The sequence below is a fragment of the Cedecea sp. Ae19-4 genome, assembly GCF_059801165.1.
On record NZ_JBCHWG010000002.1, the window covers coordinates 967916 to 1083258 of the forward strand.

General features: G+C 54.2%; 96 protein-coding genes, 1 riboswitch and 1 other annotated feature (2 of these 98 running past the window's edge). Of the genes, 63 read left to right on the forward strand and 33 right to left on the reverse strand.

Annotation, left to right across the window (positions count from 1 at the left end):
• The 6 genes from AAIE02_RS17395 to AAIE02_RS17420 all read left to right on the forward strand — a co-directional run.
• Positions 1–568, forward strand: partial view of a tRNA/rRNA methyltransferase gene (locus AAIE02_RS17395; protein ID WP_008461665.1) — the 3' portion only. The gene continues 119 nt to the left of window position 1, outside the view; only the last 568 of its 687 coding nucleotides appear in the window; its start codon lies off the left edge, out of view; the stop codon is at positions 566–568.
• 196 nt (positions 569–764) lie between these two features.
• Positions 765–833: a thr operon leader peptide gene (gene thrL / locus AAIE02_RS17400; RefSeq protein WP_071530522.1), complete on the forward strand. Its 69-nt coding sequence runs from the start codon at positions 765–767 to the stop codon at positions 831–833.
• Positions 772–889, forward strand: a sequence feature (Thr leader region). (Overlaps the previous gene by 62 nt.)
• A gap of 25 nt (positions 890–914) precedes the next feature.
• A complete protein-coding gene (gene thrA / locus AAIE02_RS17405) occupies positions 915–3377 on the forward strand; it encodes a bifunctional aspartate kinase/homoserine dehydrogenase I (protein WP_498532947.1) in 2463 nt (820 codons plus the stop codon).
• A gap of 1 nt (position 3378) precedes the next feature.
• Positions 3379–4308 (forward strand): homoserine kinase, encoded by a 930-nt coding sequence (thrB, locus tag AAIE02_RS17410; RefSeq protein ID WP_008461668.1) that lies wholly within the window; start codon positions 3379–3381, stop codon positions 4306–4308.
• A gap of 3 nt (positions 4309–4311) precedes the next feature.
• Positions 4312–5598 (forward strand): threonine synthase, encoded by a 1287-nt coding sequence (thrC, locus tag AAIE02_RS17415; RefSeq protein ID WP_498532948.1) that lies wholly within the window; start codon positions 4312–4314, stop codon positions 5596–5598.
• A 212-nt stretch (positions 5599–5810) separates the two neighbouring features.
• Positions 5811–6071 (forward strand): DUF2502 domain-containing protein, encoded by a 261-nt coding sequence (locus tag AAIE02_RS17420; protein WP_213715098.1) that lies wholly within the window; start codon positions 5811–5813, stop codon positions 6069–6071.
• Positions 6072–6117: 46 nt separating this feature from the next.
• Here the strand turns inward: AAIE02_RS17420 and yaaA are convergent, their stop codons facing one another.
• On the reverse strand, positions 6118–6891 hold the full coding sequence (gene yaaA / locus AAIE02_RS17425) for a peroxide stress protein YaaA (RefSeq protein WP_498532949.1): 774 nt from the start codon (positions 6889–6891) through the stop codon (positions 6118–6120).
• 72 nt (positions 6892–6963) lie between these two features.
• Positions 6964–8403, reverse strand: a complete 1440-nt coding sequence (locus AAIE02_RS17430) for an alanine/glycine:cation symporter family protein (protein ID WP_498532950.1) — start codon at positions 8401–8403, stop codon at positions 6964–6966.
• A 217-nt stretch (positions 8404–8620) separates the two neighbouring features.
• On the opposite strand from AAIE02_RS17430, the gene tal reads away from it, so the two are divergent.
• The 3 genes from tal to AAIE02_RS17445 all read left to right on the forward strand — a co-directional run bounded on the left by tal (position 8621) and on the right by AAIE02_RS17445 (position 11707).
• Positions 8621–9574: a transaldolase gene (tal, locus tag AAIE02_RS17435; RefSeq protein ID WP_336982801.1), complete on the forward strand. Its 954-nt coding sequence runs from the start codon at positions 8621–8623 to the stop codon at positions 9572–9574.
• Positions 9575–9683: 109 nt separating this feature from the next.
• Positions 9684–10271 (forward strand): molybdopterin adenylyltransferase, encoded by a 588-nt coding sequence (gene mog, locus AAIE02_RS17440; RefSeq protein ID WP_008461683.1) that lies wholly within the window; start codon positions 9684–9686, stop codon positions 10269–10271.
• Positions 10272–10396: 125 nt separating this feature from the next.
• Entirely contained in the window at positions 10397–11707 is a 1311-nt protein-coding gene (locus tag AAIE02_RS17445; RefSeq protein ID WP_166993493.1) for an MFS transporter, read from the forward strand.
• 51 nt (positions 11708–11758) lie between these two features.
• Here AAIE02_RS17445 and satP read toward each other — a convergent pair whose 3' ends face one another.
• Positions 11759–12325 carry an acetate uptake transporter gene (gene satP / locus AAIE02_RS17450; protein ID WP_498532951.1) on the reverse strand — a complete coding sequence of 189 codons (567 nt, stop codon included), beginning with the start codon at positions 12323–12325 and terminating at the stop codon, positions 11759–11761.
• A gap of 297 nt (positions 12326–12622) precedes the next feature.
• Here satP and dnaK point away from each other — a divergent pair, with 297 nt between their 5' ends.
• The 4 genes from dnaK to nhaR all read left to right on the forward strand — a co-directional run bounded on the left by dnaK (position 12623) and on the right by nhaR (position 18093).
• On the forward strand, positions 12623–14545 hold the full coding sequence (dnaK, locus tag AAIE02_RS17455) for a molecular chaperone DnaK (protein WP_008461689.1): 1923 nt from the start codon (positions 12623–12625) through the stop codon (positions 14543–14545).
• An 84-nt stretch (positions 14546–14629) separates the two neighbouring features.
• On the forward strand, positions 14630–15763 hold the full coding sequence (gene dnaJ, locus AAIE02_RS17460; RefSeq protein WP_008461691.1) for a molecular chaperone DnaJ: 1134 nt from the start codon (positions 14630–14632) through the stop codon (positions 15761–15763).
• Positions 15764–15960: 197 nt separating this feature from the next.
• Positions 15961–17133, forward strand: a complete 1173-nt coding sequence (gene nhaA, locus AAIE02_RS17465; RefSeq protein WP_008461692.1) for a Na+/H+ antiporter NhaA — start codon at positions 15961–15963, stop codon at positions 17131–17133.
• A 66-nt stretch (positions 17134–17199) separates the two neighbouring features.
• On the forward strand, positions 17200–18093 hold the full coding sequence (gene nhaR, locus AAIE02_RS17470; protein WP_008461693.1) for a transcriptional activator NhaR: 894 nt from the start codon (positions 17200–17202) through the stop codon (positions 18091–18093).
• A gap of 64 nt (positions 18094–18157) precedes the next feature.
• Here the strand turns inward: nhaR and rpsT are convergent, their stop codons facing one another.
• On the reverse strand, positions 18158–18421 hold the full coding sequence (gene rpsT / locus AAIE02_RS17475; protein WP_008461694.1) for a 30S ribosomal protein S20: 264 nt from the start codon (positions 18419–18421) through the stop codon (positions 18158–18160).
• 326 nt (positions 18422–18747) lie between these two features.
• Here rpsT and ribF point away from each other — a divergent pair, with 326 nt between their 5' ends.
• From ribF to folA, 13 genes are all read left to right on the forward strand, one after another.
• A complete protein-coding gene (gene ribF, locus AAIE02_RS17480; protein ID WP_008461695.1) occupies positions 18748–19680 on the forward strand; it encodes a bifunctional riboflavin kinase/FAD synthetase in 933 nt (310 codons plus the stop codon).
• Between the two features lie 32 nt (positions 19681–19712).
• Positions 19713–22529 (forward strand): isoleucine--tRNA ligase, encoded by a 2817-nt coding sequence (gene ileS, locus AAIE02_RS17485; protein WP_336982809.1) that lies wholly within the window; start codon positions 19713–19715, stop codon positions 22527–22529.
• On the forward strand, positions 22526–23032 hold the full coding sequence (gene lspA, locus AAIE02_RS17490) for a signal peptidase II (RefSeq protein ID WP_039290186.1): 507 nt from the start codon (positions 22526–22528) through the stop codon (positions 23030–23032). The genes ileS and lspA overlap by 4 nt, the downstream gene beginning before the upstream one ends.
• A 3-nt stretch (positions 23033–23035) precedes the next feature.
• Complete coding sequence (gene fkpB / locus AAIE02_RS17495) at positions 23036–23506, forward strand: FKBP-type peptidyl-prolyl cis-trans isomerase (protein ID WP_039300323.1); 471 nt, start codon at positions 23036–23038, stop codon at positions 23504–23506.
• On the forward strand, positions 23487–24437 hold the full coding sequence (gene ispH / locus AAIE02_RS17500; RefSeq protein WP_008461701.1) for a 4-hydroxy-3-methylbut-2-enyl diphosphate reductase: 951 nt from the start codon (positions 23487–23489) through the stop codon (positions 24435–24437). Before fkpB ends, ispH begins: the two co-directional genes overlap by 20 nt.
• 71 nt (positions 24438–24508) lie before the next feature.
• Positions 24509–25426: a ribonucleoside hydrolase RihC gene (gene rihC / locus AAIE02_RS17505; RefSeq protein WP_336818401.1), complete on the forward strand. Its 918-nt coding sequence runs from the start codon at positions 24509–24511 to the stop codon at positions 25424–25426.
• Positions 25427–25585: 159 nt separating this feature from the next.
• Positions 25586–26407, forward strand: coding sequence for a 4-hydroxy-tetrahydrodipicolinate reductase (gene dapB, locus AAIE02_RS17510; protein ID WP_166993501.1), 822 nt, complete (start codon positions 25586–25588; stop codon positions 26405–26407).
• Positions 26408–26865: 458 nt separating this feature from the next.
• Positions 26866–28014: a glutamine-hydrolyzing carbamoyl-phosphate synthase small subunit gene (gene carA / locus AAIE02_RS17515; RefSeq protein WP_498532952.1), complete on the forward strand. Its 1149-nt coding sequence runs from the start codon at positions 26866–26868 to the stop codon at positions 28012–28014.
• A gap of 18 nt (positions 28015–28032) precedes the next feature.
• Entirely contained in the window at positions 28033–31257 is a 3225-nt protein-coding gene (carB, locus tag AAIE02_RS17520) for a carbamoyl-phosphate synthase large subunit (protein ID WP_008461705.1), read from the forward strand.
• A gap of 139 nt (positions 31258–31396) precedes the next feature.
• Positions 31397–31630 carry a YgdI/YgdR family lipoprotein gene (locus AAIE02_RS17525; protein ID WP_498532953.1) on the forward strand — a complete coding sequence of 78 codons (234 nt, stop codon included), beginning with the start codon at positions 31397–31399 and terminating at the stop codon, positions 31628–31630.
• Between the two features lie 104 nt (positions 31631–31734).
• Positions 31735–32265 carry a glutathione-regulated potassium-efflux system oxidoreductase KefF gene (gene kefF, locus AAIE02_RS17530; protein WP_166993507.1) on the forward strand — a complete coding sequence of 177 codons (531 nt, stop codon included), beginning with the start codon at positions 31735–31737 and terminating at the stop codon, positions 32263–32265.
• Positions 32258–34120, forward strand: coding sequence for a glutathione-regulated potassium-efflux system protein KefC (gene kefC / locus AAIE02_RS17535; RefSeq protein ID WP_008461711.1), 1863 nt, complete (start codon positions 32258–32260; stop codon positions 34118–34120). The genes kefF and kefC overlap by 8 nt, the downstream gene beginning before the upstream one ends.
• 205 nt (positions 34121–34325) lie before the next feature.
• On the forward strand, positions 34326–34805 hold the full coding sequence (gene folA, locus AAIE02_RS17540) for a type 3 dihydrofolate reductase (RefSeq protein ID WP_008461713.1): 480 nt from the start codon (positions 34326–34328) through the stop codon (positions 34803–34805).
• A gap of 36 nt (positions 34806–34841) precedes the next feature.
• Here folA and apaH read toward each other — a convergent pair whose 3' ends face one another.
• Genes apaH through lptD form a run of 6 tightly spaced genes read right to left on the reverse strand, consistent with a single transcriptional unit; the run spans position 34842 to position 41599 of the window.
• Positions 34842–35693, reverse strand: a complete 852-nt coding sequence (apaH, locus tag AAIE02_RS17545) for a bis(5'-nucleosyl)-tetraphosphatase (symmetrical) ApaH (protein ID WP_166993511.1) — start codon at positions 35691–35693, stop codon at positions 34842–34844.
• A gap of 4 nt (positions 35694–35697) precedes the next feature.
• On the reverse strand, positions 35698–36075 hold the full coding sequence (gene apaG / locus AAIE02_RS17550; RefSeq protein ID WP_008461718.1) for a Co2+/Mg2+ efflux facilitator ApaG/CorD: 378 nt from the start codon (positions 36073–36075) through the stop codon (positions 35698–35700).
• 3 nt (positions 36076–36078) lie between these two features.
• The gene (gene rsmA / locus AAIE02_RS17555; RefSeq protein WP_039300352.1) at positions 36079–36903 is read right to left on the reverse strand and encodes a 16S rRNA (adenine(1518)-N(6)/adenine(1519)-N(6))-dimethyltransferase RsmA; all 825 of its coding nucleotides are present in this window, start codon (positions 36901–36903) and stop codon (positions 36079–36081) included.
• Complete coding sequence (pdxA, locus tag AAIE02_RS17560; protein WP_498532954.1) at positions 36900–37889, reverse strand: 4-hydroxythreonine-4-phosphate dehydrogenase PdxA; 990 nt, start codon at positions 37887–37889, stop codon at positions 36900–36902. Before pdxA ends, rsmA begins: the two co-directional genes overlap by 4 nt.
• Positions 37882–39174: a peptidylprolyl isomerase SurA gene (gene surA / locus AAIE02_RS17565; RefSeq protein ID WP_008461725.1), complete on the reverse strand. Its 1293-nt coding sequence runs from the start codon at positions 39172–39174 to the stop codon at positions 37882–37884. The genes pdxA and surA overlap by 8 nt, the downstream gene beginning before the upstream one ends.
• Before the next feature lie 58 nt (positions 39175–39232).
• Positions 39233–41599, reverse strand: a complete 2367-nt coding sequence (gene lptD, locus AAIE02_RS17570) for an LPS assembly protein LptD (protein ID WP_336982816.1) — start codon at positions 41597–41599, stop codon at positions 39233–39235.
• 181 nt (positions 41600–41780) lie between these two features.
• Here lptD and djlA point away from each other — a divergent pair, with 181 nt between their 5' ends.
• Positions 41781–42599, forward strand: coding sequence for a co-chaperone DjlA (gene djlA, locus AAIE02_RS17575; RefSeq protein WP_008461730.1), 819 nt, complete (start codon positions 41781–41783; stop codon positions 42597–42599).
• Between the two features lie 29 nt (positions 42600–42628).
• Here the strand turns inward: djlA and rluA are convergent, their stop codons facing one another.
• The 3 genes from rluA to polB all read right to left on the reverse strand — a co-directional run bounded on the left by rluA (position 42629) and on the right by polB (position 48914).
• Positions 42629–43288, reverse strand: a complete 660-nt coding sequence (gene rluA, locus AAIE02_RS17580) for a bifunctional tRNA pseudouridine(32) synthase/23S rRNA pseudouridine(746) synthase RluA (RefSeq protein WP_008461732.1) — start codon at positions 43286–43288, stop codon at positions 42629–42631.
• Between the two features lie 136 nt (positions 43289–43424).
• On the reverse strand, positions 43425–46331 hold the full coding sequence (gene rapA, locus AAIE02_RS17585; protein ID WP_498532955.1) for an RNA polymerase-associated protein RapA: 2907 nt from the start codon (positions 46329–46331) through the stop codon (positions 43425–43427).
• 222 nt (positions 46332–46553) lie between these two features.
• Positions 46554–48914 (reverse strand): DNA polymerase II, encoded by a 2361-nt coding sequence (gene polB / locus AAIE02_RS17590; RefSeq protein WP_498532956.1) that lies wholly within the window; start codon positions 48912–48914, stop codon positions 46554–46556.
• A 198-nt stretch (positions 48915–49112) separates the two neighbouring features.
• Here polB and AAIE02_RS17595 point away from each other — a divergent pair, with 198 nt between their 5' ends.
• A complete protein-coding gene (locus AAIE02_RS17595; protein WP_498532957.1) occupies positions 49113–49880 on the forward strand; it encodes a DedA family protein in 768 nt (255 codons plus the stop codon).
• Here AAIE02_RS17595 and thiQ read toward each other — a convergent pair.
• The 4 genes from thiQ to sgrR form a co-directional block, all read right to left on the reverse strand.
• A complete protein-coding gene (thiQ, locus tag AAIE02_RS17600) occupies positions 49877–50575 on the reverse strand; it encodes a thiamine ABC transporter ATP-binding protein ThiQ (protein WP_498532958.1) in 699 nt (232 codons plus the stop codon). The two genes, AAIE02_RS17595 and thiQ, sit on opposite strands and share 4 nt — an antisense overlap.
• Entirely contained in the window at positions 50559–52169 is a 1611-nt protein-coding gene (gene thiP / locus AAIE02_RS17605; protein ID WP_498532959.1) for a thiamine/thiamine pyrophosphate ABC transporter permease ThiP, read from the reverse strand. The genes thiQ and thiP overlap by 17 nt, the downstream gene beginning before the upstream one ends.
• On the reverse strand, positions 52145–53128 hold the full coding sequence (gene thiB / locus AAIE02_RS17610; protein ID WP_498532960.1) for a thiamine ABC transporter substrate binding subunit: 984 nt from the start codon (positions 53126–53128) through the stop codon (positions 52145–52147). Before thiB ends, thiP begins: the two co-directional genes overlap by 25 nt.
• Before the next feature lie 31 nt (positions 53129–53159).
• Positions 53160–53261, reverse strand: a riboswitch (TPP riboswitch).
• Positions 53262–53296: 35 nt separating this feature from the next.
• Complete coding sequence (sgrR, locus tag AAIE02_RS17615) at positions 53297–54955, reverse strand: HTH-type transcriptional regulator SgrR (RefSeq protein ID WP_008461747.1); 1659 nt, start codon at positions 54953–54955, stop codon at positions 53297–53299.
• An 87-nt stretch (positions 54956–55042) separates the two neighbouring features.
• On the opposite strand from sgrR, the gene sgrT reads away from it, so the two are divergent.
• Together sgrT and AAIE02_RS17625 are read left to right on the forward strand one after the other, a co-directional pair.
• Positions 55043–55222: a glucose uptake inhibitor SgrT gene (sgrT, locus tag AAIE02_RS17620; RefSeq protein ID WP_008461749.1), complete on the forward strand. Its 180-nt coding sequence runs from the start codon at positions 55043–55045 to the stop codon at positions 55220–55222.
• Between the two features lie 112 nt (positions 55223–55334).
• Entirely contained in the window at positions 55335–56513 is a 1179-nt protein-coding gene (locus AAIE02_RS17625) for a sugar efflux transporter (RefSeq protein ID WP_498532961.1), read from the forward strand.
• A gap of 36 nt (positions 56514–56549) precedes the next feature.
• On the opposite strand, the gene leuD is transcribed toward AAIE02_RS17625, so the two are convergent.
• The 5 genes from leuD to leuL all read right to left on the reverse strand — a co-directional run bounded on the left by leuD (position 56550) and on the right by leuL (position 61412).
• Complete coding sequence (gene leuD / locus AAIE02_RS17630) at positions 56550–57155, reverse strand: 3-isopropylmalate dehydratase small subunit (RefSeq protein WP_008461753.1); 606 nt, start codon at positions 57153–57155, stop codon at positions 56550–56552.
• A gap of 11 nt (positions 57156–57166) precedes the next feature.
• Entirely contained in the window at positions 57167–58567 is a 1401-nt protein-coding gene (gene leuC / locus AAIE02_RS17635) for a 3-isopropylmalate dehydratase large subunit (protein ID WP_498532962.1), read from the reverse strand.
• 2 nt (positions 58568–58569) lie between these two features.
• Positions 58570–59661 carry a 3-isopropylmalate dehydrogenase gene (gene leuB / locus AAIE02_RS17640; protein ID WP_166993533.1) on the reverse strand — a complete coding sequence of 364 codons (1092 nt, stop codon included), beginning with the start codon at positions 59659–59661 and terminating at the stop codon, positions 58570–58572.
• Positions 59661–61238 carry a 2-isopropylmalate synthase gene (leuA, locus tag AAIE02_RS17645; protein ID WP_008461762.1) on the reverse strand — a complete coding sequence of 526 codons (1578 nt, stop codon included), beginning with the start codon at positions 61236–61238 and terminating at the stop codon, positions 59661–59663. Before leuA ends, leuB begins: the two co-directional genes overlap by 1 nt.
• Positions 61239–61328: 90 nt before the next feature.
• Positions 61329–61412: a leu operon leader peptide gene (gene leuL, locus AAIE02_RS17650; RefSeq protein ID WP_139827388.1), complete on the reverse strand. Its 84-nt coding sequence runs from the start codon at positions 61410–61412 to the stop codon at positions 61329–61331.
• Between the two features lie 427 nt (positions 61413–61839).
• Here leuL and leuO point away from each other — a divergent pair, with 427 nt between their 5' ends.
• The 20 genes from leuO to lpxC all read left to right on the forward strand — a co-directional run bounded on the left by leuO (position 61840) and on the right by lpxC (position 85011).
• The gene (gene leuO, locus AAIE02_RS17655; RefSeq protein ID WP_336982884.1) at positions 61840–62784 is read left to right on the forward strand and encodes a transcriptional regulator LeuO; all 945 of its coding nucleotides are present in this window, start codon (positions 61840–61842) and stop codon (positions 62782–62784) included.
• A 405-nt stretch (positions 62785–63189) separates the two neighbouring features.
• Positions 63190–64914 carry an acetolactate synthase 3 large subunit gene (ilvI, locus tag AAIE02_RS17660; protein WP_336982835.1) on the forward strand — a complete coding sequence of 575 codons (1725 nt, stop codon included), beginning with the start codon at positions 63190–63192 and terminating at the stop codon, positions 64912–64914.
• Positions 64915–64916: 2 nt separating this feature from the next.
• Positions 64917–65408 carry an acetolactate synthase small subunit gene (gene ilvN, locus AAIE02_RS17665; RefSeq protein ID WP_008461768.1) on the forward strand — a complete coding sequence of 164 codons (492 nt, stop codon included), beginning with the start codon at positions 64917–64919 and terminating at the stop codon, positions 65406–65408.
• A gap of 176 nt (positions 65409–65584) precedes the next feature.
• Positions 65585–66589 carry a catabolite repressor/activator gene (gene cra / locus AAIE02_RS17670; protein ID WP_498532963.1) on the forward strand — a complete coding sequence of 335 codons (1005 nt, stop codon included), beginning with the start codon at positions 65585–65587 and terminating at the stop codon, positions 66587–66589.
• Between the two features lie 562 nt (positions 66590–67151).
• Positions 67152–67610: a division/cell wall cluster transcriptional repressor MraZ gene (mraZ, locus tag AAIE02_RS17675; RefSeq protein ID WP_008461772.1), complete on the forward strand. Its 459-nt coding sequence runs from the start codon at positions 67152–67154 to the stop codon at positions 67608–67610.
• Positions 67611–67612: 2 nt separating this feature from the next.
• A complete protein-coding gene (gene rsmH / locus AAIE02_RS17680; RefSeq protein WP_039300407.1) occupies positions 67613–68554 on the forward strand; it encodes a 16S rRNA (cytosine(1402)-N(4))-methyltransferase RsmH in 942 nt (313 codons plus the stop codon).
• Positions 68551–68913 carry a cell division protein FtsL gene (gene ftsL / locus AAIE02_RS17685; protein WP_008461776.1) on the forward strand — a complete coding sequence of 121 codons (363 nt, stop codon included), beginning with the start codon at positions 68551–68553 and terminating at the stop codon, positions 68911–68913. Before rsmH ends, ftsL begins: the two co-directional genes overlap by 4 nt.
• A gap of 15 nt (positions 68914–68928) precedes the next feature.
• Complete coding sequence (locus AAIE02_RS17690) at positions 68929–70695, forward strand: peptidoglycan glycosyltransferase FtsI (protein ID WP_008461778.1); 1767 nt, start codon at positions 68929–68931, stop codon at positions 70693–70695.
• A complete protein-coding gene (gene murE, locus AAIE02_RS17695) occupies positions 70682–72169 on the forward strand; it encodes a UDP-N-acetylmuramoyl-L-alanyl-D-glutamate--2,6-diaminopimelate ligase (protein ID WP_498532964.1) in 1488 nt (495 codons plus the stop codon). The genes AAIE02_RS17690 and murE overlap by 14 nt, the downstream gene beginning before the upstream one ends.
• Positions 72166–73524 (forward strand): UDP-N-acetylmuramoyl-tripeptide--D-alanyl-D-alanine ligase, encoded by a 1359-nt coding sequence (gene murF, locus AAIE02_RS17700; RefSeq protein ID WP_498532965.1) that lies wholly within the window; start codon positions 72166–72168, stop codon positions 73522–73524. Before murE ends, murF begins: the two co-directional genes overlap by 4 nt.
• Positions 73518–74600, forward strand: coding sequence for a phospho-N-acetylmuramoyl-pentapeptide-transferase (mraY, locus tag AAIE02_RS17705; RefSeq protein WP_039290277.1), 1083 nt, complete (start codon positions 73518–73520; stop codon positions 74598–74600). Before murF ends, mraY begins: the two co-directional genes overlap by 7 nt.
• Before the next feature lie 2 nt (positions 74601–74602).
• Positions 74603–75919: a UDP-N-acetylmuramoyl-L-alanine--D-glutamate ligase gene (murD, locus tag AAIE02_RS17710; protein WP_498532966.1), complete on the forward strand. Its 1317-nt coding sequence runs from the start codon at positions 74603–74605 to the stop codon at positions 75917–75919.
• Positions 75919–77163, forward strand: a complete 1245-nt coding sequence (gene ftsW, locus AAIE02_RS17715; RefSeq protein WP_039290282.1) for a cell division protein FtsW — start codon at positions 75919–75921, stop codon at positions 77161–77163. The genes murD and ftsW overlap by 1 nt, the downstream gene beginning before the upstream one ends.
• A complete protein-coding gene (gene murG, locus AAIE02_RS17720; protein WP_498532967.1) occupies positions 77160–78227 on the forward strand; it encodes an undecaprenyldiphospho-muramoylpentapeptide beta-N-acetylglucosaminyltransferase in 1068 nt (355 codons plus the stop codon). The genes ftsW and murG overlap by 4 nt, the downstream gene beginning before the upstream one ends.
• A 70-nt stretch (positions 78228–78297) precedes the next feature.
• Positions 78298–79773: a UDP-N-acetylmuramate--L-alanine ligase gene (gene murC, locus AAIE02_RS17725; RefSeq protein ID WP_008461793.1), complete on the forward strand. Its 1476-nt coding sequence runs from the start codon at positions 78298–78300 to the stop codon at positions 79771–79773.
• The gene (locus AAIE02_RS17730) at positions 79766–80686 is read left to right on the forward strand and encodes a D-alanine--D-alanine ligase (RefSeq protein WP_498532968.1); all 921 of its coding nucleotides are present in this window, start codon (positions 79766–79768) and stop codon (positions 80684–80686) included. The genes murC and AAIE02_RS17730 overlap by 8 nt, the downstream gene beginning before the upstream one ends.
• A gap of 1 nt (position 80687) precedes the next feature.
• The gene (gene ftsQ / locus AAIE02_RS17735; RefSeq protein ID WP_008461795.1) at positions 80688–81524 is read left to right on the forward strand and encodes a cell division protein FtsQ; all 837 of its coding nucleotides are present in this window, start codon (positions 80688–80690) and stop codon (positions 81522–81524) included.
• Entirely contained in the window at positions 81521–82777 is a 1257-nt protein-coding gene (gene ftsA, locus AAIE02_RS17740; protein ID WP_008461798.1) for a cell division protein FtsA, read from the forward strand. Before ftsQ ends, ftsA begins: the two co-directional genes overlap by 4 nt.
• A 63-nt stretch (positions 82778–82840) precedes the next feature.
• The gene (gene ftsZ / locus AAIE02_RS17745) at positions 82841–83992 is read left to right on the forward strand and encodes a cell division protein FtsZ (protein WP_008461800.1); all 1152 of its coding nucleotides are present in this window, start codon (positions 82841–82843) and stop codon (positions 83990–83992) included.
• Between the two features lie 101 nt (positions 83993–84093).
• Positions 84094–85011: a UDP-3-O-acyl-N-acetylglucosamine deacetylase gene (gene lpxC / locus AAIE02_RS17750; protein WP_085541415.1), complete on the forward strand. Its 918-nt coding sequence runs from the start codon at positions 84094–84096 to the stop codon at positions 85009–85011.
• A gap of 8 nt (positions 85012–85019) precedes the next feature.
• Here lpxC and AAIE02_RS17755 read toward each other — a convergent pair whose 3' ends face one another.
• Positions 85020–85535 (reverse strand): DUF721 domain-containing protein, encoded by a 516-nt coding sequence (locus tag AAIE02_RS17755; protein WP_008461805.1) that lies wholly within the window; start codon positions 85533–85535, stop codon positions 85020–85022.
• Positions 85536–85557: 22 nt separating this feature from the next.
• Between AAIE02_RS17755 and secM the strand changes: the two genes are divergently transcribed.
• The 3 genes from secM (at position 85558) to mutT (ending at position 89285) form a co-directional block, all read left to right on the forward strand.
• Complete coding sequence (gene secM / locus AAIE02_RS17760; protein WP_336818425.1) at positions 85558–86064, forward strand: secA translation cis-regulator SecM; 507 nt, start codon at positions 85558–85560, stop codon at positions 86062–86064.
• 63 nt (positions 86065–86127) lie between these two features.
• The gene (gene secA, locus AAIE02_RS17765) at positions 86128–88833 is read left to right on the forward strand and encodes a preprotein translocase subunit SecA (protein WP_008461809.1); all 2706 of its coding nucleotides are present in this window, start codon (positions 86128–86130) and stop codon (positions 88831–88833) included.
• Positions 88834–88895: 62 nt separating this feature from the next.
• Positions 88896–89285, forward strand: coding sequence for an 8-oxo-dGTP diphosphatase MutT (mutT, locus tag AAIE02_RS17770; protein WP_008461811.1), 390 nt, complete (start codon positions 88896–88898; stop codon positions 89283–89285).
• Here mutT and yacG read toward each other — a convergent pair.
• The 3 genes from yacG to coaE are packed head-to-tail and all read right to left on the reverse strand — an operon-like array spanning position 89282 to position 90852.
• Positions 89282–89479 (reverse strand): DNA gyrase inhibitor YacG, encoded by a 198-nt coding sequence (gene yacG, locus AAIE02_RS17775; RefSeq protein WP_498532969.1) that lies wholly within the window; start codon positions 89477–89479, stop codon positions 89282–89284. The genes mutT and yacG overlap by 4 nt on opposite strands.
• A gap of 9 nt (positions 89480–89488) precedes the next feature.
• Positions 89489–90232: a cell division protein ZapD gene (gene zapD / locus AAIE02_RS17780; protein WP_498532989.1), complete on the reverse strand. Its 744-nt coding sequence runs from the start codon at positions 90230–90232 to the stop codon at positions 89489–89491.
• Complete coding sequence (gene coaE / locus AAIE02_RS17785) at positions 90232–90852, reverse strand: dephospho-CoA kinase (RefSeq protein WP_166876779.1); 621 nt, start codon at positions 90850–90852, stop codon at positions 90232–90234. Before coaE ends, zapD begins: the two co-directional genes overlap by 1 nt.
• A gap of 387 nt (positions 90853–91239) precedes the next feature.
• Between coaE and AAIE02_RS17790 the strand changes: the two genes are divergently transcribed.
• Entirely contained in the window at positions 91240–92283 is a 1044-nt protein-coding gene (locus AAIE02_RS17790) for a GMP reductase (RefSeq protein ID WP_498532970.1), read from the forward strand.
• A gap of 29 nt (positions 92284–92312) precedes the next feature.
• On the opposite strand, the gene hofC is transcribed toward AAIE02_RS17790, so the two are convergent.
• From hofC to nadC, 4 genes are all read right to left on the reverse strand, one after another.
• Positions 92313–93518 carry a protein transport protein HofC gene (gene hofC, locus AAIE02_RS17795; protein WP_498532971.1) on the reverse strand — a complete coding sequence of 402 codons (1206 nt, stop codon included), beginning with the start codon at positions 93516–93518 and terminating at the stop codon, positions 92313–92315.
• Entirely contained in the window at positions 93511–94890 is a 1380-nt protein-coding gene (gene gspE / locus AAIE02_RS17800; protein ID WP_498532972.1) for a type II secretion system protein GspE, read from the reverse strand. The genes hofC and gspE overlap by 8 nt, the downstream gene beginning before the upstream one ends.
• Complete coding sequence (gene ppdD, locus AAIE02_RS17805) at positions 94887–95342, reverse strand: prepilin peptidase-dependent pilin (protein ID WP_498532973.1); 456 nt, start codon at positions 95340–95342, stop codon at positions 94887–94889. Before ppdD ends, gspE begins: the two co-directional genes overlap by 4 nt.
• A 185-nt stretch (positions 95343–95527) precedes the next feature.
• Entirely contained in the window at positions 95528–96418 is an 891-nt protein-coding gene (nadC, locus tag AAIE02_RS17810; RefSeq protein WP_498532974.1) for a carboxylating nicotinate-nucleotide diphosphorylase, read from the reverse strand.
• 83 nt (positions 96419–96501) lie between these two features.
• Between nadC and ampD the strand changes: the two genes are divergently transcribed.
• Together ampD and ampE are read left to right on the forward strand one after the other, a co-directional pair.
• The gene (gene ampD, locus AAIE02_RS17815; protein WP_336707806.1) at positions 96502–97065 is read left to right on the forward strand and encodes a 1,6-anhydro-N-acetylmuramyl-L-alanine amidase AmpD; all 564 of its coding nucleotides are present in this window, start codon (positions 96502–96504) and stop codon (positions 97063–97065) included.
• Complete coding sequence (ampE, locus tag AAIE02_RS17820; RefSeq protein ID WP_166876761.1) at positions 97062–97916, forward strand: beta-lactamase regulator AmpE; 855 nt, start codon at positions 97062–97064, stop codon at positions 97914–97916. The genes ampD and ampE overlap by 4 nt, the downstream gene beginning before the upstream one ends.
• Before the next feature lie 49 nt (positions 97917–97965).
• Here ampE and aroP read toward each other — a convergent pair whose 3' ends face one another.
• The gene (gene aroP / locus AAIE02_RS17825; RefSeq protein WP_498532990.1) at positions 97966–99333 is read right to left on the reverse strand and encodes an aromatic amino acid transporter AroP; all 1368 of its coding nucleotides are present in this window, start codon (positions 99331–99333) and stop codon (positions 97966–97968) included.
• Positions 99334–99873: 540 nt separating this feature from the next.
• Between aroP and pdhR the strand changes: the two genes are divergently transcribed.
• From pdhR to yacL, 6 genes are all read left to right on the forward strand, one after another.
• On the forward strand, positions 99874–100638 hold the full coding sequence (gene pdhR / locus AAIE02_RS17830; protein ID WP_039290334.1) for a pyruvate dehydrogenase complex transcriptional repressor PdhR: 765 nt from the start codon (positions 99874–99876) through the stop codon (positions 100636–100638).
• A 145-nt stretch (positions 100639–100783) separates the two neighbouring features.
• Complete coding sequence (gene aceE / locus AAIE02_RS17835) at positions 100784–103447, forward strand: pyruvate dehydrogenase (acetyl-transferring), homodimeric type (RefSeq protein WP_008461826.1); 2664 nt, start codon at positions 100784–100786, stop codon at positions 103445–103447.
• Between the two features lie 14 nt (positions 103448–103461).
• Complete coding sequence (aceF, locus tag AAIE02_RS17840; protein ID WP_085541982.1) at positions 103462–105351, forward strand: pyruvate dehydrogenase complex dihydrolipoyllysine-residue acetyltransferase; 1890 nt, start codon at positions 103462–103464, stop codon at positions 105349–105351.
• Positions 105352–105526: 175 nt separating this feature from the next.
• Entirely contained in the window at positions 105527–106951 is a 1425-nt protein-coding gene (lpdA, locus tag AAIE02_RS17845; protein ID WP_008461828.1) for a dihydrolipoyl dehydrogenase, read from the forward strand.
• Positions 106952–107732: 781 nt separating this feature from the next.
• The gene (acnB, locus tag AAIE02_RS17850) at positions 107733–110330 is read left to right on the forward strand and encodes a bifunctional aconitate hydratase 2/2-methylisocitrate dehydratase (protein ID WP_008461831.1); all 2598 of its coding nucleotides are present in this window, start codon (positions 107733–107735) and stop codon (positions 110328–110330) included.
• A 193-nt stretch (positions 110331–110523) separates the two neighbouring features.
• Positions 110524–110886, forward strand: a complete 363-nt coding sequence (gene yacL / locus AAIE02_RS17855) for a protein YacL (protein WP_008461832.1) — start codon at positions 110524–110526, stop codon at positions 110884–110886.
• A 93-nt stretch (positions 110887–110979) separates the two neighbouring features.
• On the opposite strand, the gene AAIE02_RS17860 is transcribed toward yacL, so the two are convergent.
• Complete coding sequence (locus AAIE02_RS17860) at positions 110980–111327, reverse strand: YacC family pilotin-like protein (RefSeq protein WP_008461833.1); 348 nt, start codon at positions 111325–111327, stop codon at positions 110980–110982.
• A 144-nt stretch (positions 111328–111471) separates the two neighbouring features.
• Between AAIE02_RS17860 and cueO the strand changes: the two genes are divergently transcribed.
• Positions 111472–113037 (forward strand): multicopper oxidase CueO, encoded by a 1566-nt coding sequence (gene cueO / locus AAIE02_RS17865; protein WP_498532975.1) that lies wholly within the window; start codon positions 111472–111474, stop codon positions 113035–113037.
• Between the two features lie 36 nt (positions 113038–113073).
• Here cueO and AAIE02_RS17870 read toward each other — a convergent pair whose 3' ends face one another.
• On the reverse strand, positions 113074–115343 hold the 3' portion of the coding sequence (locus AAIE02_RS17870; protein ID WP_498532976.1) for a glucose/quinate/shikimate family membrane-bound PQQ-dependent dehydrogenase. It continues 136 nt past the right edge of the window; 2270 of the gene's 2406 nt are visible here — the last part of the coding sequence; its start codon lies beyond the right edge, outside the window — the gene reads right to left on this strand; it ends in the stop codon at positions 113074–113076.

Sequence of the window (115343 nt, forward strand, 5' to 3'; positions counted from 1 at the left end):
CCAGCCCGCCGCCCGCTGGGTAGCGCACGGCGCGGGCGATATTCTTGATGGAATTCGCCACTTTGACACGCTCGCGGATGCTCTGAGTGACGTGGATTTTTCCATCGCCACAACGGCCCGCAGTCGGGCGAAGTTTCATTACTATGCGACGCCGCAGCAGCTACTGCCTATACTCGAAGAGAAACGCCAGTGGGTAGGATGCGTGGCGCTGGTTTTTGGCCGTGAAGATTCCGGGCTGACCAACGAAGAGCTGGAGTTGGCGGATGTGCTAACCGGCGTGCCGATGGTCGCGGATTATCCGTCGCTTAACCTGGGGCAGGCCGTGATGGTTTATTGCTACCAGCTTTCCGCTTTGATGCAGCAACCGCCTGTGGAAAACGTGGCCGGTGACGGGCAGCAGTTGAATGCGCTGCGTCTGCGAATGGAAGCGCTTTTGCATCGCCTTGAGGTTGCGGGCGACCAAAAAATGGTCGATTGGGTCCAGCAGCGTTTGGGGCTACTGGAGCAGAGAGACACGGCAATGCTTCACCGTTTGCTTCATGACATCGAAAAAAAATTACCAGAATGAAATGTTTTTGAATGACTCTTTTTGAGACGTTCATCTAACTTATTGCGCTATTTACGCGCTTTTACTCCCATTTTTGGTGGGTTTTTCAGCTCGACCGGGCAAGGCGATTTTTTGTGACAGAACTAAAAAAAATTGACTTGGTAAAGGGATTGCTTTAACCAATAGAGCTATTACAAATTTAGAGCACACAACATCCATGTTTCGCTTCAGCCTGATTACCACAATTATCACAACCACCATTACCACAGGTAACGGTGCGGGCTGACGCATACAGGTAAAAATGAAAAAAGCCCGCACCTAAACAGTGCGGGCTTTTTTTTCGGGAAAAAATCAAGGGGTCACAACAATGCGAGTGTTGAAATTCGGTGGTACTTCGGTGGCAAATGCGGAGCGTTTCCTTCGCGTTGCCGATATCCTGGAAAGTAATGCCAAACAGGGGCAGGTGGCGACCGTGTTGTCTGCTCCGGCAAAAATTACTAACCACCTTGTGGCGATGATTGAGAAAACCATCGGGGGCCAGGACGCTGTGCCGAATATCAGCGACGCAGAGCGTATTTTTGCTGAACTGCTGAATGGTCTGGCAGAGGCGCAGCCGGGCTTTCCGCTGGCTGAACTGAAAGGGTTAGTGAATCAGGAGTTTGCTCAGCTTAAACATGTTCTGCACGGGATCAGCCTGCTGGGCCAGTGCCCGGACAGCATCAATGCGGCGATCATTTGCCGGGGCGAGAAGCTGTCTATCGCTATTATGTCGGGCGTGCTGCAGGCTCGTGGCTACCAGGTGACCGTGATCGACCCGGTCGAGAAGCTGCTGGCGGTGGGGCATTACCTGGATTCCAGCGTGGATATCGCAGAGTCAACTCGCCGCATTGCCGCCAGCCGCATTCCTGAAGATCACATGATTCTGATGGCTGGGTTTACCGCCGGGAACGACAAAGGCGAGCTGGTTGTTCTGGGCCGCAACGGTTCCGACTATTCTGCCGCCGTGCTGGCTGCCTGTCTGCGAGCCGACTGTTGTGAAATCTGGACTGACGTCGACGGCGTTTATACCTGCGACCCACGCCAGGTGCCTGATGCCCGACTGCTGAAGTCGATGTCTTACCAGGAAGCGATGGAGCTTTCCTACTTCGGCGCCAAAGTACTTCACCCTCGCACCATCACCCCGATTGCCCAGTTCCAGATCCCCTGCCTGATTAAAAATACCGGAAACCCGCAGGCGCCAGGTACGCTCATTGGCGACAAGAGCGATGACGAAGGGCTGCCGGTGAAAGGCATCACTAACCTGAATAACATGGCGATGTTTAGCGTTTCAGGCCCGGGCATGAAAGGCATGGTCGGCATGGCTGCACGCGTGTTTGCCGCGATGTCCCGTGCCGGGATCTCCGTGGTGCTGATCACCCAGTCCTCCTCCGAGTACAGCATCAGCTTCTGCGTTCCGCAGGCCGATTGCGGTCGCGCTCGCAAAGCGATGGAAGACGAATTCTATCTCGAACTGAAAGAGGAGCTGCTGGAGCCGCTGGCGGTCACCGAACGCCTGGCGGTTATCTCCGTCGTGGGCGACGGCATGAAAACGCTGCGTGGTATCTCCGCCAAGTTCTTTGCTGCCCTGGCCCGCGCGAATATCAACATTATCGCTATCGCACAGGGTTCTTCCGAGCGCTCTATCTCCGTTGTGGTCAATAACGACGATGCCGTGACCGGCGTACGTGTGACTCACCAGATGCTGTTTAACACCGATCAGGTTATTGAGCTTTTCCTGGTGGGCGTTGGCGGCGTGGGCGCGGCTCTACTGGAGCAGGTTAAACGCCAGCAGGCGTGGTTGAAGGAGAAGCATATCGACCTGCGCGTTTGCGGCGTGGCGAATTCTAAAGCCCTGCTGACTAACGTGCATGGCCTGGATCTCGAAAACTGGCAGCAGGCGCTGGAGCAGGCCAAAGAGCCGTTCAATCTTGGCCGCCTGATCCGCCTGGTGAAAGAGTATCATCTGCTGAATCCGGTGATTGTGGACTGTACTTCCAGCCAGGCCGTGGCGGATCAGTACGCTGATTTCCTGAGCGAAGGTTTCCACGTGGTGACGCCAAACAAAAAGGCCAACACCTCGAGCATGAATTATTACCACCAGTTGCGTAATGCCGCGGAGAGTTCTCGCCGGAAGTTCCTCTACGACACCAACGTGGGGGCAGGCTTGCCGGTTATCGAAAACCTGCAAAACCTGCTGAATGCGGGCGATGAGCTGCAGCGTTTCTCGGGCATTCTTTCCGGATCGCTTTCTTACATCTTCGGGAAGCTGGATGAGGGAATGAGCTTCTCGCTGGCGACCAGCACTGCGCGTGAAATGGGATATACCGAACCGGATCCGCGTGACGATCTTTCCGGTATGGACGTGGCGCGTAAGCTGTTGATCCTGGCACGTGAGACCGGGAGCAGTCTGGAGCTTTCGGATATCGAGATCGAATCCGTACTTCCGGAAAATTTTGATGCAAGCGGAGACGTCGAGTCTTTTATGGCACGCCTTCCTCAGTTGGATGATGAGTTTACGGCTCGTGTGAGGAAGGCGCGTGACGATGGGAAAGTGCTACGTTACGTCGGCGTTATTGAAGAAGACGGCAGCTGCAAAGTGAAAATCGACGCCGTAGACGGCAACGATCCGCTGTATAAGGTGAAGAACGGCGAAAATGCCCTGGCCTTCTACAGCCACTATTATCAACCGCTGCCGCTGGTACTGCGTGGCTACGGGGCAGGTAACGACGTTACCGCCGCCGGTGTCTTCGCGGATCTGCTTCGCACCCTGTCATGGAAGTTAGGAGTTTAAGATGGTTAAAGTATATGCCCCGGCTTCCAGCGCCAATATGAGCGTCGGTTTTGATGTGCTGGGTGCGGCGGTGTCGCCGGTTGATGGCTCACATTTGGGTGATTACGTCACGGTTGAAGCGGCAGACAGCTTCAGCCTGACCAACCTTGGGCGGTTCGCCAGCAAGCTGCCGGATGAACCGCGCGAGAACATTGTTTATCAGTGCTGGGAGCGTTTCTGCCAGGAAATTGGCAAGACTATTCCCGTGGCGATGACGCTTGAGAAAAACATGCCCATCGGCTCCGGGCTGGGATCCAGCGCCTGTTCGGTGGTGGCTGGCCTGATGGCGATGAATGAATTTTGCGGTAAGCCTTTGAGCGACACACGCTTGCTGGCACTGATGGGCGAGCTGGAAGGGCGTATTTCCGGCAGCATTCATTACGATAACGTCGCGCCTTGTTTCCTCGGCGGCATGCAGTTAATGATCGAAGAAAACGGCATCATCAGCCAGCAGGTGCCAGGCTTTGATGAGTGGCTTTGGGTGCTGGCGTACCCTGGGATTAAGGTTTCAACCGCCGAAGCGCGTGCGATTTTACCCGCCCAGTATCGCCGTCAGGACTGCATCAGCCACGGTCGCCATCTGGCCGGTTTTATTCATGCCTGTCATACCCGCCAGCCTGCACTCGCGGCGAAACTGATGAAGGATGTGATTGCTGAACCTTACCGCGCCAAACTGCTGCCGAAGTTTGATGAGTCCCGTAAAGCCGTGGCGGATATCGGCGCCCTGGCGAGCGGGATTTCGGGTTCTGGCCCGACCTTATTTGCACTGTGCGATAACACCGATACCGCGCAGCGCGTGGCTGACTGGCTCAGCCAACATTATTTGCAGAACCAGGAAGGTTTTGTACATATTTGCCGTCTGGATACGGCTGGCGCACGAGTTTTGGGATAAGACATGAAACTGTACAACCTTAAAGATCACAACGAGCAGGTCTCCTTTGCACAGGCGGTTACCCAGGGCCTGGGCAAACAGCAGGGGCTGTTTTTCCCGCATGACCTGCCTGAGTTTGAACTGACTGAAATCGACACCATGCTGGAGATGGATTTTGTCAGCCGTAGCAGCAAAATTTTGTCCGCATTTATCGGCGATGAGATCCCGCAGGAGATTCTGGAAGAGCGCGTGCGTGCGGCCTTCGCGTTTCCTGCACCGGTGAATATGGTTGAGCCGGACGTGGGCTGCCTGGAACTGTTCCACGGCCCGACGCTGGCGTTTAAAGACTTTGGCGGGCGCTTTATGGCGCAGATGCTGACCCACATCAGCGGCGACAAGCCTGTAACCATTCTGACCGCAACATCCGGCGATACCGGTGCGGCGGTGGCCCATGCGTTCTACGGCCTTAAGAATGTGCGCGTCGTTATTCTTTATCCGCGTGGGAAAATCAGCCCGCTGCAGGAAAAACTGTTCTGTACCCTCGGTGGAAATATCGAAACCGTGGCGATTGACGGCGATTTTGATGCCTGCCAGGCGCTGGTGAAACAGGCATTTGATGATGAAGAATTGAAGATGGCGCTGGGGTTAAACTCGGCAAACTCCATCAACATTAGCCGCCTGCTGGCGCAGATCTGCTATTACTTCGAAGCGGTAGCCCAGCTGCCGCAGGAAGCCCGTAATCAGCTTGTGGTCTCCGTGCCGAGCGGTAACTTTGGCGATCTGACGGCTGGCCTGTTGGCAAAATCCCTCGGCCTGCCGATTAAGCGCTTTATTGCGGCGACTAATGCCAACGACACCGTTCCGCGTTTCCTGGCTGAAGGCCAGTGGGCACCTAAAGCGACCGTGGCCACGCTGTCCAACGCCATGGATGTTAGCCAGCCGAACAACTGGCCGCGAGTGGAAGAGCTTTTCCGCCGCAAAATTTGGCGTCTGACCGACCTTGGCTATGCTGCCGTGACCGACGCAACCACCAAAGACACGATGCGCGAGCTGAAGGCGATTGGCTACGTTTCTGAACCACACGCGGCGATTGCTTACCGTGCTCTGCGCGACCAGCTGCAGCCAGGTGAGTTTGGGCTATTCCTGGGGACCGCGCATCCGGCGAAGTTTAAAGAGAGCGTAGAAGAGATTCTGGGCGAAGCGCTGCCGCTGCCGGAGGAGCTGGCCTCCCGCGCCGATCTGCCGCTGCTGTCCCACAACCTCCCAGCTGATTTTGCCGAACTGCGTAAGTTCATGATGGTTAAAGCGTAATTCTGAAGCCCCATTTTGCTTGTCAGACTGGGGCGTTTTTCCCTGTAAATCAGGGGGAAAATAAGCAGGCATTTAGCAGGAAAAAAGGAGAAATTCCCATAAAATGCGGATGCTTAGAGATTAGGATTGCGGAGAATAACGCGGGTGTGATTTCCGACATAAGCTCATCTTAACGGGCCCATTGGGCCGGCTTAAGAAGTAAGGAGCAAATTATGTTGAAATCCATTTTTCTGGCGTTGTCCCTGCTGGTGGTGACACCGCTGGCGGTACAGGCGGGAGAAATCACGCTGGTGCCTGCCGTGACGCTGCACTTCGGCGATCAGGATAACCACGGGCGCTACTGGGACGGCCGTTACTGGCGAGACCACGACTGGTGGGTAAGACATTATGAGTGGCGTGAACATCGTTGGCAGCGCCACGCAAGGTTTGATGGCCCGCCACGGGAACATCATGATAATCGCTGGGACAGATAACCGGCGCGAGTTCAAAGTAAAACGCCAGCTTAACGCTGGCGTTTTTTTATTGCTCGTGGCGCTTAAACACCAGTTCGTTTTTCTGGGACGCTTCTTCATCAAAGAAATAGCCGTCGGTATTAAACGCTTTGAGTTGTTCTGGCTTCGTCAGGCGATTCTCAATGATGTAGCGGCTCATCAGCCCGCGCGCTTTTTTCGCGTAGAAGCTGATGACTTTAAACTTGCCGTTCTTCTCATCGAGGAAGACGGGCTTGACGATCTCCGCGTTCAGCTTCTTCGGCTTCACCGCTTTAAAGTATTCATCAGACGCCAGATTGACCACGATATTGTCGCCCTGGGTGGCCAGCACCTGATTGAGCTTCTCGGTGATCGTATCGCCCCAGAAGTGATACAGATCTTTGCCTTTTGGGTTTTCCAGGCGAATGCCCATTTCCAGCCGGTAAGGCTGCATTAAATCCAGCGGGCGCAGCACGCCGTACAGCCCGGAAAGCATACGCAGATGCTGTTGGGCGAAATCAAAGTCGGCTTCACTAAACTCTTCGGCCTGCAGGCCGGTATACACATCACCTTTAAAGGCGAGAATAGCCGGGCGCGCGTTTTGTGGCGTAAATGCCGGATGCCACTCATGGAAACGGGTTTCGTTAAGAGAAGCCAGCTTATCGCTGATGCTCATCAGGGAGGCAATTTGCGGTGCGCTAAGCTTGCGGGCAACGCTGATTAACTGCTGTGAATATTCCAACAGTTCCGGCTGTGTATAGCGGTCCGTCGGCAGCTCGCTTTGGTAATCCAGCGTTTTGGCAGGTGAGATAAGAATTAGCATGTCCACTCCTTGCATAGTTAGGCCGTTACTTTAGCAAATTTCCTGCCTGTCGCGGCCTATGGCTGCAATCAGCTAAGATTTTTTTTCCACGTCTCTGTCCCAAACGCCGGGGGCAAGCTGGGTCTTAATCTCCGGGAAACGGTTGGGGTTGAAAATAGGCGATATGCCCAGCTTTTGCTGGCGCAGATAATCTGCCGCTATTGTTTTCACCACCGGAGAAAGCAGCAGGATCGCCGTGATATTGGTTAACGCCATAATAGCCATCGCCACGTCTGCCAGCTGCCAGACCAGTGGCAGCGCGGCCTGCGTACCGAACATCACCATAGTGAGCACCATAAAGCGCAGTAAAAATTTCAGCGCGCGGCTGTCCTGGTTCAGGAACAGCAAATTGTTCTCTGCGTAGGTGTAATTCGCCATGATAGACGTGAAGGCGAACAGGAAAACGATAACCACGATAAAACCGCTGCCCCAACTGCCTACGGCTGAGCTGAGCGCTTGCTGAACCAGAATAATGCCGCTGCGTGACGTTTCTGTGCCATCCATCATGCCGGACATCAGCACAATGGCGGCAGTCGCGGTGCAAATGATCACCGTATCAATTAATACCCCAAACATTTGCACCACGCCCTGAGTGGCCGGGTGTGGGGGCCATGCGGCCGCCGCTGCGGCTGCGTTAGGCGTGGAGCCCATGCCAGCTTCGTTAGAAAACATCCCGCGCTGGAAGCCATTGGTGATGGCCTGGCTGACGGTATAACCTAGCGCGCCCGAAACGGCTTCGTGCCAGCCGAAGGCGTGGCTGAAAATCAGCCGGATGACTTCGGGGATACGTTCAATGTGCAGCCCCACAACATACAGGCTCATGCATACCCAGAGTAATGCCATTAGCGGCACCAGCCACTGGGAGAGGCGAGCAATGGTCCGCATTCCTCGCCAGATGACCAGCGCGGTAACCGTAACCAGGAATAGGCCTACCCAGATTTTTGGCACGTCAAACGCGTAGTGAGTGGCAATCGCGATGGAGTTGGCCTGTACGGCGTTGAACACCATGCCGAAGGCAACGATCAAAAAGACGGAAAACAGCACCCCCATCCAGCGCATGCCAAGCCCACGCTCCATATACCAGGCCGGGCCGCCGCGGTAGTTTCCTTCTTTGTCGCGGGTTTTATAGAGTTGGGCGAGGGAGCACTCTGCGAAGGCAGTGGCCATGCTGAGCACGGCGGCAACCCACATCCAGAACACCGAACCGGGGCCACCTGCTGAGATGGCCAGCGCAATGCCCGCAAGGTTACCGCTGCCGACGCGCGCGGCAAGGCTGGTGCAAAGTGCCTGGAATGAGGATATTCCGGAAGGATCCGGCGAGTCGCTGTTGCGCAGGAAAAGGCGCAGCCGGGTAAAGTAACGGAACTGGACGAAGCCGCTGCGGAAGGTGAACCAGATGCCCGCGCCAATAAGCAGCCAAAGTAGGACCGAGCCCCAAAGTACCTCATTGATAAAAAATAAAAAATCTGTCATTAACGTCCCTCTTGTTAATGCGTGATGGCGGCGAGGTTGACGGGCCCGGGCCATGCAATCCATTACGTTACAGATAAAATGGCGGTCGAGTTTAGCATATTCTCGTCCACTGGACGGACAGCACTTGTCGCGGTTGCACCTGATGGGCGGCGTGATATCATCAAGTCAGACCGGTTACATCTCCCTAACAAGCTACACCTGAAGAGAAACACTCATTATGACGGATAAATTGACTTCTTTGCGTCAACTGACCACCGTGGTTGCTGACACCGGAGATATCGCGGCGATGAAGCTGTACCAGCCGCAAGATGCTACTACCAACCCTTCTCTGATCCTTAACGCTGCGCAGATCCCTGAGTACCGTAAACTGATCGACGAAGCGATTACCTGGGCTCGTAGCCAGAGCACCGATCGCGCTCAGCAGGTGGTTGACGCTTCCGACAAGCTGGCGGTAAACATTGGCCTGGAAATTCTGAAGCTGATCCCTGGCCGTATCTCGACCGAAGTGGATGCTCGCCTTTCCTATGATACCGAAGCCAGCATCGCGAAAGCCAAACACCTGATCAAGCTCTACAACGACGCGGGCATCAGCAACGATCGCATCCTGATTAAACTGGCTTCTACCTGGCAGGGCATCCGCGCTGCAGAGCAGCTGGAAAAAGAAGGCATCAACTGTAACCTGACCCTGCTGTTCTCCTTCGCTCAGGCTCGTGCCTGTGCTGAAGCTGGCGTGTTCCTGATTTCTCCGTTCGTTGGCCGTATCCTTGACTGGTACAAAGCTAACACCGACAAGAAAGAGTACGCTCCGCAGGAAGATCCAGGCGTGGTTTCCGTGACCGAAATCTACCAGTACTACAAGCAGCACGGTTACGAAACCGTGGTGATGGGTGCAAGCTTCCGTAACGTCGGTGAAATCGTCGAGCTGGCTGGCTGTGACCGCCTGACCATCGCACCTGCCCTGCTGAAAGAGCTGGCAGAAAGCGAAGGCGCAATTGAGCGTAAGCTGAGCTACACCGGGGAAGTGAAAGCGCGTCCTGAGCGTATCACCGAGTCCCAGTTCCTGTGGCAGCACAACCAGGATCCAATGGCCGTAGACAAACTGGCGGACGGTATCCGTAAGTTTGCTATCGACCAGGAAAAATTGGAAAAAATGATCGGCGACCTGCTGTAATCATTCTCGTGGCCGGCTTCCGTCGGCCACGCTTTTCACCGCTTTCCCTGTCTGCAACGCCTTTCCCCGTGTATCATTCCTCTCAGACTTGCTGATTTCCGGGATTGATATGAATACCTTACGCATTGGACTCGTGTCCATTTCAGACCGCGCTTCTAGCGGCGTTTATCAGGATAAAGGCATCCCTGCGCTGCAAGAGTGGCTTGAGCAGACGTTGACGACGCCGTTTAAAATAGAAACCCGTCTGATCCCTGACGAGCAATCCCTCATTGAACAAGCACTTTGCGAGCTGGTGGATGAGATGGCCTGCCATTTGGTGCTGACCACCGGCGGAACCGGGCCGGCGCGTCGTGACGTAACGCCGGACGCTACGCTCGCCGTCGCCGATCGGTTAATGCCCGGCTTTGGCGAACAGATGCGTCAGATCAGCCTGCATTTTGTCCCGACAGCGATCCTCTCGCGTCAGGTGGGCGTCATTCGCAAACAGGCCTTGATCCTCAACCTTCCGGGGCAGCCAAAATCTATTCAGGAAACGCTGGAAGGCGTGAAAGATGAAACCGGCAAGGTTGTGGTGCCGGGAATTTTTGCGAGTGTACCGTATTGTATACAGCTGCTGGATGGGCCTTATGTTGAAACGCATGACCATGTGGTAGCAGCTTTCCGCCCTAAAAGCGCTCGGCGCGAGACAAAACCCTGAATAATTAGCTTTTGTGACATAAGATCGAATTGGTATGGAGTGTGAACATTTTATCGTTATAGTAACTCTGGCTTTACAGCTAAACGGAAAAAATAATTAACACTCCTCTTTACAAGCGGTCCCCTATGTCAAAACAGCACGCCAGACCTCTTAACCGGCAGGATTACAAAACCCTGACGCTTGCAGCCCTCGGTGGCGCCCTCGAATTCTACGACTTCATTATCTTCGTCTTCTTTGCGGCGGTGCTGGGAGAGCTCTTCTTCCCGGCCGATATCCCGGAGTGGCTGCGCCAGGTGCAGACATTCGCTATTTTCGCGGCCGGTTATCTTGTGCGTCCGCTGGGCGGGGTTGTGATGGCGCACTTTGGCGATCTGGTTGGCCGCAAAAAGATGTTTACCCTCAGTATTCTGCTGATGGCGGTACCGACATTGGCCATAGGTTTGTTGCCAACGTACGCTTCATTAGGCATTGCGGCTCCGCTGTTGCTGCTGCTGATGCGTATTCTGCAGGGGGCGGCCATCGGCGGCGAAGTGCCGGGCGCCTGGGTGTTTGTCTCTGAGCATGTGCCGGATAAGCGGATTGGTATTGCCTGCGGCATTCTGACGATGGGGCTGACCGTCGGGATTCTGTTGGGCTCCGTGGTGGCAACCATTATTAATACTTCCATGACCCAGCAGGCGATTCATGACGGCGGCTGGCGCATTCCTTTCTTCCTTGGCGGGATTTTTGGTCTGGTGGCGATGTACCTTCGCCGCTGGCTGCGTGAAACGCCGATCTTCCTCGAAATGCAGCAGCGTAAAGCGCTGGCCGAGGAGATGCCGCTTAAGTCAGTCGTGGTTGGGCATAAAAAAGCGGTGGTGGTTTCTATGCTGCTGACCTGGCTGCTCTCCGCCTGCATCGTGGTGGTGATATTGATGTCGCCGATCTGGCTGCAAAAACAGCATGGGATCGCGCCTGCCTTAACGTTGCAGGCAAACAGTATCGCCACGATTATGCTGTGCGTGGGCTGCCTGCTGGCAGGGCTGTCGGCTGACCGCTATGGCTCAGGGAAAACCTTTACCGTCGGCAGCATCTTGCTCGCTATCTGTAGCTGGATGTTTTATCACCTGAGTGGGACGCATCCAGAACATCTCTTCTTGCTGTATGGCCTGGTCGGGCTGAGCGTGGGCGTGGTTGGCGCGGTACCATTTGTTATGGTGCGAGCCTTCCCGGCGCAGGTACGATTCACCGGAATTTCGTTTTCTTACAATCTGTCCTATGCCATTTTTGGCGGCCTGACGCCGATTGCGGTCACCATGTTAATGGGCGTTTCGCCGATGGCTCCGGCCTGGTACGTGCTGGCGCTTGCCGTTGTGGGTTTGGTGATGGGGATTTGGCTAAGAAAGGATATTCATCATCAGGACAAGATAGAAGAAAGGGCGCTGACGCCTTCCTGAATAAAAAAACGCGGAGCAGGGCTCCGCGTTTTGTTTTCCGCTAAAGGAAGATTAGTGCTTTTCGCCGATCGGCAGCACGGTGCGGCCAAACTGCTCGTTCAGCACTTCACCCACCGCCAGGTAGATAGCGCTGGCGCCACACACCAGGCCAATCCAGCCCGCGATTTTCACCATACCTTCGTTATCTGCCAGGTGGCCAATCGCCAGCAGGGCAAACAGCACGGTTAGGCTGGCAAACACGAACTGCAGCATACGTGGGGACTTCAGGGTGCCGAAGAACATGAACAGGGTGAAGACACCCCACAGACCCAGGTACGCGCCAAGGAAGTGGCCGTTGGCCGCATCGCTGAGGCCCATTTTAGGCATCAGCAGAATCGCCACCAGCGTCAGCCAGAAAGAGCCGTAGGAGGTGAAGGCGGTTAAACCGAAAGTGTTCCCTTTTTTAAACTCCAGCAGGCCCGCGAAGATTTGCGCGATACCGCCGTAGAAAATCCCCATCGCGAGGATAGTAACGTCAAAACCAAAAATACCTGCGTTATGCAGGTTGAGCAAAATGGTGGTCATGCCGAAGCCCATTAAGCCCAGGGGAGCTGGATTAGCCAACTTAGTGTTGCCCATAGTTCCTCTGAAAAATTCATCTGAAATGTAGTGTTAATTAAGGCCCCGCAGCCGGGAGTCCGGTTGCGGGCGCGGCATAATAATCAGGCAGCACGTCGGCGTCTATGATCTGAGCGGGGGGAAAGCAGAAAATTTTTTTTCACCTGCCCCTTGATGGCAAGCGTTGCGACCCCATCTTGTATGCAACCGCAGTTGGCGGACCTGAAAAAAAACGCTTCGGGCAGTTGAAACAGACGCTTTTGCCCGCATAACAGGTTCACAACCACATGATGACGAATTTTTAGTGGAGACGTTTAGATGGGTAAAATTATTGGTATCGACCTGGGGACTACTAACTCTTGTGTCGCGATTATGGATGGTACAACTGCTCGTGTGCTGGAGAACGCCGAGGGCGACCGCACCACGCCTTCTATCATTGCTTACACGCAGGACGGCGAAATCCTGGTAGGTCAGCCGGCTAAACGTCAGGCAGTGACTAACCCGCAAAACACTCTGTTTGCGATTAAACGCCTGATTGGCCGTCGCTTCCAGGACGAAGAAGTGCAGCGTGATGAAGCCATCATGCCTTACAAAATCATCGGCGCTGACAACGGCGACGCATGGATTGACGTAAAAGGTCAGAAAATGGCACCGCCGCAGATCTCTGCTGAAGTGCTGAAGAAAATGAAGAAAACCGCTGAAGATTACCTGGGTGAGCCGGTAACCGAAGCTGTTATCACCGTACCTGCATACTTTAACGATGCTCAGCGTCAGGCAACCAAAGACGCTGGCCGTATCGCAGGTCTGGAAGTGAAACGTATCATCAACGAACCAACCGCTGCCGCTCTGGCTTACGGCCTGGATAAAGAAGTCGGCAACCGTACTATCGCGGTTTACGACCTCGGTGGTGGTACTTTCGATATCTCTATTATCGAAATCGACGAAGTTGACGGCGAGAAAACCTTCGAAGTTCTGGCAACCAACGGTGATACCCACCTGGGTGGTGAAGACTTCGACAGCCGCATGATCAACTACCTCGTTGACGAGTTTAAGAAAGATCAGGGCATTGACCTGCGTAACGATCCGCTGGCAATGCAGCGCCTGAAAGAAGCGGCAGAAAAAGCCAAAATCGAGCTTTCTTCTGCACAGCAGACCGACGTAAACCTGCCGTACATCACTGCAGACGCGACCGGTCCAAAGCATATGAACATCAAAGTGACTCGTGCGAAACTGGAATCCCTGGTCGAAGACCTGGTCAACCGTTCTATCGAGCCGCTGAAAGTTGCCCTGCAGGATGCTGGCCTGTCTGTTTCCGATATCCAGGACGTTATCCTGGTCGGCGGTCAGACTCGTATGCCAATGGTGCAGAAAAAAGTTGCTGAGTTCTTCGGTAAAGAGCCGCGTAAAGACGTTAACCCGGACGAAGCTGTTGCTATCGGTGCAGCGGTTCAGGGCGGCGTGCTGACCGGTGATGTAAAAGACGTGCTGTTGCTGGACGTTACCCCACTGTCTCTGGGTATAGAAACTATGGGTGGCGTGATGACTGCGCTCATCAGCAAAAACACCACCATCCCAACCAAGCACAGCCAGGTGTTCTCTACTGCGGAAGACAACCAGTCTGCGGTAACCATCCACGTGATTCAGGGTGAGCGTAAACGCGCATCCGATAACAAATCACTGGGTCAGTTCAACCTGGATGGGATCAGCCCGGCACCGCGCGGTATGCCACAGATCGAAGTCACCTTCGACATCGATGCTGACGGTATTCTGCACGTTTCCGCGAAAGACAAAAACAGCGGCAAAGAGCAGAAGATCACCATCAAAGCATCTTCTGGCCTGAACGAAGACGAAATCCAGAAAATGGTTCGTGATGCAGAAGCTAACGCCGAAGCTGACCGTAAGTTCGAAGAGCTGGTTCAGACCCGTAACCAGGGTGACCATCTGCTGCACAGCACCCGTAAGCAGGTTGAAGAAGCAGGCGACAAACTGCCGGCTGACGACAAAACTGCTATCGAGTCTGCGCTGACCGCGCTGGAAGCGTCCCTGAAGGGCGAAGACAAAGCGGACATCGAAGCTAAAATCCAGGCTCTGGCTGAAGTTTCCCAGAAGCTGATGGAACTGGCTCAGCAGCAGCACGCTGAGCAGCAGGCTGGCAATGCCGCAGATGCAGGCCACGCCAACGCCGGCAAAGACGACGATGTTGTTGATGCCGAGTTCGAAGAAGTTAAAGATAAAAAATAATCGCCCTGATGCAGGGTAATTAACCGGCACGGGCGCGGAGTTTACTCCACGCCCGTGCTCGTATGTTAAGGGCAGAAAAAAGAGATGGCGAAGAGAGACTATTACGAGGTTTTAGGCGTTCCGAAGTCAGCGGAAGAGCGTGAAATCAAAAAGGCTTACAAGCGCCTGGCGATGAAGTTCCATCCGGACCGTAACCAGGGCGATAAAGAGGCCGAGGCGAAGTTCAAAGAGATCAAAGAAGCCTACGAAATCCTGACCGATGACCAAAAACGTGCGGCCTACGATCAGTACGGTCACGCTGCGTTTGAACAAGGTGGTATGGGCGGCGGCGGCGGCTTTGGTGGCGGCGGTGCCGACTTCAGCGATATCTTTGGCGACGTATTCGGCGACATTTTTGGTGGCGGACGCCGCCAGCGTGCGTCCCGCGGTGCAGACCTGCGCTACAACATGGACTTAACGCTTGAGGAAGCGGTTCGTGGCGTCACCAAAGAGATCCGTATCCCGACGCTCGAAGAGTGCGAAGTTTGCCACGGCAGCGGCGCGAAGAAAGGATCTTCCCCGCAGACCTGTCCAACCTGTCACGGCCAGGGCCAGGTGCAGATGCGCCAGGGCTTCTTTACCGTGCAGCAAAGCTGCCCGCACTGTCAGGGCCGCGGCACTATCATTAAAGATCCGTGCAACAGCTGCCACGGTCACGGCCGCGTAGAGAAAACCAAAACGCTGTCGGTGAAAATCCCGGCAGGCGTGGATACCGGAGACCGTATTCGTCTGTCTGGCGAAGGCGAAGCGGGCGAACACGGCGCGCCATCAGGCGATCTGTACGTTCAGGTTCAGGTGAAACAGCACCCAATCTTCGAACGCGAAGGCAATAACCTCTACTGCGAAGTGCCGATCAACTTTGCGATGGCTGCGCTGGGTGGAGAAATTGAAGTTCCAACCCTGGACGGTCGAGTTAACCTGAAGGTTCCGGGTGAGACGCAAACCGGCAAGCTGTTCAGAATGCGCGGTAAAGGCGTGAAGTCCGTACGCGGCGGTGCGCAGGGCGATCTGCTGTGCCGTGTCGTTGTAGAGACGCCAGTTAGTCTGAACGAAAAACAGAAAAAGCTGCTGCGTGATTTAGAAGAGAGCTTCGGCGGCCCTACCGGGGCGAATAACAGCCCGCGTTCGAAGAGCTTCTTCGACGGGGTGAAGAAATTCTTTGATGATTTAACTCGGTAATTTCTTCCTGTTGGTATGCTTCAAAAAACCTGAACTGCTTCATTCGGTTCAGGTTTTTTTATGCTTTTTGATATGGGTCGGTTTTTCCGATCTTTTTTTGCCATATAAGCTGTTTTTAACGATGTGTCATTGTCGCTATTCTGGCTACCCTATTAGTGTTCAGGATGAATACGCTACTTAGAGAGTTGGGTGAAATAATGACTAAAAATTTGCAACGTTTCTTTCAGAATGATGCCGCTGGCGGTATTTTTTTGATTGTTGCTGCGGCACTGGCAATGCTACTGGCAAATATGGGATCGACCAGCGCTGGCTATGAGGCTTTTCTTGCCACACCTGTTGAAGTGAGAATTGGGCCGCTGGATATCAGTAAAAATCTGCTGCTGTGGGTGAATGATGCCTTGATGGCGATTTTCTTCCTGATGATTGGCCTTGAGGTAAAGAGGGAAATGGTTATCGGGTCACTGGCCGATCGCCGTCAGGCTTCATTCCCGGTCATTGCCGCCCTGGGTGGGATGGTGGTACCGGCTCTGCTTTATCTGGTTTTTAACTATGCTGATCCTGTAACCCGTGAAGGCTGGGCGATACCTGCGGCAACCGACATTGCCTTTGCTTTAGGGATCCTTGCGCTTCTAGGCAACCGTGTCCCGCTGGCACTGAAGGTTTTCCTGATGGCGCTGGCAATTATTGATGATCTTGGCGCAATTGTGATTATCGCGCTGTTTTATACCAGCGATCTTTCGGTGATGTCGCTAGGTGTCGCTGCCGTGGCCATTGTGGCACTGGCATTGCTGAACCTGTTTAACGTGCGTCGTACCGGAGTCTACATTCTGGTGGGCGTAATATTGTGGACTGCGGTACTGAAATCAGGCGTGCATGCCACGCTTGCAGGCGTGATTATTGGCTTCTTCATTCCACTGAAAGAAGAAAAGGGACGCTCGCCAGCTCAGGACCTGGAGCATGTGCTGCATCCGTGGGTCGCCTTCCTGATCCTGCCGCTGTTTGCTTTTGCTAATGCAGGGGTTTCCCTCAGCGGAGTGACCATGCAGGGGCTAACGTCGCTTCTGCCGCTGGGTATTATGGCCGGGTTGTTCATCGGTAAGCCACTGGGTATCAGCCTGTTTTGCTGGCTGGCGCTGAAGTTTAAGCTTGCCTCACTGCCAGAGGGAACAAGCTTTAGGGATATTATGGCGGTAGGCGTGCTGTGTGGCATAGGGTTTACGATGTCCATCTTCATCGCTTCACTGGCCTTTGGCGACGTTGACGCGGAGCTGATTACCTGGGCGAAACTGGGCATTTTGCTGGGGTCGTTACTCTCTGCTGTCGTCGGCTTCATGATGCTAAAAGTACGATTGCCTAAGGCGACTTCATGACGTTACTGGCTGCCGGGTCATCGCCAGATGACCCGATAATGGATTAATTCTCAGGGAGTGAAGGGTATGTCCCATATCAATTACAATCATCTTTATTATTTCTGGCACGTTTGCAAAGAAGGGTCGGTTGTCGGTGCGGCTGAGGCATTGTTCCTGACCCCACAAACGATCACCGGGCAAATCAAAGCGCTTGAAGAGCGCCTGCAGGGCAAACTATTCCGCCGTCAGGGCAGGGGACTTGTCCCTTCGGAGCTGGGGCAACTGGTGTTCCGCTACGCCGACAGAATGTTTACCCTGAGCCAGGAAATGCTGGATATCGTTAACTACCGTAAAGAAGCTAACATTTTATTTGATGTTGGCGTGGCGGATGCGTTATCCAAGCGTCTGGTTAGCGGCGTGCTGGATGCGGCCGTGGTCGAGGATGAGCAGATCCACCTGCGCTGTTTTGAATCAACCCATGAAATGCTGCTGGAGCAGCTTAGCCAGCATAAGCTGGATATGATCATCTCGGACTGCCCGATTGATTCTACTCAGCAGGAAGGGCTGTTCTCGGTGAAGCTCGGTGAATGCGGTATCAGTTTCTGGTGCCAGGGACCGAAGCCTGAACTGCCTTTCCCCGCCTGTCTGGAAACCAGACGTCTGCTTATTCCCGGGCGTCGCTCAATGCTGGGCCGCAAACTGCTTAACTGGATTAACATCCAGGGACTGAAGATTGAGATTCTGGGCGAGTTTGATGATGCCGCGCTGATGAAGGCGTTTGGCGCCGCACATAACGCTATCTTTGTGGCACCGACGCTGTATGCGCAGGATATCTATAGCGATGACGATATCGTCGAGATAGGTAGAATGGATAACGTGCTGGAGGAGTACCATGCCATTTTTGCCGAACGCATGATTCAGCATCCTGCGGTGCAGCGCATCTGCAGCAAGGATTACTCCGCGCTGTTTAAAGTTGACTGAATGACAGGCATAAAAAAACCGGCGTTAGCCGGTTTTTTTATCAAAGCTCACAGCAAAAAGGCGATTAAGCCAGTTTGTTGATTTGCGCAGTCAGGTTTGCTTTATGACGCGCAGCTTTGTTTTTGTGGATCAGACCTTTAGCAGCCTGACGGTCCACGATTGGTTGCATTTCGTTAAATGCTTTCTGTGCAGCAGCTTTATCGCCAGTTTCAATCGCTGCGTATACTTTCTTGATGAAAGTACGCATCATAGAGCGACGGCTTGCGTTGTGCTTACGAGCCTTTTCAGACTGTACGGCACGTTTCTTAGCTGATTTGATATTAGCCAAGGTCCAACTCCCAAATATGATCTATGTGGACAATTCAAAGGCCGAGGAATATGCCCCGTTAGCCTTCTTTTGTCAATGGATTTGTGCAAATAAGCGTCGTTAAATTTCCGACACCTCTTACGTGTGATGGCGCGGATTCTACCAGCATCAGGCTTCGGAATACAGTCTTTCGCATCAAAATTCGTCAAGACAAATGCGAAGTCTGCGCAAAGCCCTTCCCAGTACAATGAATTCATTCAAGCTTTACGTTAAAGGCGCTAATCGCCGGTTAACCTTAATCGCGGTAGTTGGTATAATCCGCCAATTTCCACTGTTTTGAGCCAGCCATGAAGCTGATACGCGGTATACATAATCTGCGCCGGGAGCACCACGGGTGTGTACTCACCATTGGTAATTTCGACGGCGTGCATCGTGGCCACCAGGCGCTATTAAAGGGTCTGTGCGAAGAGGGGCGTGCGCGCAACCTTCCGGTAATGGTCATGATTTTTGAGCCTCAGCCGCTCGAATTGTTTGCACCGGAAAAAGCCCCTGCCCGGTTGACTCGCCTGCGAGAAAAGCTGCGCTACCTGGCCGAGTGTGGCGTGGACTACGTTCTGTGCGTGCGCTTTGATCGCCGCTTCGCCGCGCTGAGCGCACAAAACTTTGTGAGCGACCTTCTGGTTGACCGGCTCGGGGTGCAATTCCTCGCGGTGGGGGATGATTTCCGCTTTGGCGCTGGTCGCCAGGGGGATTTCTTGTTATTACAGAAGGCTGGCCGCGAATACGGGTTTGATATCACCAGCACCCAAACGTTTTGTGACGATGGGGTGCGTATCAGCAGTACCGCGGTGCGCCAGGCGCTGGCCGATGATGACCTGCAGCAGGCAGAAAACCTGTTAGGGCATCCATTTATGATCTCCGGCCGCGTTGTGCATGGGGATGAACTGGGCCGTACTATTGGCTTCCCGACGGCAAACCTGCCGCTGCGTCGCCACGTTTCCCCGGTAAAAGGGGTTTATGCGGTGGAAGTCTCAGGCCTTGGTGAAAAGCCGATTGCCGGCGTGGCAAACATCGGTACTCGCCCTACGGTGGCGGGAATACGCCAGCAGCTTGAAGTCCATTTACTGGACGTTGTAATGGACCTTTATGGTCGCCATATAGAAGTAGTGCTGCGTAAAAAGATACGTAATGAGCAGCGATTTGCTTCACTCGATGAGCTGAAGGCGCAAATCGCCAGAGATGTGGTGTCAGCCCGAGAATTTTTTGAGTCAAATGCCTGAAAGGCTAACCGAAATACGGAACCGAGAATCTAATGAGTGACTTTAAATCTACCCTAAATTTGCCTGAAACAGGGTTCCCGATGCGCGGCGACTTAGCCAAGCGCGAACCGGGTATGCTGGCGCGCTGGAATGATGACGATCTGTACGGCATCATCCGTAATGCGAAAAAAGGCAAAAAAACCTTTATTTTGCATGATGGCCCTCCTTATGCGAACGGTAGCATTCACATTGGTCACTCAGTTAACAAGATTCTGAAAGATATTATTATCAAATCTAAAGGGCTTTCCGGCTTCGACTCGCCGTACGTGCCGGGCTGGGACTGTCACGGTCTGCCAATCGAGCTTAAGGTTGAGCAGGAATTTGGCAAGCCGGGCGAGAAATTCACCGCAGCAGAATTCCGTGCAAAATGCCGCGAATACGCCGCTAATCAGGTTAACGGTCAGCGCGAAGACTTCATCCGTCTGGGCGTGCTGGGCGACTGGTCACGTCCTTATCTGACCATGGACTTCAATACTGAAGCCAACATCATTCGTGCGCTGGGCAAAATCATCGGCAATGGCCACCTGCACAAAGGTGCTAAGCCTGTTCACTGGTGCGTGGACTGCCGTTCTGCGCTGGCGGAGGCCGAAGTTGAGTATTACGACAAAACATCCCCGTCCATTGACGTAACGTTCAATGCCGTTGATGCCGATGCGGTGAAAGCTAAGTTTGGTGCTTCTGCCGTTAATGGCCCGGTCTCTCTGCTTATCTGGACCACAACGCCGTGGACGCTGCCAGCTAACCGCGCTATCTCTCTGGGCGCCGAGTTCGATTACGTGCTGGTGCAGATTGAAGGCCAGGCGCTGATCGTGGCGAAAGACCTGCTGGAAAGCGTGCTGAAGCGCGCTGGCGTAACTGATTACCAGGTTCTCGGTACCGTGAAAGGCGCTGAGCTTGAGCTGCTGCGCTTTAAGCACCCGTTCATGGGCTTTGACGTCCCGGCTATTCTGGGCGATCACGTTACCCTGGACGCGGGTACAGGTGCGGTTCACACCGCCGGTGGCCACGGCCCGGACGACTACACAATCAGCCAGAAATATGGCCTGGAAATCGCGAACCCGGTTGGCCCGGACGGGAGCTATCTGCCAGGGACCTATGAAGGTCTGGACGGTGTTCAGGTGTTCAAAGCGAATGACCTGATCGTTAACATCCTGCGTGACAAAGGCGCTCTGCTGCACGTTGAAAAACTGCTGCACAGCTACCCACACTGCTGGCGCCACAAAACGCCGATCATCTTCCGTGCAACGCCACAGTGGTTTATCAGCATGGATCAGAAAGGCCTGCGCGCGCAGTCCCTGAAAGAGATCAAAGGCGTGCAGTGGATCCCTGACTGGGGCCAGGCGCGTATCGAATCCATGGTGGCAAATCGCCCTGACTGGTGTATCTCGCGTCAGCGTACCTGGGGCGTGCCGATGTCACTGTTCGTGCACAAAGATACCGAAGAACTGCACCCACGTTCGCTCGAGCTGATGGAAGAAGTCGCTAAGCGCGTTGAGCAAGATGGCATCCAGGCGTGGTGGGATCTCGATCCGCGCGACATCATGGGGGATGACGCAGACAACTACGTTAAAGTGCCGGATACCCTGGACGTTTGGTTCGATTCAGGATCTACTCACTCTTCCGTTGTTGACGTGCGTCCAGAATTTCACGGCCACGCGGCGGATATGTACCTGGAAGGCTCGGATCAGCATCGCGGCTGGTTCATGTCCTCCCTGATGATTTCCACGGCGATGAAAGGCAAAGCGCCTTACCGTCAGGTACTGACCCACGGCTTTACCGTGGATGGTCAGGGCCGCAAGATGTCCAAATCTATCGGCAACACCGTTAGCCCACAGGACGTGATGAACAAACTCGGCGCGGACATTCTGCGTCTGTGGGTGGCATCTACCGATTACACTGGCGAAATGGCCGTTTCCGACGAGATCCTGAAACGCTCCGCTGACGCTTACCGCCGTATCCGTAACACCGCCCGCTTCCTGCTGGCCAACCTGAACGGCTTCAATCCGGAAACCGATATGGTGAAACCGGAAGAAATGGTGGTGCTGGATCGCTGGGCCGTTGGCTGTGCGCAAGAAGCTCAGGCGGATATCATCGCCTCTTACGAAAACTACGATTTCCACGAAGTTGTGCAGCGCCTGATGCGCTTCTGCTCCGTGGAGATGGGCTCGTTCTACCTCGACATCATCAAAGACCGCCAGTACACCGCGAAAGCGGACAGCGTGGCGCGTCGCAGCTGCCAGACCGCGCTGTACCACATTGCTGAAGCGCTGGTCCGCTGGATGGCGCCGATCATGTCCTTCACCGCCGATGAAATCTGGGGCTACCTGCCAGGTTCTCGCGAGAAGTATGTGTTCACCGGTGAATGGTACGAAGGTCTGTTTGGCCTGGCGGAAAGCGAAGCGATGAACGGTGAGTTCTGGGACACGCTGCTGACCGTTCGTGGTGAAGTGAACAAGGTTATCGAGCAGGCTCGTGCTGATAAGCGCATCGGTGGTTCTCTGGAAGCGGCAGTGACGCTGTACGCCGACGCAGAGCTGGCGGCCAGGCTGAACAGCCTGAGCGACGAATTACGATTTGTCCTGTTGACCTCCGGGGCTGCGGTTGCCGATTATGCGCAGGCGAGTGAAGACGCTCAGCAGAGCGAAATCCTCAAAGGGCTGAAAGTGGCTCTGCGTAAAGCCGACGGTGAGAAGTGCCCGCGCTGCTGGCATTACACCACCGATATCGGTCAGGTAGCGGAACACGCAGAAATCTGCGGCCGCTGTGTCAGCAACGTAGCCGGTGACGGCGAACAACGTAAGTTTGCTTGATGAAACCCATTTTCTCTACCGGATTGCGCTGGCTGTGGCTGGTGGTGGTAGTGCTGATTGTGGACCTGGGCAGTAAATATCTGATCCTCCAGCATTTCATGCTGGGGGATACGGTATCCCTGTTCCCGTCCCTGAATTTGCACTATGCGCGTAACTATGGCGCGGCGTTTAGCTTCCTGGCCGACAAAGGCGGCTGGCAGCGCTGGTTCTTCGCGGGTATCGCTATCGGTATCTGTGTAGCGTTGGTGTGGATGATGTATCGCGCTAAAGCCAGCCAGAAACTGAATAACATCGCCTATGCGTTAATCATTGGCGGTGCGCTCGGGAATCTGTTCGATCGCCTGTGGCACGGTTTTGTCGTCGACATGATCGATTTCTACGTTGGCGACTGGCATTTTGCCACCTTCAATCTGGCCGATACCGCAATTTGTATCGGTGCGGCGCTGATTGTGCTGGAGGGATTCTTTGTTTCCTCCGACAAGCCCGCGAAGCAAAAAGGGTAATCCATGGCTGAGTCCGTACAAACCAACAGCGCGGTGCTGGTGCACTTTACGCTTAAGCTTGAGGATGGCTCCACCGCGGAGTCAACTCGCGCTAACGGCAAGCCTGCGCTATTTCGCCTTGGGGATGAAACATTGTCGCCGGGCCTGGAAGACCAACTGGTTGGCCTGAAAGCTGGCGACAAAAAAGCGTTCTCGCTGGCGCCAGAAGCAGCTTTTGGCATTCCAAGCCCGGATATGATCCAGTACTTCTCGCGCCGTGAGTTTGTCGAAGCGGGCGAACCGGAGCCGGGCGCTATCATGCTCTTTACCGCAATGGATGGCAGCGAAATGCCGGGCGTGGTGCGTGAAGTTAACGGTGATTCTATCACCGTAGACTTTAACCATCCGCTGGCCGGGCAGACTATCCATTTTGATATTGAAGTGCTGGAAGTTGATCCGGTCCTGGAGGCGTTGAATGCAGATCCTGTTGGCTAATCCCAGAGGCTTTTGCGCTGGGGTCGACCGCGCTATCAGCATTGTGGAAAACGCGCTGCAGATTTACGGCGCGCCTATCTACGTTCGTCATGAAGTGGTGCATAACCGCTATGTGGTGGACAGCCTGCGCGAGCGCGGAGCGATTTTTATCGAGCAAATTAGCGAAGTGCCGGACGGCGCTATCCTGATTTTCTCCGCGCACGGTGTTTCTCAGGCGGTGCGTAACGAAGCGAAGAGCCGTGAGCTGACAGTTTTCGATGCCACCTGTCCGCTAGTGACTAAAGTGCATATGGAAGTGGCGCGTGCCAGCCGCCGTGGTGAAGAGTCTATTCTGATTGGCCATGCTGGCCACCCGGAAGTGGAAGGCACCATGGGCCAGTACAGCAACCCGAAAGGGGGCATGTACCTGGTGGAGTCACCGGACGATGTCTGGACGCTTGAAGTCAAAGACGAAAGCAATCTGTCGTTTATGACCCAAACTACGCTTTCCGTCGACGATACCTCGGATGTGATTGACGCCCTGCGTCAGCGTTTCCCGAAAATTATCGGCCCGCGTAAAGACGACATTTGTTATGCCACGACCAACCGTCAGGAAGCGGTTCGGGCGCTGGCCACGGAAGCTGATGTTGTGCTGGTGGTAGGCTCCAAAAACTCCTCGAACTCCAACCGTCTTGCCGAACTGGCGCAGCGGATGGGGAAAGCCGCCTGGCTTATTGATGATGCTTCTGATATTCAGGAGTCCTGGCTAAAAGACGTGAATTGCGTCGGTGTTACCGCCGGGGCCTCTGCGCCTGATGTATTGGTGCAAAACGTCATTGCTCGCCTGCGCGAACTTGGCGGGAGCGAAGCTAAGGAGCTGACAGGGCGCGAAGAGAATATCGTCTTTGAAGTGCCGCGTGAACTGCGCGTGGACATCCGTGAAGTGGATTAACGTCGCAGGTTTCCGTTTATGAGAAGATGCCAGCTGGTGTATGCCCGCTGGCATTTTTTATGGAGAACAGCATGACCAGAACCCCGATTATTCTTGATACTGACCCCGGTATCGACGATGCGGTTGCCCTTGCCGCGGCTTTATTTGCACCCCAGCTAGATTTGAAACTCATCACCACCGTGGCTGGAAATGTCTCGGTGGACAAAACCACGCGTAATGCCCTTCAACTGCTGGAGTTTTGGCAGAAAGAGACGCCCGTGGCGAAAGGGGCTTCTGTCCCGCTGCTGCGCCCGCTGCGGGATGCAGCTTACGTGCACGGCGAGTCGGGGATGGAAGGGTATGTCTTCACCGAAACATCTCGTCGTGAACTGCCAATTCCCGCATTCCAGGCCATGTACGATTGTCTGAAAAGCAGCGATGAGCCGGTGACTCTGGTTACCATTGGTCCACTGACTAACGTTGCCATGCTGCTGACGCAGTACCCTGAATGTAAGACGCGTATTAAACGCGTGGTCATGATGGGGGGCTCTGCGGGGCGGGGCAACTTTACGCCGACGGCTGAATTTAATATGGCCATTGATCCCGAGGCGGCAGCACGCGTCTTTGACAGCGGGCTGGATATCGTCATGTGTGGGCTGGATGTGACAAATCGTGCAATGCTTGCGCCTGAATTTCTGGCTCAGCTGCCAGCCTTAAATCGCACCGGGAAGATGCTGCATGCGCTATTCAGTCATTACCGCAGCGGCAGCATGGATACCGGGCTGCGAATGCATGATTTGACCGCCATTGCGTGGCTGGTGAAGCCCGAGCTGTTCCAGACATTCCCCTGCTTTGTCGCGGTAGAAACGCACGGTACTTATACCAGCGGAACGACAGTGGTGGATCTCGAACATCGTCTCGAACGTCCGGCCAATGCACAGGTTGCGCTGGATATTGATATCCCAGGTTTTCAGGCGTGGGTTGCTGAAGTTCTGGCGTTGGCACCGTGAATAATTATCCCATTAAAAGCAGGGGAATTATCTGCGTTATTGATAACTGCCGGGCCATGACAGTAAATTCTAATTATGGGTGTTTTCGGCTGGCGGCCTGCTAGAGGGCTGGTTAACCTGATAACGTTTTTACGAATTATTTAACCAAAGAGTAATGATATGCATGATGCACAGATTCGCGTAGCCATCGCGGGCGCGGGCGGCCGTATGGGGCGCCAGTTAATTCAGGCGGCTTTACAGCTGGATGGCGTTCAGCTTGGGGCGGCGCTTGAGCGTCCGGGTTCTTCCCTGGTCGGTAGCGATGCGGGTGAGCTGGCCGGCGTGGCAAAAACAGGGGTACTGGTAAGCGATAACCTGGATGCGGTCGCTAACGATTTCGACGTTTTTATTGATTTTACTCGCCCTGAGGGAACGCTGGCTCACCTGGCATTTTGCCTCAAGCATGGCAAAGGCATGGTCATCGGCACGACGGGTTTTGATGAGGCCGGCAAGCAGGCCATTAACGATGCGGCGCGTGAGATCCCGATTGTTTTCGCGGCAAACTTTAGCGTGGGCGTGAATGTCATGCTGAAGCTGCTGGAGAAAGCGGCAAAAGTCATGGGCGATTACACCGATATCGAAATCATCGAAGCGCACCACCGCTATAAGGTGGATGCCCCGTCAGGCACCGCGTTGGCGATGGGTGAAGCGATTGCTCAGGCGATGGACAAAGATCTTAAAGATTGTGCAGTTTATACCCGCGAAGGCCATACCGGTGAACGTGTGCCTGGCACTATCGGTTTTGCCACCGTGCGTGCGGGCGATATCGTCGGGGAGCATACCGCGATGTTTGCAGATATTGGCGAGCGGGTTGAGATTACCCACAAGGCTTCCAGCCGTATGACGTTTGCTAATGGGGCAGTTCGTTCAGCTTCATGGCTTAAAGGTAAAAAGAACGGTATTTTTGATATGCGAGATGTGCTAGATCTCAATAATTTGTAGTTAAACGTATCCTTATAAATGTGGTTTTATGTTTTCAATTGATTGATTTTAGGGTGATTAATTTCACCCTTTTGTTTTTTTAAATGTTTGATATTAATTTATCTATGTAATCCATTAAATTGGTTCCTATCCTCTGTTTTTGTGTTGTTGTAATGTTAATTTTGACCACTTGGTCCACTTTTTCACTGCTCTCTCTCCACTTTCCCAGTATTCATGGTCAGCAACCGATTACTTTCCCCAGGTTAGTTGGCTATTTTGACCTTCAAGTCAGATATTTTTACTCTGAGCGGCAAAAGAGACATAAAAACTTCGCCTTGAGGTAGACTTTTACCCGGCTTGTCTCTAGAATGCCGCCGTTTGCCAAAAATCCGTAGGGCAGACGCTTTTTGCATTTGATTCAGGCGTTAGTTTTGAATTAATATGCGAATAAATTGAATGTTTATTCCCTGGAGGACGTTTTGATTAAGTCAGCGCTGTTGGTTCTGGAAGACGGAACCCAATTCCACGGTCGGGCCATTGGGGCATCGGGTACGGCAGTGGGTGAAGTCGTTTTCAATACCTCATTGACCGGTTATCAAGAAATCCTCACTGATCCTTCCTACTCCCGCCAGATCGTCACTCTTACTTATCCTCATATCGGTAATGTCGGCACCAATGAAGCCGACGAAGAATCCTCCCAGGTTCATGCGCAAGGCCTCGTCATTCGTGACCTGCCGCTGATTGCCAGCAACTTCAGAAGTCAGGAAGACCTTTCTTCTTACCTTAAGCGCCATAACATCGTGGCGATTGCCGATATTGATACCCGTAAGCTGACCCGCCTGCTGCGTGAAAAAGGTGCCCAGAACGGCTGCATCATCGCGGGCGATAACGTAGACGCGGCCCTGGCGCTGGAAAAAGCGAAAGCATTCCCTGGCCTGAACGGCATGGATCTCGCTAAAGAAGTCACCACGAAAGAAGCTTACACCTGGCAGCAGGGGAGCTGGACGCTGGATGGCGACCTGCCAGAAGCGGCAAAAACCGAAGAGTTACCTTTCCACGTAGTGGCTTATGACTACGGCGCGAAACGCAACATTCTGCGTATGTTGGTGGACAGAGGCTGCCGCCTGACGGTGGTGCCTGCTCAAACGCCAGCGGAAGAGGTGCTGAAGATGAACCCGGATGGCATCTTCCTTTCTAACGGCCCTGGCGACCCGGCACCTTGCGACTACGCCATCAGCGCAATCAAATCCTTCCTGGAGACAGACATTCCTGTCTTTGGCATCTGCCTTGGTCACCAGCTGTTGGCGCTGGCCAGCGGTGCCAACACCGTAAAAATGAAGTTTGGTCACCACGGCGGCAACCACCCGGTAAAAGACCTGGATAAAGACTGCGTGATGATCACCGCGCAGAACCACGGTTTCGCGGTTGATGAGGCCACGCTGCCTGCTAACCTGCGCGTAACCCACAAATCACTGTTCGATGGCACCCTGCAGGGGATTCATCGTACCGATAAAGCCGCGTTCAGCTTCCAGGGGCACCCTGAGGCGAGCCCGGGGCCGCACGACGCTGCACCGCTGTTTGACCACTTTATCGATTTGATTAAGCAATACCGTTCTACCGCTAAATAATCAGGAGCCGAGAAGACCATGCCAAAACGTACAGATATAAAAAGCATCCTGATCCTCGGTGCGGGCCCGATTGTTATCGGCCAGGCCTGTGAGTTTGACTACTCTGGCGCGCAGGCTTGTAAAGCGCTGCGTGAAGAGGGTTACCGCGTTATTCTGGTGAACTCCAACCCGGCCACCATCATGACCGACCCGGAAATGGCGGATGCAACCTACATCGAACCAATTCACTGGGAAGTGGTACGTAAAATCATCGAAAAAGAGCGTCCGGATGCGGTGCTGCCAACCATGGGCGGCCAGACCGCGCTGAACTGCGCGCTGGAGCTTGAGCGTCAGGGCGTACTGGAAGAGTTCGGCGTCACCATGATCGGCGCTACCGCCGATGCTATCGACAAGGCTGAAGACCGTCGTCGCTTCGACATTGCGATGAAAAAAATCGGTCTCGACACCGCTCGTTCCGGTATCGCGCACAATATGGAAGAAGCGCTGGCGGTTGCGGCAGACGTGGGTTATCCGTGCATCATTCGTCCATCCTTTACCATGGGCGGCACCGGCGGCGGCATCGCCTATAACCGCGAAGAGTTTGAAGAGATTTGCGAGCGCGGCCTGGATCTTTCCCCAACCAAAGAGCTGCTGATTGATGAGTCGCTGATTGGCTGGAAAGAGTACGAGATGGAAGTGGTGCGTGATAAGAACGACAACTGCATCATCGTCTGCTCTATCGAAAACTTCGACCCGATGGGGATTCATACCGGGGACTCCATCACCGTGGCACCAGCGCAAACGCTGACCGATAAAGAATACCAAATCATGCGTAACGCCTCGATGGCGGTACTGCGTGAAATCGGCGTGGAAACCGGCGGCTCAAACGTTCAGTTCTCCGTGAACCCAAAAACGGGCCGCCTGATTATTATCGAGATGAACCCGCGTGTGTCCCGTTCTTCAGCGCTGGCGTCTAAAGCTACGGGCTTCCCGATTGCTAAAGTTGCCGCGAAGCTGGCAGTCGGTTACACCCTTGATGAGCTGATGAACGACATCACAGGTGGCCGTACTCCGGCATCCTTCGAACCGTCCATCGACTATGTTGTGACGAAAATTCCTCGCTTTAACTTCGAAAAATTTGCTGGCGCAAATGACCGTCTGACCACCCAGATGAAATCCGTGGGTGAAGTTATGGCTATCGGTCGTACTCAGCAGGAATCACTGCAGAAAGCACTGCGTGGCCTGGAAGTGGGCGCTACCGGCTTTGACCCGAAAGTCAGCCTGGATGACCCGGAAGCGCTGACCAAAATCCGCCGCGAGCTGAAAGACGCTGGCGCAGAGCGTATCTGGTATGTGGCTGACGCATTCCGCGCGGGCCTGTCCGTAGATGGCGTGTTCAATCTGACCAACATCGACCGCTGGTTCCTGGTGCAGATTGAAGAGCTGGTGCGTCTGGAAGAGCAGGTGGCTGAAGTGGGCATCACCGGCCTGAACCATGACTTCCTGCGTATGCTGAAGCGCAAAGGTTTTGCGGATGCACGCCTGGCTAAACTGGCTGGCGTGCGTGAAGCTGAAATTCGCAAACTGCGCGAGCAATATAACCTGCACCCTGTCTACAAACGCGTAGACACCTGTGCGGCAGAATTCGCTACCGACACCGCTTATATGTACTCCACGTATGAAGAAGAGTGTGAAGCGAACCCGAACCATGACCGTGACAAAATCATGGTGCTGGGCGGCGGACCAAACCGTATCGGTCAGGGCATCGAGTTCGACTATTGCTGCGTACACGCTTCGCTGGCACTGCGTGAAGATGGTTACGAAACCATTATGGTTAACTGTAACCCGGAAACCGTGTCTACCGACTACGACACCTCCGACCGCCTCTACTTTGAGCCTGTCACCTTTGAAGACGTGCTGGAAATCGTCCGCGTTGAGAAACCAAAAGGTGTCATCGTACAGTACGGCGGCCAGACTCCGCTGAAACTGGCTCGTGCGCTGGAAGCGGCTGGTGTGCCGGTTATCGGTACCAGCCCGGATGCTATCGACCGTGCAGAAGACCGTGAGCGTTTCCAGCACGCCGTTGAGCGCCTGAAGCTGAAACAGCCTGCTAACGCCACCGTAACGGCTATCGAGCAGGCGGTAGAGAAAGCCGTCCAGATTGGTTATCCGCTGGTGGTTCGCCCTTCCTATGTGCTGGGCGGCCGCGCGATGGAAATCGTCTACGACGAAGCAGACCTTCGCCGTTACTTCCAGACCGCGGTTAGCGTTTCCAACGACGCGCCGGTGCTGCTTGACCGCTTCCTTGACGATGCGGTCGAAGTGGACGTGGATGCCATTTGCGACGGTGAAACCGTGCTGATTGGCGGCATCATGGAACACATCGAGCAGGCGGGCGTTCACTCCGGTGACTCGGCATGTTCTCTGCCGGCTTACACTTTGAGCCAGGAAATTCAGGATGTGATGCGCCAGCAGGTGCAGAAACTGGCCTTTGAGCTCCAGGTGCGTGGCCTGATGAACGTGCAGTTTGCGGTGAAGGACAACGAAGTTTACCTGATTGAAGTGAACCCACGTGCCGCGCGTACCGTGCCGTTCGTTTCTAAAGCGACGGGCGTGCCGCTGGCAAAAGTTGCCGCTCGCGTTATGGCAGGCAAAACGCTGGTTGAGCAGGGCGTCACCAAAGAAATCATCCCGCCTTATTACTCGGTGAAAGAAGTGGTGCTGCCGTTCAACAAATTCCCGGGCGTTGACCCGCTGTTAGGGCCAGAAATGCGCTCTACCGGGGAAGTGATGGGCGTGGGGCGTACTTTCGCAGAAGCTTTCTCTAAAGCGATGCTGGGCAGCCAGTCCACCATGCGTAAGCCAGGCCGCGCGCTTCTCTCCGTGCGTGAAGGTGACAAAGAGCGCGTAGTTGACCTGGCCGCGAAGCTGCTGAAACAGGGCTTCGAGCTGGATGCGACCCACGGTACAGCGATTGTGCTGGGCGAAGCGGGTATTAACCCACGCCTGGTGAACAAGGTGCATGAAGGGCGTCCGCACATTCAGGACCGTATCAAGAATGGCGAATACACCTACATTATCAACACCACCGCGGGCCGCCAGGCGATTGAAGACTCCAAGCTGATTCGCCGCAGCGCACTGCAGTACAAAGTGCATTATGACACCACGCTGAACGGGGGTTTCGCCACGGCGATGGCGCTGAATGCCGATGCTACCGAGAAGGTGATTTCGGTGCAGGAAATGCATGCCCAAATTAAGGGTTAAGCTTTCTTGTCCTGAAAGAATGTTCCGAAAATAACGCCAACGGCCTCTGAAAAGAGGCCGTTTTACTTTATACCCAGCGAGATAGTCTACAGTTAACCAGCACACAACTGAAAATGACTAAACACTCTGGGAGAACACCATGCAGAAACGAACTTTACTTGCTTCCCTCTTCACTGCCGCAGCGCTGCTGATCGTGGCGGGCTGCTCGTCCAATCAGGCAGTTAAAACCAGTGATGGCAAAACGATCGTGACCGACGGCAAACCGCAGGTTGATAAAGACACGGGCCTGGTGTCATACAAAAATGCCGAAACGGGTAAAACCGAGCAGATCAACCGCGATCAGGTGAAAGAGATGAGGGAGCTGGATAACTAGTTAAGAAATATCCAACAACACGCTCAGCAATATTGACTGTTAGCCTGTCGATTAACTGACTAAACTCACTGTCATTACAGGCAGTAGTGAAGACAGGCTTAACAATGATTCTTATAATTTATGCGCATCCCTATCCCCAGCATTCCCATGCCAACCGGCAAATGCTCGATCGAGCCAAAGCGCTTCCGGGGGTAGAGATTCGCTCCCTCTATGAACTTTATCCCGACTTTAATATCGACATTGCCGCTGAGCAGCAGGCGTTAAGCCGCGCTGATTTGGTTATCTGGCAGCATCCGATGCAGTGGTACAGCATGCCGCCGCTGATGAAATTGTGGATAGACAAAGTGCTTTCGCACGGCTGGGCATACGGCAAAGGCGGGAATGCCCTGCACGGTAAAGAAGTGATGTGGGCCGTGACAACCGGCGGCAGCGAAAAACATTTTGAACTGGGCGATCACCCTGGATTTGACGTTCTCGCCCAGCCTCTGCAGGCCACGGCGCTCTACTGCGGAATGCGGTGGCTGCCGGTCTTCGCGATTCATTTCACCTTTGTTTGCGATGAATTGACGCTTGCCCGCCAGGCGGATAACTATAAGCAACGCTTGATTGACTGGCAGGAGGCTCATCGTGGATAGCCACAGCTTAATTCAGGCATTGATTTACCTTGGTTCTGCCGCGCTGATCGTGCCTATCGCCGTGCGGCTCGGATTAGGTTCCGTGCTGGGCTACCTGATTGCCGGCTGCATTATTGGGCCATGGGGGCTGGGTCTGGTTACCGACGCCGAAACTATTCTGCACTTTGCTGAAATTGGCGTGGTGCTGATGCTCTTTGTTATCGGGCTTGAGCTTGATCCTCAGCGGCTATGGACGCTTCGCGCCTCGGTGTTTGGCGGCGGTTTTCTGCAAATGGCGGCCTGCGGGCTGGCGCTCGGCGCATTTTGTATCGTGATGGGGCTCAACTGGAAGATCGCCTTGCTTATTGGCCTGACGCTGGCGCTCTCATCCACCGCGATTGCTATGCAGGCGATGAACGAACGCAACCTGACCGTCACGCCGATGGGGCGAGGCGCGTTTGCCGTGCTGCTGTTCCAGGATATCGCGGCGATCCCTCTGGTGGCAATGATCCCGCTGCTGGCGAGCAGCGGCGGGACGATGACCTTTGCGACGTTTTTAATTTCCGCGCTTAAGGTAGCGGCGGCGCTGGCTCTGGTTGTACTGCTTGGGCGCTATGTCACCCGGCCAGTGCTGCGATTTGTGGCGCGCTCGGGGTTACGTGAAGTGTTCAGCGCCGTGGCGCTATTCCTGGTGTTTGGCTTTGGCCTGCTGCTTGAAGAGGCCGGGCTTTCGATGGCGATGGGGGCGTTTCTTGCCGGGGTGCTGTTAGCCAGCTCCGAATATCGTCACGCGCTGGAAAGCGATATTGAGCCGTTCAAGGGCCTGCTGCTGGGGCTGTTCTTTATCGGGGTTGGGATGTCTATCGACTTCGGGACTTTGCTCGACAACCCGCTGCGTATTCTCGTCCTGCTGGTCGGTTTCCTGGTCATCAAAACGCTGGTGCTCTGGCTGGTCGCTAAGCCTTTAAAAGTGCCGCGTAAGCAGCGACGCTGGTTTGCCGTTTTGCTGGGGCAGGGAAGTGAATTTGCTTTTGTTATCTTCGGCGCGGCTCATATGGCTCAGGTGCTGGACGACGACTGGTCGAAGTCGCTGACGCTTGCCGTGGCGCTATCCATGGCGGCCACGCCTCTGTTGCTGGTGCTGCTGAACAGGCTCGAGAAAACGGGCAGCGAGCAGGCCGGAGAGGCCGACGAAATTGATGAAGAGCAGCCCCGGGTTATCATCGCGGGCTTCGGACGCTTTGGGCAGATTGCCGGTCGTCTGTTACTGAGCAGCGGAGTGAACGTGGTTATTCTGGATCACGATCCTGACCATATAGAGACGCTGCGAAAATTTGGCACCAAGGTCTTTTATGGGGACGCCACCCGCGTTGACCTGCTTGAGTCAGCCGGGGCCGCAGGCGCTGAAGTGCTGATTAACGCCATTGACGATCCTGAAGCCAGCATGCAGCTCACTGAACTGGCGAAGGAGCACTTCCCGCATCTGCAGATCCTTGCCCGCGCGCGCGATATTAATCACTACATCCGCCTGCGCCAGGCGGGAGTCGAGATGCCGGAACGTGAAACGTTCGAAAGCTCGCTGAAGATTGGCCGTCGTGCGCTGGAGGGATTGGGCGTCGGCAAATACGAAGCGCGCGAGCGGGCCGACCACTTCCGCCGTTTTAACCTGCAAATGCTTGAAGAAATGGTGCCGACTGATGATAAGACCGCCGAGCGCGCGGATGTCTTTAAGCGCAACAGCGCGATGCTGACAGAGGTTATTAACGAGGATCGTGCGCACCTGCACGTTATCCAACGTGATGGCTGGCAGGGAACAAAAGAGGGTCTTCACAGCGGTAAACTTTCCGATGAACCCCCGGTCAGGCCAGCAGAGTGAACTTGCTGAAAAATATTTACTTTTCCTTATAGTGAGCGGGGGTTAACGCTAACCCCTTGTTCCATATCCCGCAGTTGAAAATCAGGGCGCGATGGCCGCAGCAGAATAAAAAAAATTCTCGTTACGCCCATCGCCTGCTGTCGACGAAAGATTGCGCTTTCCGTATAGTGGCGGCAATTTTTTTCATCATCCTTAGGTTATATAAATGATCAGTCTGATTGCTGCTTTGGCGGTGGATCGCGTTATCGGCATGGAAAACGCCATGCCATGGGATTTGCCTGCCGACCTGGCCTGGTTCAAGCGCAATACGCTCAATAAACCTGTTGTTATGGGGCGCCTGACCTGGGAGTCTATTGGCCGCCCGCTGCCGGGACGTAAAAACATCGTTATTAGCAGCCAGGCCGGAAATGACGATCGCGTTGAGTGGGTGAAATCGGTGGAAGAGGCTATTAAAGCCTGCGGTGATGCCGAAGAAATCATGGTGATTGGCGGGGGACGCGTATACGAGCAGTTCCTGCCCAAGGCGCAGCGTCTTTACCTGACCCATATTGATGCGGAAGTGGAAGGGGACACGCATTTCCCGGATTACGATCCGGATGAGTGGCAGTCAACCTTCAGTGAATTCCACGATGCCGACGAGAATAACTCCCACGGTTATTGCTTCGAAATTCTGGAGCGTCGTTAAGTTTTACCCCTCTCTCGACAGAGAGAGGGGTAACTTCTAAGAGGCGGCAGCGGTTTGATCTTCGCCGCTATCCTGCTGACGATTTGAAGGCTGTACGAACCAGGCTTTATCTTCCCAGCGCAGGCAGGTTAGTTCTCCCCCCCAGCAGCAACCCGTATCCAGCGCATAGATCCCTTCCGGCGTGCCTTTCCCTTCCAGCGATGCCCAGTGACCAAAAGCCACAGAATATTCGGCGGTAACGGGGCCAGGAATCGCAAACCAGGGCTTCAGCGGCGAAGGCGCTTTTTCCGGTGTGTCTTTGCAGTACATATCCAACTGGCCGTTAGGGAAGCAATAGCGCATGCGGGTGAGCGAGTTAGTGATGAAACGCAGGCGTGCCAGCCCGGAGAGATCGCTGGACCAGTTGTTGGGCATATCGCCATACATTGCATCCAGGAAAAGCGGGTAGCTGTCGCTGGAGAGAACGGCTTCGACATCACGCGCGCAGGCCAGCGCGGTATTGATATCCCACTGAGGCGTGATCCCCGCATGAGACATAACAAGCTTTTTCTCTTCATCCACCTGAATGAGCGGCTGACGACGAAGCCAATTGAGAAGCTCGTCGGCATCAGGCGCTTCCAGCAGTGGCGTAACGCGGTCTTTAGGTTTGTTGCGGCTGATGCCCGCAAAGACGGCTAAAAGATGCAGGTCATGGTTACCGAGTACCACTCGTACGCTGTCACCGAGACTGCGAACATAGCGCAGCACCTCCAGAGAAGCTGGCCCACGAGCCACCAGATCGCCCGTCAGCCACAGCGTATCTTCTTCAGGGTTGAAATTAACCTGCTGCAGCAACGCGATCAGTTCATCGTAGCAGCCGTGAACATCGCCAATCAGATATGTAGACATGGTATCAGTGAATAAAAGTTGGAATGGCCAGACGGAAAACGGGGATCTCGACCCTGAAGGCCTCTCCCTGCGCATCGACCATTTCATAATGGCCCTGCATGGTGCCGAGCGGCGTTTCGATAACCGCTCCGCTGGTGTACTGGTAGTCGTTGCCCGGTTCAATATGCGGCTGTTCGCCGACGACACCTTCGCCCTGAACCTCGGTTTCGCGGCCGTTACCGTTGGTAATTAGCCAGTAACGGCCAAGTAGCTGAACTGCTGTTCGCCCCAGATTGCGAATAGTGACTGTGTACGCAAATACGAAACGCTCATCCTCAGGCGAGGACTGCGACTCAATATAAAAGCTTTGTACCTGCACGCATACGCGGGGCGAATCAAGCATAGTTTAGCTCTCCGACGGCTGTTGTGGGTTGTCAGCCAGATAGTTTGCAAGCTTACAGTACTGCTCAACGGAAATGTTTTCCGCACGCAGCGTCGCATCGACGCCCAGCTCCGCCAGCACGTCGGCACTGAACAGATGACCAAGGCTGTTACGGATAGTTTTACGACGCTTGTTAAAGGCTTCCGTGGTGATACGGCTCAGCACGCGCAGATCTTTCACCGGGTGCGGTAAAGTCGCGTGTGGTACCAGACGCACAACGGCAGAGTCCACTTTTGGCGCAGGCGTAAACGCCGTTGGCGGGACTTCAAGCACAGGAATAACGTTACAGTAGTACTGCGCCATCACCGACAGGCGGCCATAGGCTTTACTGTTTGGCCCGGCGACTAAGCGGTTAACCACCTCTTTTTGCAGCATGAAGTGCATGTCTGCAATGGCATCAGTATAGCTAAAGAGATGGAACATCAGCGGCGTAGAGATGTTATACGGCAGGTTACCGAAGACGCGCAACGGCTGGCCGATTTTCTGCGAAAGATCGCCGAAATCCATGGTCATGGCATCCTGCTGATAAATTGTCAGCTTGGGGGCCAGGAACGGGTGCGTTTGCAAACGTGCGGCAAGATCGCGGTCCAGTTCGATAACGGTCATTTTATCCATGCGTTCACCCACAGGCTCGGTCAGTGCACCAAGGCCTGGACCAATTTCGACCATTGCCTGGCCTGGTTGTGGGTTAATTGCGGAGACAATACTGTCGATAACGAACTGGTCATTAAGGAAGTTTTGTCCAAAACGTTTGCGGGCAAGGTGGCCCTGGTGGACTCGAGTATTCATTGACTATTTACAATCATTTTAATGGCGAGATTAAGCGCCGTAATAAAACTGCCGACGTCGGCTTTCCCCTGGCCTGCCAGCTCAAGAGCCGTGCCGTGGTCAACCGAGGTTCGGATAAAAGGTAACCCCAACGTGATATTTACCGCGCGGCCGAAGCCCTGATATTTCAACACGGGCAGACCCTGATCGTGATACATCGCCAGTACGGCGTCAGCACTATCGAGGTATTTAGGCTGGAATAGCGTATCTGCCGGTAACGGGCCAGAAAGGTGCATCCCCAGAGCGCGCATCTCATTTAACACCGGGATAATAGTGTCTATCTCTTCGGTGCCCATATGGCCACCTTCCCCGGCGTGTGGATTGAGACCGCAAACCAGTACATGCGGCTGCGGGATACCAAATTTGGTTTGCAGGTCATGATACAGGATGGTGACAATCTGGCGTAGTAAATCCGGCGTAATGGCGTCAGAAATTGCTTTCAGCGGCAGATGCGTTGTGGCCAGCGCAACGCGCAGCTCTTCCGTGGCCAGCATCATCACCACTTTTTCGCTGTGTGAGCGCTCTTCGAAGAACTCGGTGTGACCAATAAACGGAATCCCGGCATCGTTGATAATGCCTTTGTGTACCGGCCCGGTAATCAGCGCGGCGAATTCTCCGTTCAGGCAGCCATCGCATGCCCGAGCGAGCGTCTCGACGACGTAAGCACTGTTACGCACATCCAGTTGCCCTGGAATGACCGGCGCACGTAGCTCAACGGGCAGCACGGTTAACGTACCTTCAGCCTGTGGTTTTGCCGGTTGATTTGCCTCGAAAGGCTGGAGCGTCAGGGGGAGACCGAGCAGAGAGGCTCTGGCAAGTAGCAATTCTGGAGAAGCGCAGACGACCAGTTCAACGGGCCAGTCGCGTTGCGCTAACGCGACGACCAGGTCGGGACCAATCCCGGCGGGTTCGCCGGGAGTGATGGTCACACGAAAGATGTTAGCCATTGCTGCCTATGATTTTCACGTAAGCGCTGGCGCGCTGTTCCTGCATCCAGGTTTGCGCTTCTTCGGAGAACTTGCGGTTGAACAGCATGCGGTAGGCACGGTCTTTTTGCGCCGCATCGGTTCTGTCGACTTTACGCGTGTCCAGCAGTTCGATCAGGTGCCAGCCGAAGGAAGAGTGCACCGGGGCGCTCATCTGGCCTTTGTTCAGCTTTTGCAGTGCATCGCGGAAAGCAGGATCATAAATATCCGTTGCCGCCCAGCCCAGATCGCCACCCTGGTTCGCTGAACCTGGATCGTCCGAGAAGGATTTCGCTGCTGCGGCAAAGGTGGTTTTCCCGCTCTTAATGTCAGCGGCAATTTGCTCCAGTTTCTGGCGCGCCTGAGTATCGTTCATGATAGGCGACGTTTTCAGCAGAATGTGGCGGGCGTGAACTTCGGTCACAGAAATATTCTGGTTCTGACCGCGCATATCGTTAACTTTCAGGATGTGGAAACCAACGCCTGAACGAATAGGCCCGATAATGTCGCCTTTCTTCGCCGTGCTCAATGCCTGGGCAAAAATAGAAGGCAGTTCCTGGATGCGACCCCAACCCATTTGGCCGCCTTTCAGCGCCTGCTGGTCGGCAGAATAGCTGATCGCGAGCTTGCCGAAGTCTGCCCCGTTGCGTGCCTGATCGACAACGTTACGTGCCTGTTTTTCTGCGTCATCAACCTGAGCAGAGCTTGGGTTTTCTGGCAGCGCAATCAGGATGTGGCTCAGGTTCAGTTCGGTACTGCTGTCGTTCTGATTGCCTACCTGTTGTGCAAGGGCATCAACTTCCTGCGGCAGGATTGAGACGCGACGACGAACTTCATTGTTACGCACTTCCGAAATCGTCATCTCTTTACGGATCTGACTGCGGTAGGTGTTGTAGTTCACGCCATCATAGGCCAGACGGCTGCGCATCTGATCCATGGTCATGTTGTTCTGTTTTGCAATGTTGGCGATGGCCTGATCGAGTTCATCGTCGGTGATCTTCACGCCCATCTTCTGGCCCATCTGCAGGATGATTTGATCCATGATCAGACGTTCAATGATTTGATGGCGAAGCGTCGCGTCGTCAGGAAGCTGTTGCCCCGCGTCGCGTGAGTTCATTTTGACGGACTGCATTAAGCCGTCAACATCGCTTTCAAGGACTACGCCGTTATTGACTACGGCAGCTACTTTGTCGACAACCTGCGGGGCTGCAAAAGTTGTGTTCGCTACAAGTGCGACACCAAGAAGCAGCGTTCTCCAGTTCTTCATACTTTTTCCATTTTACTTAGCCGCAAAGCGGATTATTTAGAGAATTCGTCAAAGTGAATTACATCGAACTTTGGTATGGCAGAATGTTAGTACGCAGCATCTGCGGAATACCCAGGCCATAGTTGGAACTCAGGCCACGTAACTCGATGTTAAAGCCGATTACGTTATCGTATTTACTCATGTTATTTTCCCACCCGTTGATCTTACGCTCGACGCCAACACGAATGGCATAACAGCAAGAGCTGTACTGCACGGCGAACATAGAGTCAGCGGACTGTCGGGCATTGGTATCGTAGTAGTAGGCCCCGACAACTGACCAGCGATCCACGATTGGCCAACTGGCGACCATACCGACCTGCGAGATCCCTTCTCTATACTGATCGGCGGTAGAGTAAACTGTCGGCAGCGTAGCCTGAATATACTCCGGGCTGGCATAACGATAGGTCAACTGTGCCATACGATCGGCATCGCGACGGTACTCAATGGCGCCGCTGCCATTGGCCACGCTACCCAGGCGAGCATCATACTGTACCCCGCCGCGCAGGCCCCAGCGATCTGTCATACGCCAGTAGGTGTCACCGGCCCAGACCATGGAGCCGGTTTTCTTATCTTTCTCCCAGTTAATGTTGTCATCCCCGGTACGGGACTGGGTGAAATAGTAGATTTGACCCGCGGATACGTTAAAACGTTCAACCGAAGCGTCATCATAAACGCGAGAAGTTACGCCGGTCGTTACCTGATTAGCGGAAGCAATACGGTCCAGACCGCCGTAAGTACGGTCGCGGAACAGCCCGTTGTAGTCAGACTGCAGCAGCGATGAGTCGTAGTTGTTGATAGCACTTTGGTTGCGATATGGCACGTACAGGTACTGAGCGCGTGGCTCAAGCGTCTGTGTCCAGCCGGCAACGGAGTCCATATCACGGTCAAAGATCAGCTTGCCGTCCATTTTAAACTGCGGCAGCGTGCGGTTGACGGTGTTTTCTAATGTGCTGTTGGCGTTAATCTTCTGCTTATATTCATCAAGATTACCTTGCTGATAATGGGTCATCATCAGCTTGGCTTCGGTGTTCAGGCTTGCCCAGCCGTTGGAGACAGGCAGGTTGATCACCGGTTCAAGGTGCAGACGCGTTGCATCAGGCATGTTGTCATTCACGTTAGTGAATTTCACCGCCTGGCCATAAATTCGGGTATCAAACGGGCCCACGTCATTCTGGTAGAAGTTGACGTCCAGCTGAGGCTCTGCACGGTAAGAGCTGGTGAATGTACCCAGCTGGTTGGCAAAGACCTGGAATTGTTTAGCGGACAGCGTCGCGTCAAAATTCTGATTAGCGTAGCCGACGCTAAATTTTTGCGTGGCGTAGCCGTCGGTACTGTTACCATAGGGTGAGCTGAAGTCGTTGAAGTAGCGCGAATCGCTGACCTTGGTGTAATCGACGTTGAAACGCCACACCTGGTCCATGACCCCGCCGTGGTTCCAGTAGAACAGCCAGCGGCGATCTTTTTCGCCCGGCGCAACGCCCGACTCGTTTTTGTACTCGTCATCCGACGGGAGATAGTCAAACTCCATCAGGCCTGAACCTGCCTGGGTCAGGTAGCGGAATTCGTTTTGCCACTGGATACCGCCACGCTTATCAATATAGTGAGGCGTGATAGTGGCATCGAAGTTTGGCGCAATGTTCCAGTAATAGGGCAGCGCGAACTCAATGCCGCTGTTGGTGCTGTATTTAGCGCTGGGGATCAGGAAGCCCGAACGGCGTTTATCGCCAATAGGCAGCTGCAGGTAAGGGCTGTAGAACACCGGTACCGGGCCCAGTTTAAAGCGGGCGTTCCAGATCTCCGCCACTTCTTCCTGCCTGTCCTGAATCACTTCAGTACCAACCACGCTCCAGGTGTTGGAGCCAGGCAGGCAGGAGGTGAACGTCCCGTTTTCGAGAATTGTGTAGCGGTTGTCGCCGCGCTGTTTCATGAGGTCTGCAGTACCGCGACCCTGGCGGCCAACCATCTGGTAATTACCGTCCCAGACGTTAGTATCTTTGGTGTTTAAATTTGACCAGGCTTTAGGACCTTTCAGGATGACCTGATTGTCGTCGTAATGCACATTACCTAAGGCATCTACGGTGCGGACGGGATCCGTTTGACCTTCGACCAGCTTCTGGTGAAGCTGAACTTCGTCTGACTGCAGGCGGCTGTTGCCCTGCTGAACGTCAACATTCCCGGTAAAAACGGCATTGTCCGGGTAGTCACCTTTGGCGTGATCGGCCTGGATTGTTACCGGCTGGCTATTGCCGTCGTCCTTAACCAATGGACGATTGTAGCTTGGGATACCCAGCATACACTGCGAGGCAAGGTCGGCAGCCATACCTTGTTGGCTATAAAGGGCTGAACCAATCAGTGTGGCCAGCAAGGTGGGAATACGTTTTTTCATACGTGTTATTTGTTGTTCCGTCATCAGGGTATAGCGAAGGCAAACGGTCAGAGACTAACGTACTCATCACCACAGCGCTAGTGTTAATCCAGCCCATTAGCAGTATGCCGTTAGGCAGCGCTATCAATGGCGGGTATGATAAAGCAAATTCTAGACGACAGCATGATGATTTGGGGAGTATATGCAGTATTGGGGAAAAGTACTCGGTGTTGCTTTGGGGTTAATCTCAGGCGGCGGCTTTTGGGGTGTGGTGATAGGTTTTCTTATCGGCCATATGTTTGATAAGGCACGCAGCCGTCGCGGGGCCTGGTTTGCTAACCAACAGCAGCGTCAGGCGATCTTTTTTTCTACCACTTTTGAAGTGATGGGGCACCTCACCAAATCGAAAGGTCGGGTAACGGAAGCTGATATTCAAATAGCGTCTTTATTGATGGACCGAATGCAGCTTCATGGTGAGGCGCGCGCCGCCGCTCAGCGAGCATTTCGCGCGGGGAAAGAAAATAACTATCCGCTCAGAGAAAAGATGGGGCAGATGCGAAGCGTCTGTTTTGGCCGTTCTGACTTAATTCGGATGTTTCTGGAAATACAAATCCAGGCTGCGTTTGCGGATGGCTCGCTGCACCCAAATGAGCGTCAGGTACTGTATGTGATTGCCGAAGAACTGGGGATCTCACGTGCCCAGTTCGACCAGTTCTTGCGCATGATGGAAGGCGGCCAGCAGTTCGGTGGTGGCCAGTACCAATACCAGCAATCGCAAGGCGGCTTCGCGCAGCAACAAAGAGGCCCGACGCTGGAAGATGCCTGCAAGGTGCTTGGGGTAAAAAGCAGCGATGAGCCAACGGTTATCAAGCGCGCGTACCGTAAGTTAATGAGTGAGCACCATCCTGACAAGCTGGTGGCAAAAGGCCTGCCGCCGGAAATGATGCAGATGGCGAAGCAAAAGGCCCAGGAGATTCAGGGCGCTTACGATCTGATTAAAACCGCAAAAGGGTTTAAGTAGAAAAAGGCCTCTCAGTTGAGAGGCCTTTTTTAGAAGTCCGCCGGCGCTTTAAACGTCATTGGCGTACCGTAGCTCGGGTGCGTGATGGTGAGCATCTCGGCATGGAGCTGAAGACGCGGCGCCATGGCAAGCGCTTCTGGCGTCGCGTAGAAGCGGTCCCCGAGAATCGGGTGCCCCAGCGCCTGCATATGCACACGAAGCTGGTGCGAACGCCCGGTAATCGGCATGAGCTGTACACGAGCGGTATTATCCGCCGCGTATTCCAGCACCTGATATCCAGTCTGCGCAGATTTCCCTGTCTCGTAGCATACCTTCTGCTTTGGTCTGTTAGGCCAGTCGCAAATCAGCGGTAGATCCACCAAACCCTCTTCCGGCTGTGGATGGCCCCAAACGCGAGCCACATACTGCTTTTTCGGCTCGCGTTCACGGAACTGGCGCTTTAGCTCGCGCTCTGCCGCTTTGGTCAGCGCCACCACGATCACGCCGCTGGTTGCCATATCAAGTCGATGGACCGATTCCGCCAGCGGGAAGTCGCGCTGAATGCGCGTCATCACGCTGTCTTTGTGTTCGTCAAGACGTCCCGGAACGGACAGCAGGCCGCTGGGCTTGTTAACCACCATGATGTGCTCATCCTGGTACAGGATAACCAGCCAGGGATCGAGAGGCGGATTGTAGGGTTCCATCAGCATTTACTCTGCATCCTTCAAGCTGCAGCCGCGTTGGCTGCTCTCACTTATCCCAGTCACTGACTTTAGTCAGCTCCTGGGAATTCTCTCTTTTGCCGCCTTGCTGCAACTCGAATGATTTGAGTAAAGCGACGCATATTTACTGGTGCGTCACAACGATCAAACGCAAGGCATCAAGACGCCAGTTAGCCTGGCTTAACGCTTCCATCACCTGCTGGCGATTGGTTTCGATAGCCGCAAGCTCGTCGTCACGAATGTTTGGGTTAACGGCTTTCAACGCTTCCAGACGGGACAGCTCAGCGCTCAGCTTCTCATCGGCTTCTTCACGAGCTGCGTCGATCAGCGCCTGTGCCGCATCGGCAACTTTTTCTTCCGCCACCTGCAGAATAGCGTGCACGTCGGACTGCACCGCATTCACCAGTTTGCTGCCGGTATGACGGTTAACCGCGCTGAGCTGGCGGTTGAAGCTTTCAAACTCCACCTGCGCCGCGAGGTTGGTGCCGTTTTTATCCACCAGCATGCGCACCGGCGTCGGCGGCAGGAAGCGGTTGAGCTGCAGCTGTTTAGGCGCTTTGGCCTCTACAACGTACACCAGCTCCAGCAGCAGCGTGCCCACCGGCAGCGCTTTGTTTTTCAGCAGAGACAGGGCACAGCTACCGGTATCGCCTGACAGGATCAAATCCAGGCCGTTGCGGATGATCGGGTGTTCCCAGGTCACAAACTGCGCGTCTTCGCGGGACAAGGCGACGTCACGCTCGAAGGTGATTGTGCAGCCGTCTTCCGGCAGGCCCGGGAAGTCAGGGACCAGCATATGGTCGGACGGAGTAATGACGACCATGTTGTCGCCGCGATCGTCCTGGTTAATGCCGACGATATCAAACAGGTTCATGGCAAAGCTAACGAGGTTAGTGTCGTTATCTTGCTCGGAAATGGCTTCTGCCAGCGCCTGCGCTTTTTCACCGCCGTTGGAATGAATTTCCAGCAGACGGTCGCGGCCCTGCTCAAGCTGTTGCTTCAGGGCATCGTGCTGCTCGCGGCACTGCTTGATCAGCGCGTCAAAGCCTTCGGTATTTTCCGGTGCCGCGAGATATTCGATCAACTGCGGGTAGACGCTGTCATAAATGGTGCGGCCGGTCGGGCAGGTGTGTTCGAAGGCATCCAGGCCAGCATGGTACCAGTCCACCAGGACCGACTGAGCGGTTTTTTCCAGGTACGGAACGTGGATCTGGATGTCGTGCGCCTGGCCAATACGGTCGAGACGGCCAATACGCTGCTCCAGCAGGTCCGGGTTAAACGGCAGGTCAAACATCACCAGCTGACTGGCGAACTGGAAGTTACGGCCTTCTGAGCCAATTTCTGAGCACAGCAGGACCTGAGCGCCGGTATCTTCTTCCGCAAACCAGGCTGCAGCGCGGTCTCGTTCGATGATGGACATGCCTTCATGGAAGACGGCTGCGCGGATGCCTTCGCGCTCACGCAGAACCTGCTCAAGCTGGAGTGCCGTCGCGGCCTTGGCGCAGATCACCAGCACTTTCTGCGAACGGTGGCTGGTCAGGTAGCCCATCAGCCATTCAACGCGTGGGTCGAAGTTCCACCAGGTGCCGGTGTCGCCTTCGAACTCCTGATAAATCTGCTCCGGATACAGCATATCCCGGGCGCGATCCTCCACGGACTTACGCGCGGCCATAATACCGGAGACTTTAATCGCCGTCTGGTACTGGGTTGGCAGCGGCAGGCGAATGGTGTGCAGTTCGCGTTTCGGGAAACCTTTCACGCCGTTACGGGTGTTACGGAACAGCACGCGGCTGGTGCCGTGTCTGTCCATCAGCATGGAAACCAACTCCTGGCGCGCGGCTTCACTGCCTTCGCGATCGCTGTTGGCGGTTTGCAGCAGTGGCTCGATATCCTGCTCGCCAATCAGCTCACCCATGGTATTCAGCTGCTCATCGGTCAGGCGATCTCCTGCCAGCAGCAAGGCGACGGCGTCTGCAACCGGGCGGTAATTCTGCTGCTCGTCGACGAACATGGCGAAATCATGGAAGCGATTTGGGTCCAGCAGGCGTAAGCGCGCGAAGTGGCTTTCCATGCCCAGCTGTTCAGGCGTGGCGGTCAGCAACAGGACGCCAGGAACATGTTCGGCCAGCTGTTCAATGGCCTGGTATTCACGGCTGGGCGCATCTTCGCTCCACACCAGATGGTGAGCTTCATCGACAACCAGCAGATCCCACTCCGCTTCGCAGAGGTTTTCCAGGCGCTGTTTATTGCGGCGCACGAAGTCCAGCGAGCAAATGACCAATTGTTCGGTGTCAAACGGGTTGCTGCTGTCGTGCTGGGCTTCCGCGTAACGTTCATCGTCAAACAGCGCGAATCGCAGGTTAAAGCGGCGCAGCATTTCGACCAGCCACTGATGCTGCAGTGTTTCCGGCACCACAATCAGCACGCGCTCGGCGCTACCGGCCAGCAGCTGCTGGTGGATGATCATCCCGGCTTCAATGGTTTTACCCAGGCCAACCTCATCCGCGAGCAATACGCGCGGTGCATGGCGGCGGCCAACATCATGAGCGATGTTTAGCTGGTGAGGGATCAGGCTGGTGCGCATCCCGCGCAGGCCGCTCCAAATCTGGCGCGACTGTTCGCTCTGATATTTGCGGGCGCGGAAACGCAGCGCAAAGCGGTCCATACGGTCGATTTGCCCGGCAAACAGGCGATCCTGTGGTTTGCTGAAGACCAATTTGCTGTCGAGAAACACTTCGCGCAGCAGGACGTCAGACTCTTCGGTATCGAGACGGGTGCCGAGGTAGGCGAGTAAACCCTTTTCTTCCTTAACTTCATCAACTTTCAGCTGCCAGCCTTCATGGCTGGTAATCACATCGCCTGGGTTAAACATCACGCGGGTGATCGGGGAGTCATTTCTGGCGTACAGACGATTTTCACCCGTTGCCGGGAAGAGCAGGGTAACCATACGCGCATCCAGCGCCACCACGGTTCCCAGTCCCAGTTCGCTTTCGGTATCGCTGATCCAACGTTGACCAAGTGTAAAAGGCATAAGTTTTCGGCTCTATTTCAGTGACTTAAATTTGCAGGCAATAGCATGGCAACCGCGCACAGGCGGCGCAGTTGTTTAAAATTGGGTCTAAGGATTCGAAGAAAGGGCGCTATGGTACTGGATGGCAACGGATTCGTCACGCACTCGTCATGCTTCAAATTACGGCGACGCTGGCTGCACGCTCTTAGCGCCTCGCCGTAAGCTGAGTTATGTAGAGGGTTTTTAAAATAGCCCCATCTGCCCCGTCATCAGTGTAGCAAAGTCGTCCTCAAGGAAGGGCAAAATCCCCTCGGCGACGGGCTGCAGCTGGCGAGTCAGGTAGTGGTCATAATCCAGAGGAGATTGCTGATAATCAACCGGCTCCGGGCCGCTCAGGGTCATGACGTATTTTATCGTGCCGCGATTCTGGTATTGCGCCGGCCTGCCCAGACGTTGGTTATGTTCATCGGCAAGCCTGGCCGCACGAACGTGAGGCGGCACGTTTTTCTGGTACTCGCTTAACGGGCGACGCAGGCGTTTGCGATAGATCAGCTGTGAATCCAGCTCACCCGACATCAGGCTTGCAATGGTCTCACGGATGTAGTCCTGATAGGGCTCGCCGCGGAAAATTCGCCAATAGAGCGTTTGCTGGAACTGTTGGGCGAGTGGCGTCCAGTCGGTGCGCACTGTTTCAAGCCCTTTAAATACCATGCGCTGTTCGTCGCCCTCCTGAATAAGCCCGGCGTAGCGCTTTTTGCTGCCCTGGTCCGTTCCCCGGATGGTAGGCATCAGGAAGCGGCAGAAGTGTGTTTCGTACTCCAGCTCAAGGGCGCAGTCGAGATTCAGCGTGGTTTTCAGATGCCGTTGCCACCAGGTGTTGACGTACTCGACCAGCTTCCTGCCAATCTGTGCGGCGTCCTTTTCGCTGTGGGCCTGTTTCAGCCAGACAAAGGTTGAATCCGTATCGCCGTAGATAACGTCATAGCCCTGGGATTCAATCAGCGCTTTTGTCTGGCGCATGATCTCGTGACCGCGCATGGTGATCGACGAAGCAAGGCGGGGATCGAAAAAGCGACAGGCACTGGTACCCAGTACGCCGTAAAACGCATTCATGATGATCTTGAGCGCCTGGGAGAGCGGCTTGTTGCCGTGGCGTTTTGCCTCGTCCCGGCCATGCCAGATCTGGCTCACGATCTCGGGCAGGCAGTGTTTGTCGCGGGAGAACCAGCCGCCAATAAACCCTTCAACGGAGTGCGTCACGTCCGGCTGGGCTGTACCTTCGACGAGGCCGACCGGATCGATTAAGAAGGTACGGATAATTGACGGATACAGGCTTTTATAATCGAGCACCAGCACCGAGTCATAGAGTCCAGGACTAGAATCCATCACATAGCCGCCGGGGCTTGCCTGCGGCGGAACCTCGCCCAGATTGGGGGCGACATAGCCTGCACGATGCATACGCGGGAAATAAAGGTGGCTGAAAGCCGCTACCGAGCCGCCGTGTTTATCCAGCGGGAGCCCGTTGACCGTCGCCCGCTCCAGCAGGAAAGGCATCAGCTCAGTCTTGTGGAAAATACGCGTGACCAGCTCGCAGTCTTTGAGGTTATAGGTAGCCAGCGCGGGTTTGTCTTCGGCAAAGCGGCGGTCGATCTCATCCATACGATCCCAGGGATTATCAATCGACTTCCCTTCACCGAGAAGTTCACGGGAGACCGCTTCCAGCGAAAACGAAGAGAAATTCCAGAACGCCGATTTTAGCGCTTCGATGCCGTCGATAATCACCCGGCCCGCAAGCTGGGCAAAGAAAACGCCCTGCTTAAAGCCGTGCTCACGCCATTCTAGCAGGTTGTTACCCCTGCCCAGACGAAGCGGAACCTGGTAGCGTTCGGCCATTTTTTGCAGCACGCGCAGGTCAAACTGCACGACGTTCCAGCCGATCAGGACATCGGGATCGTGCTCGGCAAACCAGCTATTCAGCTTCTCCAGCAGCAAAGGGCGGCTGGCGACATATTCCAGCGTAAAGTCCAGGCCAGCAGCATCGCCGTTTTCAGGCCCCAGCATATAGACGTGACGCTGCCCGCAGCCTTCCAGGCCGATGCAGTACAGCTCGCCGTGTCGATTCGTTTCGATATCCAGCGAGACCCATTTCAACGGCGGGCGGTATTCTGGAGCAGGTTTCAGGCGGGTATCCAGCAGTACATCGCCCTGAGGGTATCCGCTAAACCAGACCGGCGCGGTAATAAAGCGTTCCATCAGGAAGCGCTCCGGAGGGCGAATATCCGCCTCATAGACCGTCACGCCGCCGTCGCGCAGCATTTTCTCCAGCCGCATTAACTGGCGGTGCTGCTGGCAATACAGGCCCGCTACCGGCTGGTGATGGAAGTCTTTGAGTTCAAGCGGCGTAAGGCGGAATTGGTTTTCACCGGCTAGCAGACGCTGCGCCTGGGCTAACTGCGCCTGGGGAATAAAAGCGACGGATTCCTGCGGCGGCAGGCGCACCTTAAGCGGGCCATCGTCCGTGGCCAGCCAGAAATCGACTTCGGTACCGCGCGGGGTGTCTCGCCAGTGCCTGGTCAGCAGAAACCCCTGACGAGCTTGAGACACGCTGCATTCTCTCTCAGGAAAAGTGTTTCGATTATAGCGCAAACAACCGTTAGTTACTGCATTTATATACAGTGTTGTTGGCCGGGTGTGCGAATTGTCCGGAACTTTACCGTCTATTCTTTATTCATAGAAATGAGACCTTGACGCCTGTCACGTTAATTCTGGAGAATCGCCCGCTCGCTCATCGACGGAAAGCTTATGGAAGCCTTACTGGAACACTTTATTACACAGTCAGTGGCATATTCGCTTATCGCGGTGATGCTGGTGGCCTTTCTTGAATCGCTGGCGCTGGTGGGGCTGATCCTGCCGGGCACGGTGATGATGGCCGGACTGGGGGCGCTGATCGGCAGTGGCCAGGTGAATTTCTATTATGCCTGGGGCGCCGGGATCGTCGGCTGTCTGCTGGGGGACTGGATCTCGTTCTGGCTTGGGCAGCGTTTCAAAGGGCCGCTGCACCGCTGGTCATTTATGAAGAAGAATAAAGCTCTGCTGGATAAAACCGAACACGCGCTGCATCAGCACAGCATGTTTACGATCCTGGTGGGGCGCTTTGTTGGCCCTACGCGCCCGCTGGTGCCGATGGTTGCTGGGATGCTGGATTTACCGCTGGCGAAGTTTATGCTGCCGAATATCATCGGCTGCCTGCTCTGGCCGCCGCTCTATTTTCTGCCGGGGATCCTTGCCGGAGCGGCCATAGATATTCCTGCGGACATGAAAAGCGCCAGCTTCAAGTGGCTGCTTCTGGCGGTCGTTTTACTGCTTTGGCTGGCCGTGTGGCTAAGCTGGCGCTGGTATCGCAGCGGTAAGCGTGGTACCGATCGTCTGACGCGCTATTTACCGCAAGCCCGGCTCAACTGGCTGGCTCCGTTGATGCTGGTGGCGGGCATTGGCAGTTTTGCCGCCTTGCTGCAACATCCCTTGATGCCGGTGTACTGGGATATCCTGCGGAAGGTGCTGTCGCACTAACTACCGATCCCTAACAGCGCGGAGGCGCTTGCCTCCCCGCTGAGCAATGTGCCTGTTTCGCCGTCCCATGCAATACGCCCGTCTTTTACCACGATGCTGCGGCTGGCGATGCGGGCTGCATCTTCAATACTGTGAGAGACCATCAGCAGCGCCAGCCGTTGCTCCCGGCACAGCTCGTCGAGCAGCTGTAGCATCTCTTTGCGCAGCGCCGGATCAAGCGCCGAGAAAGGTTCGTCCAGCAGTAAAACGGGCTGCTGACGAACCAGGCAGCGGGCCAGGGCGACGCGCTGCCGCTGGCCGCCGGAAAGCTGAGACGGCAGACGATCCAGCATGTCAGTTAATCCCACGCGTGCCGTTATTTCCCGCAGTCGCCGCTTCTGGGCTTCATTAAGTTTCATTCCCGGATGCATGCCCAGGGCGATATTTTGCCGGACGGTCAAATGGCTAAACAGATTATTTTCCTGGAAAAGCATGGAAACCGGGCGAGCTGAAGGCGGTGTCCGGGTGTGATCCACGCCGTCGATGACGATGTTGCCGCTGGCAGGCTGCAGGAACCCGGCGACCAGGCTCAGTAACGTACTTTTCCCCGCCCCGCTTGGCCCCAGGATGGCGATTCGTTCCCCCGCCGCAACCTTCAGGGAAAAGCGCATGGGTAAGTGCTGGTACAGCCAGGTTACATCAGTCAGAGTTAGCATCTTGCCCCGGAAGTTTTTCAATCAAGGTAAACAGCATAAAACAAAGCAGCAGTAGAAGTAGCGCTGTGACAGCGCCTTCCTGGCTGCGGTAAGAGCTGATCTGCTGATACAGCCAGAAGGGCAGCGTGCGGAAATCTTCATTGCCGAACAGCGCCACCACGCCGAAATCGCCAATCGACAGGACGCAGGCAAAGGCCAGTGCCTGGGCTATCGGGCGTTTCAGCGCTTTTAGCTCAATAAATCGCAGGCGATTAAAGCCGCTGATATTCAGCGACTGGCAAAGCTGAGTGTAGCGTTCTGCCACGTCTCGCATGGGGTTTTCGAGCACCTTTAAGGCGTAAGGAATCGCCATCAGCGCATTGGTAAAAATAACAATAGCGTCGGCGGATTGCGGCAGGCCCACGGTATTGTTTAGCAGCAAGAAGAAGCCGGTGGCGAGGACGATGCCCGGCATCGCCAGAATCAACATGCCGCTAAGTTCAATGGCCTGCCCGGCGAAGCGTTGGTTACGCAGCCGAAGTTCACGCGAACTCCAGAGCAGCATCAGCGTCAGCGTCACGCTGACAAGCCCGGCGGCAGTGGCAATTCTCAGTGAAGTCCAGAGCGCGTTCCAAAGCGCTGGCTGCCGCAGCACGCTGCCCATGCTGCCGTTAATCCCATCGACCATCACCGCTAGCAGCGGGGGGAGCAGCAGCACCAGGGCGAGCACAATAAGCAGGCCATCACTAAGTTTTCGGCGCAGAGAATCCTGTGGATCGCGCCAGCCCTGAAGCTGGCTGACGCCGACGGGAATCGCCTTGCTTAGCTTCTGACTCAATAACACCAGGCCAAGGCAGCACGCCATTTGCAGCAGAGCCAGCAATGCCGCTTTGGCGGGATCGTAGTCGTAGCTTAATGCCTGAAAAATGGCCAGCTCGATGGTGGTTGCCTGCGGGCCGCCGCCCAGAGAAAGCACGGTGGCGAAGCTGGCGAAGCAAAGCATAAAAATCAGGGCGCCAACCGGGAGTAGCTGGCGGCGCAGCCAGGGCCACTCGACGAAACGGAAGAAATACCAGCCCTGCATCCCCAGCTGTGCCGCCAGCTGACGCTGTTCCGAAGGGATATTGTTCAGCGCCTGCAGCAGAAGACGGGTCGCCATCGGCATATTAAAGAAGACGTGCGCCAGCAGGATGCCCTGCAGGCCATAAGGGGAAAAGTGCCATTCAACGCCCAGCCAGCCGCAGAGCGTGGCCAGCCAGCCTTCTCGCCCATAAACGGAAAGAATACCGAAAACGGCGACCAGCACCGGCAGCACCAGCGTCATGGCGCACAGCCTCAGCAGCGCCAGTCGGCCAGGAAAGCGGCGGCGGTAGAGCGCGCGGGCTAAAAAGATGGCCGGGAAAACGGAAAGTGCGGCGGAAAGAAAGGCCTGCCAGAAGGAAAAGCGCAGGACGTGCCAAAGATAGTCGTCCCGCAATATGGCAAAGACATCCGTCTGCGGAGCGTTAAGCCACAGCGCCAGAAAAGCCGCCAGGGCTACCGCCACGACCAGCGTTGCGGCAAAGAGCCCTGGATACAGCCAGCCTGGTATTAGCGGCTGACGGCGCGTTGCCATTCATTGATCCATTCTGCGCGCTGGGTGGCCACCTGCTGAGGGAGAAATTCCAGTGTGGTTTGCGGCTTCACCAGGCTGTCGAAGCCCGCAGGTAATGCCACGTTGGTCACCGGATACATCCAGTTGCCGGTAGCAATGGTGTTCTGGAAACCTGGCGTGGTGATGAATTTGATAAATTTCTCGGCGAGTTCAGGCTGCTTGCTGTTCGCCAGTCGGCCCGCGACTTCAACCTGCAGATAATGCCCTTCGCTGAAATCCGCGGCGGCGTAGTTGTCTTTCTTCTCTTCGATGATGTGGTAGGCCGGGGAGGTGGTGTAGCTCAGTACCAGGTCGGCTTCCCCTTTCAGGAACAAGCCGTAAGCTTCGCTCCAGCCTTTGGTGACGGTGACGGTTTTTTTCGCCAGCTTTTGCCAGGCTTCCGGGGCTTTGTCACCGTACACTTTTTGCATCCACAGCAGCAGGCCAAGCCCTGGAGTGCTGGTGCGCGGATCTTCGTAAATGACCTTCCATTTTTGATCGCTTTCAACCAGCTCTTTCAGGCTTTTGGGCGGGTTTTTTAGCTTGTTCTTGTCGTATACGAAAGCAAAGTAGCCGTAATCGTAAGGCACGAAAGTGGTGTTCTTCCAGCCGCCGGGCACCTGAAGGGTGGCGTTTTCGACGTTAGAGGGGGCAAACAGTTTGGTTTGCGTGGCGGCTTCTACCAGGTTGTTGTCCAGCCCCAGCACGACGTCTGCTTTGCTGTTCTTGCCTTCCATGCGTACGCGGTTCAGCAGAGAAACGCCGTCTTCCAGCGCCACAAATTTTAGCTCGCAGTTACAGTCGGCCTCAAAGGCTTTCTTCACCGCCGGGCCTGGGCCCCAGTCGGCGGCGAACGAGTCGTAGGTGTAGACGGTTAATACAGGTTTAGCGAAAACGGGCATGGCGGCCAGCGCCAGCAGCGGCAGAAATTTTTTGAACACTTTGCACCTCAGTAAAAGGGGGCAAAGGAATTGAGTTGAGTGTCTCAAATCCCTTCGCCGGCGTTATCCGGATCAGGTTCGACGGGTATTATCTCAGCGCGGACAAACTGTCCTGGCACCCCGTTGAGCAGGGAGGATTCTACTGATTTCCTTTGGGTTACGGAAGCGTTATGGGCCCGGTGGGGCAAACCAGGCAGATTTGAAATCAAACCAGCCTAGCGTGTTCATCCGCACCCCGCGCATACTGCGCTGGCCTTCAATGCGCAACCAGTGGTGAATCAATGGGATAACGTCATTGCGCTCCAGCATTTGCTTGCACCATTCAGGCAGGGCCAACGTTTTGCTGTGCCAGCGACGGGCATCGCCCTGCCAGTCGCCAGGGATGCATTTTTGAATCAGCGGGACTTCGTAAAGCTGGGCAAACAGAGAGTATTCCAGCGGCATGGTGAAGTTCACGCTGTTCAGCCAGATGTCGCTTTCGGCCTCGCCCTGATGCCACTCAGCATAGTCTATCTCCTGCACAACCAGCTTCACGCCCTGCTCTGCCAGTAATTCGGTCATGATGCTGCTGATCACCCGGTGCTCTACGTGGTCGCGGTAGTAGGTGAGCGTTATGCTCTCCAGCCCGGCGGGTTTAGGGAGCAACGGCCCGGGCCTCGAATGGTGCCAGCGGGGGAGCAAACCATAAGCCGGGAACCAGTACTGCTGATACTGCTCTGTAGCGCGGTAGATAAGGTTAACCGGGGAGAGAATATGCCCAATCCACTGGCGCACGCTTTCGTCAACGCCAAGGCTGGATCGGCTGTCGAACAGCAGATAGTAGCAGCCTTCTTCCGGGCGGCTTTCGACGGCTTTTTCACTGTCCGGCATACCCTGGAGCTGCACCCCGCAGCTGGACTCCTCGCCAACTTCCGGCAGTACCCAAAAGTTGACCTCGTCAATGAGCGCCCGGAAGCCAAAGTAATCATCAAAGGCGTGGATCTTCAGCTGGTTGCGGTTGTTCCGAGCCACGGAATAGGGGCCCGTGCCGATGGGCTGGCTGGCGAAATTTGTCATCGTTGTCCATTCGCGCGGCAGGATCATGGCGTTCACGCTGCCCAACAGCCACGGCAGCCAGTCATCCGGCTGACTAAGGTGGATATCCAGTGTCCAGATAGTCGGCGAGGTGATTTGCGTGATATGGGCAAAAAGCGGCAGGGCGTTGATGCGCTGCAGGGAAGAGATGATATCGAGCATGTCCAGCTCGCGACCGTGATGGAAATGGATGCCTGGGCGCAGGAAGAAGCGCCAGCGTAAAGGGGAAATTTGCTGCCAGTGGTGAGCAATATCCGCTTCGAGTTCCCCATTTTCCTCATTTATACGCGTCAGACCGCTAAATATCTGGCGGGCAATGTGGGTTTCGGAGCGCCTAAGCGCCGAGCCGGGCAGCAGATTTAGCAGCGGGCGATAGTAAAGGACACGCAGAATGTGTCGACCCTGGCGAAAGCTGCGGCCAAGATGAGAAATCAGCATCTGGCGGACAGCGGCTTTGTCGCCGACGATTTGAACCAACTGATCGATGCGATCCTGCTCCAGCAGATCTTCCGCCCGCTGCTGCTGAAGCGCCAGCCCGGTATAGAGGAAAGTGAGCTGCGAGCGCTTGCCTCGTCCGGCTTCCGCCTGCCAGCTTAGCCAGCCCTTTTCCTGCATCGCATTAAGCAGCGTACGCATATGGCGGCGGGAACAGCTCAGCAAATCCGCTAAATCATTGAGCGTGGTTTCCTGAGGTTTGCCTTCGCAGCATTGCCACAGGCGGATGAATTGTTGTTGCAGGCGAGACGAAGACATAAAAGAGGAACTCCAGGCGGAAACTCATCAATTTAACTCTCCCTATATTACGTCAATAATGATTCCCGATGAAGCGAGGAGGTGTTTATGAAGCGGTCATCACCTGCGAAGTTTTTCCAACAGTACTTTGCCGCAACACAGTTTGTTTGCTCTGGATGGCTGGCTCGCCTGACGGTGGAGCAAAGACTAAGGATGCTCGAAGACTTGATGCAGTGGGAGGTTACAACCCCGATGCCCGAGAACGCCAACGCGCCGACTCATGTGTGACTGAGTATTGGTGCTTTTCACCGGCCAGCAGCTGTTTACTGCTGGCTTTTTTCGTTTAATCTTTACGCATTTAACAAATACCTCTGATTACATCTCCTTTTAAGGACACTCCATGCTCTGGTTTTTGACCCGCGCACGCCGTTTTAACCCTGTTTACGCTGCCTTCATGGCCGTCTCTTTTATGATTGGCGTGGCCGGGGCGCTGCAGGCTCCGACGCTTAGCCTCTTTTTAACGCGTGAAGTTGAAGTCAGGCCGTTTTGGGTCGGCCTGTTTTACACCGTTAACGCGATTGCCGGGATTGGCGTCAGTTTGCTGTTGGCCAAAAGGTCGGACAGTCGGGGCGACCGGCAAAAACTGATTATGGTTTGCTGCGCGATGGCGGTGGCAAACTGCGTTCTGTTTGCCTTTAATCGTCATTATCTGACGCTGATTACGCTTGGCGTGATGTTTGCCTCAATAGCCAATACCGCCATGCCGCAGATTTTTGCCCTGGCGCGTGAATACGCCGACCGCTCCGCCCGCGAAGTGGTGATGTTCAGCACGATCATGCGGGCGCAGCTTTCTCTGGCGTGGGTTATCGGGCCGCCACTCTCTTTTATGCTGGCGCTGAAATATGGCTTTACCACGATGTTTCTTATCGCTGCCGGGATATTCGTTATTTCACTGGCGCTGATTATTTTCGCGCTGCCGTCCGTGCCGAGAGTGGAACAGCCCGCAGAGGTGGCGATAACGCAGGTCAGCGGCTGGAAAGACAGTAACGTGCGGATGCTGTTTATCGCTTCGATGCTGATGTGGACCTGCAACACCATGTACATCATCGATATGCCGTTATGGATAAGCCAGGATCTCGGGCTGCCGGATGAGCTGGCGGGGTTATTAATGGGCACGGCTGCAGGGATTGAGATCCCCGCGATGATCCTCGCCGGCTACTACGTGAAACGCTTTGGAAAACGTAACATGATGGTGGCGGCGGTTGTTGCTGGCATCCTGTTTTATGTTGGGCTGATTCTGTTCCACTCTAAAACGGCATTGGTGATCTTACAGCTGTTTAATGCGGTGTTTATCGGGATTATTGCCGGGATTGGGATGCTGTGGTTCCAGGATTTGATGCCGGGAAGACCGGGCTCTGCAACGACGCTATTCACCAACAGTATTTCAACGGGCGTGATTCTGGCTGGGATACTGCAAGGTGCGCTGGCGGAAGGTTTTGGTCACTATTCTGTTTACTGGCTGATGGCGGCGCTGGCGGTGGTCGCGCTGTTCCTGACTAGCCGGGTTAAGAACGTTTAAAATTTTCCCCTCTCATGAGCGAGAGGGGAAAATGAACTACCGCATAAACGCTGGCAGTTTTTGCTCGTAGCCAGAAATAGCGGCTTCGTGCTGCAGCGTCAGGCCGATGCTGTCCAGGCCGTTCAACATGCAGTGACGGCGGAAGCTATCCAGCTCGAACGAATAGCTTTTCTCACCCGCCTGAACCGTCTGTGCTTCAAGGTCGACGACAAACTTAATGCCGGGCTGGGCATCGACCAGCTTGAACAGCTCATCAACCTGCTCATCGCTCAAGATAACCGGCAACAGCTGGTTGTTAAACGAGTTGCCATAGAAGATGTCCGCGAAGCTTGGCGCAATGACCACTTTGAAACCGTAGTCGGTTAATGCCCACGGGGCGTGCTCGCGCGAAGAGCCGCAGCCGAAGTTTTCACGCGCCAGCAAAATAGAGGCGCCTTTAAATTCCGGGTAGTTCAGCACGAACTCCGGGTTAGGCACTTGCCCGGCATCGTCCAGAAAACGCCAGTCGTTAAACAGGTGGGCGCCAAAACCGGTGCGGGTGACCTTCTGCAAAAACTGCTTCGGGATAATGGCATCGGTATCGACGTTCGCCGCGTCCAGCGGAACGACCAGGCCGGTATGTTGGATAAATTTCTCTGCCATGGTAGTTCCCCTTATTTCAGTGTACGAATATCGGCAAAATGACCGGAAACAGCGGCGGCGGCTGCCATCGCCGGGCTGACCAGATGAGTACGCCCGCCACGGCCCTGACGACCTTCGAAGTTACGGTTGCTGGTGGAGGCGCAACGCTCGCCTGGATTCAGGCGGTCATTGTTCATGGCCAGGCACATGGAACACCCAGGCAAACGCCACTCAAAACCGGCTTCAATGAAGATCTTATCCAGCCCTTCAGACTCGGCCTGAGCTTTAACCGGACCTGAGCCTGGCACAACCATGGCCAAAACGCCTGGTGCGACTTTGCGACCTTTGGCGACTTCAGCTGCTGCGCGCAGATCTTCGATACGCGAGTTGGTGCAGGAACCGATAAAGACTTTATCGATAGCCACTTCGGTCAGCGGAATACCCGGTTGCAGGCCCATATAGGCCAGCGCTTTTTCTGCCGAGGCACGTTCTACTGGATCGCTGAAGGATTCTGGGTTAGGGATATTGTCGGTAACAGAAATTACCTGGCCCGGGTTGGTTCCCCAGGTCACTTGCGGGGCAATGTCGGCGGCGTCTAAGGTGACGATGGTGTCAAATTTAGCGCCATCGTCGGTGCTGAAGGTTTTCCAGTACTCGACGGCTTCATCCCAGGCCGCACCTTTAGGGGCGTGCAGACGACCTTTCACATAGCTGAAGGTGGTTTCATCCGGCGCAACAATCCCGGCTTTGGCCCCCATTTCGATAGCCATGTTGCACAGCGTCATGCGGCCTTCCATGCTCAGGGCACGAATAGCGTCGCCGCAGAATTCAACCACGTGACCGGTGCCGCCGGCGCTGCCGGTTTTGCCGATGATAGCCAGCACGATATCTTTGGCCGTGATCCCCGGAGCCGCTTTGCCCTGGACTTCAATTTTCATGGTTTTCGCACGACCCTGTTTCAGAGTCTGCGTTGCCAGGACATGCTCAACTTCGGAAGTCCCAATTCCAAAAGCCAGTGCGCCGAATGCGCCGTGAGTGGCAGTATGGGAGTCGCCGCACACGATGGTCATGCCCGGCAGGGTGATCCCTTGTTCTGGCCCCATAACGTGAACGATGCCCTGATAAGGGTGGTTCAGATCGTACAGCTCAACGCCAAACTCTTTGCAGTTCTTCATCAGTTCCTGCATCTGAATACGGGCCATCTCGCCGGAGGCATTGATGTCCTTAGTTTGGGTCGACACGTTGTGGTCCATTGTGGCGAAGGTTTTCCCCGGCTGACGAACCGGGCGGCCATGGGCGCGCAATCCGTCAAAGGCCTGCGGGGAAGTCACTTCATGCACCAGATGGCGATCGATATACAGCAGCGGTGTCTCTTCCGGGGCTTCATACACGACGTGGGCGTCGTACAACTTCTGATATAAGGTCCTGGCCATGATTATTTCCCCTGAGCGATGTAGCGGGCAATGATATCGCCCATTTCGTCGGTGCTGACTGCGTGACCATCGCGGGCTAAATCCCCGGTACGGTGGCCTTCTTCTAACGCGCGATTAATGGCGCTTTCAATAGCCTGCGCGGCTTCCTCAGCATCCAGGCTATAGCGCAACAGCAGCGCCAGCGACAGGATCTGCGCGATAGGGTTGGCAATGTTCTTCCCGGCGATATCCGGTGCTGAACCACCCGCAGGTTCGTATAAGCCAAAGCCTTGTTCGTTGAGGCTGGCAGAAGGCAGCATGCCCATAGATCCGGTGATCATGGCGCACTCGTCGGACAGGATGTCTCCGAACAAGTTGGAGCACAGCAGAACGTCGAACTGCGATGGATCTTTAATTAACTGCATGGTGGCGTTGTCGATATACATGTGGGACAGCGACACATCCGGGTATTCTTTAGCGATTTCGTTGACGATTTCACGCCACAACAGTGAGGTTTGCAGCACGTTTGCTTTATCAATGGAGGTCACTTTGCTGCGGCGTTTGCGGGCAGATTCAAAGGCGATGCGTGCAATGCGCTCGATCTCAAAGCGGTGGTAAACCTCGGTATCGAAGGCTTTCTCGTGCATACCGCTACCTTCACGGCCTTTCGGCTGGCCGAAGTAAATCCCGCCGGTCAGTTCGCGAACGCACAGAATGTCGAAGCCGTTAGCTGCGATGTCGGCGCGCAGCGGGCAAAACTCTTCCAGCCCCTGATACAGACGCGCAGGGCGCAGGTTGCTGAAGAGTTTAAAATGTTTACGCAACGGCAGCAGGGCACCGCGTTCAGGCTGTTCTGCTGGCGGCAGATGTTCCCATTTCGGGCCACCTACAGAGCCGAACAGAATCGCATCGGCCTGCTCACAACCTTCGACTGTGGCCTGCGGCAGCGGGCTGCCGTGGCGATCAATCGCGGCACCACCGACGTCATAGGAGCTGGTGCTAATGCGGATATCAAAGCGATTGCGAACTGCATCCAGTACTTTCAGGGCCTGAGCCATCACTTCCGGGCCAATACCGTCACCCGGCAAAACTGCAATATGGTAATTTTTCGACATTACACGGTTTCCTGATTTTGTTCTTTATTCTGATGTTGAGCTTTGCGTTGCAATTCTTTTTCGACTTCACCGGCACGCCAGATGTTGTTCAGCACGTGGACCATGGCTTTGGCTGATGATTCGACGATGTCGGTTGTCAGCCCTACGCCGTGGAAGCGGCGGCCGTTGTAATCCACCACGATATCTACCTGGCCCAGGGCGTCTTTGCCTTGCCCTTTGGCGGTTAAGCTGTATTTCACCAGCTCAATGTTGTAATCGGTGATGCGGTTAATTGCCTGATAGACCGCATCCACCGGGCCGTTACCGTTTGCTGCTTCTGCTTTGACCTCTTCGCCGCAAACCAGCTTCACGGATGCCGTCGCGATACCGTTAGAACCCGACTGCACGCTGAAATAATCCAGGCTGAAGTGCTCAGGCTCTTCCTGCTGCTTGTTGATGAAGGCCAATGCTTCCAGGTCGTAGTCAAATACCTGGCCTTTTTTATCTGCCAGTTTCAGGAAGGCGTCGTACAGGTTATCCAGATTGTAATCAGCCTCTTTGTAACCCATCTCGTCCATGCGGTGCTTCACCGCGGCCCGGCCGGAGCGTGAGGTCAGGTTCAGCTGTACCTGATTCAGGCCGATGGATTCTGGCGTCATGATTTCGTAGTTTTCGCGATTTTTCAGCACGCCGTCCTGGTGAATACCGGAGGAGTGGGCGAAGGCGCCAGTGCCGACGATAGCTTTGTTGGCCGGAATTGGCATGTTGCAGATTTGGCTAACCATCTGGCTGGTGCGCCAGATTTCCTGATGATTGATATTGGTGTGCAAGTTCATGATGTCCTTGCGCACCTTGATAGCCATGATGACTTCTTCCAGTGAGCAGTTACCCGCGCGTTCACCGATACCGTTCATTGCGCCTTCCACCTGGCGAGCACCCGCGTGAACTGCCGCCATGGCATTACCTACGGCCAGCCCCAAATCGTCGTGGGTGTGCACGGAAATAATCGCTTTATCAATGTTCGGCACGCGCTCATACAAACCGGTGATGATGTTGGAGAACTCAAACGGCATGGTGTAGCCGACGGTATCCGGGATGTTAATGGTGGTTGCGCCTGCGTTGATCGCGGCTTCGACTACGCGAGCCAGGTCGGCAATCGGCGTGCGGCCAGCATCTTCACAGGAAAATTCTACGTCATCGGTGTAGTTACGGGCGCGTTTCACCATATAAATAGCGCGCTCAATGACTTCATCCAGCGTACTGCGTAGCTTGGTGGCGATGTGCATTGGAGAGGTGGCGATGAAAGTATGAATACGGAAGGCTTCAGCGACTTTTAAGGATTCAGCGGCAACATCGATGTCTTTTTCAACGCAGCGAGCGAGGCCACAAACGCGGCTGTTTTTGATATTGCGGGCAATAGTCTGTACGGATTCGAAATCACCGGGGGAAGAGACAGGGAAGCCGACTTCCATGACGTCGACGCCCATACGTTCCAGCGCCATAGCGATCTGCAATTTCTCTTTTACGCTCAGGCTTGCCTGTAAAGCCTGTTCGCCGTCGCGCAATGTGGTATCAAAAATAATGACTTGCTGGCTCATGGTTCGGTCCTTTATCTCTTTGGGTGCCTTCGCGACGAGCATAAAAAAACCCGCGCATTGGCGCGGGTTTTTTCTGTCTGAAGGCTTGAATCAACGCTGATTGTCGCCCACCAGTCTACCGCGCAAATAAGATGCGTTTAGTAGTAGACCAAGTAGGCGTACGGTGCGATTCATGTTTCAAGCCCTGTGCAATTTCGTGATGTATTTATTGGTACTTGATCTCAACGCAGGTGTCAACCTTTAGGCCGGTTGTGGGATCGCTGGGCCGATGCGTTCGTCGTGTTTGCTCAGTGAAAGATACCGAGAAAATGTCTTTTCTTAATATATTAATTAAGATTAAAAGGCGTAATATCGTCTGAGAATAGACTGAATTTAAATAATTCATCTTATGAATATGATAGAACTGATGTATTGTTCACGGGCTGACAGATTTCTTATTACCCATCCGGTGATTTACTGGTTTTTATTGAGTGGTTTTATTGCTTCAGTAATAACTGTTCTGGTTAATTGAGTCGTTATAAATTCTTGTCAGAAAGATATTAAAATGAAATTTCCAACTTATGCATTGTGGAATGGCACTCTATTTATTACTGGAGTAAAAATGGATTCTAAAATACATAAGAGTCGGGAGACTCTGGATGCAATAAGACCTCTGTTACGTAATGTAGACTTAAACCTGCTGACTGTTTTTGACACGGTAATGAGGGCACAAAGTATTACCGGTGCAGCCAGGCTGTTGGGGATGTCTCAGCCAGCCGTCAGCAACGCCGTGTCCCGGTTGAAAACCACCTTCAAGGATGAGTTATTTGTTCGCAATGGGCGGACGATACAAGCAACAGCCAGAGCTTTTCAGCTTTATGACGTGATTCGTGACGCCTTACAGATGGTCCAGAATGAGCTACCGGAAGGGGACTTTGATCCTCTAAGGAGCAAGCGGCAGTTTACGCTTTGCGTTGCCAGTCCTTTAGACAGTAAAATAATGTCACGTATTTTAGATACGATGAAATATAAGGCACCAAACGTTCAATTAATTTTTAAATCTTCTTTCAATGAAGATATTGAGCGGCAGCTACGCTATCAGGAAGTTGATTTTTTGATTTGTTATGATCAAATCTCTCGGCCTGAGTTTAAAAGAATCCCACTGTTTGAGGATGAAATCGTTTTAGTCACTGGCCAGGAGCATCCTGGTTTTTGTTCTCCGCTAACGACGCGTGATTTCTATAATCAGCAGCATGCGGTGGCTTCTCCAGAATGTTATGGCTCCTTCAGTTCACCGTGGTATGACACGTTGAATAAGCAAAATGCGATTGCCTATCAGGGAATGGCAATGACCTGTGTATTAAATGTGGTTTCACAAACACGGCTTGTGGCACTTGCACCACGCTGGTTGGTTGATAGTGTTCCTAATGAATTGAATTTAAGAGTGTTTCCTGTGCCTTTTATCAAAAGAAAGCGTACTTGTTATTTATCCTGGTATGGCTCAGTCGGGCAAGAAAAGGGGCATTTGTGGATGAAAAATCAGATAGCAAAAAGCTTATGTCAATAACGTTACCAGTATTATGGATGCTCGGGCCTGAACAGCCCGTTTTCACTTTTTTATGTTAGAAAGGCAGTATTTTGTACTTTAGCATTTTCTGGTGGCCTCTTCCTCACAGCTTAATAATGCTAAATTAATACATAACGCACTGTGATTCCCCGCATCTTTGGCATATTCGTCATTAGTCACCCTCTCTATTTAGTCGATCGCTCCGCTATGCCTGATTTTTATAGAGGTGAGTGCAATTTCTTCTCTTCAGGTTGCTCTGGCGGGTAATTGCCTGACGGATCTTGAGCGGTTATGTTAATGGGCTAAACCTATAAAAATGATACAGGCAGAGACACAACCTGTCGCAACGACGGTGCGGAAATGACTTCTGCATGCAGTCAAAAACGTGAGCCTGGAGGCAAAACCATGGAGATGTTGTCAGGAGCCGAGATGGTCGTCCGGTCGTTAATCGATCAGGGCGTAAAACAAGTATTCGGCTATCCGGGAGGCGCAGTACTCGATATTTACGATGCGCTTCATACTATGGGTGGGATCGATCATGTGCTGGTACGCCATGAACAGGCTGCAGTGCATATGGCCGACGGCCTGGCGCGTGCTACGGGAGAAACCGGCGTTGTGCTGGTGACTTCAGGGCCTGGCGCCACAAATGCTATTACCGGCATTGCAACCGCCTACATGGACTCCATTCCGATGGTTGTGTTGTCCGGGCAGGTCGCAACTTCATTGATTGGTTACGACGCCTTTCAGGAATGTGACATGGTCGGTATCTCCCGACCAGTCGTTAAACATAGCTTCCTGGTAAAACAGGTCGAGGACATACCAGGGATCATCAAAAAGGCATTCTGGCTTGCGTCCAGCGGCCGCCCAGGGCCGGTGGTCGTTGATTTACCCAAAGACATCATGAGTCCGCTGAATAAGCTGCCGTATGCCTGGCCAGACGCCGTTAGTATGCGCTCTTACAACCCAACGACGCAGGGCCACAAAGGGCAGATCAAGCGCGCCCTGCAGACGCTGATTGCGGCTAAAAAACCGGTGATGTACGTAGGCGGTGGGGCGATCAATTCAGCCTGCGAGGCAGAATTGTTGACGATTGCCGAAAAGCTCAATATTCCGGTTGTCTCATCGCTGATGGGGCTAGGTGCATTCCCGGCTACACATCGCCAGTCGCTGGGTATGCTGGGCATGCACGGCACCTACGAAGCCAACATGACGATGCATCATTCGGACGTTATCTTTGCCGTTGGCGTTCGCTTTGATGACCGAACCACTAACAATCTCGCTAAATACTGCCCGAATGCAACAGTGCTGCATATTGATATCGACCCTACGTCTATCTCCAAAACAGTTGCGGCGGATATCCCAATTGTGGGGGATGCGCGTCAAGCTCTGACGCAAATGCTGGACTTGCTTACTCAGGAAGACGTTCAGCAATCCGGGGATGATATTCGGGACTGGTGGCAACAGATTGAACAGTGGCGCGCTCGTCACTGCCTTGAGTTCGATCGCCATAGCCAGGCTATCAAGCCGCAGGCTGTTATTGAAACCGCTTATCGCCTGACGAACGGTGATGCTTATGTCACCTCCGATGTGGGCCAGCACCAAATGTTTGCCGCGCTCTATTATCCGTTCGATAAGCCACGCCGTTGGATAAATTCCGGTGGTTTAGGCACGATGGGCTTTGGTCTTCCTGCCGCGCTTGGCGTGAAGATGGCGTTGCCGGATGAAACGGTCATTTGCGTCACCGGCGATGGCAGTATCCAGATGAATATTCAGGAGCTTTCTACCGCGCTGCAGTACGGCTTGTCGGTTCTGGTTTTGAACCTTAACAACCGTTACCTCGGCATGGTGAAACAGTGGCAGGACATGATTTATTCGGGCCGCCACTCTCAGTCTTATATGGAGTCGCTCCCGGACTTTGTTCGCCTGGCTGAAGCTTATGGCCATGTGGGGATTAGTATCACTAAGCCAGAAGAACTGGAAAGCAAACTTGCCGAAGCGCTGGAAACCGTGCGCGGCGGGCGACTTGTGTTTGTCGATGTCACAGTTGACGGTACTGAACACGTTTATCCGATGCAGATTCGCGGTGGCGGTATGGATGAAATGTGGCTAAGCAAAACGGAGAGAACCTGATTATGCGCCGGATATTATCTGTATTACTGGAAAATGAATCAGGTGCGTTGTCCCGGGTCATTGGTCTGTTTTCCCAGCGTGGTTACAACATTGAAAGCCTTACCGTAGCGCCTACTGACGATCCCACGCTTTCTCGTATGACAATCCAAACCGTGGGTGACGAGAAGGTGCTGGAACAGATTGAGAAACAGCTGCACAAGCTAGTGGATGTGTTACGCGTCAGTGAGCTGGGGCAGGGGGCCTACGTTGAGCGTGAAATCATGCTGGTGAAGGTACAGGCCAGCGGATACGGGCGGGAAGAGGTGAAGCGCAGCACGGAAATTTTCCGTGGGCAAATCATTGATGTGACGCCAACGCTTTACACCGTCCAGCTTGCCGGGACCAGCGATAAACTCAATGCGTTCCTTGATACGATCCGTGATGTTGCGAAAATCGTCGAAGTGGCCCGTTCGGGTATTGTTGGCGTTTCGCGTGGCGATAAGATCATGCGTTAGTCCCGAATGTGATCTAATTCACATGCCCGGTAATCACTGCCGGGCTTTTTTTTGCAAATAAGAAAACAAGCGCCTGCAAAAGCGGTTGCCGGAGTTATTATTCTGCGCTTAGATGTGAATGTCGTTAACCATAACCAGAGCATGGGTATGGATCACCTGGAGAGTAAGGGGCTACAGTGAAATTGGATGAAATCGCGCGTCTGGCTGGCGTGTCGCGCACCACGGCAAGCTATGTTATCAACGGAAAAGCAAAACAGTATCGCGTCAGCGATAAAACCGTTGAGAAAGTCATGGCGGTGGTACGCGAGCATAATTACCACCCTAATGCGGTAGCCGCTGGGCTACGTGCAGGACGCACGCGTTCTATTGGGCTGGTGATCCCAGACCTGGAAAACACCAGCTACACCCGTATAGCAAATTACCTTGAGCGTCAGGCTCGCCAGCGCGGCTATCAGTTGCTGATCGCTTGCTCTGAGGATCAACCCGACAACGAAATGCGCTGTATTGAACATCTTCTGCAGCGGCAGGTTGATGCCATTATAGTGTCTACCTCGTTGCCGCCGGAGCATCCTTTTTATCAGCGTTGGGCAAACGATTCGTTCCCGATTATTGCGCTCGACCGTGCGTTAGACCGTGAACACTTCACCAGCGTTGTCGGTGCCGATCAGGACGATGCAGAAATGCTGGCTGAAGAGCTGCGGAAATTCCCTGGTGAAAATATCCTTTACCTTGGTGCATTACCTGAACTGTCCGTAAGTTTCCTGCGTGAGCAAGGGTTCCGTACTGCCTGGAAAGACGATCCTCGTACTGTCAATTATCTCTACGCTAACAGCTATGAGCGTGAGGCTGCTGCTCAGCTTTTTGAAAAGTGGCTGGAAACTCACGAGATACCTGATGCGCTGTACACAACGTCCTTCGCACTGCTGCAGGGCGTGATGGATGTCACGCTGCGCCGTCAGGGGCGGCTGCCTTCGGAGTTGGCGATCGCCACCTTCGGCGATCATGAGCTGCTGGATTTCCTGCAGTGTCCGGTATTGGCGGTCGCACAGCGTCACCGCGATGTTGCCGAACGCGTACTGGAACTGGTGCTGGCAAGCCTTGATGAGCCACGTAAGCCGAAGCCTGGGTTGACCCGAATTCGCCGCAATCTTTATCGTCGGGGTAGCTTAAGTCGTTACTGATAAAGAGATCATTATCAGCCACTTAAAGTTAATTAAGATTTTTCCCGTATATTTACCCTTATTTTTTAAGGCAATTAATTAGGCGGGAAAAATCGGGTAAAAAAATCTCCATCGAGAAATAAATCTCTTCTTTGTATTATTTTGTTACACACCAGCAGCTAAGAAATGTTGGATTATTAATCATTAGCAACCTCTCTTTACTTCTGTCTCGCGCCGAGCCAGCGCCAGACGGGCATCTGGCGCTGTTCACTCGCTTTGAAATACCTTAAAATGCCGCCCGCGTCGCAAACTGAGTACTTAATATTTCTCCAGACAAGTATTCGGTCGTTTTAACGCTGTTGATGTTTATTGGTCTTTTTCTTTCAAATATTCATAACGTTAATTTTGCCTCGCTATTGCGGGCTTTTTCACGCCAGCCATTTATCAATCGCTTAGGCGCGGGAATTTATTCCCGTAAGCGGCCTGGCTGGCTTGACAAGGTTTTCCTCCCCTCCGTAAACTCCTTTATGTGGGAATTTGTGGGTTAAAGTGGTGAAATGGGTCATTAAAGGGTGAGGCTGGCATGTTCCGTGGGGCAACGTTAGTCAATCTCGACAGCAAGGGGCGGCTCGCCGTGCCTACCCGTTATAGGGAAAAGCTGATCGAAACCTCAGAAGGTCAGATGGTTTGTACCATCGACATCCATCACCCCTGCCTGCTGCTTTATACCGTTCCTGAGTGGGAAATCATTGAACAAAAGCTTGCCCGTCTGTCGAGCATGAACCCCGCAGAACGCCGCGTACAGCGTCTGTTATTGGGGCATGCCAGTGAATGTCAGATGGATAACGCCGGGCGATTGCTGTTGGCGCCCGTTTTACGGCAGCACGCCGGGCTTACCAAAGAAGTCATGCTGGTCGGCCAGTTCAATAAGTTTGAGCTGTGGGATGAAGCGACCTGGCATCAACAGGTCAAGGAAGATATCGACGCTGAGCAGGGTTCGACAAACACCTTGTCGGATCGTCTGCAGGACTTGTCACTTTAGAAATGATGGAAAATTTTAAACACACTACGGTGCTGCTGGACGAGGCCGTGAACGGCCTGAATATTCGTCCCGACGGCATCTACATTGATGGCACTTTTGGTCGCGGTGGCCATTCACGCCTGATTCTGTCCCAGCTCGGTGAGCAAGGACGGCTGCTGGCGATCGACCGCGATCCGCAGGCGATTGCTGCGGCTGCCGCTATCGATGACCCACGCTTCTCCATCATTCATGGCCCATTCTCTGCGCTTGCAGATTACGCACGTGAGCGCGAACTGGACGGCAAGATCGACGGCATTTTGCTGGATCTCGGCGTCTCTTCTCCTCAACTGGATGATGCAGAACGCGGTTTCTCGTTTATGCGTGATGGGCCGCTGGATATGCGTATGGACCCAACGCGAGGTCAATCCGCTGCTCAATGGTTGATGACGGCGGAAGAGGCCGATATTGCCTGGGTTATTAAAACCTTTGGTGAAGAACGTTTTGGTAAGCGCATTGCACGCGCCATCGTTGAGCGTAACCGGGAAGAGCCGATGACGCGTACCAAAGAGCTGGCGGCCGTCGTCTCTGCCGCTATGCCGGTTAAAGATAAGTTTAAGCACCCGGCTACCCGAACATTTCAGGCTATCCGGATCTGGATCAACAGCGAGCTGGATGAAATTGAAAAAGCGCTGAATGGCTCGCTGGAGGCGTTATCTCCCGGTGGCCGTTTATCGATCATCAGCTTCCATTCTCTGGAAGATCGCATTGTTAAACGCTTCATGCGTGAAAACAGCCGTGGGCCACAGGTCCCAGCCGGTTTACCGATGACGGAAGCACAGCTGAATAAGCTGGGTGGCCGCCAGTTGAAAGCGCTAGGTAAGCTGATGCCAGGTGAAGAAGAGGTGGCGGAAAATCCACGCGCCCGTAGTTCTGTTTTGCGGATTGCGGAGAGGACTAACGCATGATCAATCGGGTGACAGAAACCCTCAGCAGAGTGACGCAGCTCGGCAGCAACGAGCGTCATGCGCTGCCTGCCGTGATTGGTGGCGATCTTCTGCGCCATGGGAAACTGGCACTTTGCTTGTTCGTTGCCATTATTGTGACCGCGGTTTCCGTGGTCACGACGGCGCACCATACTCGTCTGCTCACTGCACAGCGCGAGCAGATGGTACTCGAACGTGATGCGCTGGATATTGAATGGCGCAACCTGATTCTTGAAGAAAATGCGCTCGGCGATCATAGCCGGGTAGAACGGATCGCGACGGAAAAGCTGCAGCTGCAGCATGTCGATCCTTCACAGGAAAACATCGTAGTTCAGCAATAAGGAACAGTGCGGCAGATGAGAGCAGCGGCAAAAACGCTTAAACCAAAACGTCAGGAAGAACAGGCCAACTTTGTGAGTTGGCGTTTTGCGTTGCTCTGCGGTTGCATTCTGTTGGCGCTGGCTTTCCTTCTGGGCCGTGTTGCCTGGCTGCAGATAATCAACCCGGACATGCTGGTACGTCAGGGTGACATGCGTTCATTGCGCGTGCAGGAAGTGTCTACTTCCCGAGGGATGATAAGCGATCGCGCGGGACGCCCTCTTGCGGTTAGCGTACCGGTAAATGCCGTCTGGGCCGACCCGAAAGAATTGCATGACGCTGGCGGAGTCACGCTGGACAACCGCTGGAAAGCGCTAGCCGATGCACTAAAAATGCCTCTCGACCAGCTTTCATCTCGCGTGAACAGCAACCCCAATGGGCGGTTTATTTATCTTGCGCGTCAGGTTAACCCGGATATTGGCGACTACATCAAAAAGCTTAAGCTTCCGGGAATTCACCTTCGCCAGGAATCTCGTCGCTACTACCCATCCGGCGAAGTGACTGCTCACCTCATTGGCTTCACCAACGTGGACAGCGAAGGGATCGAGGGGGTGGAAAAAAGCTTTGATAAATGGCTCACCGGTCAGCCTGGCGAGCGCATTGTGCGTAAAGACCGCTACGGGCGCGTTATCGAAGACATTTCCTCTACCGACAGCCAGGCCGCCCATAACCTGGCTTTGAGCATTGATGAACGCCTACAGGCGCTGGTTTATCGTGAACTGAATAACGCCGTTGCCTTCAACAAAGCCGAATCGGGCAGTGCCGTTTTGGTTGATGTTAATACTGGTGAAGTTCTGGCGATGGCGAACAGCCCGTCCTACAACCCGAACAATCTAACCGGCACGGCAAAAGACGTAATGCGTAACCGCACCATCACCGACGTCTTCGAGCCGGGTTCCACCGTTAAGCCGATGGTGGTAATGACCGCGTTGCAGCGTGGTGTGGTGAATGAAAATAGCGTACTGAATACGATTCCGTACCGCATTAATGGTCATGAGATCAAAGATGTGGCGCGGTACAGCGAATTGACCCTTACCGGGGTATTACAGAAGTCGAGTAACGTCGGTGTTTCTAAGCTGGCGTTAGCGATGCCCTCCTCAGCGTTAGTAGATACTTACTCACGTTTTGGACTGGGAAAAGCGACCAATTTGGGGTTGGTCGGGGAACGCAGTGGCTTATATCCTCAAAAACAACGGTGGTCTGACATAGAGAGGGCCACCTTCTCTTTCGGCTATGGGCTAATGGTAACCCCGTTACAGTTAGCGCGAGTCTACGCAACGATTGGCAGCTACGGCATTTATCGCCCGCTGTCGATAACCAAAGTTGACCCGCCGGTTCCCGGCGAGCGTATCTTTGCTGAATCAACCGTCCGCACCGTGGTGCACATGATGGAAAGCGTGGCGCTTCCCGGCGGCGGCGGCGTGAAGGCGGCCATTAAGGGCTACCGTATTGCGATTAAAACCGGTACTGCGAAAAAAGTCGGGCCGGACGGTAAATACATAAACAAATACATTGCTTACACCGCAGGCGTTGCGCCAGCCAGCCAGCCGCGATTTGCGCTGGTGGTGGTTATCAATGACCCTCAGGGCGGTAAGTATTACGGCGGTGCCGTATCTGCACCTGTGTTCGGTGCCATCATGGGCGGCGTACTGCGCACCATGAACATCGAGCCGGATGCGCTGGCAACCGGTGAGAAAAGCGAATTTGTAATTAATCAGAAAGAGGCATCAGGTGGCAGATCGTAATTTGAGCGACCTTCTTGCTCCGTGGGTAGCCGGGCTACCTGCGAGAGCGCTACGAGAGATGACACTCGACAGCCGCGTGGCGGCTGCGGGCGATCTTTTTGTGGCCGTGGTCGGTCATCAGGCGGACGGGCGTCGTTATATCCCGCAGGCGATAGCACAGGGTGTGGCTGCCGTGATCGCAGAAGCGGACGGTGAAGCGGCGGATGGCGAAGTTCGCGAGATGCACGGCGTACCGGTCATTTACCTGAGCCAGCTGCATCAGCGCCTGTCTGCATTGGCTGGCCGTTTCTATCATCAACCTTCTGAATCCTTACGTCTGGTTGGTGTCACCGGCACCAACGGCAAAACGACAACGACTCAACTGTTGGCGCAGTGGGCGCAGCTGCTGGGTGAAACCGGCGCAGTGATGGGGACCGTAGGCAATGGCCTGCTCGGGCAGGTTGTGCCAACAGAAAATACCACGGGTTCTGCGGTAGACGTGCAGCACGTGCTGGCGAGCCTGAAGGCTCAAGGTGCAACCTTTGGTGCCATGGAAGTTTCATCCCATGGTCTGGTTCAGCATCGCGTGGCGGCGCTGAAGTTTGCTGCGTCAGTGTTTACCAATTTAAGCCGCGATCACCTTGATTATCACGGTGATATGGCGAAGTACGAAGCCGCTAAGTGGCTGTTGTTTTCCGAGCATGACTGCGGTCAGGCGATCATCAACGCCGATGACGAAGTGGGTCACCGCTGGTTGGCGCGCCTGCCGGATGCCGTGGCGGTCACAATGGAAAATAACCTTGAGCCGGGGGCGCATGGGCGCTGGCTGAAGGCGGATGAAGTGGTTTATCACGATGGTGGAGCGACGATTCACTTCAGTTCATCGTGGGGTAATGGCGAAATTGAAAGCCGCCTGATGGGCGCGTTTAACGTCAGTAACCTGCTGTTGGCTTTAGCCACGCTGCTGGCGCTGGGTTATCCGCTCGAAGCATTAATTGCCACAGGCCCGCGTCTGCAACCTGTTTGTGGGCGAATGGAAGTGTTCAGCACCACCGGCAAACCTACCGTGGTTGTGGATTATGCCCACACGCCGGATGCGTTGGAAAAAGCGCTACAGGCAGCTCGTCTGCACTGTTCCGGCAAACTGTGGTGTGTATTCGGCTGTGGTGGCGATCGCGATAAAGGTAAGCGGCCAATTATGGGCGGTATTGCCGAACAATATGCCGATGTGGTGGTGGTGACCGATGACAACCCACGCACCGAAGAACCGAAGGCCATCGTCGACGATATCCTGACTGGTATGCTGGATGCGGGCCGTGTGCACGTTGTGCTGGGCCGCGCAGAAGCGGTGACTAACGCGATTATGCAGGCCAAAGAAAATGATGTGGTTCTGCTGGCGGGCAAAGGCCACGAGGACTATCAGATTGTTGGCAACCGTCGTCTGGATTACTCCGACCGCGTTACCGCAGCGCGCCTGCTGGGGGTTGTGGCATGATTCGCGTCTCCCTGAAGCAACTGGCATCCATTCTTAATGGGCAGCTACATGGCGCAGACGCCGACATTATTGATGTCACAACGGATACCCGTAAGCTGACAGCTGGCTGTCTGTTTGTTGCGCTGAAAGGCGAGCGTTTTGATGCCCATGACTTTGCCGCCGATGCGGTGAAAGGCGGGGCAGGAGCATTATTGGTTAACCGTAAGCTGGATATTGATGTTCCCCAACTGGTTGTGGCCGATACCCGCCTTGCATTTGGCGAACTAGGTGCGTGGGTTCGCCAGCAGGTGCCTACTCGCGTTGTGGCGCTAACCGGCTCTTCCGGCAAAACCTCCGTGAAGGAAATGGCGGCATCTATTCTGCGCCAGTGCGGCAACACGCTTTATACAGCTGGCAACCTGAATAACGATATTGGCGTGCCGATGACGCTGCTGCGCCTGACGCCGGAATACGATTATGCCGTTATTGAGCTGGGTGCAAACCACCAGGGGGAAATCGCCTGGACCGTAGGGTTAACCCGCCCGGAAGCGGCTCTGGTAAACAACCTGGCGGCTGCGCATCTTGAAGGGTTTGGTTCTCTGGCGGGCGTAGCGAAAGCTAAAGGCGAGATCTTTACCGGCCTTGCGGCAAACGGTACGGCGATCCTTAACGCAGATAACAACGACTGGCTGAACTGGCAGGCGATCATTGGCGATCGTAAAACCTGGCGCTTCTCACCGAACGCTGCCGGAAGCGATTTCACCGCAACGAATATCCATATCACCTCCCACGGTACCGAATTTACTCTGCATACGCCGCAGGGCGATGTTGATGTCATTCTGCCGTTGCCGGGTCGTCACAATATTGCTAACTCGCTGGCGGCTACCGCGCTGGCAATGGCCGTTGGCGCGACGCTCGAAGCAGTAAAAGCAGGGCTTGCTGAGCTTAAAGCCGTGCCGGGCCGCCTGTTCCCTATCCAGCTTGCAGAGAATCAACTGCTGCTGGACGACAGCTACAACGCTAACGTGGGTTCAATGACCGCGGCGGCACAGGTTCTGTCAGAAATGCCGGGTTACCGTGTGATGGTAGTAGGCGATATGGGCGAGCTGGGTGAGGAAGCCGAAGCTTGCCATCGTCAGGTTGGCGAAGCGGCAAAAGCCGCAGGTATTGACCGTGTTTTGAGCGTTGGCGCGTTAAGCAAAACGCTGAGTGACGCATCAGAAGTTGGTGAACATTTTGCCGATAAACAGGCCGTGGTGGCGCGTTTGAAAGCGCTTATCGCGGAACATTCAATTTTAACCATTTTGGTGAAAGGTTCACGTAGTGCGGCCATGGAAGAGGTGGTTCGCGCATTACAGGAGAAACAAGCATGCTAGTTTGGCTGGCCGAACATTTGGTCAAATATTATTCCGGCTTTAACGTCTTTTCCTATCTGACGTTTCGCGCCATCGTCAGCCTGCTGACCGCTCTGTTTATCTCCCTTTGGATGGGACCGCGGATGATCGCGCGTTTACAGCAACTCTCCTTCGGGCAGGTTGTACGTAACGATGGTCCAGAGTCGCACTTTAGCAAGAAAGGAACGCCAACCATGGGCGGGATCATGATCCTGACCGCCATTGTGGTGTCCGTGCTGATGTGGGCTTATCCCTCGAACCCTTACGTCTGGTGCGTGCTGTTCGTACTGATCGGCTTCGGGATTGTTGGCTTTGTCGATGACTACCGCAAAGTGGTTCGTAAGGATACCAAAGGTCTGATTGCTCGCTGGAAATACTTCTGGATGTCGGTGATTGCACTGGTCGTTGCTTTCACAATGTATGCAGCCGGGAAAGGGACGCCAGCAACTGAACTTGTTGTGCCGTTTTTCAAAGACGTGATGCCGCAGCTTGGTTTGTTCTATGTGCTGCTGGCGTATTTTGTGATTGTTGGTACCGGTAATGCGGTAAACCTGACGGATGGTCTTGATGGCCTGGCGATTATGCCTACCGTGTTTGTCGCTGCAGGGTTTGCGCTGGTGGCATGGGCTACGGGGAACATGAATTTTGCGGGCTACCTGCACATTCCTTACCTGCGCCATGCGGGTGAACTGGTTATCGTCTGTACGGCGATTGTCGGCGCAGGCCTGGGCTTCCTGTGGTTCAACACATACCCGGCTCAGGTCTTCATGGGCGATGTAGGCTCGTTGGCTCTTGGCGGGGCGCTGGGGACTATCGCGGTACTGCTGCGTCAGGAGTTCCTGCTGGTGATTATGGGTGGCGTGTTCGTCGTTGAAACGCTATCGGTGATCCTGCAGGTGGGCTCGTTCAAGCTCCGAGGGCAGCGTATCTTCCGTATGGCGCCCATTCACCATCACTATGAATTGAAGGGCTGGCCGGAGCCACGCGTGATTGTGCGCTTCTGGATTATTTCGCTGATGCTGGTGCTTATTGGCCTGGCTACGCTGAAGGTTCGCTAAATATGGCAGATTACCAGGGTAAAAATGTTGTCATCATTGGATTGGGCCTGACGGGCCTGTCCTGCGTGGATTTCTTTATTGCGCGCGGCATTACGCCACGGGTAATGGATTCCCGTATCTCCCCTCCTGGTCTTGATAAGCTGCCTGAGAACGTTGATCGTCATACCGGTTCGCTGAATGAGGACTGGTTGCTGGCGGCGGATTTGATTATTGCCAGCCCTGGCGTGGCGCTGGCAACTCCAGCCTTGAGTGCGGCGGTGGATGCCGGGGTCGAGGTTATTGGTGATATAGAGCTGTTTTGCCGAGAGGCCCAGGCGCCGATTGTCGCGATTACCGGCTCCAACGGGAAAAGTACCGTCACCACCCTGGTGGGAGAGATGGCGAAAGCCGCGGGTGTGAACGTGGGCGTTGGCGGAAATATTGGTCTGCCGGCGTTGATGCTGCTGGACAAAGGCTGTGAGCTTTATGTTCTTGAGCTATCAAGCTTCCAGTTGGAAACCACCCATAGCCTGAAGGCTGCGGCGGCGACCGTTCTGAACGTGACGGAAGATCATATGGATCGCTATCCGTTCGGGATGCAGCAATATCGTGCGGCAAAACTGAGCATCTATGAAAATGCCAAAGTTTGCGTGGTCAACGCAGATGACGCATTAACGATGCCGGTACGCGGCGCGGACGAGCGCTGTATCAGCTTCGGTGTGGACGTCGGCGATTATCATCTTAATCGTCAGCAGGGTGACACCTGGCTGCGGGTGAAAGGGGAGAAAATCCTCAACACCAAAGAAATGAAACTGGTTGGGCAGCATAACTATACTAACGCGCTGGCAGCGCTGGCGCTGGCGGATGCGGTGAATCTGCCTCGTTCCAGCAGCCTGAAAGCGTTGACCACCTATTCTGGCCTGGCTCATCGCTTCCAACTGGCCTGGGAACGGAATGGCGTTCGCTGGATTAATGACTCTAAAGCCACCAACGTCGGCAGTACTGAAGCCGCGTTAAACGGTCTGCACGTTGAAGGAACTCTGCATCTTTTGTTAGGCGGAGACGGCAAGTCTGCCGACTTCTCACCTTTAGCTCGCTACCTGCAGGGTGATCGCGTACGCCTTTACTGCTTTGGTCGTGACGGTGCTGAACTGGCTGAGTTACGCCCGGATATTGCCGAGCGTACAGAAACCATGGAGCAGGCGATGAAGCTTGCCGCGGCACGTGTGGAATCTGGCGATATGGTGCTGCTTTCTCCAGCCTGCGCGAGTCTCGATCAGTTTAAAAACTTTGAACAACGCGGCGACATGTTTACTCAATTAGCGAAGGAGCTAGGCTGATGCGTTTATCTCTCCCTCGCCTTCGCGTCCCCCGTATTCCAGGGTTTGGTATCCTGGCCTGGGTCGCTTCGGCGTTAAAAGGGTGGGTAATGGGCTCCCGTGAGGCCGACGCCAACAGCATGGTGCTGTATGACCGCACGCTGCTTTGGCTGACCTTAGGCCTTGCTGCGATCGGTTTTATTATGGTGACCTCGGCGTCGATGCCGGTAGGCCAGCGCCTGGCAAACGATCCATTCCTGTTTGCCAAACGCGACGGGCTCTACATCATCGTCGCGTTTGTGCTGGCGATGGTGACGCTGCGCTTGCCGATGGATTTCTGGCAGCGTCACAGCACGGCCATGCTGCTGGCTTCGATCGTGATGCTGCTAATTGTACTGGTCGTCGGTAGCTCGGTTAATGGGGCATCGCGCTGGATTGCTTTCGGCCCGCTGCGTATTCAGCCCGCAGAGTTTTCCAAGCTGTCACTGTTCTGTTATCTCGCCAACTACCTTGTGCGCAAGGTGGATGAAGTTCGAAATAACCTGCGCGGCTTCCTGAAGCCAATGGGCGTGATTCTGGTGATGGCCGTTCTGCTGCTAGCCCAGCCTGACCTTGGTACCGTAGTTGTGCTGTTTGTCACTACGCTGGCGATGTTGTTCCTCGCAGGAGCAAAGCTGTGGCAGTTTATCGCGATCATCGGGATGGGGATCTCGGCAGTTATCCTGCTGATCCTCGCCGAACCTTACCGTATTCGCCGCGTAACGTCGTTCTGGAACCCGTGGGAAGATCCATTCGGCAGCGGCTACCAGTTAACGCAATCACTGATGGCTTTTGGACGCGGTGAATTGTGGGGACAAGGGCTTGGGAACTCGGTTCAGAAGCTGGAATATCTGCCTGAAGCGCACACTGACTTTATCTTCTCGATCATCGGCGAGGAGCTGGGATATATCGGTGTGGTGCTTGCACTTTTGATGGTATTCTTCGTCGCTTTTCGCGCGATGTCCATCGGCAAGCGCGCGCTGGAATTGGATCAGCGTTTCTCCGGTTTCCTGGCGTGTTCTATCGGGATCTGGTTTAGCTTCCAGGCGCTGGTTAACGTTGGCGCTGCGGCGGGGATGTTGCCCACGAAAGGCCTGACGCTGCCGCTTATTAGTTACGGCGGTTCCAGCCTGTTGATTATGTCCACGGCAATCATGCTGTTGTTGAGAATAGATTATGAAACGCGTCTGGCTAAGGCTCAGGCGTTTACACGGAGTGCCAAATGACGGGCAAAGCGAAGCGATTGATGGTGATGGCGGGTGGTACAGGTGGGCATGTTTTCCCAGGCCTGGCCGTTGCCCATCACCTTCGGGCGGAAGGATGGGATATTCGCTGGCTTGGTACTGCGGACCGTATGGAAGCCGATCTGGTGCCGAAAAACGGGATTGAGATCGATTTTATTCGCATTTCTGGCCTGCGCGGCAAAGGCGTAAAGGCCTTGGTGATGGCTCCTGTACGTATTTTTAACGCGTGGCGCCAGGCTCGCGCCATCATGAAAGCTTGGAAGCCGGATGTTGTGCTGGGCATGGGCGGGTATGTTTCCGGACCCGGTGGCCTGGCTGCCTGGTCCCTTGGCATTCCGGTTGTCTTGCATGAACAGAACGGCATTGCCGGTCTGACGAACAAATGGTTGGCAAAGATCGCCACCAAGGTAATGCAGGCCTTTCCCGGCGCATTCCCTGAAGCGGACGTTGTTGGCAATCCGGTGCGGACAGATGTGCTTGCTTTACCGCTGCCGCAAGTGCGTTTTGCCGGAAGAGAAGGTCCGGTTCGCGTGCTGGTTGTCGGCGGTTCTCAGGGCGCTCGAGTGTTGAACCAAACCATGCCGCAGGTTGCGGGGCGTTTAGGTGAATCCGTGACTGTCTGGCACCAAACCGGAAAGGGTGGTCAGGCGGTTGTGCAGCAGGCTTACGCTGAAGCAGGGCAGCCTCAGCACAAGGTCACCGAGTTTATTGATGATATGGCAGCAGCCTACGAATGGGCTGATGTTGTGGTTTGTCGCTCCGGGGCGTTAACCGTGAGTGAAATCGCGGCTGCAGGGTTACCAGCCTTGTTCGTTCCTTTCCAGCACAAAGATCGGCAGCAGTACTGGAATGCGCTGCCGCTGGAAAAAGCGGGCGCCGCGAAAATACTGGAGCAACCGCAGTTTACCGTGGATGCCGTTACCCGTACCCTGGCCGGATGGGACAGAGCAACGCTGCTGGCAATGGCCGAGCGAGCGCGCGCTGCCTCCATTCCTGATGCAACTGAACGTGTAGCAAACGAAGTCAGCGCCGCAGCGCGCGCGTAATACTTGTGGGTGGCAAATTGTCGCCCGTAAATTTGATGTAATGGCGGCATGCCGCTTGCAGGTTTAGAGAATGAATACACAACAACTGGCGAAACTGCGTTCAATTGTGCCTGAGATGCGTCGCGTCCGGCACATTCACTTTGTTGGCATCGGCGGCGCCGGTATGGGCGGTATTGCTGAAGTATTGGCTAACGAAGGTTACCAGATCAGCGGTTCCGATTTGGCGCCGAACCCGGTCACGCAGCAGTTGTCGGCACTGGGTGCCACGATTTATTTCAACCATCGCCCTGAAAATGTGCGCGAGGCAAGCGTGGTTGTTGTTTCTACGGCAATTTCTGCGGATAACCCAGAAATTGTTGCTGCCCACGAAGCGCGTATTCCGGTCATCCGTCGTGCTGAAATGCTGGCTGAACTGATGCGTTTCCGTCACGGCATTGCGATTGCGGGGACGCATGGCAAAACCACGACAACGGCGATGGTATCGAGCATTTATGCCGAAGCGGGCCTGGATCCAACGTTTGTAAATGGTGGTCTGGTGAAAGCCGCAGGTGTCCATGCCCGCCTGGGCAACAGTCGCTACCTGATTGCAGAGGCTGACGAAAGCGATGCTTCGTTCCTGCACCTGCAGCCGATGGTCTCTATTGTGACCAATATCGAAGCCGATCATATGGATACTTACCAGGGCGACTTCGAAAATTTAAAGCAGACGTTTATTAATTTCCTGCACAACTTGCCGTTTTATGGACGTGCGGTGATGTGCGTAGACGATCCGGTGATTCGTGAGCTTCTGCCGCGCGTGGGTCGTCAAATCACCACATATGGCTTTAGCGACGACGCGGATGTGCGCGTTGAAAATTATCAGCAAAAGGGCGCTCAGGGCTTTTTCACCATTGTGCGTCAGGACAAGCCTGAGATGCATGTGGTGCTGAATGCGCCAGGCCGGCATAACGCGCTGAATGCGGCTGCCGCGGTTGCCGTGGCGACGGAAGAGGGCATCGAAGACGACGCTATTTTGCGTGCGCTCGAAAGCTTCCAGGGGACGGGGCGCCGTTTCGATTTCCTGGGCGAATATCCGCTGGCACCGGTAAACGGCAAAGCGGGTACCGCTATGCTGGTGGACGACTATGGCCACCACCCGACGGAAGTGGATGCCACCATTAAGGCGGCGCGTGCAGGCTGGCCGGATAAAAATCTGGTGATGATTTTCCAGCCACACCGCTATACGCGTACGCGTGATTTGTATGATGACTTTGCTGGGGTGCTGTCCCAGGTAGACTCCCTGGTGATGCTGGAAGTTTATCCTGCAGGTGAAGCACCCATTCCTGGTGCGGATAGCCGTTCTTTATGCCGCACCATTCGCGGCCGTGGCAAAGTTGACCCTATTTTAGTTTCCGATCATGCGGAAGTGGCGGAAATTTTAGCTCCTGTGTTGACGGGAAATGATTTGATCCTCGTTCAAGGTGCCGGGAATATCGGCAAAATCGCCCGAAACCTGGCTGAAATCAAATTGCAGCCTCAAACTAAAGAGGAAGGGCGTCATGGCTGATAAGATCGCCGTTCTTCTGGGAGGAACCTCTGCCGAGCGCGAGGTCTCTCTGCAATCCGGCAGCGCAGTGCTGGCGGGATTAAAAGAAGCGGGTATTGATGCACATGCTTTTGATCCACAAAGCGAGTCTGTACTTGAGCTGAAGGCTCAGGGGTTTGACAAGGTTTTTATCGCGCTGCACGGTCGCGGGGGTGAAGACGGGACTTTGCAAGGGCTGTTGGAGTTCCTTCAACTGCCTTATACCGGCAGCGGCGTTATGGCTTCGGCGATAACGATGGATAAGCTGCGCAGCAAACTGCTGTGGCAGGGGGCAGGTTTACCCGTTGCGCCATGGGTTGCCGTCAACCGTCAGGATTTTGCAGCAGGCCTGAGCGCAGCGCTGGTTGAGCGTGTTACTGCATTAGGTTTACCGGTTATCGTCAAGCCGAGCCGTGAAGGTTCCAGCGTGGGTATGTCTAAGGTGGACTGCGTAGATGTGCTGCCAGCCGCGCTTGAGCTGGCCTTCGAGCATGACGAAGAAGTGCTGATTGAAAAATGGTTGAGTGGCCCGGAGTATACGGTTGCGATTTTAGGCGAGGAAATTTTACCGTCTATTCGCATCCAACCCGCTGGAACCTTCTATGATTATGAAGCGAAGTATCTCTCTGATGAAACTCAATATTTCTGCCCCGGTGGATTAATTGAACAAAGAGAGCAGGAATTGCAGACATTAGTTCTGCAGGCCTGGCAGATTCTCGGCTGTAGCGGCTGGGGCCGGGTCGATGTGATGCTGGATAGCGATGGTCAGTTTTATCTGTTAGAAGTGAACACTTCTCCGGGGATGACCAGCCACAGCCTTGTGCCGATGGCGGCTCGCCAGGCGGGAATGAGCTTCTCACAATTGGTTGTACGTATTTTGGAACTGGCGGACTGATATGTCGCAGGCTGCACTGAATGCGCGTAATCGTGCCGAGGAAAATGCCAGCGCTCGGCGCAGCAACGGCTCCCGTCTGGCAGGGATGATTTTCCTGGGCGCGGTATTGTTGAGCGTGTTTATCGGCGGTTGGATTGTGGTGGGCTGGATGGAAGATGCCCAGCGTTTACCACTCTCCAGGCTGGTGGTAACCGGGGAGCGGCACTACACACGTAATGATGATATACGCCAGTCTATTCTGGCCCTGGGGCCTCCGGGTACTTTTATGACCCAGGATGTGAATATCATCCAACAGCAGATAGAACGCTTGCCCTGGATCAAGCAGGCAAGCGTTAGAAAGCAGTGGCCGGACGAATTGAAGATTCATCTGGTTGAATATGTGCCGATAGCACGTTGGAATGACCAGCATATGGTTGACGCAGAGGGAAATTCCTTCAGCGTACCAGCAGAACGTACCAGCAAGCAGACTTTGCCGATGCTTTCCGGCCCGGAAGGCAGCGAAAACGAAGTTCTGCAAGGTTACCGTGACATGGGCGTGGTGCTGGCAAAGGATAAATTTACGTTGAAACAAGCGGCTATGACCGCTCGTCGCTCCTGGCAGTTGACGCTGAATAACGGAATTAAGCTCAACCTTGGTCGGGGCGACACGATGAAACGTCTGGATCGTTTTGTAGAACTGTACCCGGTTCTGCAGCAGCAGGCGCAGGCTGATAACAAACGGATCAGTTATGTCGACCTGCGATACGATTCAGGCGCCGCGGTAGGTTGGGAGGCACTTCCTCCTCCGGTACCTAATCCGAATCAGCAACAGAATCAGGCACAGGCAGAACAACGATGATCAAGGCGACGGACAGAAAACTGGTAGTTGGACTGGAGATTGGCACCGCGAAGGTTGCCGCTTTAGTAGGGGAAGTTCTGCCCGACGGTATGGTCAATATTATTGGCGTGGGCAGCTGCCCTTCGCGTGGTATGGACAAAGGCGGAGTAAACGACCTTGAGTCGGTGGTTAAATGCGTTCAACGGGCGATTGACCAGGCTGAATTGATGGCAGACTGCCAGATATCTTCAGTTTACCTGGCGCTGTCCGGCAAGCATATCAGCTGCCAAAACGAGATAGGCATGGTGCCGATTTCGGAAGAGGAAGTGACGCAAGAAGATGTTGAAAATGTGGTGCATACGGCAAAATCAGTGCGTGTTCGCGATGAACACCGCGTTCTGCATGTGATTCCACAGGAATACGCTATTGATTACCAGGAAGGGATCAAAAATCCGGTAGGCCTGTCCGGCGTCCGTATGCAGGCGAAAGTGCATCTGATTACCTGCCATAACGATATGGCAAAAAACATCGTTAAAGCGGTTGAACGTTGTGGTTTGAAAGTTGACCAATTAATTTTCGCCGGTCTGGCCGCAAGCTACGCGGTACTGACCGAAGATGAACGCGAGCTGGGTGTCTGTGTTGTGGACATCGGCGGTGGTACCATGGATATGGCGGTGTATACCGGCGGTGCGCTGCGTCACACCAAAGTTATCCCTTATGCAGGGAACGTGGTTACCAGCGATATCGCCTATGCGTTCGGAACGCCACCGAGCGATGCTGAGGCGATTAAAGTTCGCCATGGTTGTGCCCTGGGATCTATCGTCGGCAAAGACGAGAACGTTGAGGTTCCGAGCGTGGGTGGACGCCCACCACGCAGTCTTCAGCGTCAGACGCTGGCTGAAGTGATTGAGCCTCGTTACACCGAGCTGCTCAACCTGGTCAATGAAGAGATTTTGCAGTTACAGGAACAGCTTCGCCAGCAGGGTGTGAAACATCATCTGGCGGCGGGGATTGTGTTAACCGGCGGCGCGGCACAAATTGAAGGCCTGGCAGCCTGTGCTCAGCGTGTGTTCCATACGCAGGTGCGTATCGGTCAGCCGTTGAATATTACTGGCCTTACTGATTATGCCCAGGAGTCGTATTACTCGACCGCAGTAGGGTTGCTGCACTACGGGAAAGAGTCACATCTCAGTGGTGAAGCAGAAGTGGAAAAAAGGACCTCTGTTGGCTCATGGTTTAAGCGACTGAACAGCTGGCTGAGAAAAGAATTTTAATTTTTATAAGAGACCGGAGACAATTAGCGGTCTCAGGCGACAGGCACAAAACGGAGAGAAACTATGTTTGAACCTATGGAACTGACCAACGACGCGGTGATTAAAGTCATCGGCGTCGGTGGCGGCGGCGGTAACGCCGTTGAACACATGGTGCGTGAACGCATCGAAGGCGTTGAATTCTTTGCGGTGAACACTGACGCTCAGGCACTGCGTAAAACCGCTGTCGGCCAGACGATCCAGATCGGTAATGGGATCACTAAAGGTCTGGGCGCAGGCGCAAATCCAGAAGTGGGTCGTAACGCTGCGGAAGAAGACCGCGAAGCTTTACGCGCTGCGCTGGACGGGGCAGACATGGTGTTCATCGCTGCTGGTATGGGCGGTGGTACCGGTACGGGTGCTGCTCCTGTTGTTGCCGAAGTAGCTAAAGATTTGGGTATCCTGACCGTTGCCGTCGTGACTAAGCCTTTCAACTTTGAAGGCAAGAAGCGTATGGCTTTCGCGGAGCAGGGTATCGCCGAGCTGTCTAAGCACGTTGACTCCTTGATCACCATCCCGAATGACAAACTGCTGAAAGTGCTGGGACGCGGCATTTCTCTGCTTGACGCATTTGGTGCGGCAAACGACGTACTGAAAGGCGCCGTGCAGGGTATTGCCGAGCTGATTACTCGTCCGGGCCTGATGAACGTTGACTTCGCGGACGTGCGTACGGTTATGTCCGAAATGGGCTACGCCATGATGGGCTCCGGCGTTGCCAGCGGCGAAGACCGTGCTGAAGAAGCGGCAGAAATGGCTATCTCCAGCCCGCTGCTGGAAGATATCGACCTGTCTGGCGCTCGTGGCGTGTTGGTTAACATCACCGCTGGCTTCGACCTGCGTCTGGATGAGTTCGAAACCGTGGGTAACACCATTCGTGCGTTCGCATCTGACAACGCAACTGTGGTTATCGGTACTTCTCTGGATCCAGAGATGAACGACGAACTGCGCGTAACTGTTGTTGCTACTGGGATCGGCATGGACAAACGTCCTGAGATTACCCTGGTGACTAACAAGCAGGTACAGCAGCCAGTGATGGATCGCTACCAGCAGCACGGTATGGCTCCGCTGACGCAAGAGCAAAAGCCGGCCGCTAAAGTGGTGAACGACAACACACCGCAGACGGCGAAAGAGCCTGATTATCTGGATATTCCAGCTTTCCTGCGTAAGCAAGCTGATTAAGAATAAACCGGAAGTTGGGAATATTCGCTCTTTGTGCTAAACTGGCCTGCCGTTAGTGATATACACTCTCGGCTAGCTTAGTAATTTGGCGGGATTATACGATGATCAAACAAAGGACACTTAAACGTATCGTTCAGGCGACTGGCGTCGGTTTACATACCGGCAAAAAAGTCACACTGACGCTGCGCCCTGCGCCGGCAAATACCGGGGTCATCTATCGTCGCACCGACTTGAATCCTCCGGTAGATTTTCCGGCTGATGCCAAATCCGTGCGGGATACCATGCTCTGTACTTGTCTGGTCAACGAGCATGATGTACGGATTTCTACCGTAGAGCACCTCAACGCTGCCCTGGCAGGGCTGGGTATCGACAACATCATTGTTGAAGTCGATGCGCCAGAAATTCCTATTATGGACGGCAGTGCGGCGCCGTTTGTCTATCTGCTGCTTGATGCAGGGATTGACGAACTGAACTCGGCCAAGAAATTTATACGTCTGAAAGAGACGGTTCGCGTGGAAGATGGCGATAAATGGGCTGAAATGTCACCGTTTAATGGTTTCTCGTTGGACTTTACCATCGACTTCAACCATCCGGCGATTGATGCAAGCACCCAGCGCTACACCATGAACTTCTCTGCTGAAGCATTTATGCGTCAGATTAGCCGTGCGCGTACCTTCGGTTTTATGCGTGATATCGAATATCTGCAGTCCCGCGGCCTGTGCCTGGGTGGCAGCTTCGATTGTGCCATCGTTGTTGACGATTATCGCGTATTGAACGAAGACGGCCTGCGTTTTGAAGATGAATTCGTTCGTCACAAAATGCTGGATGCTATCGGCGATCTGTTCATGTGTGGCCACAACATTATCGGCGCGTTTACCGCCTATAAGTCTGGTCATGCCCTGAACAACAAACTGCTGCAGGCTGTTTTGGCTAAACAGGAAGCCTGGGAATGGGCGACCTTCGAAGACGAAGCCGAACTTCCGCTGGCGTTTAAAGCACCTAAACTGGTGCTGGCGTAACGCTTAAATTAGCGATTACGACTGGTTTTGCTGGTACCCTCTCCGGCCAGTGAAGCCAGTCGTTCTATTGTTGCTCTTAATTTCTCCGGGCTACGTTTAGCCACCTCTCTCAACGCTTCTGCACTCTGCTTACTCAGTTGACGATTCACTTCGTATTTCTCAGTCTCTGTCTGAGTGGTGTTTTCTTGAACAAATTCCTGCCCTTTTGCCGCCAGCGAAGGATTAATCCTGATGTCGATTGATGTCAATGATGGTAAGATTTGGGCGCGTAATGCACTCAGCAGCGTGGCTTGTTCATAGCGTAAGCGCATCAGCCAGCTGGCATTTGCGGTTTCAAGGACGAGAATGCCCTGACGGAAGTTGGCCACCCGGCACCAGGGATGCAGTGGAGCAGGCAAAATGCTTTTCACTGCCCGGTTAAGACGCAGCAGAGCGACGGCACGTTGCTGTACGTTCTGTAGCATGCTTTCCTGACCGGCTTCGTCAAACAGATTTTCTAAAGATTGCGGGCGACTGTCGCGCATACATTAAGCTCCGGCGGAAAAAGTGATTGGTATTCTAAATCGTTGGCGACAATTTGGCAGACGTTATTTCTGGCCGCATCTCCTGTTGGGGATGGTCGCGGCGAGTTTTGGCATGCCTGCGCTCAACGGTAACACAGAAACCGGCGTGCCCGCTGAAGCTTCCGCCAGCCGTCACGATTCGGCACGGCAGCTGCGTTTCGATAGCCTTGTTCAACTGCAAGAAAGCACTCGCCGTCCTTCCTTTAGTGTGGACTACTGGCACCAGCATGCAATCCGCACCGTTATCCGTCATCTTTCCTTTGCTATGGCACCTCAGGCTTTGCCTGTGGCACAGGAAAGCGTGCCGCTTCAGGCACAGCACCTTGCCCTGCTGGACACGCTTAGCGCGCTGTTAACGCAGGAAAGTAAACCTCCCGTTATTGTTCGCCAGACTGCGTTTAGGGCATCTCCTGTAGGAGACGTTTTCAGTACCGTGGCGTGGATCCGTCAGGTACAGGGCATCCGCGCAGGCCCGCTTTGCCTCAGCTAATTCATCTTCCAAACTAACAACAATTTATTGACCGTACTGACGGCAGGCGTTTGAGAATTTATTATGCTAATCAAATTATTAACTAAAGTTTTCGGTAGTCGTAACGATCGTACACTGCGCCGTATGCGCAAAGTGGTTTCCGTGATCAACAGCATGGAACCGCAGATGGAAAAGCTCACGGATGATGAGCTGAAGGCTAAAACCGGTGAGTTCCGCGCGCGTCTGGAAAAAGGTGAAGTGCTGGAAACGCTAATCCCGGAAGCTTTCGCTGTTGTTCGTGAAGCAAGTAAGCGCGTCTTCGGCATGCGTCACTTCGACGTGCAGCTGCTGGGCGGTATGGTCCTGAACGATCGCTGCATCGCGGAAATGCGTACTGGGGAAGGTAAAACCCTGACGGCAACGCTGCCAGCTTATCTGAACGCACTGAGCGGCAAAGGTGTGCACGTTGTTACCGTGAACGACTACCTGGCCCAGCGTGACGCCGAAAACAACCGTCCTCTGTTTGAATATCTGGGGCTGAGCGTAGGTATCAACCTACCAGGCATGCCAGCGCCTGCTAAGCGTGAAGCTTACGCAGCAGACATCACCTACGGTACCAACAACGAATACGGTTTCGACTACCTCCGCGACAATATGGCTTTCAGCCCTGAAGAGCGCGTGCAGCGCAAGCTTCACTATGCGCTGGTGGATGAAGTTGACTCCATCCTGATCGACGAAGCGCGTACGCCGCTGATCATCTCCGGCCCTGCGGAAGACAGCTCTGAGCTGTACAAACGCGTGAACAAAATCATTCCGCACCTGATGCGTCAGGAAAAAGAAGACTCTGACACCTTCCAGGGTGAAGGCCACTTCTCCGTGGATGAAAAATCTCGCCAGGTTAACCTGACCGAACGTGGTCTGGTGCTGATTGAAGAGCTGCTTGTGCAAGAAGGCATGATGGAAGAGGGCGAGTCGCTGTACTCACCAGCCAACATCATGCTGATGCATCATGTGACCGCGGCACTTCGCGCCCATGCGCTGTTCACCCGCGACGTTGACTACATCGTTAAAGATGGCGAAGTCATCATCGTTGATGAACACACGGGCCGTACTATGCAGGGGCGTCGTTGGTCAGATGGTCTTCACCAGGCCGTTGAGGCAAAAGAAGGCGTCGAAATTCAGAATGAAAACCAGACGCTGGCGTCCATCACCTTCCAGAACTACTTCCGTCTTTACGAGAAGCTGGCAGGGATGACCGGTACTGCAGACACCGAAGCGTTTGAATTTAGCTCTATTTATAAGCTCGACACCATCGTTGTGCCGACCAACCGCCCAATGATCCGTAAAGATATGCCGGATCTGGTCTACATGACCGAACTGGATAAAATTGGCGCGATTATCGAAGACATTAAAGAGCGTACCGCGAACGGCCAGCCTGTGCTGGTGGGGACCATCTCCATTGAGAAATCTGAAGTGGTTTCCAATGAGTTGACCAAGGCCGGTATCAAACACAATGTTCTGAATGCCAAGTTCCACGCCAACGAAGCGGCTATCGTTGCTCAGGCGGGTTACCCAGCCGCGGTAACTATCGCGACTAACATGGCGGGTCGTGGTACGGATATCGTGTTGGGCGGGAGCTGGCAGGAAGAGATTGCTGAGCTGGATGAGCCAACGCCAGAGCAAATTGCTCAGATCAAAGCGGACTGGAAAGTTCGCCACGATGCGGTACTGGCTTCAGGTGGTCTGCATATCATCGGCACCGAGCGTCATGAATCCCGCCGTATCGATAACCAGCTGCGTGGCCGTTCTGGCCGTCAGGGTGATGCCGGTTCTTCCCGCTTCTACCTGTCGATGGAAGATGCCCTGATGCGTATCTTCGCCTCGGATCGCGTATCCAATATGATGCGTAAACTGGGTATGAAGCCGGGCGAAGCCATTGAACACCCTTGGGTAACCAAGGCGATTGCCAACGCACAGCGTAAAGTCGAAAGCCGTAACTTTGATATTCGTAAGCAGCTGCTGGAATACGATGACGTCGCAAACGATCAGCGCCGCGCTATTTATACCCAGCGTAATGAGCTGCTCGACGTTACCGACGTGAGCGAAACCATCGCCAGCATTCGTGAAGACGTCTTCAAAGTCACCATCGATGCGCATATTCCGCCTCAGTCTCTGGAAGAAATGTGGGATGTAGAAGGTCTGGAAGAACGCCTGAAAAACGACTTTGATCTCGAGATGCCAATCAAAGAGTGGCTGGACAAAGAACCTGAGCTGCACGAAGAAACGCTGCGTGAGCGTATTCTGCAGACGGCGATTGAGCTTTATCAACGTAAAGAAGAAGTCGTCGGTGCAGAAATGATGCGCCACTTCGAAAAAGGCGTGATGCTGCAAACGCTGGATTCCCTGTGGAAAGAGCATCTGGCCGCAATGGATTACCTGCGTCAGGGGATCCACCTGCGCGGTTATGCGCAGAAAGATCCGAAGCAGGAATACAAGCGTGAATCCTTCTCTATGTTTGCCGCGATGCTGGAGTCACTGAAATATGAAGTGATCAGCACCCTGAGCAAAGTCCAGGTCCGCCTGCCGGAAGAAGTTGAAGCGATGGAACAACAGCGTCGTGAAGAAGCCGAGCGTCTGGCACGTATGCAGCAGCTTAGTCATGTGGATGATGAAACTCAGGCCGCACAGGCGCTGGCAGCAGAAACTGGCGATCGTAAAGTGGGTCGGAACGATCCTTGCCCTTGCGGTTCCGGTAAGAAATACAAACAGTGCCATGGCCGTCTGAGCTAAGGTCTGACAAAATCGAAAAGGCGCAGCTTGCTGCGCCTTTTTTACGCATGGAGTTTGAGAGTATGAAGCAACTGCAAATCGCTGTCGGCATTATCCGTAATCAACAGGGTGAAATTTTTATCACGCAGCGCGCAGCCGATGCGCACATGGCGAATAAATGGGAATTTCCCGGCGGGAAGATTGAGGCAGGTGAATCCCCGGAACAGGCCGTTATCCGGGAATTACAGGAAGAAACCGGTATTGTGGTGCAAAGTGCCAGCCTGTTTGAAACCCTGGAGTACCAGTTCCCGGATCGTCATATTTCCCTGTGGTTCTATCTGATAGAAAGTTGGGAAGGTGAACCCTGGGGCAAAGAAGGGCAACCCGGGCGTTGGGTTGCTCAAGGGGAACTCATCGCCGACGAGTTTCCGCCAGCCAATGAGCCCGTCATTTTAAAGCTGCTAAACGATTAGCGTTCCTGGTCTTCGCTCCAGCCTTCGCTTTCAGAGAGGTCGCCGCTGCTGGGAATACGTTTTTCCTCAGCGGCCCACTCGCCCAGGTCGATAAGCTGGCAGCGCTTGCTGCAAAATGGTCGGTATGGGCTGCTTTCGTTCCAGATAACCGCTTTGCCGCAGCCAGGACAATTAACGATGGTTTCTTCGTTCATGTTGTTTCCTTAGCAACAGGCCAGCTCAAAGTCGAGGCGTTCAGGCACCAGGCCATTCTCTGAATCCAGCGGCATAAAACGAATCGCAAAGCGGCTTTTGTGGCCGGAAATCTGTGGATAAAGCTGATCGCCGAGAGTGAGATGAAGACGAAGCAGGTCGGCATCGTCGCCATTGTCCTGGTAGAATCCATTGAGGCTGGTTTGTTTCCGGAATGGCGCAGAATTGCGGATGATGTCCAGCAGAAGATCGAGCGACTGTTTCACTGGTTCGAGACTGTTTAGCCAAAAATGAACCTGAGCATCGCGTTGTTCCTGCGGCAGATAAAGCCAAATGTGCAGGGTAGGCAGGTCGAAGCTACAGCAGCCGCCTGGGATGCTAAGCCGTTGGCGTACCAGCGCAATAAGGCGATCTTCTCGCAGAATTTGCCCGATGCGCGGCGCGGCCATCAACACGCTGCCGCAGCTCTCCAACTGGCTTCGCAGCGAGTCGATGCGCTGCATATCAACCCCCGGGACTTCTGACCAGCTCAGCAGTTTACGCTGCTGACGGCTTATCTCTTTGAGAATATCGGTGCGAATTTCGCCCCTTTCAAACACATCCAGTAAGTCACCGACGTTACGAAAAAAATGCAGCGCCTTTGCGCTGTCATTGATAGGAAGTGCTGACTGCATCTGTTGGATCAAAAACTCAATACGCAGCCATGTGCGCATTTTCTCATTCAATGGGTGTTCGAAAAGAACATGAGTGTTCATCATTCTGCTTCCTGTTGTGCGGCCAGACTAGCCAGTTTCAGGTACTGGCGATGCAGGCGGTCAACATGCACGACAACGTCCTGGGGACTGCCGTCATTATTAATTACATCATCTGCCACGGCGAGGCGAGCTTCCCGGGACGCCTGAGCGTCCAGAATCTGCTGGGCGTGTTCGCGGGAAACATTGTCCCGCAGCATAGTACGCGCAATCTGGGTCTCGGGGGAAACATCCACCACTAAAATCCGGTCCGCCTTTTGTTGCAGATTGTTTTCTACCAGCAGAGGGACTACCCACAACACGTAAGGTGAGGTAGCACGAGCAATCTCATCACGAGTTTGCTGCTGGATAATAGGATGTAGCAGGTTATTAACCCATTGCTTTTGCTGCGGGGAGCTGAAGATCGTTTCTCTCAACGCTCGACGGTTTAAAGAACCATCTTCCAGAAGGATCTTTGGGCCAAAATGTTGAGAAATGAGAGCTAACGCACGTTGGCCTGGCTCAACAACCTGACGGGCAATTACATCTGCATCTATGACGGTGACTCCAGCGCGGGAAAAGGCTTCGGCGATGGTACTTTTACCACTGCCAATGCCGCCCGTAAGTGCAACCGTGTAAACCATAAATAACCGATCCTGATGCTATATTTATCAATAAGATAAAAAGTCTTTGGTGGCGTGATTTTAGGTGATTTTGTATCACGTAAAAATCGGGTATTCGCCGTCTGCGGGCTTTTTACCGTTTACCAGGTAAATTTAAACGATTGTAGCGTAAAAAAGTCGGTTTTCGCAGTCTTGCGGAGTCATTATTACTGCGTATGATAGCGTCACTGGAGTTGGCTGTTGTTTGCTCGTTTTACTTTAAGCCACAGGTACGTTTTCCGTGCTTGCTCACCCCAGTGTCTGATTTCTGTATATCTGGGGTCCGGGCTTGCCGTTGTTCTCTGTCTTGAGTAATGAAGAGCCTACCGCCGATCGCGTTCATCGCCATTCGACCCAGGGATCTGCATCATGCGTATTGAAGAAGATTTGAAGTTAGGTTTTAAAGACGTTTTAATTCGCCCAAAACGCTCCACCCTCAAAAGCCGTTCAGACGTTGAGCTGGAACGTCAATTCACATTCAAGCATTCCGGTATCACCTGGTCTGGCGTCCCTATTATTGCTGCGAATATGGACACCGTAGGCACTTTCGCGATGGCGCAGGCGCTGGCCTCATTCGATATTCTTACCGCCGTGCACAAACACTACTCTGTAGAAGAGTGGAGCAACTTTATTCATTCCGTGCCTGAAAACCTGTTGCGCCATATCATGGTCTCAACCGGCACTTCTGATGCAGATTTTGCCAAAACTAAGCAGATTCTGGCTCTGACTCCTGCACTGAAATTTATCTGCATCGACGTGGCGAACGGCTACTCTGAGCACTTCACCCAGTTCGTCAGCAAAGCCCGCGAAGCATGGCCTGATAAAGTTATCTGTGCGGGTAATGTGGTTACCGGTGAAATGTGTGAAGAGCTGATCTTGTCAGGGGCCGATATCGTGAAAGTGGGCATTGGCCCAGGCTCTGTATGCACCACGCGCGTTAAAACCGGCGTGGGCTACCCTCAGCTTTCCGCCGTCATTGAATGTGCTGATGCAGCTCACGGCCTAGGCGGCCAGATCGTCAGCGACGGTGGCTGTACTGTGCCGGGCGATGTAGCTAAAGCCTTTGGTGGTGGAGCTGACTTCGTTATGCTGGGCGGTATGCTGGCAGGGCATGAAGAAAGCGGTGGTACCGTTGTTGAGCAGGATGGCGAGAAGTTTATGTTGTTCTACGGCATGAGCTCCGAGTCTGCCATGACCCGCCACGTAGGCGGTGTTGCGCAGTACCGCGCTGCAGAAGGCAAAACCGTTAAGCTGCCTCTGCGCGGGCCGGTGGAAAATACCGCTCGCGATATCCTTGGCGGCCTGCGTTCTGCCTGTACCTATGTAGGTGCCTCTCGCCTTAAAGAGCTGACTAAACGCACAACTTTCATCCGCGTAGCGGAACAGGAAAACCGCGTTTTCAATAGCCTCTGATGAGCATCGATGACGCAGCTCAGGCTGCGTCATCCTCCTCCCATGGCATCCCCCATCTGGAAAATAGGTAGATACATGGCTATCACCAGCGTGCCAATGATCAAGCCAATGACCAGCATCATGACTGGCTCCAGCGTGGCGGCAAGATTTTCAGCCAGCTCCTGCGTTTTCTCATAATGCCAGCGCGCCAGGCGCTCAAGCATCAGATCCAGAGAACCGGATTCTTCACCAATTCGAACCAACTGTTGGCAAAGTGGTGTGAAATACCCCGACTGCTCCAACGCCTGCCAGAGGGGCTTTCCCTCGGAAACCCGATCGCGTACATCAGTAATTTGCCGTTGCCAGAACGTCTGGGTCAGCGTTTTTTCAACCGCTTCAAGACCCTGTAACAAGGGGACGCCAGAGTGCTGAGACAGCGTTAGTACGGTAAATATCTGGCTGAGTAGCTGGCCTCGCCTCAAGGGAGCAATGACCGGTACTTTTAACAGCAGTAATTGTTCTTTTTCTCGAATGACGGGTTGGGTGCGGCGAAGCCACCAACCTATAACGGCTAAGAGCATAGCGGTTAAAATCCACCATCCTCCTTGAGACGTTGCCCACTCTGAAAGACTCATAACGGCCTGGGTGATCGCGGGCAGAGGCGCGTTAAAAGAACGATAGATATTGGCAAACTCAGGCAGAACAAACCCAACCATGCCTGCGGTTACCAGCAGTGCAACAATCAAAATAAAGAGCGGATAACGCAGGGCTTTCACGACCTTTTTGCTGAGTTGGTAGTGTTGTTCTTGTTGTTCTGCCAGCCGCTGGCAGCACTCTGCAAGCCTTCCCGTCAGCTCTCCGGTATGCAGTAATGCAATAAACAGGGGCGGGAAGATATGGGGCCATTGCTTAAGCGCTTCGGAAAACGGTATGCCCTGCGCTACCTGTCGTTCTATGTGCTGTAATAATGCCGACCATGCAGGTTTGGGATGCTGGCGGGCTATGAGCAACAGCGCGTCAGTTAAGGCGATACCGGCATGGATCAGCGCTGCAAGTTGCCGGACAAAGTCAATTTTGTGCTGAATATGCCAACAGGATCTCCCTGACAGCGATGATTTTTTAACGGACAGGAGCTGAAGCTGCTGCTGAGCAAGCTCCTCCTCAAGAGAAGCGCGCTCGCCGGCAAGTGATTCACCATTTTTTAATTGGCCTTCGTGGTCTATGGCTTCCCATCGCCAAAGCAGAGGTTTAGGCATGTGGCATACCCAGCACGCGGTAAACCTCTTCCAGCGTCGTATGGCCTTGTGCTACGGCAACGCAGCCATTTTCGAAAAGCGTACTCATCCCTTGCTCTCTGGCGAGACTTTCAATGTTACTTGCGGATTTGCCTTGCGTGATGGCTTGTCTTAGAGCGGCGGATAGCGGCAGGATTTCAAATAACGCTGTTCGCCCATAATATCCTCCGTAGCAACGTTCACATCCTGTCGGATGCCAATTGGGCAGCGCGGAAGGCCAAATGTGTCCAGGTAATGTTATGGCTGGTTCGTGGTGTGTTTTGCAGTGAGGGCAAAGCTTTCTCACCAGCCTTTGAGCCACGATGATATTCAAGGCAGATGCGATCATCCAGCGAGGAATGGCCATTTGCTCCAGGCGGACAAGCGTTTCAACGGTGGAGTTGGTGTGCAATGTCGATAAAACCAGGTGCCCGGTCTGGGCAGCTTTGATGGCAATTTCTGCTGTTTCACCATCCCTGATTTCACCGACCATAATGACGTCTGGATCCTGCCTCAGTAATGCGCGTAGGACGTGCTGAAAGGTGAGACCAGCCTTAGGGTTTATCTGCGTCTGGTTCAGCCCTTCCTGAGGAATTTCTATGGGATCTTCTACGCTGCAGACGTTGATACCCGGTTGGTTAAGCGCCGCCAGGGCGCTATACAGCGTAATGGTTTTTCCGCTCCCTGTAGGACCGGTTACCAGAATCATCCCCTGCGGGGCCTGGAGTGATTGCTGAAGTTGTTTTTTTTCATCCTCTGACATCCCCAGAGAATGAATGTCCATATGCTGTTTGCCCTGCTGAAGAAGCCGTAAAACGACCTTCTCGCCGTATCGACAAGGCAGGGTCGAGACGCGAAATGACGCTTTCACCTCCTCGGCGAGGTAGTCCATTTGTCCGTCCTGAGGCAGCCGCTTTTCCGCGATATCCAGGTTAGCCAGAATTTTGAGCCTTGCTGTGACGGGCGCGGCCATTGCCTGAGGCAGTAGCGGTTGACATTGCAGCACGCCATCAATGCGAAGCCGAATTCGATAGGCATTTTCGAAGGGCTCAAAATGGATATCGGATGCACGCTGCTGTACGGCGGTGGCAAGTGTTGTATTCAAAAGTGCGACCGCTGAACTGCTGCGGTCGTGCTCCGAAGGCTGAGAGGGCTCCAGCGTTTGCCATTTCTCGAGCCGTTCAATGGGCCAGCTCTCTACATCAATGTGTTTATCACAAAGAAAGCGGAGCGCCTCGTACATTTGCTCGTTTGGGGCTTCAACAGCAGCAATTCGTACCGCGTCAGGCGTTTCCTCTATCAGTATGGCGTTGTAGTGCTGGCATAGGGCGTTAAGCTGTTCTTTTGTGCTCATTTGCCAGCCCCCGCTTGCGCTTCGTTAAAACGGAATACGTCTTCACAGGCTTGTTTCAGCGGCGAGCCGTTTTCCGCAGTGCAGACCCTTGCCCAGCCGGTTACGCCGTTAGCGTCACTCCACTGAGGGGTGAACGTAACCGCCAGCCCGTTCAGGGATTCCTGGCCGTTGAGCGTCACAATCCCGCTGGCAACGCTCATTGAACTGATGTAGCGCGTCGTTTTGGTTTCAGCGATGCCGTTACTGCCGGCATTGCAACCGGAGATCCCTCCACGCTCGATGGCACAAAGTTCGACGGCGGTACGATAGGGCAGGAAGGTTTGCAGCATATCGGTCAAGGCTGCTTTACGAAGGTAGTTTTGATATCCAGGAATGCCGATGGCGCTCAGAATGGCGATGATGCCTATCACCACCATAAGCTCAATTAGCGTAAATCCTTTTTGCTTGTTCATCTGTCGCTCCTTTTGGTTAGAGAGCAACACTGTGCTGAACAGGCTAAGCAATAGCGAACAGGGAAACGGACATTCGGGAAATGCTTTCCGTGTTAGTTAACGCAGTTGTATGTATCGACAATAAAAATGGAAGTCAGTACGCAAAAAAGCGGGCGCAGTGATGGCTGGCCCGCCGTGGTGTTGCATTAGCGGAAGCGCATAGACAAGTCGAGGGCGCGTATGTGCTTAGTCAGAGCACCTACGGAGATGTAGTCCACGCCGGTATCAGCGAATGTTCTCAGCGTCTCTTTGGTCACGTTGCCAGAGACTTCCAGGCGCGCTTTCCCTTGGGTAAGTGCCACGGCTTCACGCATTTGCTCAACGGTAAAGTTGTCCAGCATGATGATGTCAGCCCCAGCTTTGAGCGCTTGTTCCAATTCACCCAGTGACTCAACTTCCACTTCTACCGGCACGTCAGGGTGCATCCAGAATGCTTTCTCCACTGCCTGACGAATAGAGCCGGAAGCAATAATGTGATTTTCTTTGATCAGGAAAGCATCGGAAAGGCCGAGGCGATGGTTGCTGCCCCCGCCGCATAGCACGGCATATTTCAGCGCGGTGCGCAGGCCCGGAAGTGTTTTACGGGTATCCAGCAACTGCGTTTTAGTGCCCTCAAGCAGCGCCACGTAACTGTGAACTTCGCTGGCTACGCCTGAGAGCGTTTGCACGAAGTTCAGCGCCGTTCTTTCTCCGGTCAAGAGAATACGGGCCGGGCCATTAAGCTCAAAAAGTGGCTGATTGATGGTGACTTCAGCGCCATCTTCGACATGCCATGTCACCGTCACGTCGCCGCCAAGCTGAATAAAGACTTCTTCTACCCAGCGTTTACCGCAAAAAATGCCCTTTTCGCGGGTGATAACAACCGCATGCGACGTGTTTTCTGGGGGTAATAATTGTGCCGTGATGTCGTTGTTTGGGTCGACTTCGCCGCCCAGATCTTCTCGCAGCGCCTGGGCTACGGCGAGAGGGATATCGAGGGTAATTCGTTCGAGCAGCTCGTCACGTCGGTGGTCAGGATTATAACGGCGGGGCGGCATGATTAAACTCCAGAATGAATAAGTTAATATTGTTTCATGCTACTCTGAAGCGACTTCAAGTACCACTCTAAGGAGAACCTCTCATGCAGCTTAAAGACGGCTGGCTGGTGGGGGTAAAACATCTGCCATCCCCGCATTGTGACGGCCGACCGGAAGAGGAAAACCCCTCATTGCTGGTGGTGCACAATATTAGTTTGCCGCCGGGGGAGTTCGGTGGCCCCTGGATTGATGCGTTATTTGCCGGAACGCTCGATCCTGTAGCGCACCCTTACTTTGCCGGTATTTCACATTTGCGCGTGTCTGCCCATTGTCTGATTCGCCGGGACGGCGAAATTGTTCAGTACGTCCCTTTCGATAAACGAGCCTGGCATGCGGGCGTCTCGAGCTATCAGGGAAGAGAAAAGTGCAACGACTTTTCTATCGGTATTGAGCTGGAAGGTACCGATACGCTGGCCTATACCGACGCTCAATATGAACAACTCACAGCCTTAGCTAACTTACTGATTCAACACTATCCTGATATGGCGAAAAACATCACGGGCCACAGCGATATAGCACCTGGTCGGAAGACCGATCCAGGCCCTTCGTTTGACTGGCCGCGCTTTTGGGGTGCGGTTGAAGAGGCAACTGACAAGGAGAGCACATGACCCTGTTTACCCTGCTGTTAGTCCTGATGGGCGAGCGATTGTTCAAAATGGGCGAACACTGGCAGTTAGATCATCGTCTTGAAGTCCTGTTTGGACGGGTTAAGCATTTTTCTCTGTTAAGAACGCTGTTAATGACCGCTGCATTTATGGCCGTGGTTTTCCTGATTCTCCGTGCTTTGCATGGGTTACTATTCAACGTCCCACTGCTGGTGTTCTGGATTGCGCTGGGTGTGCTTTGCATCGGGGCCGGGCAGGTCAGGCTGCATTATCATTCGTATCTTAAAGCCGCCAGCCATGATGATGAACATGCCCGTGATGCAATGGCTGCAGAGCTTACATTGATTCATGGTGTTCCGCCTGAGTGCAGTGAGCGTGAATACCTGCGCGAGCTACAAAACGCGCTGCTGTGGATTAACTTCCGTTTCTATCTTGCGCCGCTGTTTTGGTTTGTGGTGGGCGGAACATGGGGGCCGGTTACGCTCGCAGGGTATGCTTTCCTGCGCGCATGGCAGACATGGCTTGCCCGGCATCATACGGCACACGAGCGCTTGCTCTCGGGAATTGACGGCATTCTTCATATTCTTGACTGGGTGCCCGTGCGTTTGGTGGGTGTCGCTTATGCCCTGTTGGGCCACGGTGAGCGAGCGCTTCCGGCCTGGTTTGCATCCCTTGCAGACAGGCATACCTCTCAATACCAGGTTCTCACACAACTGGCACAGTACTCGCTGGCGAGAGAACCCCATCAGGATAAGATGAAAACACCGAAAGCTGCGGTATCGCTGGCGAAGAAAATTTCATTGGTGATTGTGGTCGTGGTGGCGTTACTGACGATTTACGGCACTTTGGTTTAGGGCCGGAAGGCTGTAAGAAAACGCCCCGCATTGCGGGGCGTTTTCTTTATCAGGCTTTCACTGTCTTCAGGTTTTTCTGCTTCAGGAAATAACCGACGCCCAGAATCGCAATCCACACTGGGATCAGGTAAACCGAGATGGCCATACCCGGGGTTATCAGCATGATGACCAGTACGCCAACCATAAACAGCAGGCAGACCCAGTTTCCTAACGGATAGAACAGGGCAGGGAAGCGGGTTTTCACCCCTTGTTGCTGCTTAGCACGGCGGAATTTCATGTGAGCCAGGCTGATCATCGCCCAGTTGATCACCAGGGCTGAGACAACCAGCGCCATCAGCAGGCCGAAAGCAGATTCCGGTGCCATGTAGTTAATCAGCACGCAAAGGGCGGTAAAGCCTGCGGAAACCAGAATCGTGTTCACCGGTACACCGCGCTTATCGACGCTTTTCAACATCTTCGGCGCGTTCCCCTGCTGTGCCAGGCCGAACAGCATACGGCTGTTGCAGTAAACGCAGCTGTTGTAAACCGACAGGGCGGCGGTGAGCACCACGATATTCAGAGCGTTAGCCACGAAAGTGTCGCCCAGCTCATGGAAGATCAGCACGAACGGACTGGTGTCTGCGGTCACGCGCGTCCACGGCAGCAGGGACAGCAGAATCGCCAGCGAACCCACATAGAAAATCAGAATACGGTAGATAACCTGGTTGGTCGCTTTTGGAATGCTCACTTCTGGGTTGTCTGCCTCTGCGGCGGTAATACCGACCAGCTCAAGCCCGCCGAAGGAGAACATAATGATAGCCATCATCATGACCAGCCCGGTGATGCCGTGCGGCAGAAAGCCACCCTGATCCCAGAGGTTGCTGACGGACGCCTGTGGGCCACCGTTGCCGCTAAAGAGTAACCAGCCGCCGAACAGAATCATGGCGATAACCGCCACCACTTTGATGATAGCGAACCAAAACTCCATCTCACCAAAGACTTTAACGTTAGTTAAGTTGATGGCGTTGATAGCGATGAAGAATACCGCCGCTGTAGCCCAGGTTGGGATCTCCGGCCACCAGAACTGGATGTATTTGCCGACGGCTGTCAGTTCAGCCATGGCGACCAGAACGTAGAGTACCCAGTAGTTCCAGCCTGAAGCGAAGCCCGCGAAACCACCCCAGTACTTGTAAGCAAAATGGCTGAAGGACCCGGCTACCGGCTCCTCAACAACCATTTCACCCAGCTGGCGCATAATTAAAAATGCGATAAACCCGGCGATAGCATAGCCGAGAATAATTGCCGGACCTGCGGACTGGATGACGGATGCGCTGCCCAGAAACAGGCCCGTCCCGATAGCTCCACCCAGCGCGATAAGCTGAATGTGGCGGTTTTTAAGACCGCGCTTCAGCGTGTCGCCGTGCTGTTGACCTTCCATCATGTAACCTCGTAGTGGTTAATGTCTGCGCTACATTGACGCGGATGTAATTGTTGTATTCCGTAATGTGTAGTCTTTTTTTTACGGTTATCAATTATGAATTTTGCGGATAGGGCTACCGCATCGCAAAGAATAATGTTAAGCGCAGGCCTTTGCACCTGCTTTCTGCCACTGCTCTGACGAGTTGGGCAAAAAGAAACCATTTGTAAAAAAGAGGGGAGGACAAGGTGAGTCGAGAATACTTCTTGAGCGGCCGTTTTGCGTCACAAAAATGACATACATTCACCGCGTCTTTCGGTTGTTTTTGAAAAATATATCGTTTCATAAACGTTAACTTACCGCTTTGTGGGTAAACGCGAGTTAGTGCCCAAGTTATGGTTTTGAAAATCCCTTCTTTTGTTATTGTTAAAATGTGCCTGCTTTCATGATTTCAATCAAAACCAATATGGACAGAAGGTGAATACTTTGTTACTTTTAGCCTCACGAACGTGAAATTGGTCTTACCAATTGACTCCGGGCTAATGGCAGAGATAGGGAACGATGGCCTACAGCAAAATCCGCCAACCAAAATTATCCGATGTGATAGAGCAGCAGCTGGAGTTTCTCATCCTTGAGGGCACTCTACGCCCGGGCGAAAAACTTCCACCTGAACGCGAACTGGCGAAACAATTTGATGTTTCCCGTCCTTCGCTGCGCGAGGCCATCCAGCGTCTCGAAGCCAAGGGTTTGCTGCTTCGTCGCCAGGGCGGCGGTACTTTTGTCCAGAACAGCCTTTGGCAGAGCCTGAGCGACCCGCTGGTCGAACTGCTCTCAGACCATCCCGAATCCCAGTTTGATCTGCTTGAAACCCGCCATGCGCTTGAAGGTATTGCTGCTTATTACGCGGCGCTGCGCGGAACCGAAGAAGATCTCTCGCGCATTGGTGATTGCCATATTGCCATCCAGCAGGCTCAGGAGTCCGGTGATTTAGACGCCGAAGCCGATGCCGTCATGCAGTATCAAATTGCCGTAACCGAAGCCGCGCATAATGTTGTGCTTCTTCATTTATTGCGCTGCATGGAGCCTATGCTCGAACAGAACGTTCGCCAGAATTTTGAATTGCTCTACGCGCGCCGCGAGATGTTGGCGCAAGTGAGCAGCCATCGCGCCAGCATTTTTGCGGCGATTATGGCTCGCCAGCCGGAGCAGGCGCGAGAAGCGTCGCACCGTCACCTGGCGTTTATTGAGGAAATATTGCTGGATCGCAGCCGTGAGCAGAGCCGTCGTGAGCGCTCTCTCCGTCTCCTTCAGCAACGTAAGGATTAAGCGCCAAACTTTTAGCGCGCGGCAACTAAACACAGAACCTGTCTTATTGCGTTCTTTTCTTCAGTTACCCGAATTCATTCGGGCAAGAGCGCAATGGGACAGGTTCCAGATAAATCAACGTATTAGACAGATAAGGAATACCCCCATGTCAGAACGTTTCCCAAATGACGTGGATCCGATTGAAACTCGCGACTGGCTACAGGCGATCGAATCGGTTATCCGTGAAGAAGGTGTTGAGCGTGCACAGTATCTGATCGATCAGCTGCTGTCCGAAGCCAGCAAAGGCGGTGTGAAAGTCGCTGCTTCTGCAGGTGCTCGCAACTATGTGAACACCATTGCCGTTGAAGACGAACCGGAATACCCGGGCAATCTGGATCTGGAACGCCGTATCCGTTCTGCTATCCGCTGGAACGCCATCATGACCGTTCTGCGCGCATCCAAGAAAGATCTGGAACTGGGTGGCCACATGGCATCCTTCCAGTCTTCTGCGACCGTTTACGAAGTGTGCTTCAACCACTTCTTCCGTGCAGCCAACGAGAAAGACGGCGGCGATCTGGTGTACTTCCAGGGCCACATCTCTCCGGGCATCTATGCACGTGCTTTCCTTGAAGGCCGCCTGACCGAAGAGCAGATGAACAATTTCCGTCAGGAAGTTCACGGTAAAGGTCTGTCTTCTTATCCGCACCCTAAACTGATGCCAGAATTCTGGCAGTTCCCGACCGTTTCCATGGGTCTGGGCCCAATCGGTGCGATCTACCAGGCTAAATTCCTGAAATATCTGGAACACCGTGGCCTGAAAGACACCTCTGAGCAAACCGTTTACGCCTTCCTGGGCGACGGTGAAATGGATGAGCCAGAATCTAAAGGCGCGATCACCATCGCGACCCGTGAGAAGCTGGACAACCTGTGCTTCATCATCAACTGTAACCTGCAGCGTCTGGATGGTCCGGTCACCGGTAACGGCAAGATCATCAACGAACTGGAAGGCATCTTCAGCGGTGCTGGCTGGAACGTTATCAAAGTGATGTGGGGCGGTCGTTGGGATGAGCTGCTGCGTAAAGATACCAGCGGTAAACTGATCCAACTGATGAACGAAACCGTTGACGGTGACTACCAGACCTTCAAATCCAAAGACGGTGCCTACGTTCGTGAGCACTTCTTCGGCAAATACCCTGAAACCGCAGCGCTGGTTGCAGACTGGACTGATGAGCAGATCTGGGCCCTGAACCGCGGTGGTCACGATCCGAAGAAAGTCTACGCTGCACTGAAAAAAGCGCAGGAAACCAAAGGTAAAGCGACCGTTATCCTGGCCCACACCATCAAAGGTTACGGCATGGGCGATACCGCAGAAGGTAAAAACATCGCTCACCAGGTGAAGAAAATGAACATGGACGGCGTGCGTTACATCCGCGACCGTTTCAACGTGCCAGTGACCGATGAGCAGGTAGAAAACCTGTCTTACATCACCTTCCCAGAAGGCACTGAAGAGCACAAGTACCTGCACGAACGTCGTCAGGCGCTGAAAGGCTACCTGCCTGCTCGTCAGCCTAACTTCTCCGAAAAACTGGAACTGCCTGCGCTGGAAGACTTCTCTCAGCTGCTGGAAGAGCAGAACAAAGAGATCTCCACCACCATCGCCTTCGTTCGTGCCCTGAACGTGATGCTGAAGAACCCGTCTATCAAAGACCGTCTGGTTCCAATCATCGCCGATGAAGCGCGTACCTTTGGTATGGAAGGTCTGTTCCGTCAGATCGGTATCTACAGCCCGAACGGCCAGCAGTACACCCCGCAGGACCGCGAGCAGGTTGCATACTACAAAGAAGACGAGAAAGGCCAGATTCTGCAGGAAGGGATCAACGAACTGGGTGCTGGCGCATCCTGGCTGGCGGCTGCGACGTCTTACAGCACCAACAACCTGCCGATGATTCCGTTCTACATCTACTACTCGATGTTCGGTTTCCAGCGTATCGGTGACCTGTGCTGGCAGGCTGGCGACCAACAGGCTCGCGGCTTCCTGGTCGGCGGGACTTCCGGTCGTACTACGCTGAACGGTGAAGGTCTGCAGCACGAAGATGGCCACAGCCACATTCAGTCTCTGACTATTCCTAACTGTATCTCTTACGATCCGTCTTACGCGTACGAAGTGGCTGTCATCATGCACGACGGTCTGACCCGTATGTACGGTGAAGCACAAGAGAACATTTATTACTACATCACCACCCTGAACGAAAACTACCACATGCCGGCTATGCCAGCAGGCGCCGAGGAAGGTATCCGTAAAGGTATCTACAAACTCGAAACCGTTGCAGGTAGCAAAGGTAAAGTTCAGCTGCTGGGCTCCGGTTCTATCCTGCGTCACGTGCGTGAAGCAGCACAGATCCTGGCGAACGACTACGGCGTGGGCTCTGACGTGTACAGCGTAACCTCCTTCACCGAACTGGCTCGTGATGGCCAGGATTGTGAGCGCTGGAACATGCTGCACCCAATGGAAACTCCGCGCGTACCTTACATCGCTCAGGTGATGAACGACGCTCCGGCGGTTGCTTCTACTGACTATATGAAACTGTTCGCTGAGCAGGTTCGTACTTACGTACCAGCTGATGATTATCGCGTACTGGGCACCGACGGCTTCGGTCGTTCTGACAGCCGCGAAAACCTGCGTCACCACTTCGAAGTTGATGCTTCTTACGTGGTCGTAGCAGCCCTGGGCGAACTGGCTAAACGTGGCGAAATCGATAAGAAAGTGGTTGCTGACGCAATTACTAAATTCAACATCGATGCAGAAAAAGTTAACCCGCGTCTGGCGTAAGAGGTAAAGAGACAATGGCTATCGAAATCAAAGTACCAGACATCGGCGCTGATGAAGTTGAAATCACCGAGATTCTGGTCAAAGTTGGCGACAAAGTTGAAGCTGAACAGTCGCTGATCACTGTAGAAGGCGATAAAGCCTCTATGGAAGTTCCGTCTCCACAGGCTGGCGTCGTGAAAGAGATCAAAGTCTCTGTCGGCGACAAAACCGAGACCGGCAAACTGATCATGATTTTCGATTCCGCCGAAGGTGCAGCAGCCGCTGCACCTGCTAAGGCAGAAGAGAAGAAAGAAGCCGCTCCGGCCGCAGCACCTGCTGCCGCGAGCGCAAAAGACGTTAACGTGCCAGACATCGGCGGTGACGAAGTAGAAGTTACCGAGATCATGGTGAAAGTGGGCGACACCGTTGCCGCTGAACAGTCTCTGATCACCGTAGAAGGCGACAAAGCTTCTATGGAAGTCCCTGCGCCGTTCGCGGGCGTGGTGAAAGAGATCAAAATCAGCACCGGCGACAAAGTGTCTACCGGCTCTCTGATCATGGTCTTCGAAGTGGCGGGTGCCGCACCTGCTGCCGCTCCAGCACAGGCTGCTGCTCCGGCTGCTGCCGCAGCACCTGCGGCTTCCGGCTCTAAAGAAGTTAACGTCCCGGACATCGGCGGTGATGAAGTTGAAGTCACTGAAGTGATGGTGAAAGTGGGCGACAAAGTTGCCGCTGAGCAGTCACTGATCACCGTAGAAGGCGACAAAGCTTCCATGGAAGTGCCTGCACCATTCGCCGGTACCGTGAAAGAAATCAAAATCAGCACCGGCGACAAAGTGTCCACCGGCTCCCTGATCATGGTCTTCGAAGTAGAAGGCGCTGCACCTGCTGCGGCTCCAACTGCTGCTGCACCAGCTCCAGCCGCTGCGGCACCAGCCCCGGCAGCCAAAGCCGCTGCACCTGCTGCTAAAGCAGAAGGTAAATCTGAATTCGCTGAAAACGACGCGTACGTTCATGCGACTCCGCTGATCCGCCGTCTGGCTCGCGAGTTCGGTGTTAACCTGGCGAAAGTGAAAGGCACCGGCCGTAAAGGTCGTATCCTGCGTGAAGACGTTCAGGCTTACGTGAAAGACGCTGTTAAACGCGCTGAAGCAGCTCCGGCTGCGACCGGCGGTGGTCTGCCAGGCATGCTGCCATGGCCGAAAGTTGACTTCAGCAAGTTCGGCGAAATCGAAGAAGTGGAAATGGGCCGCATCCAGAAAATCTCTGGTGCTAACCTGAGCCGTAACTGGGTGATGATCCCGCACGTTACCCACTTCGACAAAACCGATATCACCGATCTGGAAGCGTTCCGTAAGCAGCAGAACGACGAAGCCGCTAAGCGTAAGCTGGACGTGAAGTTCACTCCTGTAGTGTTCATCATGAAAGCCGTTGCGGCCGCGCTGGAGCAGATGCCTCGCTTCAACAGCTCCCTGTCCGAAGATGGCCAGAAGCTGACGCTGAAAAAATACATCAACATCGGTGTGGCGGTTGATACCCCGAATGGTCTGGTTGTTCCAGTCTTCAAAGACGTGAACAAGAAGAGCATCACTGAGCTGTCTCGCGAACTGATGGCTATCTCCAAGAAAGCTCGCGACGGCAAGCTGACCGCTGGCGAAATGCAGGGCGGCTGCTTCACCATCTCCAGCCTGGGCGGTATCGGGACTACTCACTTCGCGCCGATCGTTAACGCGCCAGAAGTGGCTATCCTGGGTGTCTCCAAGTCTGCGATGGAGCCAGTCTGGAACGGTAAAGAGTTCACGCCGCGTCTGATGATGCCGATGTCTCTTTCCTTCGACCACCGCGTCATCGACGGCGCTGATGGAGCTCGCTTCATCACCATCATCAACAACATGTTGTCTGATATTCGCCGCCTGGTGATGTAATTGAAAGGCCGGCCAATCGGCCGGCTTTTTTCTGGTAATCTCATGGTGTTTGTGAGGTTATTGGCGAAAGCGACAATTCGTGAGCCGTTTGTTGTTTCAAAATTGTTAACAATTTTGTAAACTGCGGGCGGATAGAACGACCCGGTGGACGACGGGTATAAATTAAGAGGTCATGATGAGCACAGAAATCAAAACTCAGGTCGTAGTACTTGGGGCAGGCCCGGCAGGTTACTCCGCAGCATTCCGCGCCGCGGATTTAGGTCTGGAAACCGTCATCGTAGAGCGTTACAGCACCCTTGGTGGTGTTTGTCTGAACGTCGGCTGTATCCCTTCTAAAGCGCTGCTGCACGTTGCTAAAGTTATCGAAGAAGCAAAAGCACTGGCCGAACACGGCATCGTTTTCGGTGAGCCGAAAACCGATATCGACAAAATTCGTACCTGGAAAGAGAAAGTTATCACTCAGCTGACCGGCGGCCTGGCGGGTATGGCCAAAGGCCGTAAAGTGAAAGTGGTAAACGGTCTGGGTAAATTCACCGGGGCTAACACCCTGGAAGTGGAAGGCGAAAACGGTAAAACCGTGATCAACTTCGACAACGCTATCATCGCGGCGGGTTCCCGTCCGATCGAGCTGCCGTTCATTCCTCATGAAGATCCACGCGTGTGGGATTCCACGGATGCGCTGGAGCTGAAATCCGTACCTAAACGCCTGCTGGTAATGGGCGGCGGTATCATCGGCCTGGAAATGGGCACCGTATACCATGCGCTGGGTTCAGACATTGACGTGGTTGAAATGTTCGACCAGGTTATCCCTGCCGCAGACAAAGACATCGTTAAAGTCTTCACCAAGCGCATCAGCAAGAAATTCAACCTGATGCTGGAAACCAAAGTGACTGCCGTTGAAGCGAAAGAAGACGGCATCTATGTTTCCATGGAAGGCAAAAAAGCCCCTGCAGAACCACAGCGTTACGACGCGGTTCTGGTGGCTATCGGCCGCGTGCCTAACGGTAAAAACCTCGATGCAGGCAAAGCCGGCGTTGAAGTTGACGACCGTGGCTTTATCCGCGTTGACAAACAGCTGCGCACCAACGTGCCACACATCTTTGCTATCGGCGACATCGTCGGTCAGCCAATGCTGGCACACAAAGGTGTTCATGAAGGCCACGTTGCCGCAGAAGTTATCGCCGGGATGAAGCACTACTTCGATCCGAAAGTGATCCCATCTATCGCTTACACCGAGCCAGAAGTTGCATGGGTTGGTCTGACTGAGAAAGAAGCGAAAGAGAAAGGCATCAGCTACGAAACCGCCACCTTCCCGTGGGCTGCTTCTGGCCGTGCTATCGCTTCCGATTGCGCAGACGGTATGACCAAGCTTATTTTCGACAAAGAGACTCACCGCGTTATCGGTGGGGCGATTGTCGGGACCAACGGCGGCGAGCTGCTGGGCGAAATCGGTCTGGCTATCGAGATGGGTTGTGACGCAGAAGACATCGCGCTCACCATCCACGCTCACCCGACGCTGCACGAATCCGTTGGCCTGGCGGCTGAAGTCTTCGAAGGCAGCATCACCGACCTGCCAAACGCGAAAGCGAAGAAAAAGTAACTTTCAGCGTCTGATAAAGCGGCCCTTTGGGGCCGTTTTTTTTGCCCGTAAAAGGCCGCCCTTGCGAGCGGCCAGTAGCTTAATTGCCCAGGTTCAAAACGAACTGAACGGTAATGTCTGAAATATTCCAGCCACCCTGGCTCAGCGAAAGCAGTGAACCTAACAACAGAAGCAGCGCGTACAGCAAACGCATTTCCATTGCGTGTATACCCTTTGGGCTACGGCGATTCCTTCTTCACCGGGAAAGGCAGAATCAGGCAAGTGTACAGGACTTACCACGTAGAGCGGTTAAACTGCTCCCGAACCCGATGACTGGCTGCTACACCAGCGAAGCAGGCCATCGTCGAATGTAGGGTAAAAGAGGGGGATCGGATATGGAGATTTTAAGCTTGCAGTGGCTTACATCCTCTTTTAGATGTCAGCTCGCAAAATGAGCAATATGCCTTGCAACCATATACTGATAAGGGCATTATCGTCCTCGTACTGGGCTTGCCACAAAACATTTCCTTTCATCGTGTGCTACCACTTTGTCAGGGCAAACGAACCGCCGAAAGGCGGTTTTTTTGTGTCTGAGGGTCATATCAAAAAGTAATCTATTCCCCCTTAACGATTCAGCAACGTTTTAATGTTGCTTTTTTGTAAACAGATTAACACCCCCTGAAAATCCTGCTATGCTGCCCGACGCGGTACCGGGCATTTACCCTACAAACTGCTGTCTCACAGGAGCGTGAAGAGAGAGATCCGGTGTCGCCAAATGACAATGAGAGCGAGGAGAACCGTCGTGCTAGAAGAATACCGTAAGCACGTAGCTGAACGTGCCGCAGAAGGGATTGTTCCAAAACCCTTAGATGCCACCCAAATGGCCGCACTGGTTGAGCTGCTGAAAACCCCACCAGCAGGTGAAGAAGCATTCCTGTTAGATCTGATTACTAACCGTGTACCGCCGGGCGTTGATGAAGCCGCCTACGTGAAAGCCGGTTTCCTTGCTGCCATTGCCAAAGGCGATGCCACTTCCCCGCTGATCTCCCCTGAAAAAGCCGTTGAACTGCTGGGCACCATGCAGGGTGGCTACAACATTCATCCGCTGATTGACGCGCTGGATAACGAAAAGCTGGCGCCGATTGCCGCCAAAGCGCTGTCCCATACGCTGCTGATGTTTGATAACTTCTACGATGTAGAAGAGAAAGCCAAAGCGGGCAACACCTACGCTCAGCAAGTGCTGAAGTCCTGGTCCGAAGCCGAGTGGTTCCTGTCTCGCCCTAAACTGGCCGAGAAAATCACCGTTACCGTCTTTAAAGTCACCGGTGAAACCAACACCGATGACCTGTCCCCGGCCCCGGACGCATGGTCCCGCCCGGACATCCCGCTGCACGCCCTGGCGATGCTGAAAAACGCCCGCGAAGGCATTGAGCCGGATCAGGCTGGCGTAATTGGCCCTATCAAACAGATCGAAGCGCTGCAGAAGAAAGGTTTCCCTCTGGCCTACGTGGGCGACGTTGTAGGCACCGGTTCTTCCCGTAAATCTGCCACTAACTCCGTGCTGTGGTTCATGGGTGACGATATTCCGAACGTGCCGAACAAGCGCGGCGGCGGCGTTGTGCTGGGCGGCAAAATCGCCCCCATCTTCTTCAACACCATGGAAGATGCTGGCGCACTGCCGATCGAAGTTGACGTTAACGATCTGAATATGGGCGATGTGATCGACATTTACCCGTACAAAGGCGAAGTGCGTAACCACGAAACCAATGCGGTGATCGCTAACTTTGAACTGAAAACTGACGTGCTGCTGGACGAAGTTCGCGCCGGCGGCCGTATTCCGCTGATCATCGGCCGTGGCCTGACCACCAAAGCGCGCGAAGCACTGAGCCTGCCGCATAGCGACGTATTTGTTCAGGCGAAAGACGTTGCCGCTAGCACCCGCGGTTACTCGCTGGCGCAGAAAATGGTTGGCCGCGCCTGTGGGGTGGAAGGTATTCGCCCTGGCGCTTACTGCGAACCGAAAATGACTTCCGTAGGTTCCCAGGACACCACCGGGCCGATGACCCGTGATGAGCTGAAAGACCTTGCCTGCCTTGGTTTCTCTGCGGATCTGGTGATGCAGTCCTTCTGTCACACCGCGGCCTATCCTAAGCCGGTGGACGTGACAACGCACCACACGCTGCCTGACTTCATCATGAACCGTGGCGGCGTGTCTCTGCGCCCGGGCGATGGCGTTATTCACTCATGGCTGAACCGCATGCTGCTGCCGGATACCGTTGGCACCGGCGGTGATTCCCATACCCGTTTCCCAATCGGGATTTCCTTCCCGGCAGGTTCTGGTCTGGTGGCGTTTGCCGCGGCGACCGGTGTTATGCCGCTGGATATGCCTGAGTCCGTGCTGGTTCGCTTTAAAGGCGAAATGCAGCCTGGCATCACTCTGCGTGACCTGGTACATGCGATCCCGCTGTACGCGATCAAACAGGGCCTGCTGACCGTGGAGAAGAAAGGCAAGAAAAACATCTTCTCTGGCCGTATCCTGGAAATCGAAGGTCTGCCGACGCTGAAAGTTGAGCAGGCGTTTGAGCTGACCGATGCTTCCGCAGAGCGTTCTGCCGCAGGGTGCACCATTAAACTGGATCGCGAGCCGATCGAAGAGTACCTGAATTCCAACATCGTGCTGCTGAAGTGGATGATTGCCGAAGGTTACGGTGACCGTCGTACGCTTGAGCGCCGTATTCAGGGCATGGAAAAATGGCTGGCAGATCCGCAGTTGATGGAAGCCGACGCTGATGCAGAATATGCGGCAGTGATCGACATCGATCTGAACGATATCAAAGAGCCAATCCTCTGTGCGCCAAACGACCCGGACGATGCTCGTCTGCTGTCCGACGTGGCCGGGGAGAAGATCGACGAAGTGTTTATCGGTTCCTGCATGACCAACATCGGTCACTTCCGTGCGGCGGGTAAACTGCTGGACAGCCACAAAGGTCAGCTGCCAACTCGCCTGTGGGTGGCGCCGCCAACCCGTATGGACGCGGCTCAGCTGACGGAAGAAGGCTATTACAGCGTGTTCGGTAAGAGCGGGGCTCGTATCGAAATTCCAGGCTGCTCCCTGTGCATGGGTAACCAGGCTCGTGTGGCAGATGGCGCGACGGTCGTGTCGACTTCAACCCGTAACTTCCCGAACCGTTTGGGAACCGGCGCAAATGTCTTCCTGGCGTCTGCTGAGCTGGCGGCCGTGGCTTCCCTGTTGGGTAAACTGCCAACTCCTGACGAATATCAGACCTTCATGACTCAGGTTGATAAAACGGCGGTAGACACTTACCGTTACCTGAACTTTGACCAGCTGTCTCAGTACACCGAGAAAGCGGACGGCGTCATCTTCCAGACCGCCGTTTAAAGGCTAAATACCCTCACTCTGTGCTCTTTCTCCCTGTGGGAGAGGGCCGGGGTGAGGGCGCCAGACCACTCTGCGTTTCTCCTTTTTATTTCTCGTCCTTCTACTCGCCACGCTGTTTTCCCCTGACTTTGCTGCGATAATTAAGCCTATAGGCGTGGGTGAGGATTTCCCCCGCGATGTAGAGGAAACAGCGATGGACTATGAATTTCTGCGTGACATCACCGGTATGGTGAAGGTGCGTATGTCAATGGGGCACGAGGTTGTCGGCCACTGGTTTAATGAGGAAGTGAAGGGTAACCTGGCGCTTCTGGATGAAGTCGAGCAGGCCGTGCTTTCCGTGAAAGGCAGCGAGCGGCAGTGGCAGCGTGCCGGGCACGAATATACGCTGTGGCTGGACGAGGAAGAGGTCATCGTTCGCGCTAACCAGCTGGAAATCTCCGGGGATGAGATGGAAGAGGGAATGAGCTACTACGACGAAGAGAGCCTCTCTTTTTGCGGCGTAGAGGACTTCCTGCAGGTGGTACACGCTTACCGGGAATTCCTGCAGCAGCGTTAACGCGCTGGGGCCGATACCGCCGCCACATTGTTTGGTCTAAGAGCCAATGACCGTGGTTTCACGGTCATTATTTCAGGCCAGGCGGGGAAAGCGTTATTTAACGTAGGCCAGCAGGCTTAAGGAATCGCGCGCCAGAGATTTGCATTTTGTTGCCGTGGGGATGGCAATACCGCTCAAATCTTTGTAGCTGTCTTCACCTAATGCTTTCATGTTCCAGCTATCGTAGTTGCTGAGATCCCATTGATTTTGTTGGGCAAAAAAGACCAGCGCGCGTCGGATCTGGCCGTTAGGGAGGTTTTGGTAGCCACAATCATTTTTTAAGAACACAAATACCGCAGTCAGATCGGCCATATCTTCTGCTTCAGACTCACTCAGCGCCAGGCTGCTGGTAGAAAAAGCCAGCAAAATGCCCAGTAATAACGCCCTAACTCCCATCTTCATCACGTCTACCACTTTTTCTCAGATACGAAACGTTAACACAGTTAAATGGGCGTCGACGATATTTATTATGAGCTTAAAACTTGACCTTACCGTTAGGGAAAGGTTTATGCTCGCCGACAAGTATGCCAACTAAAGGAACTGACTATGCATCGCCGTAATTTTCTAAAATATACCGCGGCGCTGGGGGCTTTCAGCGCGCTGCCACTCTGGAGCCGTGCCGCGCTGGCGGCCGATCGTCCGGCGTTGCCTATCCCACCTTTGCTTGCCCCGGATGCCAAAAATAGCATTCGCCTCACCGTAAACGCAGGAAAGAGCGTTTTTGCCGGGAAATCTGCCACGACCTGGGGCTATAACGGTGCTTTGCTTGGCCCGGCGTTAAAGCTAACGCAAGGGGAAGCGGTCACGGTCGATATCCATAATAACCTGGCAGAAGAAACCACGCTGCACTGGCATGGGCTTGAGGTCGGCGGCGAAGTCGATGGCGGCCCGCAGGGCGTTATCGCCGCCGGTGCAAAACGCAGCGTCACCTTTACGCCGCAACAGCGTGCGGCGACCTGTTGGTTCCACCCGCATCAGCATGGTAAAACCGGGCATCAGGTGGCCATGGGGCTTGGTGGCCTCGTATTGATTGAAGATAACGAAAGTGCCCAACTGATGCTGCCGAAGCAGTGGGGCATCGATGATATTCCGCTGATTATCCAGGATAAACGTTTCGGTAAGGACGGAGAAATTGACTACCAGCTGGACGTCATGAGCGCGGCCGTAGGCTGGTTTGGCGACACGCTGCTATGCAACGGCGCCGTTTATCCCCAGCACACCAATCCGCGCGGCTGGCTGCGACTGCGTTTGCTTAACGGCTGTAATGCCCGCTCGTTGAACATTGCTGCCAGCGACAATCGCCCGCTCTATGTCATCGCCAGCGACGGCGGACTGCTGGCCGAGCCAGTCAAAGTCACGGAGCTGGAAATTCTGATGGGGGAACGGTTCGAGGTGCTGGTCGATACCCGTGACGGCAAGCCTTTTGATATTGTCACCCTGCCGGTGAAGCAAATGGGCATGACCGTGGCACCTTTCGACAAACCTGCTCCGGTGGTTCGCATTCAGCCGCTGATTATCGCAGCCTCTGGCACGTTGCCGGACAAACTGGTCAACGTGCCTGCGCTCCCGTCGCTGGAAGGCGCAACTGAACGCTGGCTGCAACTGATGATGGATCCGATGCTCGACATGATGGGCATGCAGGCGATGGCAGGCATGTCGATGGACGGCCACGGTGATATGGGCGGTATGAGCCATGGCAGCATGAAGAACATGGACCACGGCAGCATGGGGAAGATGAATCACGGCGGTATGAGCCACGGCTTTGATTTCCACAATGCCAACAAAATCAACGGCAAAGCTTTCGATATGGCAACCCCGGCGTTTGCTGCACAAAAAGGGAAATACGAGAAGTGGACGATATCCGGGGAAGGCGACATGATGCTGCACCCGTTCCATATTCACGGTACTCAGTTCCGTATCCTGTCCGAAAACGGCAAACCGGTGGCGGCGCATCGTCAGGGCTGGAAAGACACGGTGAAGGTGGAAGGTGCGCGCAGCGAAGTGCTGGTGAAGTTCGATCATGCTGCACCAAAGGAAGCGGCCTATATGGCGCACTGCCATCTGCTGGAGCATGAAGATACCGGAATGATGCTTGGTTTTACCGTCGCATAAAAGAAAGAGCGGGTGGCCTGAGCCACCCGCAATGTTTTATTTTGCGTCGTCCGGCAGAGCGTACGCCACAATATAATCCCCCATCTTCGTGCCGAAGGAACCATGGCCACCTGCGGAAATCACCACATACTGCTTACCGTTCACTTCATACGTCATCGGCGTAGCCTGTCCACCGGCTGGCAGACGCGCTTCCCACAGCTGTTTCCCGTCACGCATATCAAACGCGCGCAGGTAGTTATCTGCGGTAGCACCAATGAACATCACGTTACCGGCGGTGGAGATTGGGCCACCCAGCATTGGCATCCCCATGCGGAATTTCATTGGAATACCGGTTGGGAACGGCATGCTGTCTTCCACGGTACCAATACGTTTCTTCCACACGATTTCGTTGGTTTTCAGGTCAACGCCAGAGATGTAGCCCCAGGCCGGCTGTTTACACGGCAGGCCGAACGGCGACAGGAACGGGTTCAGCGTGACGCCATACGGCACGCCGTACTGCGGCTGAACGCCGGATTCAGTGCCTGAGCCTTTCGCATCTTTTGGTGGTTCCATTGGGTTACCCGGCCCGCGTGGAATCAGCTTAGACACGAACGGCAGCGCCATTGGGTTGGTCATCGCGACCTGATTATTTGGGTCAACGGAGATCCCGCCCCACTCGAACATGCCCAGGTTGCCCGGGAACACCAGCGTCCCCTTTTCGGAAGGCGGGGTAAAGATGCCTTCATAGCGCATGCTGTGGAACATCACGCGGCAGACCAACTGATCGAACATGGTCGCGCCCCACATATCCGCCCCGCTCAGATCTTTCTTCGGACGGAAGGTCAGCTCGGAGAATGGCTGGGTAGGGGAAACATGGTCGCCTTTGGCGGCACCCTGCGGAACAGGCTGCTCCGGGGCTGGTACCACTAATTTACCGTCGCGGCGGTCCAGAACAAAAATGTTGCCAGTTTTAGCCGGAGCGTACACCACCGGCACTTTGTTGCCGTTTTTGTCGGTGATATCCGCCAGCGTTGGCTGGGCAGGCATGTCCATATCCCACAGGTCGTGGTGGACGGTCTGATAGGACCAGGCCAGCTTACCGGTGGTGGCATTCAGCGCCACGATGCTGCTGGCGTAGCGTTCCTGCTCAGGCGTGCGGTTGCCGCCCCAGATGTCCGGCGTGGTCACGCCCATCGGCAGGTAAACCAGATCCAGCTTTGCATCATATGCCGCCGGAGCCCACGAGTTCGGCGAGTTCAGCGTGTAATGATGCTCGTCATCCGGGATAGCGTTTGGATCTTTCGCGCCTGGGTCAAACGCCCACAGCAGTTTACCGGTATTAACGTCAAAACCACGGATAACGCCGGAAGGCTCACGGGTAGAGAAGTTGTCGGTCACTGCCCCGGCAATCACAATCACCTTGTCGGTCACGATAGGCGGTGAAGTCGGCTCGTACATACCTGGCGTAGTCACCGGCTGGTTGGTCTGCAGGTTCAGAATACCTTTGTTCGCAAAGCTCTCACACAGCTTGCCGGTATCAGCGTTGAGCGCGAACAGGCGGCCATCGTTCACCGGCAGAAGGATGCGGCGAGGACAGTCGGCCACTACATCCGCAGGGGCGTTATCCGCGGTGGCTTCGTGGTAAGAAACGCCACGGCAGGTCACGTGCTGGAACGAAGGGTCGGTATTTAACTGAGGATCAAACTTCCACTTTTCTTTCCCGGTGGCGGCATCCAGTGCGAACAGCTGCTGGTGGGCAGTACACAGGTAAAGCATATCGCGGATTTTGATCGGGGTGACTTCGTTGGTGATTTCACCCGGGTCGGTAGCACGCTTCACGTCGCCGGTCTGGAAGCGCCAGGCTTCCTTCAACTGGCCCACGTTCTGCGTGGTGATCTGCTTGAGCGGAGAGAAACGCTGCCCTTCCTGATTGCGGCCATAAGCTGGCCAGTCGGCATCAGGAATGGAAGACTCAGCGGTAGCTGCGGCATTATCCAGATTCAGCGTGCCGTTGATCTCTTGCGGGTCGTTAAAGCCCGCCCAGACCAGCACAACGGCGGTAATCAGCAGGGAAACCACCAGCGATGCTGCCGCGCCGCTTGCTGGAATCACCAGGCGGCGATACACAAACGGCAGCAGAAGCCAGACGCCGAAGAACACCAGCACGTCGCAGCGCGGCGTCAGCGCCCAGAAGTCGAAGCCGACTTCCCAGACGCCCCAGGCCATCGTACACAGCAGCAGGGCCGCGTAGAGCCAAAGCGCGGAGGCTTTGCTCTTCCACAGCAGCCAGGCGACACCGAGCATCACCAGGCCGGCGATCGGGTAAT

Excerpts from the sequence above, each read along its gene's own strand:
- thrA (WP_498532947.1), top strand. The coding sequence starts at position 915 with ATGCGAGTGTTGAAATTCGGTGGTACTTCGGTGGCAAATGCGGAGCGT.
- thrB (WP_008461668.1), top strand. The coding sequence starts at position 3,379 with ATGGTTAAAGTATATGCCCCGGCTTCCAGCGCCAATATGAGCGTCGGT.
- thrC (WP_498532948.1), top strand. The coding sequence starts at position 4,312 with ATGAAACTGTACAACCTTAAAGATCACAACGAGCAGGTCTCCTTTGCA.
- AAIE02_RS17420 (WP_213715098.1), top strand. The coding sequence starts at position 5,811 with ATGTTGAAATCCATTTTTCTGGCGTTGTCCCTGCTGGTGGTGACACCG.
- yaaA (WP_498532949.1), bottom strand. The coding sequence starts at position 6,891 with ATGCTAATTCTTATCTCACCTGCCAAAACGCTGGATTACCAAAGCGAG.
- AAIE02_RS17430 (WP_498532950.1), bottom strand. The coding sequence starts at position 8,403 with ATGACAGATTTTTTATTTTTTATCAATGAGGTACTTTGGGGCTCGGTC.
- tal (WP_336982801.1), top strand. The coding sequence starts at position 8,621 with ATGACGGATAAATTGACTTCTTTGCGTCAACTGACCACCGTGGTTGCT.
- mog (WP_008461683.1), top strand. The coding sequence starts at position 9,684 with ATGAATACCTTACGCATTGGACTCGTGTCCATTTCAGACCGCGCTTCT.
- AAIE02_RS17445 (WP_166993493.1), top strand. The coding sequence starts at position 10,397 with ATGTCAAAACAGCACGCCAGACCTCTTAACCGGCAGGATTACAAAACC.
- satP (WP_498532951.1), bottom strand. The coding sequence starts at position 12,325 with ATGGGCAACACTAAGTTGGCTAATCCAGCTCCCCTGGGCTTAATGGGC.
- dnaK (WP_008461689.1), top strand. The coding sequence starts at position 12,623 with ATGGGTAAAATTATTGGTATCGACCTGGGGACTACTAACTCTTGTGTC.
- dnaJ (WP_008461691.1), top strand. The coding sequence starts at position 14,630 with ATGGCGAAGAGAGACTATTACGAGGTTTTAGGCGTTCCGAAGTCAGCG.
- nhaA (WP_008461692.1), top strand. The coding sequence starts at position 15,961 with ATGACTAAAAATTTGCAACGTTTCTTTCAGAATGATGCCGCTGGCGGT.
- nhaR (WP_008461693.1), top strand. The coding sequence starts at position 17,200 with ATGTCCCATATCAATTACAATCATCTTTATTATTTCTGGCACGTTTGC.
- ribF (WP_008461695.1), top strand. The coding sequence starts at position 18,748 with ATGAAGCTGATACGCGGTATACATAATCTGCGCCGGGAGCACCACGGG.
- ileS (WP_336982809.1), top strand. The coding sequence starts at position 19,713 with ATGAGTGACTTTAAATCTACCCTAAATTTGCCTGAAACAGGGTTCCCG.
- fkpB (WP_039300323.1), top strand. The coding sequence starts at position 23,036 with ATGGCTGAGTCCGTACAAACCAACAGCGCGGTGCTGGTGCACTTTACG.
- ispH (WP_008461701.1), top strand. The coding sequence starts at position 23,487 with ATGCAGATCCTGTTGGCTAATCCCAGAGGCTTTTGCGCTGGGGTCGAC.
- rihC (WP_336818401.1), top strand. The coding sequence starts at position 24,509 with ATGACCAGAACCCCGATTATTCTTGATACTGACCCCGGTATCGACGAT.
- dapB (WP_166993501.1), top strand. The coding sequence starts at position 25,586 with ATGCATGATGCACAGATTCGCGTAGCCATCGCGGGCGCGGGCGGCCGT.
- carB (WP_008461705.1), top strand. The coding sequence starts at position 28,033 with ATGCCAAAACGTACAGATATAAAAAGCATCCTGATCCTCGGTGCGGGC.
- AAIE02_RS17525 (WP_498532953.1), top strand. The coding sequence starts at position 31,397 with ATGCAGAAACGAACTTTACTTGCTTCCCTCTTCACTGCCGCAGCGCTG.
- kefF (WP_166993507.1), top strand. The coding sequence starts at position 31,735 with ATGATTCTTATAATTTATGCGCATCCCTATCCCCAGCATTCCCATGCC.
- folA (WP_008461713.1), top strand. The coding sequence starts at position 34,326 with ATGATCAGTCTGATTGCTGCTTTGGCGGTGGATCGCGTTATCGGCATG.
- apaH (WP_166993511.1), bottom strand. The coding sequence starts at position 35,693 with ATGTCTACATATCTGATTGGCGATGTTCACGGCTGCTACGATGAACTG.
- apaG (WP_008461718.1), bottom strand. The coding sequence starts at position 36,075 with ATGCTTGATTCGCCCCGCGTATGCGTGCAGGTACAAAGCTTTTATATT.
- rsmA (WP_039300352.1), bottom strand. The coding sequence starts at position 36,903 with ATGAATACTCGAGTCCACCAGGGCCACCTTGCCCGCAAACGTTTTGGA.
- pdxA (WP_498532954.1), bottom strand. The coding sequence starts at position 37,889 with ATGGCTAACATCTTTCGTGTGACCATCACTCCCGGCGAACCCGCCGGG.
- surA (WP_008461725.1), bottom strand. The coding sequence starts at position 39,174 with ATGAAGAACTGGAGAACGCTGCTTCTTGGTGTCGCACTTGTAGCGAAC.
- lptD (WP_336982816.1), bottom strand. The coding sequence starts at position 41,599 with ATGAAAAAACGTATTCCCACCTTGCTGGCCACACTGATTGGTTCAGCC.
- djlA (WP_008461730.1), top strand. The coding sequence starts at position 41,781 with ATGCAGTATTGGGGAAAAGTACTCGGTGTTGCTTTGGGGTTAATCTCA.
- rluA (WP_008461732.1), bottom strand. The coding sequence starts at position 43,288 with ATGCTGATGGAACCCTACAATCCGCCTCTCGATCCCTGGCTGGTTATC.
- rapA (WP_498532955.1), bottom strand. The coding sequence starts at position 46,331 with ATGCCTTTTACACTTGGTCAACGTTGGATCAGCGATACCGAAAGCGAA.
- AAIE02_RS17595 (WP_498532957.1), top strand. The coding sequence starts at position 49,113 with ATGGAAGCCTTACTGGAACACTTTATTACACAGTCAGTGGCATATTCG.
- thiQ (WP_498532958.1), bottom strand. The coding sequence starts at position 50,575 with ATGCTAACTCTGACTGATGTAACCTGGCTGTACCAGCACTTACCCATG.
- thiP (WP_498532959.1), bottom strand. The coding sequence starts at position 52,169 with ATGGCAACGCGCCGTCAGCCGCTAATACCAGGCTGGCTGTATCCAGGG.
- sgrR (WP_008461747.1), bottom strand. The coding sequence starts at position 54,955 with ATGTCTTCGTCTCGCCTGCAACAACAATTCATCCGCCTGTGGCAATGC.
- sgrT (WP_008461749.1), top strand. The coding sequence starts at position 55,043 with ATGAAGCGGTCATCACCTGCGAAGTTTTTCCAACAGTACTTTGCCGCA.
- AAIE02_RS17625 (WP_498532961.1), top strand. The coding sequence starts at position 55,335 with ATGCTCTGGTTTTTGACCCGCGCACGCCGTTTTAACCCTGTTTACGCT.
- leuD (WP_008461753.1), bottom strand. The coding sequence starts at position 57,155 with ATGGCAGAGAAATTTATCCAACATACCGGCCTGGTCGTTCCGCTGGAC.
- leuC (WP_498532962.1), bottom strand. The coding sequence starts at position 58,567 with ATGGCCAGGACCTTATATCAGAAGTTGTACGACGCCCACGTCGTGTAT.
- leuB (WP_166993533.1), bottom strand. The coding sequence starts at position 59,661 with ATGTCGAAAAATTACCATATTGCAGTTTTGCCGGGTGACGGTATTGGC.
- leuA (WP_008461762.1), bottom strand. The coding sequence starts at position 61,238 with ATGAGCCAGCAAGTCATTATTTTTGATACCACATTGCGCGACGGCGAA.
- leuL (WP_139827388.1), bottom strand. The coding sequence starts at position 61,412 with ATGAATCGCACCGTACGCCTACTTGGTCTACTACTAAACGCATCTTAT.
- leuO (WP_336982884.1), top strand. The coding sequence starts at position 61,840 with ATGGATTCTAAAATACATAAGAGTCGGGAGACTCTGGATGCAATAAGA.
- ilvI (WP_336982835.1), top strand. The coding sequence starts at position 63,190 with ATGGAGATGTTGTCAGGAGCCGAGATGGTCGTCCGGTCGTTAATCGAT.
- ilvN (WP_008461768.1), top strand. The coding sequence starts at position 64,917 with ATGCGCCGGATATTATCTGTATTACTGGAAAATGAATCAGGTGCGTTG.
- mraZ (WP_008461772.1), top strand. The coding sequence starts at position 67,152 with ATGTTCCGTGGGGCAACGTTAGTCAATCTCGACAGCAAGGGGCGGCTC.
- rsmH (WP_039300407.1), top strand. The coding sequence starts at position 67,613 with ATGATGGAAAATTTTAAACACACTACGGTGCTGCTGGACGAGGCCGTG.
- ftsL (WP_008461776.1), top strand. The coding sequence starts at position 68,551 with ATGATCAATCGGGTGACAGAAACCCTCAGCAGAGTGACGCAGCTCGGC.
- AAIE02_RS17690 (WP_008461778.1), top strand. The coding sequence starts at position 68,929 with ATGAGAGCAGCGGCAAAAACGCTTAAACCAAAACGTCAGGAAGAACAG.
- murF (WP_498532965.1), top strand. The coding sequence starts at position 72,166 with ATGATTCGCGTCTCCCTGAAGCAACTGGCATCCATTCTTAATGGGCAG.
- mraY (WP_039290277.1), top strand. The coding sequence starts at position 73,518 with ATGCTAGTTTGGCTGGCCGAACATTTGGTCAAATATTATTCCGGCTTT.
- murD (WP_498532966.1), top strand. The coding sequence starts at position 74,603 with ATGGCAGATTACCAGGGTAAAAATGTTGTCATCATTGGATTGGGCCTG.
- ftsW (WP_039290282.1), top strand. The coding sequence starts at position 75,919 with ATGCGTTTATCTCTCCCTCGCCTTCGCGTCCCCCGTATTCCAGGGTTT.
- murG (WP_498532967.1), top strand. The coding sequence starts at position 77,160 with ATGACGGGCAAAGCGAAGCGATTGATGGTGATGGCGGGTGGTACAGGT.
- murC (WP_008461793.1), top strand. The coding sequence starts at position 78,298 with ATGAATACACAACAACTGGCGAAACTGCGTTCAATTGTGCCTGAGATG.
- AAIE02_RS17730 (WP_498532968.1), top strand. The coding sequence starts at position 79,766 with ATGGCTGATAAGATCGCCGTTCTTCTGGGAGGAACCTCTGCCGAGCGC.
- ftsQ (WP_008461795.1), top strand. The coding sequence starts at position 80,688 with ATGTCGCAGGCTGCACTGAATGCGCGTAATCGTGCCGAGGAAAATGCC.
- ftsA (WP_008461798.1), top strand. The coding sequence starts at position 81,521 with ATGATCAAGGCGACGGACAGAAAACTGGTAGTTGGACTGGAGATTGGC.
- ftsZ (WP_008461800.1), top strand. The coding sequence starts at position 82,841 with ATGTTTGAACCTATGGAACTGACCAACGACGCGGTGATTAAAGTCATC.
- lpxC (WP_085541415.1), top strand. The coding sequence starts at position 84,094 with ATGATCAAACAAAGGACACTTAAACGTATCGTTCAGGCGACTGGCGTC.
- AAIE02_RS17755 (WP_008461805.1), bottom strand. The coding sequence starts at position 85,535 with ATGCGCGACAGTCGCCCGCAATCTTTAGAAAATCTGTTTGACGAAGCC.
- secA (WP_008461809.1), top strand. The coding sequence starts at position 86,128 with ATGCTAATCAAATTATTAACTAAAGTTTTCGGTAGTCGTAACGATCGT.
- mutT (WP_008461811.1), top strand. The coding sequence starts at position 88,896 with ATGAAGCAACTGCAAATCGCTGTCGGCATTATCCGTAATCAACAGGGT.
- yacG (WP_498532969.1), bottom strand. The coding sequence starts at position 89,479 with ATGAACGAAGAAACCATCGTTAATTGTCCTGGCTGCGGCAAAGCGGTT.
- zapD (WP_498532989.1), bottom strand. The coding sequence starts at position 90,232 with ATGAACACTCATGTTCTTTTCGAACACCCATTGAATGAGAAAATGCGC.
- coaE (WP_166876779.1), bottom strand. The coding sequence starts at position 90,852 with ATGGTTTACACGGTTGCACTTACGGGCGGCATTGGCAGTGGTAAAAGT.
- AAIE02_RS17790 (WP_498532970.1), top strand. The coding sequence starts at position 91,240 with ATGCGTATTGAAGAAGATTTGAAGTTAGGTTTTAAAGACGTTTTAATT.
- hofC (WP_498532971.1), bottom strand. The coding sequence starts at position 93,518 with ATGCCTAAACCTCTGCTTTGGCGATGGGAAGCCATAGACCACGAAGGC.
- gspE (WP_498532972.1), bottom strand. The coding sequence starts at position 94,890 with ATGAGCACAAAAGAACAGCTTAACGCCCTATGCCAGCACTACAACGCC.
- ppdD (WP_498532973.1), bottom strand. The coding sequence starts at position 95,342 with ATGAACAAGCAAAAAGGATTTACGCTAATTGAGCTTATGGTGGTGATA.
- nadC (WP_498532974.1), bottom strand. The coding sequence starts at position 96,418 with ATGCCGCCCCGCCGTTATAATCCTGACCACCGACGTGACGAGCTGCTC.
- ampD (WP_336707806.1), top strand. The coding sequence starts at position 96,502 with ATGCAGCTTAAAGACGGCTGGCTGGTGGGGGTAAAACATCTGCCATCC.
- ampE (WP_166876761.1), top strand. The coding sequence starts at position 97,062 with ATGACCCTGTTTACCCTGCTGTTAGTCCTGATGGGCGAGCGATTGTTC.
- aroP (WP_498532990.1), bottom strand. The coding sequence starts at position 99,333 with ATGGAAGGTCAACAGCACGGCGACACGCTGAAGCGCGGTCTTAAAAAC.
- pdhR (WP_039290334.1), top strand. The coding sequence starts at position 99,874 with ATGGCCTACAGCAAAATCCGCCAACCAAAATTATCCGATGTGATAGAG.
- aceE (WP_008461826.1), top strand. The coding sequence starts at position 100,784 with ATGTCAGAACGTTTCCCAAATGACGTGGATCCGATTGAAACTCGCGAC.
- aceF (WP_085541982.1), top strand. The coding sequence starts at position 103,462 with ATGGCTATCGAAATCAAAGTACCAGACATCGGCGCTGATGAAGTTGAA.
- lpdA (WP_008461828.1), top strand. The coding sequence starts at position 105,527 with ATGAGCACAGAAATCAAAACTCAGGTCGTAGTACTTGGGGCAGGCCCG.
- yacL (WP_008461832.1), top strand. The coding sequence starts at position 110,524 with ATGGACTATGAATTTCTGCGTGACATCACCGGTATGGTGAAGGTGCGT.
- AAIE02_RS17860 (WP_008461833.1), bottom strand. The coding sequence starts at position 111,327 with ATGAAGATGGGAGTTAGGGCGTTATTACTGGGCATTTTGCTGGCTTTT.
- cueO (WP_498532975.1), top strand. The coding sequence starts at position 111,472 with ATGCATCGCCGTAATTTTCTAAAATATACCGCGGCGCTGGGGGCTTTC.